The organism is Deefgea piscis (assembly GCF_019665785.1).
In the GTDB taxonomy this organism is placed as follows: domain Bacteria; phylum Pseudomonadota; class Gammaproteobacteria; order Burkholderiales; family Chitinibacteraceae; genus Deefgea.
Genome location: NZ_CP081149.1, coordinates 1,439,199 through 1,554,541, shown reverse-complemented (window position 1 = coordinate 1,554,541; position 115,343 = coordinate 1,439,199). Strand labels below are relative to the sequence as shown.

99 protein-coding genes and 4 pseudogenes (2 of these 103 cut by a window edge) are annotated in these 115,343 nt (G+C 48.0%); 64 read left to right on the top strand and 39 right to left on the bottom strand.

Annotated elements, in window-relative coordinates:
* The 8 genes from K4H25_RS07190 to K4H25_RS07155 form a co-directional block, all read left to right on the top strand.
* A protein-coding gene (locus tag K4H25_RS07190; protein WP_221022642.1) for a cryptochrome/photolyase family protein crosses the window boundary here: on the top strand, nt 1-975 show its 3' portion. It extends 444 nt beyond the left edge of the window; the window shows 975 of its 1,419 coding nt (coding positions 445-1,419); its start codon lies beyond the left edge, outside the window; the stop codon is at nt 973-975.
* Nucleotides 976-1,222: 247 nt separating this feature from the next.
* Nucleotides 1,223-2,110: a protoglobin domain-containing protein gene (locus K4H25_RS07185; RefSeq protein WP_221022641.1), complete on the top strand. Its 888-nt coding sequence runs from the start codon at nt 1,223-1,225 to the stop codon at nt 2,108-2,110.
* Entirely contained in the window at nt 2,110-2,478 is a 369-nt protein-coding gene (locus K4H25_RS07180; protein ID WP_221022640.1) for an STAS domain-containing protein, read from the top strand. The genes K4H25_RS07185 and K4H25_RS07180 overlap by 1 nt, the downstream gene beginning before the upstream one ends.
* A complete protein-coding gene (locus tag K4H25_RS07175) occupies nt 2,468-2,881 on the top strand; it encodes an anti-sigma regulatory factor (protein WP_221022639.1) in 414 nt (137 codons plus the stop codon). The genes K4H25_RS07180 and K4H25_RS07175 overlap by 11 nt, the downstream gene beginning before the upstream one ends.
* A 130-nt stretch (nt 2,882-3,011) precedes the next feature.
* Complete coding sequence (locus K4H25_RS07170) at nt 3,012-3,611, top strand: SpoIIE family protein phosphatase (RefSeq protein ID WP_221022638.1); 600 nt, start codon at nt 3,012-3,014, stop codon at nt 3,609-3,611.
* Nucleotides 3,608-6,835 carry a response regulator gene (locus K4H25_RS07165; RefSeq protein WP_221022637.1) on the top strand — a complete coding sequence of 1,076 codons (3,228 nt, stop codon included), beginning with the start codon at nt 3,608-3,610 and terminating at the stop codon, nt 6,833-6,835. Before K4H25_RS07170 ends, K4H25_RS07165 begins: the two co-directional genes overlap by 4 nt.
* A 167-nt stretch (nt 6,836-7,002) precedes the next feature.
* On the top strand, nt 7,003-7,935 hold the full coding sequence (locus K4H25_RS07160; RefSeq protein WP_221020333.1) for an IS5 family transposase: 933 nt from the start codon (nt 7,003-7,005) through the stop codon (nt 7,933-7,935).
* Nucleotides 7,936-7,953: 18 nt separating this feature from the next.
* A complete protein-coding gene (locus K4H25_RS07155; RefSeq protein WP_255588137.1) occupies nt 7,954-9,060 on the top strand; it encodes a response regulator in 1,107 nt (368 codons plus the stop codon).
* Nucleotides 9,061-9,233: 173 nt separating this feature from the next.
* On the opposite strand, the gene fba is transcribed toward K4H25_RS07155, so the two are convergent.
* Entirely contained in the window at nt 9,234-10,268 is a 1,035-nt protein-coding gene (gene fba / locus K4H25_RS07150; protein WP_182075168.1) for a class II fructose-bisphosphate aldolase, read from the bottom strand.
* Between the two features lie 420 nt (nt 10,269-10,688).
* Here fba and K4H25_RS07145 point away from each other — a divergent pair, with 420 nt between their 5' ends.
* From K4H25_RS07145 to K4H25_RS07130, 4 genes are all read left to right on the top strand, one after another.
* Nucleotides 10,689-11,903: an MFS transporter gene (locus tag K4H25_RS07145; RefSeq protein WP_221022636.1), complete on the top strand. Its 1,215-nt coding sequence runs from the start codon at nt 10,689-10,691 to the stop codon at nt 11,901-11,903.
* Nucleotides 11,904-11,990: 87 nt separating this feature from the next.
* On the top strand, nt 11,991-12,569 hold the full coding sequence (locus tag K4H25_RS07140) for a hypothetical protein (RefSeq protein WP_221022635.1): 579 nt from the start codon (nt 11,991-11,993) through the stop codon (nt 12,567-12,569).
* Nucleotides 12,570-12,717: 148 nt separating this feature from the next.
* Complete coding sequence (locus K4H25_RS07135; protein WP_221022634.1) at nt 12,718-13,113, top strand: YkgJ family cysteine cluster protein; 396 nt, start codon at nt 12,718-12,720, stop codon at nt 13,111-13,113.
* Between the two features lie 168 nt (nt 13,114-13,281).
* Entirely contained in the window at nt 13,282-13,779 is a 498-nt protein-coding gene (locus K4H25_RS07130; RefSeq protein WP_221022633.1) for a hypothetical protein, read from the top strand.
* 90 nt (nt 13,780-13,869) lie between these two features.
* Here K4H25_RS07130 and arfB read toward each other — a convergent pair.
* Nucleotides 13,870-14,259: pseudogene (gene arfB / locus K4H25_RS07125) on the bottom strand (alternative ribosome rescue aminoacyl-tRNA hydrolase ArfB); the annotation flags it as partial.
* A gap of 34 nt (nt 14,260-14,293) precedes the next feature.
* Entirely contained in the window at nt 14,294-14,944 is a 651-nt protein-coding gene (locus tag K4H25_RS07120) for an energy transducer TonB (protein ID WP_221022631.1), read from the bottom strand.
* Between the two features lie 92 nt (nt 14,945-15,036).
* Here K4H25_RS07120 and K4H25_RS07115 point away from each other — a divergent pair, with 92 nt between their 5' ends.
* The 4 genes from K4H25_RS07115 (at nt 15,037) to K4H25_RS07100 (ending at nt 17,573) form a co-directional block, all read left to right on the top strand.
* Nucleotides 15,037-15,399 carry a response regulator transcription factor gene (locus K4H25_RS07115; protein WP_221022630.1) on the top strand — a complete coding sequence of 121 codons (363 nt, stop codon included), beginning with the start codon at nt 15,037-15,039 and terminating at the stop codon, nt 15,397-15,399.
* Nucleotides 15,400-15,401: 2 nt separating this feature from the next.
* Nucleotides 15,402-16,013 carry a chemotaxis protein CheX gene (locus K4H25_RS07110; protein ID WP_221022629.1) on the top strand — a complete coding sequence of 204 codons (612 nt, stop codon included), beginning with the start codon at nt 15,402-15,404 and terminating at the stop codon, nt 16,011-16,013.
* 5 nt (nt 16,014-16,018) lie between these two features.
* On the top strand, nt 16,019-16,972 hold the full coding sequence (locus K4H25_RS07105) for a diguanylate cyclase (protein WP_221022628.1): 954 nt from the start codon (nt 16,019-16,021) through the stop codon (nt 16,970-16,972).
* A gap of 214 nt (nt 16,973-17,186) precedes the next feature.
* Nucleotides 17,187-17,573, top strand: coding sequence for a copper chaperone PCu(A)C (locus K4H25_RS07100; RefSeq protein ID WP_221022627.1), 387 nt, complete (start codon nt 17,187-17,189; stop codon nt 17,571-17,573).
* Nucleotides 17,574-17,777: 204 nt separating this feature from the next.
* Here K4H25_RS07100 and tkt read toward each other — a convergent pair whose 3' ends face one another.
* The 4 genes from tkt to K4H25_RS07080 all read right to left on the bottom strand — a co-directional run bounded on the left by tkt (nt 17,778) and on the right by K4H25_RS07080 (nt 23,782).
* A complete protein-coding gene (gene tkt / locus K4H25_RS07095; RefSeq protein ID WP_221022626.1) occupies nt 17,778-19,778 on the bottom strand; it encodes a transketolase in 2,001 nt (666 codons plus the stop codon).
* 246 nt (nt 19,779-20,024) lie between these two features.
* A complete protein-coding gene (locus tag K4H25_RS07090; RefSeq protein ID WP_255588134.1) occupies nt 20,025-21,752 on the bottom strand; it encodes a PHA/PHB synthase family protein in 1,728 nt (575 codons plus the stop codon).
* A gap of 192 nt (nt 21,753-21,944) precedes the next feature.
* Nucleotides 21,945-22,637: an N-acetylmuramate alpha-1-phosphate uridylyltransferase MurU gene (murU, locus tag K4H25_RS07085; RefSeq protein WP_221022625.1), complete on the bottom strand. Its 693-nt coding sequence runs from the start codon at nt 22,635-22,637 to the stop codon at nt 21,945-21,947.
* 152 nt (nt 22,638-22,789) lie between these two features.
* Entirely contained in the window at nt 22,790-23,782 is a 993-nt protein-coding gene (locus K4H25_RS07080) for an aminoglycoside phosphotransferase family protein (RefSeq protein WP_221022624.1), read from the bottom strand.
* A gap of 96 nt (nt 23,783-23,878) precedes the next feature.
* On the opposite strand from K4H25_RS07080, the gene K4H25_RS07075 reads away from it, so the two are divergent.
* The 9 genes from K4H25_RS07075 (at nt 23,879) to K4H25_RS07035 (ending at nt 33,515) form a co-directional block, all read left to right on the top strand.
* Complete coding sequence (locus K4H25_RS07075; protein ID WP_221022623.1) at nt 23,879-26,056, top strand: LPS-assembly protein LptD; 2,178 nt, start codon at nt 23,879-23,881, stop codon at nt 26,054-26,056.
* A 15-nt stretch (nt 26,057-26,071) separates the two neighbouring features.
* Nucleotides 26,072-27,361 (top strand): peptidylprolyl isomerase, encoded by a 1,290-nt coding sequence (locus K4H25_RS07070; protein WP_255588131.1) that lies wholly within the window; start codon nt 26,072-26,074, stop codon nt 27,359-27,361.
* Nucleotides 27,361-28,359: a 4-hydroxythreonine-4-phosphate dehydrogenase PdxA gene (gene pdxA / locus K4H25_RS07065; RefSeq protein WP_221022622.1), complete on the top strand. Its 999-nt coding sequence runs from the start codon at nt 27,361-27,363 to the stop codon at nt 28,357-28,359. The genes K4H25_RS07070 and pdxA overlap by 1 nt, the downstream gene beginning before the upstream one ends.
* A 144-nt stretch (nt 28,360-28,503) precedes the next feature.
* Complete coding sequence (gene rsmA / locus K4H25_RS07060; protein ID WP_221022621.1) at nt 28,504-29,289, top strand: 16S rRNA (adenine(1518)-N(6)/adenine(1519)-N(6))-dimethyltransferase RsmA; 786 nt, start codon at nt 28,504-28,506, stop codon at nt 29,287-29,289.
* A gap of 72 nt (nt 29,290-29,361) precedes the next feature.
* Nucleotides 29,362-30,102, top strand: coding sequence for an amino acid ABC transporter ATP-binding protein (locus tag K4H25_RS07055; protein ID WP_182077372.1), 741 nt, complete (start codon nt 29,362-29,364; stop codon nt 30,100-30,102).
* A 308-nt stretch (nt 30,103-30,410) separates the two neighbouring features.
* Nucleotides 30,411-31,310: a glutamate/aspartate ABC transporter substrate-binding protein gene (locus tag K4H25_RS07050; protein WP_221022620.1), complete on the top strand. Its 900-nt coding sequence runs from the start codon at nt 30,411-30,413 to the stop codon at nt 31,308-31,310.
* 67 nt (nt 31,311-31,377) lie between these two features.
* Nucleotides 31,378-32,124, top strand: a complete 747-nt coding sequence (locus tag K4H25_RS07045; RefSeq protein ID WP_221022619.1) for an amino acid ABC transporter permease — start codon at nt 31,378-31,380, stop codon at nt 32,122-32,124.
* Complete coding sequence (locus K4H25_RS07040; RefSeq protein WP_221022618.1) at nt 32,125-32,790, top strand: amino acid ABC transporter permease; 666 nt, start codon at nt 32,125-32,127, stop codon at nt 32,788-32,790.
* Nucleotides 32,787-33,515, top strand: a complete 729-nt coding sequence (locus K4H25_RS07035; protein WP_173533642.1) for an amino acid ABC transporter ATP-binding protein — start codon at nt 32,787-32,789, stop codon at nt 33,513-33,515. Before K4H25_RS07040 ends, K4H25_RS07035 begins: the two co-directional genes overlap by 4 nt.
* An 83-nt stretch (nt 33,516-33,598) precedes the next feature.
* Here the strand turns inward: K4H25_RS07035 and K4H25_RS07030 are convergent, their stop codons facing one another.
* From K4H25_RS07030 to K4H25_RS07010, 5 genes are all read right to left on the bottom strand, one after another.
* On the bottom strand, nt 33,599-36,115 hold the full coding sequence (locus K4H25_RS07030) for a sensor domain-containing phosphodiesterase (protein WP_221022617.1): 2,517 nt from the start codon (nt 36,113-36,115) through the stop codon (nt 33,599-33,601).
* Between the two features lie 176 nt (nt 36,116-36,291).
* Complete coding sequence (gene topA, locus K4H25_RS07025; protein WP_221022616.1) at nt 36,292-38,586, bottom strand: type I DNA topoisomerase; 2,295 nt, start codon at nt 38,584-38,586, stop codon at nt 36,292-36,294.
* 53 nt (nt 38,587-38,639) lie between these two features.
* Nucleotides 38,640-39,098 carry a DUF494 family protein gene (locus K4H25_RS07020; protein ID WP_221022615.1) on the bottom strand — a complete coding sequence of 153 codons (459 nt, stop codon included), beginning with the start codon at nt 39,096-39,098 and terminating at the stop codon, nt 38,640-38,642.
* A gap of 8 nt (nt 39,099-39,106) precedes the next feature.
* Nucleotides 39,107-40,216: a DNA-processing protein DprA gene (gene dprA, locus K4H25_RS07015; protein ID WP_221022614.1), complete on the bottom strand. Its 1,110-nt coding sequence runs from the start codon at nt 40,214-40,216 to the stop codon at nt 39,107-39,109.
* 2 nt (nt 40,217-40,218) lie between these two features.
* Entirely contained in the window at nt 40,219-41,286 is a 1,068-nt protein-coding gene (locus tag K4H25_RS07010; RefSeq protein WP_221022613.1) for a LysM peptidoglycan-binding domain-containing protein, read from the bottom strand.
* A gap of 171 nt (nt 41,287-41,457) precedes the next feature.
* On the opposite strand from K4H25_RS07010, the gene def reads away from it, so the two are divergent.
* From def to K4H25_RS06960, 10 genes are all read left to right on the top strand, one after another.
* Nucleotides 41,458-41,961 (top strand): peptide deformylase, encoded by a 504-nt coding sequence (gene def, locus K4H25_RS07005; RefSeq protein WP_221022612.1) that lies wholly within the window; start codon nt 41,458-41,460, stop codon nt 41,959-41,961.
* 78 nt (nt 41,962-42,039) lie between these two features.
* A complete protein-coding gene (gene fmt / locus K4H25_RS07000) occupies nt 42,040-42,960 on the top strand; it encodes a methionyl-tRNA formyltransferase (RefSeq protein ID WP_221022611.1) in 921 nt (306 codons plus the stop codon).
* 29 nt (nt 42,961-42,989) lie between these two features.
* Entirely contained in the window at nt 42,990-43,853 is an 864-nt protein-coding gene (gene htpX / locus K4H25_RS06995) for a zinc metalloprotease HtpX (protein WP_221022610.1), read from the top strand.
* 90 nt (nt 43,854-43,943) lie between these two features.
* A complete protein-coding gene (rsmB, locus tag K4H25_RS06990) occupies nt 43,944-45,230 on the top strand; it encodes a 16S rRNA (cytosine(967)-C(5))-methyltransferase RsmB (RefSeq protein ID WP_221022609.1) in 1,287 nt (428 codons plus the stop codon).
* Between the two features lie 13 nt (nt 45,231-45,243).
* Entirely contained in the window at nt 45,244-45,807 is a 564-nt protein-coding gene (locus tag K4H25_RS06985; protein ID WP_221022608.1) for a DUF4390 domain-containing protein, read from the top strand.
* The gene (locus K4H25_RS06980; RefSeq protein ID WP_221022607.1) at nt 45,804-47,930 is read left to right on the top strand and encodes a sensor histidine kinase; all 2,127 of its coding nucleotides are present in this window, start codon (nt 45,804-45,806) and stop codon (nt 47,928-47,930) included. The genes K4H25_RS06985 and K4H25_RS06980 overlap by 4 nt, the downstream gene beginning before the upstream one ends.
* Complete coding sequence (locus K4H25_RS06975) at nt 47,923-49,224, top strand: sigma-54-dependent transcriptional regulator (protein ID WP_173533631.1); 1,302 nt, start codon at nt 47,923-47,925, stop codon at nt 49,222-49,224. The genes K4H25_RS06980 and K4H25_RS06975 overlap by 8 nt, the downstream gene beginning before the upstream one ends.
* Before the next feature lie 83 nt (nt 49,225-49,307).
* Nucleotides 49,308-50,684, top strand: coding sequence for a Trk system potassium transporter TrkA (gene trkA, locus K4H25_RS06970; protein WP_221022606.1), 1,377 nt, complete (start codon nt 49,308-49,310; stop codon nt 50,682-50,684).
* A complete protein-coding gene (locus K4H25_RS06965) occupies nt 50,685-52,154 on the top strand; it encodes a TrkH family potassium uptake protein (RefSeq protein WP_221022605.1) in 1,470 nt (489 codons plus the stop codon).
* 60 nt (nt 52,155-52,214) lie between these two features.
* Entirely contained in the window at nt 52,215-52,850 is a 636-nt protein-coding gene (locus K4H25_RS06960) for a LysE family translocator (protein ID WP_221022604.1), read from the top strand.
* 144 nt (nt 52,851-52,994) lie between these two features.
* Here K4H25_RS06960 and K4H25_RS06955 read toward each other — a convergent pair whose 3' ends face one another.
* Nucleotides 52,995-53,966: a GGDEF domain-containing protein gene (locus tag K4H25_RS06955; RefSeq protein WP_221022603.1), complete on the bottom strand. Its 972-nt coding sequence runs from the start codon at nt 53,964-53,966 to the stop codon at nt 52,995-52,997.
* A gap of 140 nt (nt 53,967-54,106) precedes the next feature.
* Between K4H25_RS06955 and mpl the strand changes: the two genes are divergently transcribed.
* The gene (mpl, locus tag K4H25_RS06950; RefSeq protein ID WP_221022889.1) at nt 54,107-55,480 is read left to right on the top strand and encodes a UDP-N-acetylmuramate:L-alanyl-gamma-D-glutamyl-meso-diaminopimelate ligase; all 1,374 of its coding nucleotides are present in this window, start codon (nt 54,107-54,109) and stop codon (nt 55,478-55,480) included.
* Between the two features lie 120 nt (nt 55,481-55,600).
* Here mpl and murB read toward each other — a convergent pair whose 3' ends face one another.
* From murB to ppc, 3 genes are all read right to left on the bottom strand, one after another.
* Complete coding sequence (gene murB / locus K4H25_RS06945; RefSeq protein ID WP_221022602.1) at nt 55,601-56,617, bottom strand: UDP-N-acetylmuramate dehydrogenase; 1,017 nt, start codon at nt 56,615-56,617, stop codon at nt 55,601-55,603.
* 751 nt (nt 56,618-57,368) lie between these two features.
* Nucleotides 57,369-57,845 (bottom strand): hypothetical protein, encoded by a 477-nt coding sequence (locus tag K4H25_RS06940; RefSeq protein ID WP_221022601.1) that lies wholly within the window; start codon nt 57,843-57,845, stop codon nt 57,369-57,371.
* 27 nt (nt 57,846-57,872) lie between these two features.
* Nucleotides 57,873-60,635 (bottom strand): phosphoenolpyruvate carboxylase, encoded by a 2,763-nt coding sequence (gene ppc, locus K4H25_RS06935; protein WP_221022600.1) that lies wholly within the window; start codon nt 60,633-60,635, stop codon nt 57,873-57,875.
* Nucleotides 60,636-60,746: 111 nt separating this feature from the next.
* Between ppc and K4H25_RS06930 the strand changes: the two genes are divergently transcribed.
* The 3 genes from K4H25_RS06930 to K4H25_RS06920 all read left to right on the top strand — a co-directional run bounded on the left by K4H25_RS06930 (nt 60,747) and on the right by K4H25_RS06920 (nt 64,264).
* Nucleotides 60,747-61,589 (top strand): PhzF family phenazine biosynthesis protein, encoded by an 843-nt coding sequence (locus K4H25_RS06930; protein WP_221022599.1) that lies wholly within the window; start codon nt 60,747-60,749, stop codon nt 61,587-61,589.
* Nucleotides 61,590-61,649: 60 nt separating this feature from the next.
* Nucleotides 61,650-63,269, top strand: a complete 1,620-nt coding sequence (locus K4H25_RS06925) for a methyl-accepting chemotaxis protein (RefSeq protein ID WP_221022598.1) — start codon at nt 61,650-61,652, stop codon at nt 63,267-63,269.
* A 308-nt stretch (nt 63,270-63,577) separates the two neighbouring features.
* A complete protein-coding gene (locus K4H25_RS06920) occupies nt 63,578-64,264 on the top strand; it encodes an outer membrane lipoprotein (protein ID WP_255588122.1) in 687 nt (228 codons plus the stop codon).
* Nucleotides 64,265-64,335: 71 nt separating this feature from the next.
* On the opposite strand, the gene K4H25_RS06915 is transcribed toward K4H25_RS06920, so the two are convergent.
* Both K4H25_RS06915 and K4H25_RS06910 read right to left on the bottom strand, forming a co-directional pair.
* On the bottom strand, nt 64,336-65,433 hold the full coding sequence (locus K4H25_RS06915) for an AI-2E family transporter (RefSeq protein ID WP_221022597.1): 1,098 nt from the start codon (nt 65,431-65,433) through the stop codon (nt 64,336-64,338).
* Between the two features lie 125 nt (nt 65,434-65,558).
* The gene (locus tag K4H25_RS06910; protein WP_173533618.1) at nt 65,559-65,858 is read right to left on the bottom strand and encodes a hypothetical protein; all 300 of its coding nucleotides are present in this window, start codon (nt 65,856-65,858) and stop codon (nt 65,559-65,561) included.
* A 167-nt stretch (nt 65,859-66,025) separates the two neighbouring features.
* Between K4H25_RS06910 and glmS the strand changes: the two genes are divergently transcribed.
* The 6 genes from glmS to K4H25_RS06880 all read left to right on the top strand — a co-directional run bounded on the left by glmS (nt 66,026) and on the right by K4H25_RS06880 (nt 72,816).
* Nucleotides 66,026-67,849 (top strand): glutamine--fructose-6-phosphate transaminase (isomerizing), encoded by a 1,824-nt coding sequence (gene glmS / locus K4H25_RS06905; protein WP_221022596.1) that lies wholly within the window; start codon nt 66,026-66,028, stop codon nt 67,847-67,849.
* A 297-nt stretch (nt 67,850-68,146) separates the two neighbouring features.
* Entirely contained in the window at nt 68,147-68,362 is a 216-nt protein-coding gene (locus tag K4H25_RS06900; protein WP_221022595.1) for a hypothetical protein, read from the top strand.
* Nucleotides 68,359-68,700: an IS66 family insertion sequence element accessory protein TnpB gene (tnpB, locus tag K4H25_RS06895; protein ID WP_221022594.1), complete on the top strand. Its 342-nt coding sequence runs from the start codon at nt 68,359-68,361 to the stop codon at nt 68,698-68,700. Before K4H25_RS06900 ends, tnpB (K4H25_RS06895) begins: the two co-directional genes overlap by 4 nt.
* Before the next feature lie 94 nt (nt 68,701-68,794).
* On the top strand, nt 68,795-70,387 hold the full coding sequence (gene tnpC / locus K4H25_RS06890; RefSeq protein ID WP_221022593.1) for an IS66 family transposase: 1,593 nt from the start codon (nt 68,795-68,797) through the stop codon (nt 70,385-70,387).
* A gap of 215 nt (nt 70,388-70,602) precedes the next feature.
* A complete protein-coding gene (locus K4H25_RS06885; RefSeq protein ID WP_221022592.1) occupies nt 70,603-71,238 on the top strand; it encodes a recombinase family protein in 636 nt (211 codons plus the stop codon).
* A 390-nt stretch (nt 71,239-71,628) separates the two neighbouring features.
* A complete protein-coding gene (locus K4H25_RS06880; protein WP_221022591.1) occupies nt 71,629-72,816 on the top strand; it encodes an MFS transporter in 1,188 nt (395 codons plus the stop codon).
* Nucleotides 72,817-72,866: 50 nt separating this feature from the next.
* On the opposite strand, the gene K4H25_RS06875 is transcribed toward K4H25_RS06880, so the two are convergent.
* From K4H25_RS06875 to K4H25_RS06865, 3 genes are read right to left on the bottom strand one after another with little or no spacing between them, the layout of a single operon-like run.
* On the bottom strand, nt 72,867-73,829 hold the full coding sequence (locus K4H25_RS06875; protein ID WP_221022590.1) for a helix-turn-helix domain-containing protein: 963 nt from the start codon (nt 73,827-73,829) through the stop codon (nt 72,867-72,869).
* Complete coding sequence (locus K4H25_RS06870; RefSeq protein WP_221022589.1) at nt 73,819-75,102, bottom strand: Y-family DNA polymerase; 1,284 nt, start codon at nt 75,100-75,102, stop codon at nt 73,819-73,821. The genes K4H25_RS06875 and K4H25_RS06870 overlap by 11 nt, the downstream gene beginning before the upstream one ends.
* Complete coding sequence (locus K4H25_RS06865; protein WP_221022588.1) at nt 75,081-75,530, bottom strand: LexA family protein; 450 nt, start codon at nt 75,528-75,530, stop codon at nt 75,081-75,083. The genes K4H25_RS06870 and K4H25_RS06865 overlap by 22 nt, the downstream gene beginning before the upstream one ends.
* A 54-nt stretch (nt 75,531-75,584) precedes the next feature.
* Here K4H25_RS06865 and K4H25_RS06860 point away from each other — a divergent pair, with 54 nt between their 5' ends.
* Nucleotides 75,585-76,247, top strand: coding sequence for an SOS response-associated peptidase (locus K4H25_RS06860; protein WP_221022587.1), 663 nt, complete (start codon nt 75,585-75,587; stop codon nt 76,245-76,247).
* A 625-nt stretch (nt 76,248-76,872) separates the two neighbouring features.
* Here the strand turns inward: K4H25_RS06860 and K4H25_RS06855 are convergent.
* Nucleotides 76,873-77,280 carry a VOC family protein gene (locus K4H25_RS06855; protein WP_221022586.1) on the bottom strand — a complete coding sequence of 136 codons (408 nt, stop codon included), beginning with the start codon at nt 77,278-77,280 and terminating at the stop codon, nt 76,873-76,875.
* A 377-nt stretch (nt 77,281-77,657) separates the two neighbouring features.
* Between K4H25_RS06855 and tnpA (K4H25_RS06850) the strand changes: the two genes are divergently transcribed.
* From tnpA (K4H25_RS06850) to tnpC (K4H25_RS06840), 3 genes are all read left to right on the top strand, one after another.
* On the top strand, nt 77,658-77,990 hold the full coding sequence (gene tnpA, locus K4H25_RS06850) for an IS66 family insertion sequence element accessory protein TnpA (protein WP_221020870.1): 333 nt from the start codon (nt 77,658-77,660) through the stop codon (nt 77,988-77,990).
* The gene (gene tnpB, locus K4H25_RS06845; protein ID WP_221020869.1) at nt 77,987-78,328 is read left to right on the top strand and encodes an IS66 family insertion sequence element accessory protein TnpB; all 342 of its coding nucleotides are present in this window, start codon (nt 77,987-77,989) and stop codon (nt 78,326-78,328) included. The genes tnpA (K4H25_RS06850) and tnpB (K4H25_RS06845) overlap by 4 nt, the downstream gene beginning before the upstream one ends.
* A 94-nt stretch (nt 78,329-78,422) precedes the next feature.
* Nucleotides 78,423-80,015 (top strand): IS66 family transposase, encoded by a 1,593-nt coding sequence (gene tnpC, locus K4H25_RS06840; RefSeq protein ID WP_221020868.1) that lies wholly within the window; start codon nt 78,423-78,425, stop codon nt 80,013-80,015.
* Nucleotides 80,016-80,045: 30 nt separating this feature from the next.
* On the opposite strand, the pseudogene K4H25_RS06835 reads toward tnpC (K4H25_RS06840), so the two are convergent.
* The 5 genes and pseudogenes from K4H25_RS06835 to K4H25_RS06815 form a co-directional block, all read right to left on the bottom strand.
* Nucleotides 80,046-80,246 (bottom strand): annotated as a pseudogene (locus K4H25_RS06835) (transposase); the annotation flags it as partial.
* Between the two features lie 43 nt (nt 80,247-80,289).
* Entirely contained in the window at nt 80,290-81,111 is an 822-nt protein-coding gene (locus K4H25_RS06830; RefSeq protein ID WP_221022585.1) for a DUF6671 family protein, read from the bottom strand.
* Nucleotides 81,112-81,155: 44 nt separating this feature from the next.
* Nucleotides 81,156-82,076, bottom strand: coding sequence for a sulfate adenylyltransferase subunit CysD (gene cysD / locus K4H25_RS06825; RefSeq protein WP_221022584.1), 921 nt, complete (start codon nt 82,074-82,076; stop codon nt 81,156-81,158).
* Nucleotides 82,064-84,508, bottom strand: coding sequence for a YbcC family protein (locus tag K4H25_RS06820; protein WP_221022583.1), 2,445 nt, complete (start codon nt 84,506-84,508; stop codon nt 82,064-82,066). Before K4H25_RS06820 ends, cysD begins: the two co-directional genes overlap by 13 nt.
* Nucleotide 84,509: 1 nt before the next feature.
* Complete coding sequence (locus K4H25_RS06815) at nt 84,510-86,042, bottom strand: NADH-quinone oxidoreductase subunit L (protein ID WP_221022582.1); 1,533 nt, start codon at nt 86,040-86,042, stop codon at nt 84,510-84,512.
* A gap of 104 nt (nt 86,043-86,146) precedes the next feature.
* Here K4H25_RS06815 and K4H25_RS06810 point away from each other — a divergent pair, with 104 nt between their 5' ends.
* The 6 genes and pseudogenes from K4H25_RS06810 to K4H25_RS06785 all read left to right on the top strand — a co-directional run.
* Entirely contained in the window at nt 86,147-87,067 is a 921-nt protein-coding gene (locus tag K4H25_RS06810; protein WP_221022581.1) for a LysR family transcriptional regulator, read from the top strand.
* A 262-nt stretch (nt 87,068-87,329) separates the two neighbouring features.
* A pseudogene (locus K4H25_RS06805) lies at nt 87,330-88,123 on the top strand (IS3 family transposase); the annotation flags it as partial.
* A 79-nt stretch (nt 88,124-88,202) separates the two neighbouring features.
* Entirely contained in the window at nt 88,203-88,535 is a 333-nt protein-coding gene (gene tnpA / locus K4H25_RS06800) for an IS66 family insertion sequence element accessory protein TnpA (protein ID WP_221020359.1), read from the top strand.
* Nucleotides 88,532-88,873 (top strand): IS66 family insertion sequence element accessory protein TnpB, encoded by a 342-nt coding sequence (gene tnpB, locus K4H25_RS06795; protein WP_221020360.1) that lies wholly within the window; start codon nt 88,532-88,534, stop codon nt 88,871-88,873. The genes tnpA (K4H25_RS06800) and tnpB (K4H25_RS06795) overlap by 4 nt, the downstream gene beginning before the upstream one ends.
* A 94-nt stretch (nt 88,874-88,967) precedes the next feature.
* Nucleotides 88,968-90,560, top strand: coding sequence for an IS66 family transposase (gene tnpC, locus K4H25_RS06790; RefSeq protein WP_221020604.1), 1,593 nt, complete (start codon nt 88,968-88,970; stop codon nt 90,558-90,560).
* A 25-nt stretch (nt 90,561-90,585) separates the two neighbouring features.
* A pseudogene (locus tag K4H25_RS06785) lies at nt 90,586-90,891 on the top strand (transposase); the annotation flags it as partial.
* A 1,065-nt stretch (nt 90,892-91,956) separates the two neighbouring features.
* On the opposite strand, the gene K4H25_RS06780 reads toward K4H25_RS06785, so the two are convergent.
* Nucleotides 91,957-92,142, bottom strand: a complete 186-nt coding sequence (locus K4H25_RS06780; RefSeq protein WP_221022580.1) for a hypothetical protein — start codon at nt 92,140-92,142, stop codon at nt 91,957-91,959.
* 561 nt (nt 92,143-92,703) lie between these two features.
* On the opposite strand from K4H25_RS06780, the gene K4H25_RS06775 reads away from it, so the two are divergent.
* Together K4H25_RS06775 and K4H25_RS06770 are read left to right on the top strand one after the other, a co-directional pair.
* The gene (locus K4H25_RS06775) at nt 92,704-93,660 is read left to right on the top strand and encodes a S8 family serine peptidase (protein ID WP_221022579.1); all 957 of its coding nucleotides are present in this window, start codon (nt 92,704-92,706) and stop codon (nt 93,658-93,660) included.
* Between the two features lie 10 nt (nt 93,661-93,670).
* On the top strand, nt 93,671-94,312 hold the full coding sequence (locus K4H25_RS06770) for a hypothetical protein (RefSeq protein ID WP_221022578.1): 642 nt from the start codon (nt 93,671-93,673) through the stop codon (nt 94,310-94,312).
* A gap of 473 nt (nt 94,313-94,785) precedes the next feature.
* Here the strand turns inward: K4H25_RS06770 and K4H25_RS06765 are convergent, their stop codons facing one another.
* Nucleotides 94,786-95,745 (bottom strand): DUF2157 domain-containing protein, encoded by a 960-nt coding sequence (locus K4H25_RS06765; protein WP_221022577.1) that lies wholly within the window; start codon nt 95,743-95,745, stop codon nt 94,786-94,788.
* On the bottom strand, nt 95,742-96,344 hold the full coding sequence (locus K4H25_RS06760) for a hypothetical protein (protein WP_221022576.1): 603 nt from the start codon (nt 96,342-96,344) through the stop codon (nt 95,742-95,744). The genes K4H25_RS06765 and K4H25_RS06760 overlap by 4 nt, the downstream gene beginning before the upstream one ends.
* A 1,063-nt stretch (nt 96,345-97,407) precedes the next feature.
* Between K4H25_RS06760 and K4H25_RS06755 the strand changes: the two genes are divergently transcribed.
* From K4H25_RS06755 to K4H25_RS06735, 5 genes are read left to right on the top strand one after another with little or no spacing between them, the layout of a single operon-like run.
* Nucleotides 97,408-98,607, top strand: a complete 1,200-nt coding sequence (locus tag K4H25_RS06755; RefSeq protein ID WP_221022575.1) for a TolC family protein — start codon at nt 97,408-97,410, stop codon at nt 98,605-98,607.
* Nucleotides 98,604-99,116 (top strand): hypothetical protein, encoded by a 513-nt coding sequence (locus tag K4H25_RS06750; protein WP_221022574.1) that lies wholly within the window; start codon nt 98,604-98,606, stop codon nt 99,114-99,116. Before K4H25_RS06755 ends, K4H25_RS06750 begins: the two co-directional genes overlap by 4 nt.
* Nucleotides 99,113-100,207, top strand: coding sequence for an efflux RND transporter periplasmic adaptor subunit (locus K4H25_RS06745; RefSeq protein ID WP_221022573.1), 1,095 nt, complete (start codon nt 99,113-99,115; stop codon nt 100,205-100,207). The genes K4H25_RS06750 and K4H25_RS06745 overlap by 4 nt, the downstream gene beginning before the upstream one ends.
* A 9-nt stretch (nt 100,208-100,216) precedes the next feature.
* The gene (locus K4H25_RS06740) at nt 100,217-103,327 is read left to right on the top strand and encodes an efflux RND transporter permease subunit (protein ID WP_221022572.1); all 3,111 of its coding nucleotides are present in this window, start codon (nt 100,217-100,219) and stop codon (nt 103,325-103,327) included.
* A 48-nt stretch (nt 103,328-103,375) separates the two neighbouring features.
* Nucleotides 103,376-103,750: a hypothetical protein gene (locus K4H25_RS06735; protein ID WP_221022571.1), complete on the top strand. Its 375-nt coding sequence runs from the start codon at nt 103,376-103,378 to the stop codon at nt 103,748-103,750.
* A gap of 249 nt (nt 103,751-103,999) precedes the next feature.
* Here K4H25_RS06735 and cueR read toward each other — a convergent pair whose 3' ends face one another.
* The 3 genes from cueR to K4H25_RS06720 all read right to left on the bottom strand — a co-directional run bounded on the left by cueR (nt 104,000) and on the right by K4H25_RS06720 (nt 107,196).
* Nucleotides 104,000-104,395, bottom strand: coding sequence for a Cu(I)-responsive transcriptional regulator (gene cueR, locus K4H25_RS06730; RefSeq protein WP_221022570.1), 396 nt, complete (start codon nt 104,393-104,395; stop codon nt 104,000-104,002).
* A gap of 48 nt (nt 104,396-104,443) precedes the next feature.
* On the bottom strand, nt 104,444-106,849 hold the full coding sequence (locus K4H25_RS06725; RefSeq protein WP_221022569.1) for a heavy metal translocating P-type ATPase: 2,406 nt from the start codon (nt 106,847-106,849) through the stop codon (nt 104,444-104,446).
* Nucleotides 106,850-106,998: 149 nt separating this feature from the next.
* Nucleotides 106,999-107,196, bottom strand: coding sequence for a heavy-metal-associated domain-containing protein (locus tag K4H25_RS06720; protein ID WP_221022568.1), 198 nt, complete (start codon nt 107,194-107,196; stop codon nt 106,999-107,001).
* An 81-nt stretch (nt 107,197-107,277) separates the two neighbouring features.
* On the opposite strand from K4H25_RS06720, the gene K4H25_RS06715 reads away from it, so the two are divergent.
* Together K4H25_RS06715 and K4H25_RS06710 are read left to right on the top strand one after the other, a co-directional pair.
* A complete protein-coding gene (locus tag K4H25_RS06715; protein WP_221022567.1) occupies nt 107,278-107,601 on the top strand; it encodes an ArsR/SmtB family transcription factor in 324 nt (107 codons plus the stop codon).
* 41 nt (nt 107,602-107,642) lie between these two features.
* Nucleotides 107,643-109,061 carry a DUF2252 domain-containing protein gene (locus K4H25_RS06710; protein ID WP_221022566.1) on the top strand — a complete coding sequence of 473 codons (1,419 nt, stop codon included), beginning with the start codon at nt 107,643-107,645 and terminating at the stop codon, nt 109,059-109,061.
* Between the two features lie 74 nt (nt 109,062-109,135).
* On the opposite strand, the gene K4H25_RS06705 is transcribed toward K4H25_RS06710, so the two are convergent.
* From K4H25_RS06705 to K4H25_RS06680, 6 genes are all read right to left on the bottom strand, one after another.
* Nucleotides 109,136-109,744: a histidine phosphatase family protein gene (locus tag K4H25_RS06705; RefSeq protein ID WP_221022565.1), complete on the bottom strand. Its 609-nt coding sequence runs from the start codon at nt 109,742-109,744 to the stop codon at nt 109,136-109,138.
* 369 nt (nt 109,745-110,113) lie between these two features.
* Nucleotides 110,114-110,860, bottom strand: coding sequence for a peptidylprolyl isomerase (locus tag K4H25_RS06700; RefSeq protein ID WP_221022564.1), 747 nt, complete (start codon nt 110,858-110,860; stop codon nt 110,114-110,116).
* A gap of 64 nt (nt 110,861-110,924) precedes the next feature.
* On the bottom strand, nt 110,925-111,611 hold the full coding sequence (gene narI / locus K4H25_RS06695) for a respiratory nitrate reductase subunit gamma (protein WP_221022563.1): 687 nt from the start codon (nt 111,609-111,611) through the stop codon (nt 110,925-110,927).
* Nucleotides 111,612-111,613: 2 nt separating this feature from the next.
* Complete coding sequence (narJ, locus tag K4H25_RS06690; RefSeq protein WP_221022562.1) at nt 111,614-112,288, bottom strand: nitrate reductase molybdenum cofactor assembly chaperone; 675 nt, start codon at nt 112,286-112,288, stop codon at nt 111,614-111,616.
* Nucleotides 112,289-112,297: 9 nt separating this feature from the next.
* Complete coding sequence (narH, locus tag K4H25_RS06685) at nt 112,298-113,851, bottom strand: nitrate reductase subunit beta (RefSeq protein WP_221022561.1); 1,554 nt, start codon at nt 113,849-113,851, stop codon at nt 112,298-112,300.
* Between the two features lie 10 nt (nt 113,852-113,861).
* On the bottom strand, nt 113,862-115,343 hold the 3' portion of the coding sequence (locus tag K4H25_RS06680; RefSeq protein WP_221022560.1) for a nitrate reductase subunit alpha. It continues 2,208 nt past the right edge of the window; 1,482 of the gene's 3,690 nt are visible here — the last part of the coding sequence; its start codon lies beyond the right edge, outside the window; its stop codon occupies nt 113,862-113,864.

Genomic DNA, 115,343 nt, shown 5'->3' with positions numbered 1-115,343 from the left:
TTCTCCCCGTATAAACGCACTTGGCTGGCCACACTGCGCGAGCAAGATGTTGCCCCCTACCCTGTTCAGCGCGTCATCAAGCAACTAAAACCACTCAAACCACAATACTTCCCGAGCCTCAAAGAGCTGGGCTTTGCCAAAACCAATCTCACCCAGCTGAAAGTGCCACTAGGAATGAGTGGCGGGGAAAAATTATTCGAAGACTTCAAACGCCGAATTAATGATTACAAAGACGCGCGGGATTTTCCGGCAATTAAAGGCGTTTCTTATCTATCGGCGCACATTCGCTTTGGTACGGTATCGATTCGTGAACTCGTGCGTTTTGCGCATGAATACGGCGGCATCGGCGCAGAAACTTGGTTATCTGAACTCATCTGGCGTGAATTTTATTCGCAAATTTTATGGCATCGTCCGGATGTAGTTGAGCATACGTTTAAGCCCGAGCTCGACCAATTGCCGTTCCCGAATCATCCAGAATTATTTGCCGCATGGTGCGCGGGTGAAACCGGTTATCCGATTGTCGACGCCGCAATGCGTCAATTGACGCAAACCGGGTATATGCACAATCGATTGCGCATGATTACCGCCAGCTTTTTGGTCAAAGATTTACTGGTTGATTGGCGCTGGGGCGAGCAATTTTTTGCCGAGCACTTACTCGATTACGATTTAGCGAGTAATAACGGCGGCTGGCAATGGGCCGCGTCAACGGGCTGCGATGCTCAGCCATATAACCGCATCTTTAACCCAGTGCTGCAATCGGAAAAATTCGATGCGAACGGTCAATTTATTCGTCGCTATGTGCCCGAATTGGCCGATCTGCCCGATGTGGCGATTCACTCACCTTGGGCTTTTTCGGCCAATGAACGGCGCGGCGCATTGTTTGTGAGTTTCTTAGAACAAACCGATTATTTCCCACCGATTGTTGACCATGCCGAGCAACGCGCTGCGGCGCTCGCCCTCTATAAAAACCACTAACATCGCCAGTTAACCCCACCAAGACACGCCGCTAGCAGTCATTCATTGAACTGCAGCGGCGTACTCAATTGCTGCGCCATTTGCTCTAACTCGCCCCTCAGTTCATCAGCCCTATTCGCGGTTATGCTCGCTTTCTTTGCCGACAAACGTCATCTATTTGTCAAGGGAACGGATTGCTTGCACTTGGTGTGTCTGCTATACCAAATCAGGCGAAACCGTATTGTCAGTCAAGAAAAGGACATACCTCATGCAAACTGATCTTAGAGAAATGAAAACGTCAGGCTTAATGAAAATGCATGATCTTGACGAAAGCGATTTGGTCATGGTTCGCAAGTATGGAGCGATCATCACGCCCAAACTCGAAGAGTACGCGGTACTTTTTTATGAGTGGATTGCTGAGTTGCCCGAATATCAGCTGTTATTTAGCAACCCCGAAGTCATGGGCCGTGCGCGTAGTGAGCAGATTAACTATTGGCGTAGTTTTTTTAATGCCCGTGTTGATGACACTTACGTACAAGAGCGCCGAAAAATTGGTGAAGTCCACGCCCGAGTCGGCCTGTCTTTGCCCAGCTATTTTGCGGCAATGAATGTGTCATTTATTATTTTCACCAAAAAACTCTACGATGGCGGCCTGTATAGCGAAGAATATAGCTCGGCCATTAGTGCGCTCACCAAGCTGATGCACTTTGACATCACGATTGTCGTTGAAACCTATTCTCGGCTGATCAATGAGCGCATCAGCAAACAAAGCAAAGCTTTAATGGAAATGTCGACGCCCGTCACACAAATTTGGCAAGACATTTTAATGCTACCCGTAGTCGGCATCATCGATTCGAAACGCGCGCAAGACATCATGATGACGATTTTGTCGCGCATTGGTGAAACCCGCGCCAAAGTATTCATCATGGATATTTCTGGCGTGGCGGTGGTTGATTCGGCGGTGGCCAACCACTTATTTAAAATCACTAAATCAACGGGGCTGATGGGCTGCACCAGCCTAATCTCTGGGATTTCACCCGCGATCGCGCAAACTATTGTGAACCTTGGCATCAATGTCGATGAGGTGAACTCAACCGCCACGCTACGTGATGCGCTAGAGCAAGCATTTAAAATCATTGGTCGTACGGTCACATAATGGACTTTGCCAATGAGGAACGGCGCATCCCCGTCTCGATGGTGTCCGGTGCCGTGTATGCTTCAATTCAACTTGATCCCGATACGATCTTGCTGCAATGGCTGCGTGAAGACTTATTGAATTTGACCATCAAGCACAGTGCCAAAGGCGTATTGCTCGATGTTTCGGGCATCACTATTTTAGATGGTGAAAGCTTTATTCAGATTGTCAACACCACGCATATGCTCAAACTGATTGGCGCTAAAACGGTTGTTGTTGGCTTACGTCCCGGCATTATTGCTGGCTTATGCGCGCTCAATGTCGCGCTCAATGCAATTGATGGTGCCAACAGCGTGGCACAAGCGCTGGAGTTATTAGATGGACGCTAAAAAGGAGTTTCCTTGCGAGCGCTTTGACATTAATAACGAAGATGATGTCAGGGGTGCAGTCATGCTTACTTATTCCGAAATCATATCACGTTTTAACGATGCCGGATTGGCCACCCAAATTGCCACCTGCATTTCTGAATTAGCCATGAACATTATTAAATATGCGCAATATGGTGAAGTTTATATTCATTACCAAAATAATTGCAGCATTGAAATCATTGCCGAAGATCATGGCCCGGGCATTGCCAATATTGAGCAAGCGATGCAAGACCATTTCAGCAGCAAAGGTACTTTAGGCTTGGGGTTACCTGGCGTTAAACGTATGGTCGATGAATTTGACATCCAATCAAAAATAAATCATGGCACCCGAATACGCGTGAAAAAATGGCTTAATGATTATTAAATCAGTATCAAAAACAGATGAAATAAGCAGCAATCGCTAAATATCAAACACGACAATCAACATCAAATAAAAACGCGTTTACTGCTCAATTAAACAAATGTTTGCGCTGCATTTGCAGCAAGGTATCGCAATGGAAATGACTCAGCCAACCACACGCCCATATCAACACGCCAATATTGGCAGACCTTGCTTTGGTGAAACGGTCACAGGGGACGGCTATGTGGTGATTGATCTAGAAGACAGCCTGCTTATTGGCATAATTGATGTACTTGGGCATGGCGAAGAAGCACACGAATTAGCGCGCTTTTGTGAATCTTGGCTAAAAAGCCACGCCAGCAGCGATATATTGGGTTTGATGCATGAATTACATATTCAACTCAAAGGTAGCCGAGGGACGGCATTGACCCTTGCCCATTTAAAGCCACCTTTAATTCGTACCGTGGGTATTGGCAATACCATACTGTACCGAATGAAAGATCAACCGAAAGGTGTGGCGGCACAATCGGGTATTTTAGGGCAAATTATGCCGACTCTAAGGATTGTTGAAACGCCCTTAATGGCTGGCGATCTGATTTTTTTAGTGACTGATGGCATTAGTGAGCACATGGATAATTTGCGCTTAATGTCTTGGTTCTCTCTACCACTGAATCGATTTTGTGTTGAGATCTTACGAGAGTACGGCAAAGAGCATGATGATGCGACATGCCTAGCAGTGAGGTATCTACCATGAAAACGGCAACATTTGGACAGCTCGAGCTCAATACTGAAGCCAGTTTATTCACCGCTCGAACTAAATTTAGGCGTATTTTACAAAGTATCGAACTCCCCTCGCATCTGATTGACTTTTATGCGATTGGATTTTCTTTACTTATTCGCGCCTTAATCGATGGCAAAAACAGCGTTTTAACATTGCATTATGACCAACAAAGTATTTATTTAACGGCCAATGCTTTAGTCGCCCCTCCCAAAGAAATTGAAACCTTTTTTAAGAAACAAGCGGCGACCAACAACACACAATGGACATACTCTTTTGGGTTTGCAGGACAAAACGTTTCGCCATCATTACTGCAATCAATACAAGAAATCATCGCACAACCAAGCAGAGAAGAACTTTTTGTTGAACTATCTAGCCGCAATACACAGCTAGCAGAACAACAAAATGGCTTAGAGCAAGAAATAGCACGCCGGACTATGGCGCTTACCGACAGCGAAGCGCGATCTCGAGCGGTTCTAGAAGGCGCACCCGTGGCGGTCGCTTTACTAAATAACCAAGGCATCATTACCGACTGGAATCGTGCAGCAGAACTCACATTTGGTTTTGTGCGGCAATTTGCCATTGGCAAACAAATCATTGATTTAATTGCATTGCCCGAAAAATCATTCCTCTATGAAATTTTAAGTCATCACTTAAACGAAGAATCAAAAAATAAAGTGGGTAATTTATTTTGGGATTTAGAAGCAAAAAATAAAAGTGGCAGCAAACTATCTATCGAAGTGGGCATTACCATTTATCAACAAAATGAAGACTGGGTTGCAACATTATTTGCTAGAGATATCAGTCAACGTAAAAGAAACGAAGCCGAGCTGCAAATTGCAAAGGCAAAAGCCGAAGATGCAGCCAGCGTCAAATCAATGTTTTTAGCGAATATGAGCCACGAAATTCGCACACCAATGAATGCCATTATTGGCATGAGCCATTTAGCGTTAAAAACTGATTTAAACCCAAAGCAACATGATTATGTCGCCAAAATTCATAATGCCGGCACCTCATTGCTTGGCATCATTAATGACATTCTTGATTTTTCAAAAATAGAAGCCGGCAAACTCCATATTGAGCAGATCAAATTTGAACTCGATCAAGTGCTCGCGAATGTCAGCACAATTACTAGCCAAAAAGCCTACGAAAAAGGCCTTGAATTTATTATTCATCCGTTAACGAGTATTCCAGCGCATTTAATTGGTGACCCATTGCGGCTTGGCCAAATTCTGACTAATCTGATTAACAATGCCATCAAATTTACCGATCAGGGTGAAGTCGATATTCGCATCAACTTGGTGGAACAGCTGGATAATCGCGTCAAGTTAGAATTTAGAGTCAGCGATAGCGGTATTGGCATGACCCCTGAACAACAAGAGCATTTATTTTCTCCGTTTACTCAGGCCGATAGCAGCACCACGCGCAAATATGGCGGCACGGGCCTCGGTTTAACCATTAGTAAACGCCTGGTTGAAATTATGTCAGGACAAATGGCATTTACTAGCCAGCCAGGCATGGGCAGTTGCTTTTATTTCACTGCGTGGTTTGGTCATGATGATATCGAAAATGTACCTCGTGTTTTCCCCAGCAAGGTCAACAATTTACGCATTTTAGTCGTTGATGATACCGACAGCGCACGTCAACTATTGCATGAAATTTTATCGACCATGCCAGTACAAATCGAAATTTGTGACTCTGGTGCAGCAGCCGTTGAAATGGCCTTAGGTGCTTTACAGCACAAAAACCCTTTCCATTTGATTTTAATGGATTGGCAAATGCCGGGAATGGATGGCATTACTGCCGCCAGAGAAATTCGCCAGCATCTACCCGGACAAAACCAACCACGCATTGTTTTAGTCACCGCGTTTGAGCGTGAAGAAGTTCACCAAACGGTTCGTGATGATTTGCTCGATGCCGTAATTGTCAAACCGGTAACGGCATCAAGCTTAGTCGATTGCATGGTCGAGCTGTTTGCCCCTGAGCAAAAATCCAATCGCTGCGATCAAATCAGCCATGATCAAGAAAACCATGCGCTTCTCAAGGGTATGCGCGTATTACTCACCGAGGACAATTTAATTAATCAACAAATTGCCTTTGAATTAATGAGTTCGGTCGGCATTGAAGTGACCATTGCCAATCATGGCCAAGAAGCCATCAGCATTTTAGAGCAACATCCAAATCATTATTTTTCAGTCATTCTGATGGACATGCAAATGCCCGTGATGGATGGGTATGAGGCCAGCCGGCATATTCGAGCAGATACCCGCTACGATACCGTGCCCCTACTCGCCATGACCGCTCATGCAATGGTCGAGGAGCGCGAACGCTGCTTATCACTTGGCATGAACGATCATATTTCCAAACCCATTGACCCAGCAGTTCTATTTGAGCGCTTGCAGCACTGGAGAGTACAAAAACAGCCTGCTACGCCGCTCAATGAGCAGCAATCTTCAATACTACATTTAGCAAGCGCTCAGAATGTTGATACTGAGCGTGAAACAGCGTCACAGATCAGCTTAATGCCGTCGCCATCAATAAAAGAAAAAAACGCCGACGAAATCAGCAATACATTAAGCGCGATTGCTAAATTACCCGGCATTGATTTAATCGGTGGTTTAAGCCGTTTAATGAATAATAAGCCATTATATTTACAGCTAATGCGTCAATTTTGTCAAAGTGAAATCGATTGTATTTCTCGTATTAATGCGGCGATCGATAACAATGATCGAGTAACAGCTTCCCGTTACGCCCACACCATCAAAGGCGTTGCCGCTAACTTAGGTGCAACTCAATTGGCTGAAGATGCCGGCATTATTGAACAGTTTTTACGCACAGAAAATGATCGCCGCGATTTAACCCCATGGCTCAAAAATATTGAATCGACATTACACTCCTTATCTAATGTGGTATGTAATTCAAAAAATCAATCCAATACCACTAATACAATAAATAACAAAACGCGATCGGCAACCGCGGAAGAACAACTATTACTAAATGAGTTGCTATCCTTATTAAAACAAATGGACTGTGAGGCACTTGATTTTTTTGAAATCAATCGAACTACTTTTTCTTCAATTTTTAATAACGATGACTATACTGACCTCACCTCAACAATTGAATGCTGTGATTTTTCGGCGGCACATACCAAGTTAAGCAAATTACTGATTTCCAACAAATCATTAATGCCAGTTAACTAAATACCAATTTAAGGACTTTATAAATTTTTTTCAGTTTCGATTTTAAATTTTTGGAAATTAAATTCAATGACCACAAACTCGCTACCCACTTTGCTGATTGTTGACGGCTTTGTTGCACAAATCAGCGGCGCAATGCTGCTGGTAGAATAGCGATATAGAATAGCGATATGAGCAAACCAGCACCCCACAAATACAAAACCACCAACTGGCCAAGCTATCACGCAGCTTTGAAATCGCGTGGCGCATTAATGATTTGGCTTGATCCAGCGCTGAAATGGGCTGCTGAGCCCACTGGCAAGCGCGGACGAAACCCCACTTTTAGCGATGCTGCCATTCAATTCTGCCTCACCATCAAATGCCTGTTTGGCCTCGCATTGCGCCAAGCAACCGGCATGGTTGAAAGCCTACTTCGGCTCGCCAACTTAGATTGGAACGTTCCTGATTCGAGCACGATCTCTCGTCGACAAAAAACGCTGAAAGTCACGATTCCGGCCCGTCAAAGTCAGGGTGGACTGCATTTACTCGTCGATAGCACAGGCATCAAAATGCTCGGTGAAGGTGAATGGAAAACCAAAAAACACGGCGCTGAATATCGTAGGCAGTGGCGTAAAGTTCACCTCGGCATTGATGCCGAAACCCTTGAAATTCGTGCCATCGAGGTCACCGATAACAAAACAGGTGATGCGCCCATTTTGCCGGAATTGATGAATCAGATTCCCGAGTCTGAACAGATTGCGGCGATTTACGGTGATGGCGCTTACGACACCAAAGAATGCCACAATGCCATTGCGGCAAGAGGTGCGGCAGCGATTATTCCTACACGGAAAAATGCACAATTTCGGAAAGAAAATACGGCCGGAGCGAGAGCGCGGAATGACATCTTACGGGCGACCAAATACTTGGGTAGGGCCATCTGGAAAAAATGGTCTGGGTATCATCGACGTAGCTTGGTAGAAACCAAAATGCAATGCTTCAAACTATTGGGTGAACGAGTGATGGCGCGGGACTTTGATCGTCAGGTGGCTGAGTTGCAAGTGCGTGCAGCGATCTTAAATCGCTTCACGCAACTGGGTACGCCAATGACGGTAAGAGTGGGATAAATCCGTCTGGGGTTAGGGGTGACTTACCCTCTAGTTGATTTGTGCAACAAAGCCATTGTTGACGATAGCCCTGAAAATAGGATGCTATTGATACATTTGCTAAAGGATAGCTATCGATTAAAAGTGGCCATTAATGGCGAGCAGGCGCTTGAAGTGGTCCAGCTTGAATTACCCGATTTGATACTACTTGACATCATTATGCCAGGCATTGATGGCTATGAAGTGTGCCGCCGGCTCAAAGCCGAGCCCAGCACCAGCAAAATACCGGTTATTTTTTTAACCGCAATGACCGATGTGGCTGATGAGCAACTTGGGTTTGAGGTCGGCGCTGTTGATTTTATTTTAAAACCTGTCAGTCCTCCTATTTTATTGGCTCGTGTTCGTAATCATTTATTGCTGTTTCAATTACTCAATAACCTTAAAAATCAAAATGACATTTTAGATGCCAAAGTCAAAGAAAGAACTGAAGAATTAGAGCACACCCAAGATGCGATTATTTTAGCCATGGCTTCATTGGCAGAAACGCGTGATAACGATACCGGCAATCATATTCGTCGCACGCAACATTATGTAGGACGACTGGCCACTCAATTAATGCACCACCCTGATTTCAGCCAACAACTTAACCTTGCCAATATTGCCTTGCTTGAGAAATCAGCCGCCTTGCATGACATTGGTAAAGTGGGTATTCCTGATGCCATTTTACTTAAACCAGGCAAACTCGATATCGCCGAATTTGAAGTGATGAAAGAACATTGCCGCTTAGGTCGTGACGCCATTCTTGCCGCAGAAACGGTGATGGGTAAAGAGAGTGCTTTTTTATGCTATGCCAAAGAAATTGCTTATTCACATCAAGAAAAGTGGGACGGTAGTGGTTACCCACTCAAATTAAAAGGCGATCAAATTCCGCTGTCTGCTCGTTTGATGGCGCTGGCGGATGTGTATGATGCATTACGCGCAAAACGCGCCTACAAGCCAGCGATGAGCCATGAAAGCGCAGTAAAAATTATCATTGAAGGCAAAGGCACGCACTTTGATCCACGCGTGATCGAGGCTTTTATTGTGATACAGCACGAATTTGAAGAAATCGCAGAAACGCTTAAAGATGCGCTGCCTGATGAGTAAACCCCAAAATGGCGAGCGAAATAAGATAGGCTAAAAGGCTTGCGGTGAGCGTTTAACACCTCTTAGATGTGTGGCTTTGTATGGCCGAGTATCAAGCCACTCGCCAAGTAATAGGGGTATTTAATACTAGGCTTTATTAATCAAAGCCATCAATTAAATACCCCTCTGCTAGACTATGCTTTAGCTAACATTTTCTCTAATGCTTTTGGCTTGATTTTGTCAGCCTGCCCAGCAGCACCAAAATCAATATATCGCGCATGACACACCGCAGCCATGGCCGCAATGGCGGGTTTTAAATATTGGCGCGGATCAAAATCAGCGGGGTTTTCTGTTAAATGTCGGCGAATCGCGCCGGTCATTGCCAAACGTAAATCAGTATCAATATTGATTTTGCGTACCCCCCAACGAATCGCCCGCTGGATTTCTTCAACAGGCACGCCCCAAGTTGGTTTGAGCTCGCCACCAAAATCGCGAACTTGCTGCAATAAATCCTGCGGCACACTGGAAGAGCCATGCATCACCAAATGGGTATTGGGAATCACATCATGAATTTCTTTAATGCGATCAATATCCAATACCGATCCAGTCGGTGGCGATGAAAATTTATACGCGCCGTGACTGGTACCAATGGCAATCGCCAGCGCATCGACCCCCGTCGCCAAAACAAATTCTTTAGCCTGCCAAGGGTCGGTTAACATTTCAGCATGTGTTAAAGCGCGATTCGCGCCGACACCATCTTCTTCTTCTCCCATTCCGGTATCTAAACGACCTAAGCACCCAAGTTCGCCCTCGACTGAAACGCCAAAGCTATGCGCCATTTTTACCACTTCGCGGGTCACTTCAAGATTATATTCATAGCTGGCTGGTGTCTTACCGTCGCTCATTAATGAACCATCCATCATCACACTCGAAAAGCCATTGCTAATTGCGCTCATACACACCGCAGGGCTAGTGCCATGATCTTGATGCATCACAATCGGCAAATGCGGATAACTAGCCACTGCGCCTTGAATCATTTGCCGCAAAAAGAGCTCACCCGCATATTTGCGAGCCCCCGCACTGGCTTGCAAAATAACCGGGCTGCGCGTGGCATCGGCCGCTTGCAAAATAGCTTGGACTTGCTCCAAATTATTCACATTAAAAGCAGGTACGCCATAGCCATGTTCAGCGGCATGATCCAAAATTTGATTCAGAGAAACGAGGGGCATCATTTTTTCCTTGTTGCGTTGCACCAGCGCACTGTAGGTGGTAATAAACGTGCTGCCAAATCAGGAAATTCATCATTCGGGAAAGCACTAAAACCACTACAGCGGCAAATCAGCTGCCGTTTTAAACTCGAATTACATCGATCTACCTTACATTACCAGTCCCTTAATCATAGGCTGACGTTCACAATCTGCATTTCACCGCACCAGCCCTCACCAAGCTAATACCACTTCAAATTTTTATTGCCGAATTACCTTGCAATGATCCGAGTAAAATCAACATTCTTCGTTGTGATAGCTGCATTCTTTCGTAAAAAGTCGCATACTCTGAACGCAATATTTCAATAGCAAACTGCGACAACCCTCTTGCTCTGTCACGGCCCTAGGCCTAAAGCAATACAAAAAGCCGTATTTTTAAAATCTATGTCAATACAACCCAGCTTATTTAGAAATCGTAATTTTGGCCTTTTATGGCTCGCTTCCATCATTGGTAACTTTGCACTCGCCATCGCCATGATGGCTGAAACTTGGTATGTCGTTAAAACCCTCGGCGCCAAAGAGCAATTGGGCTGGGTGATGATTGCTGGTTCCATCCCAAGGATCGCCTTAATGGCCATCGGCGGTGTATTGGCCGATCGAATGTCGCGCAGCCGGATTATTTTAGTTTCTTTAGCATTGCGCGTGGCCTTACTATTTGGTTTAGTCGGGCTACTGTATTTACAGCGTTTAGATATTTGGGCGTTAACCGCTTTTGCTTTCTTTTATGGTGCCTTAGACGCTTTTTTCTGGCCCGCACGCGATACGCTCACGCCGGCCATTGTTACTGATGGCGATCTGACTCGCGCCAATTCAATCATGCTCACGACCAATCAAGTGGGTATGGTTTTTGGGCCGGTACTGGGCGGCGCAATGCTCGCGCTGATGAGTTACGAAGCGATTTTTAGCCTCACTGGCGGCATGTTATTTATTGCGACTTTATGTATTGCTGGGATCAAAGAGCCACGTAGCCAAGCGATCCGCCAAGCAAGCTCGATGCTCACTGAGCTCAAAGAAGGCATCACTTATGCCATTCAAACACCGGTTTTGCGTGCACTCATGCTCATTTACATCACCGCGAATCTGCTTTTTATGGGTCCGCTGGCATTAGGCATTCCGATTATCGTGGCGGATTATTTACATGGTGAAGCCAGCACCTTGTCTTTCTTACAAAGTACTTTTGCTGCTGGGATGGTCTTAGGTGGTATTTTATTAACACTTTATCCCCCGAGTAAAAAACGCCTACTGATGATTACCGTCATTATTGCGCTTGAGGGCGTATTACTGTCCTTACTACCGCATACCCCTTGGATTTGGGCTGCAGTGGCCATTCAATTTTTTATTGGGATGGGCGTCGCTGGTAATAATGTGCCGATGATGTCATTGATTCAACAGTCTGCTGATCGCGATAAGCTCGGGCGCGTTATGAGCCTTAATAATATGGTGTCGATGGGCCTATCGCCCGTCTCTTACGCGATGGTCACCGCTATGCTTGCAGCACAACTGAGTATCACTTGGATCATGCCTATTTTTGGCTTAACAATGGCGCTGGTAATGCTACTACTAATCTGGCAACTCAAAGTGATTCGCACCACCGATTAAGCATTTATAGCTAGACAAGACATAAACCCAAGCTGAACTCAATCTTTCAACCTATAAAGAATCATTCATTTATTTGGACGATTGACCATGGTGGAATTACCTTTGGGTGGCTCGGCGGCACACAATCCAGATTTAGATTGGGATCAAGTGCGTGAAACCATATTAATGATGGGGATCGCCGTTGCTCAAGTTCGCCATGCGATGGAAGAAGGCAGCGCTTCATTTACCAAGCTAGCGGACTCCTTTGCTGTCACCTGCCAGCACATTGAATCACTGCGGAACGATCTAACACAAATTTTACCGACACTACCGGCAGAACTCGATCTACCCAACAAAATTAGCGAAATTAACGAGCAAAACATGCAGTCGATCATCGCATTTCAATTTTATGATCGCCTATCACAACGGCTTGAGCATGTTTGCAGCACGATTAGCGAACTTGCAGTACTGGTTTCCGATCATGCTTTGCCGGATCAAGCCCAAGCGTGGCTTGATTTACAAAGAAAAATTCGCTCGCAATACACAATGGAGCAAGAAAAAGTTTTATTTGATGCCATATTACACGGCGACCCGATTCATACCGCGCTCATTAAAGCGGGCAATATTAGTATTAACTTTGACCCCAAACCCAGACCAGCAGATGACGGCGGCATTGAATTATTTTAATCAAGGCCAATTCATCTCAATTTCGCGCCAGCTGAGTAGGAAACCTAACATCAACAAGCCCTAAGGTAATATTTTTTCTACCAGAACAACTACTTAGCGAGCCACAGACTGTGGTATGCTGCGCACCTTTCTTGATTTTGAATGCATCATGACCCGCCAAATCCTCAACCGTACCGAACTCCACGATCCTGATACATGGGTGAAATTCACCAAAGGCAAATGCGACGATTGCTATTCGGGCTGTTGCACCATGCCGGTCGAAGTCAAAATCGGTGATTTAATCCGGATGGGTGTGGTCGATGAATTCGATAAAGACGAACCGGCAAAAAACATCGCCAAACGCTTAATGAAAGCGCGAATTATCGAGCATTTTAATTTCAAACATGAAATTTACACGCTCGCTCGGCGCGGCACCCGTGATTGCATTTATTTAAACGAAGAAACTCGTTTATGCACCATTTACGAAAAACGTCCAAATACCTGTCGTAACCATCCCACGATTGGTCCAAAACCCGGCTTTTGTGCCTATATCCGCTGGTTTTAAGCCCGACTAGGCAGGTATTTCATCCTAAGCCATATAGAATAATGGTTAGAGGTGGATACCCTTGCCATCTTATTTTCAGCGCCTCACTACTCAACGTTGAGGCAACACCTCGCTTGCGTGTTGCCCGCCGCCACTCGATTGGCCGCAGCTTACTTATTTTGGAATTTTATGCAAACGCAAATTATTGAACTCTTTGAATTGATCGCCGACGGCGGTTTAGACCATGAAGACATTCTCGCCATGACCGCCGAAGTGATGGCTGCTCAGCAAGACCCTATCGCCTATCGTGCACGCCACGCCGCAGATTTTTATCCTAGCGAAACGGCAGTGCCGCTCTGGGAAGTAGTACTTCTCGAGCAACTCGCTGACGGTTTGATTTTTAACGCCCAATCCATGCCAGCGCTATACCAGCAAATCAGCGACGCTTTTGGTGAGGGCGAGCTCGAACTCGAAGCCAGCGCTTTAACTGAATTGAGCGAAACTTCGGCGCTAAAAGCCATTCAAGATGAACTCAATCCTAACTTCACCTTAATCGACTTTAGTCATCGCGATCAAATGCAAATGCTCCTGATCCGCACGCATCATCTAACGGCTTTTTTCAAGCTATGCCAAGCGCTCAATATTCAAGCCAGCATCGCTTACGAAAACCGCTTTAAAACCAATTAAACGTTTCACAGCGACCCAATTCAAACCGACTTTGCTAGTCGGTTTTTTTTCAAACATGATTCAACAGCAAATCACACTGAAAGACTCAACTTAATACGCCACTTTGCCCCGCAGTGCCTTCACTGAGCCTCGCAACTGTTTTCCATCCAAACGACGTTGTTTTGCACCATAACTAGGCTTAGTTGCGCGGCGTGGCTTGGCCAATACCGCGACACTTTCAATCAGCGACATTAAGCGCAGCATCGCCTCGGCGCGATTAGCTTCTTGACTGCGCGAAGTTTGCGCCTTAATCACTACCACGCCGTCTTTATTAATTCTTTGGTCATTCAGTGCCAATAGCCGGCTTTTAAATTCGGCGGGCAATGAAGAATTTGGAATTGAAAAACGTAAATGCACTGCACTGGAGACTTTATTGACATTTTGTCCTCCCGCGCCTTGAGCGCGAATGGCACTAAACTCAATTTCATGACTGGGAATTTCTGGAATTTTCATTGTATTAACAAATCACCTTGCTTTATTTCAAATTAAATTCAATCGCAAAAACAACATTCGCCTCAATCGACACGCCATTTTTTTTGGCGGGGATAAATCGCCACTGCGTTTTCACCGTCTCCACCGCGGCCTGATCTAAACGTGGGTAATGACTACTGCTTAATACCGTGACTTGAATTGGCTCACCTGCTGCGTTGACCTTCACTTGTAATTGCACCTTGCCACTCTCCATTTTCATCCGTGACAAACGCGGCATTTCTGGCTCTGGATTATTTAAGTAGGCCGCACGATATTGCACGGCGGTCTCCTCTGCCGCAGCGCTCATAACTGCCGAAGTCTCTGCGGAATTCACAGTCTGCGTTTGCGGCGATTGAAGCCCCATACTGGTCGCTGAAGCTTGCGGCTTGGCAAGCGGCGCTGCTACGTGCTCACGAGGCTTTGGCAAAGCGGGTGTAAGGGGCTTTTTAGTTATAGTCTGCCGTAAAGGAGGCCGATTTGGATGAACGACTGAAGGCTGTTTTGCAACCGCAGGACTCAATACCGCAGGCGCTTGCAATCGCACTAACAGCGGGAGATCCGATGCCGCAGCCTCAGTCTCAAAACGCCCCTGCCAAGCAAAAACGACCAGTGCATGCAGTAATAATGAGCTTAAAAAAGCGATTCGCCAGATCATCTTGTAATTCTACGACTCCAATTTAAAACATCATACATTGCAATTTCACAGTAAATACCTACACTGAACTGACTATCCGCTGGAATAAACTCATGCCCTATACCATGCTCATTGTTGATGACAGCCGCGTTTCACGCATGATGATACGATCTTTTGCCATTGCACAGCGTCCAGACTGGGTTTATCTCGAAGCTGGCTCTGGACTAGATGCCATCGAAATGGCGAAAACCCACAAAATAGATTTCATTTCTATGGATCTTAACATGCCAGGCATCGATGGCATTGAAGCGGGCACGACCATCAAAGCACTGCAGCCCGATTGTTTTATTGCTTTATTGACGGCCAATGTCCAGAACAGTACACAAGAGCGCGCGCTCAACGCTGGCTTACACTTTGTTCCCAAGCCCATCGTAGCGGACACCCTTCTTAAAGTCTTCACGATCGCAGGAGCATAAGCATGCTAGAACTTGGCTCACTACAACGCGATGCACTATGTGAAATTTTTAATATCAGTGTGGGTCAAGCTGCTGCCAGCATGAGCCAAATTATTAACGAAGAGATTTTACTCTCAGTACCGATGGTTGAATTTTATAGCGTCGAAGAGGCTGCCCATTACTTAGAAAAAACCAGCCAACGGGTCTGCAGTGTTAGGCAAAGCTTTGACGGGAGTTTTCACGGCAATGCGCTACTTATTTTTCCTGAGGCACGAAGCTTAGATTTAGTTCGCTTAATGATGGGTAATAGCCTACCCATCGAGCAACTGACTGAATTAGAACAAGATGCCCTCTCCGAAATTGGCAATATTATTCTCAATTCTTGCTTAGGCTCTTTAGCCGATATTTTTAAGCAACCTTTTCAATGCGGTTTGCCGGCACTGCATATCGGCTCAGGTATCTCAGTTCTCAAAGAGTGCGATGCCAATCATGTGGTGATGGTGCTGCAAATTCAATTTTCATTGTCTTCTCGTGAACTACACGGGCACGTCATATTTATTATGAATGCCAACTCACTCGATTTACTCAACGAGGCAATCAATCAATTTTTAGGTACCATGATGGTACAAAGCTAAGCTAAATGATGAACAACCATGCTCCTTTATTATTATTTAGCACCTTTGACGCACTCGAACTTGGCGTCCTTATTTTAAATGGTAAAGGTGAAATTGCATTATGGAATCGCTGGTTAGTTAAAGCATCTGGTCGTAATTCAGATGGTTTAATTGGTTTACCTTTAAGTATTGCCTTCCCTGAATTAAAAAATACTCGTGTAGAACAAGCCGTTAAATTGGCCATTGAAAAAGATCAGTCTTCTTTTTTATCACAATGCTTAAATCGAGCGCCGTTTAATTTATTTCGCCTACATAATAATGACGAAGTGCCGCTGCGAATGCAGCAACAAATTCAAGTCACGCCATTACGGCAATTTGATAATGAACAGTTTTGCTTAATTCAAATCCAAGATGTCACCGCCTCGGTGATCCGCGAACAAATCTTGCAAGAACGCGCCGCTGAATTGCATCGTTTTGCTTATCAAGATGGTTTAACCGGCATCCCCAATCGCCGCTATTACGAAGAGAAATTAGCTGAAGAATGGCGTCGGGCAATTCGACAAAAACATGCATTGAGCGTCTTGATGATTGATATTGATTTTTTCAAACGCTATAACGATCAACTTGGCCACCAACAAGGCGACACCTGCTTGCAAGAAATTGCCTCAGCGCTGCAAGCAGCATTACGTCGACCCACTGACATTATTGCTCGCTATGGCGGCGAAGAATTTATCGTATTACTGCCGGCAACACCTATGGCGGGCTGCATCACCATCGCCGAACAATTACTCGATGCCGTTCGTGAACTGGAGCGACCGCATCCAGATTCACCGCACCACATTGCCACTGTGAGTATTGGCTGTGCAACATCAACACCAACCCGAGATGCTGAATCGAGCGTGCTGATTCAAGAGGCTGATCTTGCGCTGTATTTTGCTAAACAACATGGTAGAAACCAACTTCGCGATAGCCAATCCTGATTCCCCTGTAGTCAACTGACAAATACCCAGCTTTTAAACTTATTCATCATCCAGTTATACTGACAACTCCCTCGCTAGCCACTCAGCAATGCTTGCGCAATAACGGCTGGCAGTCTTTTTAAGTTGTCTTGTTTTGGAAAAGAATATGTTTAAAAAACTCGCCCTTTTCGCGGCTCTTGCATTCAGTGCAAACCTATCCTTGGCGCAAGATAGCGTGTCAGTTGATCAAGTTTGGACGCGAGCCACGCCACCTCAAGCGGCCAATGCCGGTGTTTTTATGACCATCAATAGCAAAGCGGCGGATCAACTGCTATCAGCGAGTTCCGACCTTGCCAGCAAAACTGAGATTCATGAAATGAAAATGAGCGATGGCGTGATGAAAATGCGTCAAATGACGGCTGGGCTCCCTATTGCCAGCAATCAAACGCTAACACTAGCGCCTGGCGGCTATCACATTATGCTGATTGGACTAAAAAAAGGCCTTGTCGCTGGTGAAAAACAGGCGCTCACGCTCCATTTTGCCAAAGCTGGCGCAATCACCGTGACCGTTGACGTTAAAAACATCGCTCACATGCCAGCTTCAGCAGCGCACTCACATTAAAGTAATATCGCTGCATTCAGTGCTCAGTAATGTCTACGACAGTCGATTTAGCAGCGTTAATAACGAGCTAAATCGACCGCTTCGTAGGCTATTCATGCTGACTTAAAGTTAACGACAACGCCAGTCAAAACCGTGACTTTCAAGCCAACGACAGCCAATAAAAAAGCGCCCGAAGGCGCTTATTGATTGCAGCAACTCAATCGCTTATTTCAGCAATGCTTTGGCACGAGCCACTACGTTTTCAACTGAGAAGCCAAAGTGCTTGAACAGCAGATTTGCTGGTGCAGACTCACCAAACGTATCCATACCAATCACATCGCCTTCAAGACCAACATATTTGCGCCAGAAGTCACTTGTTGCCGCTTCGACTGCCAAGCGTGGTACGCCCGCTGGCAATACCGATGCTTTATACGCAGCATCTTGCTTATCAAACACATTGGTTGATGGCATTGATACCACACGCACCGCAACACCTTCAGTTTGCAATTGCGCCGCTGCTTTCACCGCCAAATCCACTTCCGAACCCGTCGCCAAAATCACCAACTGTGGGTTAGCCGCATCAACGAGTACATAGCCGCCTTTGGCAATATCAGCCAACTGTTGCTCAGTACGCGCTTGGAATTGCAAGTTTTGACGCGTGAATACCAATGATGACGGCGTAGTCCGCTCACCAATGGCAGCAGCCCAAGCCACCACCGATTCAACGGTGTCTGCAGGACGCCAGGTGTTCATGTTCGGGATGCAACGCAAGGTTTGCAATTGTTCAATCGGTTGATGCGTAGGACCATCTTCACCCAGACCAATTGAATCATGCGTGTAAACGAAGATGTTATTGGTTTTCATCAACGCGGCCATACGCAATGCATTCAAAGCGTATTCGCAGAACATCAAGAACGTGCCACCGAATGGACGGAAACCACCGTGCAACACGATACCGTTCATAATTGCGCTCATACCAAATTCACGCACGCCATAGCTAATGTGATTACCTGAAATCTGACCGTTTTCAACTTTCAAGCTGGTCGAACCCTTCCAGTTGGTCAAGTTTGAACCGGTCAAGTCGGCTGAACCACCGAGCATTTCTGGTAATTGTGGGCAAAGTGCCGACAATGCATTTTGGCTGGCTTTACGCGTTGCAATGGTTTCAGCTTTGCTGTTGGCGTCAAGCACGGCAGCCGCAACGATGTCATTCCAATTCGCTGGCAAATCGCCTTTCATGCGGCGAGTAAATTCAGCGGCTTCGGTCGGGAATTGTGCGGCATACTTGGCAAACAAAGTATTCCACTCAGCTTCAAACGCAGCACCAGCGGCTTTACGATCCCAACCTGCGTACACCTCAGCAGGGATTTCAAACGGTGCGTGTGGCCAGCCAATCGCTTCGCGCGTTGCAGCGATTTCAGCATCACCCAATGGTGCGCCGTGGCAATCATGGCTCGCCGCTTTGTTTGGCGAACCTTTACCGATAATGGTTTTGCAGCAGATCAGCGTTGGTTTGTTGGTTTCTGCTTTGGCGGCATCAATGGCGGCATTGAGTGCATCCACATCATGGCCGTCAACACCAGCAATCACATGCCAGCCGTACGATTCAAAGCGTTTTGGTGTGTCGTCAGTGAACCAGCCTTCAACATGGCCGTCGATCGAAATGCCGTTGTCGTCCCAGAATGCCACCAATTTACCCAAGCCCAAAGTACCGGCGAGTGAGCAAGCTTCGTGCGAAATGCCTTCCATCAAACAACCATCACCCATGAATACATAAGTGTGGTGATCAACGATGTCTAGACCTGGTTTATTAAATTGCGCAGCAAGGAGTTTTTCTGCCAATGCAAAGCCCACTGCATTGGTGATACCTTGGCCCAAAGGACCCGTCGTAGTTTCTACACCTGGGGTGTAATGCACTTCTGGGTGACCTGGGGTTTTTGAATGGAATTGACGGAAGTTTTTGATGTCTTCAATGGATACATCAAAGCCTGTGAGGTGCAATAAGGCATATTGCAACATCGAGCCGTGGCCGTTCGACAGCACAAAACGGTCACGGTTAGCCCAAGCGGTGTTTTGTGGGTTAAAGCGCATTTTGCCGCCCCACAAAGCCAAACCAATCTCAGCCATACCCATCGGCGCACCAGGGTGACCCGAATTGGCTTTTTGCACAGCATCCATCGCCAGTGCACGAATTGCATTTGCTAAATCAGTACGCGTTGCTGCCATCACAGTTTCCTCAGATTGAATATAAGCGCTCTTGCGCCAACTTGATTAAACACGCCCTGCTTGGCCTAACAGCCACCAAACAGCGCGCTAAAATAGGGCTTATTCTCGCTTTAACTCAGCTTTACGACAGAATTAAAGCGCTTTTGCTGACATTGTACTCATGCTACCTAAATAGAGATATTGCTTTGGCGCAAACTAAAATTGAATCAAAACAAAAAGCCAAAGCAAAAGCCGCCGACTATCCTCTTACTCCAAAACATACGTACCCGGCGCTGCACCCAAATTAGGGTGTTGTCGGCTGCTTAACTTGGGTTTGATTTGTGCGCCAGAAAAACCGCGCAACCATTCAACCCAATTGGGCCACCAAGAGCCCGCGACCGGTGCTTGCTGACTCATCGCCTCGGGAATATTTTGATTTTTATCCAACGCAATTTGTCGAAAACTGCGCTTAGATTGCGGGATAGGCGGATTAATAATGCCAACGATATGGCCTGATGTCGATAGGGTTAACCGCACAGGTGCACTCACCCGATTGGCCAAAGTAAAGGTTTGTTGCCATGGTGCGATATGGTCTTCTTCGGCGCTCACCATATAGATAGGCTGGGTAATTCTAGCTAAATCAATACCTTGGCCTGCCAAGTACAAACCATCAGGTGCTATCATTCGATTATGCCAATACAGCTCACGCAAATAGGTGTGATGCATTTTTTTTGGCATGCGCGTGCTATCCATATTCCAATACAAGATATCAAACGCCGTCGATGGCTCGCCCAATAGATAATTGCTTTGCCAATACTGCCAAATCAAGCTGTTGCTGCGTAGCATCCGAAAGCTAGCGGCCATGTCTTTGCCATCCAGATAGCCTTGTCGTTCCATAATGGCATCGATGGCATCAAGACCGTCTTCATCGATAAATACTTCGATATCGCCAGGGCAAGAAAAATCCGTCAATGTGGTCAGTAAAGTCACCGACGACACCGGCACCGCTGCTGGTGAAAGGCGATTAATCCAAGCCATATATAGGCTCACCAAAGTACCACCAATGCAGTAACCGACTAAGTTGACTTGCTCACTACCTGAGATTTCTTTAGCTACTTGAATCATCGGCACAATGCCTTGCGTCAAATAATCATCCAAGCCAACCTCGGCCATGGTGGCATCTGGATTTTTCCAGCTGGTGACAAACACCGAAAATCCTTGATCGACCAAATACTTCACCATGCTTTTGGCTGGGGTTAAATCCAAGATGTAGTACTTATTAATCCACGGCGAAATCAACACAATGGAGGCTTGATGAACTGTAGGGGTATTGCTCTGATAGTGAATCACTTCAAGGAGTTCATTGCGATACACCACGGCACCGGGCGTTGTAGCTAGATTCTCACCGACGGTGAATGCCGATAAATCGGTCATGGCAATATCGCCAGCGCGAATATCTCGCGCCAAATGATCCCAGCCTTGCCACAGGCTCTCGCCTTGCGTTGTGATGGCTTTATTAAGCGCAGTGGGATTACCCAGTAAGAAATTATTTGGCGCCAAGGCATTCAGAAATTGTCGCAACCAAAATGCCGACTTACGCCGCTCACCCTCAGTCAGTCCAGGTGTGGCGTACAGCGAGTTTTGCAACCAGCGGGTTTGAAATAGATAATATTCTTTGACGCTATCCCAAAATGGCGATTCAGACCAAATCGGATCGCTAAAACGAGGGTCGTCTGGCTGCGGCTCGACCAAATCCACATCCTGTTCACCGGCAAATCGACGCAATAGCGCGGCTTGCAATTGAAAGCCATCCATTGCATAGCGATGTAAATTATCAAACAGCTCAAAAGGATGATTGGCCCATGCTTGCTGGGCCTTTCGAGTCGTAGCCAGCAAGCCAAAAGGATCAAATATTTGTTGTAGCTGCCGCTGCAAAACTTGAGCCCGTTGCGCCTGTTCAGTCAAAAAAGCGGTAAACACGGATGATTCAGACATCGCAATTCCCCATCGTGATAACTCGACTTAAATTTACGTTGCAGCGCAACAAAAGACAAGCGTGATGCATTCGCACCTCGAGGAAGCGCACACGTTTCGCCATCCATAACCGCATTAGGCCGCAACGCCTCAAATCCCAAGCTATAACAACGAAGCACTCAAACTACTCTGTTTAGCCACGCTGAATTTAGGCTACTTTTTGGCGGCGTACTGCGCCCGCGCCAATGCCAATCGCTCCACCGTCCCCACATCAAGCCACTCCCCTTGATGGCATTCGCCACTCACTCGCCCTGCCGCCATTGCAGTCAACAAACAAGGCAATAAAGGCATCGCTTGATCAGCTGGGACATCGGCAAAAAACTGGGGGTGGTAAGCCGCAACGCCACAAAAGGTCAGCGGCTGATCGTCGCTCTGGCATGGCACCACCAAACCCGCGTGCAAACTCAGATCGCGCCCCGTTGGATAGCCCGCCTTGGGCACCAACATCAAATGCGCCCAATGACTTTGCGCACTTAATTGCGCCGCAGTTTGGCTTAAAGCCACAAAATCAACATCGGTGAGCACATCGCCATTGACCACGATAAAAGGTGCGTCTCCCAATAGTGGCAGTGCGCGGGCAATTCCGGCAGCGGTCTCCAGCGCCGTGCTTTCGGCGGAATATTCAATCCGCACGCCCCAACGCGAACCATCACCGAGCACCGCTTCAATTTGCTCACCGAGCCAAGCGTGATTAATCACCACGTCGACAATCCCTGCGGCCGCTAAGCGCGCTAAATGCCAAGCAATCAAGGGCTGCCCACCCACTTCGAGCAAAGGCTTAGGTGTCACATCGGTTAAAGGCCGCATCCGTTCACCACGGCCAGCCGCTAAAATCATTGCTTTCATTGGAAACTCAATCAAAAAACGTCGCAAAAAAAAGCTCGATCAGCGCTATGCTGATCGAGACTGCGAATCAATCATCCAACCCAATTACGCCAAGGCGTAACAGCTGCAAACCGCACGGTAAAGTCGCCCGCTATGCGGCAAAAAACGGCGGATTAAAAAGTAAAACCAGACTCGATTTTTTCACCATTTAAATTTACTAATAACCGTCCCAATGGGGTTAACTCGCTATAGCGCAAGCAAACTTGGCGCACATAATGAAATACGCGGGGGATATCGGCTTGATATTGCGGCTTATTGTCGCGGTATTTTAACCGGGCAAATAAACCCAAAATTTTCAAATGGCGCTGCAAACCGGCCATTTCAAATGCCAAATAAAAATCACCAAAATCGTCATGCACCGCTAAACCAGCAGCGCGGGCTTGCTCCCAATACCGAATAGTTAAATCCAGCACAAAGGTTTCGCCCCATTCCACATACGCATCACGCAGTAATGAAACCAAATCGTAAGCAATCGGCCCTTTGACGGCATCTTGAAAATCAATTAAACGCAATGCATCGTTTTGCACCAAGATATTTCTGGAATGAAAATCGCGATGCATAAACAGCGTTGGCTGATTCACCACTTGCTGTACAATCAACGCACAAGCGCGCTCCCATGTGGCCAATTCTTTACCGGCCAAAGTCACGCCAAATTGCTGACCAAAATACCACTCGCGGCAAATATCCAGCTCACGCTGAACAAAGGCGGCATCAAACACCGGCAAATCATCGTCCGAGGTATTGGCCTGCATCTCAACCAGCAGCTTGATGGCACGCAGATACCACTCTTTTGCGCTACTCTCGCTAAGGACACTGGCCAAAGTCACGTCGCCTAAATCTTCTAAAACGACAAAACCCAATTGCAAGTCTTGCTCAAAAACTTGTGGTACGGCAATGCCGGCACCGGCCAATTGTTGCTGGCGCGCCAAAAAAGGCGCGCAATCAAAAACAGCGGGGTCAAAATCCATCACCACCACTGAGCCATCGGCGTAACAAACACGCCAATATTGCCGCACACTGGCGTCAGCCGCAGCTAAAACGATGCTTTGCGGCGTAGCAGCGCGCACTTGTTGCAACCAATTGGAGAGCTGTTCACTGCGATTCATGAGAAATATCGTTCCTGTTTACCACGTTTGTTAAGAAAGTTAAGCGCGTTTACTGCTAGAATCCACCAATTCTATCAAAGTAATGACGACAACCACATGCGGGTGCGTAATTCTCCTCCCTATACCATCAAGATCGTAGCGTTCTCACTGGCCATCTTACCGGCACTGAGCCAAGCCGCTGCATCCAGCCCTGCGGCCGAGCCGCCCTTATTCATTGAAGCGGATCAAGCCAGCGTCCAAGAAGGACAATATTCTGAGGCGCGCGGCAATGTCATCGTCAATCGCGATGGCATGGTGGTCAACGCCGACTGGGTGAAGTACGAACTCGAGGCCGATCAAGTTCATGCTGGTGACAAAGTCAAAGTCACGCAAAAAGGCGATACGCTTGAGGGTGACTCACTGAATATGACGGTGCAGACTCGCTTGGGTGAAATGGACAACCCGATTTACCACATGGCTGAAGGCCAAGTACGGGGTGACGGCGTCAAAGTTTTATTTGGCGGCAAAGACAAATACACCATCCAAAAAGGTCGTATGACCACTTGCCGCGATGGGCAAGACGATTGGTATTTGCACGCCAGAGAAATTGATCTCGATTACACCAGTAATTATGGTCAAGCTTGGCATGGCTGGGCCGAATTTAAAGGCGTACCGTTTTTTTACTACCCTTTTGTTGACTTCCCACTCAATGGCGATCGCAAAAGTGGCCTCTTATTACCCACGTTAGGCTACAGCAATACCAATGGCTTGCAATACAGCCAGCCGTATTACTTTAATCTGGCGCCCAATTACGATGCAACGATTACGCCGAGCTATTTTGGTGAGCGCGGCGTCATGCTCGGTGGTGAATTTCGCTATCTGCAACCCGAATACGCCGGCACCCTACGTGCGGCGGGAATTAACGACAGATCAACCGACACGCAGCGTTATGGCGTTTACTTCCAGCACAATCAACTGCTCAGCGATCGCTTGTCATTAAGTATTAATTATCAAAAAGTATCTGACTCTGATTACTTTATTGATTTTTCTGACACGCTCTCGGGCGCCTCGCAAGTGAATTTGCCACAAGAAGCGCTGCTCAATTACAACGGCGATTTTTGGTCAACGTATTTACGGGTTCAGCGCTATCAAACGCTACAAACCGAAACCAACCCGGTTGAAGATCCATACTGGCGCATGCCGCAGTGGTATTTTAGCGCTAGCCCGCAAATTGGTTATGGTTTAGAAACCAAAATCAGCGGTGAAGTAACCCGCTTTGTGAATCAATCCTTAGTACAGGGCGATCGCGCTTGGATTAACCCAAGCATTAGCCTGCCAATGAGCAATAGCTACGGTTTTATTACTCCGCGTTTAAGCGTACACGCCAATACCTATCGCACCGAAAGCGCGACCGGCCAAGACATGGGCAATCAATCCTTTGTCGTGCCAATCGCCAGTATTGATACCGGGCTATTTTTTGAGCGCGAAGGCAGTTTATTTGGCTCAGACATTGTGCAAACCTTAGAGCCACGCGCTTTTTATGTGTATGCACCGTATAAATCACAAAGCGATGTTCCCAATTACGACTCGGCCGTTGCCGCGCTGTCTTGGTCACAGTTGTTTAGCGAAAATAAATTTACCGGCAATGACCGAATTAATGACGCCAACAATCTAACTTTGGCCATCAGCAGCCGTATTTTTGATGATGCAACCGGGATTGAGCGCTTTTACGCCGGTGTCGGCCAACAGTTTTATTTCACCTCACCACGCGTGACATTGTCTGGCCCAGATAATACCGATGAGCAAAAAAGCTCAAATATGTTTTTGATGGTGGGCAGTCAATTACCTAACAATGTCAATGTGAACTACTTATTGCAGCAAGACTTGCACACCAAAAGCACCATCAATTCGGAGCTCAACCTCAGCTGGACACCGAGCGAATATAAAACCCTCAATTTACGTTACGTGCACAATAAATCGTCCAATATCGAACAAGCCGACATCTCGGGGCAATGGCCGCTGGGTAATGGCTGGTATGCCGTGGGTCGTTACAACTATTCACTGAATGATCGCAAAGCACTAGAGACGATTGCTGGCGTTGAATATAATGCCGGCTGTTGGGCGCTGCGTTTTGCTGCGCAAAGCTATGTCACCACCAATAGCACGTACAAAACCAATTACTTTGCAATCTTAGAATTAGGCGGTTTGGCCGGATTGGGGATGAATCCGATTAGCTTATTAAAGCAATCCATTCCTGGTTACGCCGACACTTATCGCTCTCCAAAACTTCGTTAAAGGCAGTACAACCGTATGAAGACTATGACTTTGCTGCGTACCGCAACGCTAACTTTAGCGCTCTTTAGTAGTGCGGCAATGGCCGAAATTATTACTGCCGATCGCGTGATTGCGGTTGTGAATCGCAATGCGATTACGCAAGTTGAACTCAATCAAAAAATCAACGCCATTCGCAAAAATCTAGAACAGCAAAAAGTTCAATTACCGCCTGAGCAAGTACTGCAAGAACAAGTGCTGGAACGGATGATATTAGATCAGCTGCAAACCCAATACGCTCAGCAGCTTGGCATTCGAGTTGATGACAATCAGCTGGAAATGGCGATCAACCGGATTGCGGCACAAAATCAAATGAGTTTGCCGGTGTTTCGCCAAAAACTGGAAGAAACCGGCATGTCATGGCGTGGATTTCGCGACCAAATTCGCCAAGAAATGCTCTTGGCACGCTTAAAAGATCGCGAAATTGATAGCAAAGTGGTGGTGACCGACTCCGAAATTGATGACTACATCAAACTAGCGGCCAATAAAGTCCAAATGGAATACAACTTGGCGCAGATTTTTATTCCATTACCGGAAAACGCCGGGCCTGACCAAATTCAAGCGCGCCGTTTACGCATTCAAGCGGCCAAAAAAGAGTTGGAAACCGGCGCTGCATTTGCCAGCGTTGCCGCAAGCTACTCTGCCGATCAAAACGCCAATAAAGGGGGCTCATTAGGTTGGCGGCCTGCTGGCTCTTTGCCGCCGGCATTTACTAGCTTGCTCGACCAACTCAAGCCTGGCGGCATTACCGACGTGGTTCGCAGCCCGGCGGGGTTTCATTTATTCAAGCTACTCGACAAACGTAGCCAGCAAGAACAAGTCGTGGTTGATCAAAGCCATGTACGGCACATTTTGATCCGCAGCAACGAAATCACTTCGACCACCGATGCACAACAAAAATTACGCCAAATTCGCAGTCGCATTGAGCATGGCGAAAAATTCGAAGACCTCGCCAAAGCGTTTTCCGATGATGCTAGCGCCCCCAAAGGCGGTGATTTAGGCTGGCTCAATCCGGGAGAAACGGTACCAGAATTTGAAAATGTAATGAATTCGCTCAAAGTGGGCGAAGTGAGTCAGCCGGTACAAACGCCGTTTGGTTTCCACTTGATTCGCGTTGATGAGCGCCGTAAACAAGACGTGACTTTAGAGCGTGCGCGTTTCAAATTACGCAATGAATTAAAACAACGTAAAGCCGAAGAGCAATATGAAGATTGGCTGCGTCAATTGCGTGATCGCGCCCACGTTGAATTGCGCCTCAAGGACGAGTAATGCAAAAACCATTGGCGATCACCACCGGAGAACCTGCAGGTATTGGCCCCGAGCTAGCGATACAATTAGCACAGAGCAACATACCCACACCTATCGTTTTATTGGCTGATCGCCAATTGCTGCTTGAGCGCGCCACTTGCGTTGGGATTGATCCAGCCATTGTGACGGCCTGGCCTGATTATCAAGCCGAGCACACCGCCCCCGTTTCAGTCTTGCATATCCCCTTAGTCGTCAGCAGTATTGCTGGGCAACTTGAGCCCAAAAACTCAAGCTATGTTTTGGCGCTACTTGATCGCGCCATTGCAGGCTGTATGCAAGGCGAGTTCGCCGCAATCGTCACCGCGCCGCTGCACAAAGGGGTGATCAACGACGCCAAACTGGGCGGGTATTTCTCTGGACATACCGAGTACCTTGCTGAAAAGACGCATACCCCACAGGTAGTCATGATGCTGGCCGGTGAATACGGCGCCGACGCCAAGATGATGCGAGTCGCACTGGCTACTACGCATTTACCACTTAAAGACGTCGCCAGCGCGATAACTAGCGATGCATTACGCAGCACTTTACGTATTTTGCAGCATGATTTACAGCAGTATTTTGGCCTACCTCAGCCCAAAATCATCGTCGCCGGGCTCAACCCACACGCCGGCGAAAGTGGCCATATGGGCCGTGAAGAAATTGATATCATCATTCCGGTACTCGAGCAATTACGCGCCGAAGGCATGCATTTAATCGGACCGCTGCCCGCTGATACTTTATTTAATCCGCCAATTTTGGCGCAAGGCGATGCGGTGTTGGCGATGTATCATGACCAAGGGCTACCGGTTTTAAAATTCGCCACCTTTGGTGCCGGCATTAATATCACGCTGGGCTTACCGATTATTCGGACCTCGGTCGATCACGGCACCGCACTCGGCTTAGCCGGTAAAGGTCTCGCGGATGTCGGCAGCTTGATTGCTGCGACTCAATTAGCCGCCTCATTAGCGGCCAACACTTAAGGACTTCAGCGCAGCACGTGGCTTTTCGGCATTGCTTGATAAACTCAATCGATCAACGGAAAAACCACGCGATGCGACTGCTTTACAATAGCGAGACTTCTCGCTTTTTATTTTTGTATGTCCCCGTTGGGGGCAAGGATTCAAATGGCACATATTCCCCGTAAACGCTTTGGACAAAACTTTTTACAAGACCAAGGCGTCATTGCTGGCATCATCAACGCAGTTGACCCACAAGCTGACGACGTCGTCGTCGAAATCGGTCCTGGCCTTGCTGCGCTGACCGCTCCGCTGCTGGCTCGCGTTCCACAACTGAATGTCGTTGAAATCGACCGTGATATTGTCAGCCATTTATCGAGCATTTATCCGCCTGAACGTTTAGTGATTCACAACGCCGACGCACTCAATTTTGATTTTGGCGCGCTCGCCCGCGAAATCGCCCCTGGCAAACGAATTAAATTAGTCGGTAATCTGCCATACAATATTTCAACCCCACTGCTGTTTCATCTGGCGAGCTTTAGCGACATCATTTACGACATGCACTTTATGCTGCAAAAAGAAGTCGTTGAACGCATGGTCGCTGAACCGAGTACCACCGATTACGGCCGACTATCGATCATGCTGCAATATCGCTACCTGATGGATCATATTATTGACGTGCCGCCAGAATCGTTCGATCCACCGCCGAAAGTTGACTCTGCCGTGGTGCGGATGGTGCCTTATGACGTACTCCCTTATCCGGCTAAAAATGAAGAACATCTGCGTAAATTGGTGTTAGCTTCATTTTCGCAACGCCGTAAAACACTGCGCAATAATTTAAAAGGCATTGCTAACGATCAAGTGCTAGCTGATTTGGGCATTGACCCAAGCTGCCGCCCTGAGAATGTGAGCGTGGCTCAGTATGTGGCACTGAGCAATGCATTGGCCAACTAGGGTTTTCCCCGCTAGGCTAACCCTGAATACCCTTACAAAATAACAGGTTCACCCATGAATGATAATGTGACCATGATTCGCTTTAATAATGTTAACAAATGGTATGGTCGCGACCACCATGTTTTAAAAAACCTCAACCTTGAAGTCAAACAAGGTGAGGTGGTCGTGGTCTGTGGCCCCTCTGGCTCGGGGAAATCCACCCTCATTCGAACCATTAATCAACTTGAAGCGATTAATGATGGTGAAATTTGGGTTGATGGCATTCAAGCCAATAGCACCAAAACCAATATCAATAAATTGCGTGAAGAAGTCGGCTTTGTGTTTCAGCACTTCAATCTTTATCCGCATTTATCGGTATTAGAAAACATCACCTTAGCGCCGATTAACGTTAAAAAAGTCCCCGCGGCACAAGCCAACCAACAGGCTTTGGAGCTGCTTGAACGTGTTGGTCTATTAAACAAAAAAGATGCTTATCCAAGCAATTTATCGGGTGGTCAGCAGCAGCGCGTGGCGATTGCCCGTGGTTTGGCGATGAACCCACGCGTAATGCTATTTGATGAGCCTACCAGCGCACTCGATCCTGAAATGATTGGTGAAGTGTTAGGCGTTATGAAGCAGCTGGCAGAATCCGGTATGACCATGATGGTGGTGACCCACGAAATGGGCTTTGCCCGCGAAGTCGCTGATCGCGTCATTTTCCTCGATCATGGTGAAATTGTTGAAGACACCATGCCAGAAAACTTTTTTACCAATCCACAAACCGATCGTGCCAAACAATTCTTACGTCAAATCCTAACCCCTATGGATCAATAATTACGCGAAAGATACACGACTCAAAAACAAAATGGCTGCCCTATGGCAGCCATTTTTATGGGGTATCTCGCGGTAGCAATTAGCTAAAATACTGTTACAAACAATACCCTACCATCAGCATACAATCCACAACATTGCAGTCTATCAAGCTAAATTATGATTCAGTGTATATAACATCTATGCATGCATTCAATTGACTTGACACTACCGTATTCCCGTAAGGAACATCCCTAGATGTTGCTTTATTCAGTTCTACATATACTGAAAAAAAACTTAAAAATCAAAACCCTCATCTCTTGGAGCACCACATGAAAGTATTACTTCCTCTGGCCATTGCAATGTCTCTACTCACCACCGCACACGTTGGCGCAGAAGAACTCAGCGGCACCTTAAAAAAAATTAAAGAAAGCGGTGTCATTGTACTCGGTCATCGTGACTCATCGATTCCATTCTCTTATCTTGCAAATGATGCAAAACCGATTGGCTACTCTGTTGACCTCTCTAACAAAGTCGTTGACGCGGTAAAGAAAGAACTCAAGATGCCGAACTTACAAGTTCGTTATAATTTAGTGACTTCACAAACCCGTATTCCTCTAGTGCAAAACGGCACGGTTGACCTTGAGTGTGGCTCAACCACCAACAATCTTGAGCGCCAAAGACAAGTCGCGTTCTCATTAGGTATTTTCGAGATCGGCACGCGTCTTATGACTAAGAAAGGCGGTTCAATCAAAGACTTTCCTGATTTAGCTGGCAAAAATGTCGTGACTACTGCTGGCACGACGTCTGAACGCATTTTGAAAAAAATGAACGAAGACAAAAAAATGAATATGAATATCATCAGCGCCAAAGATCACGGCGAATCTTTCTTAATGCTTGAATCGAATCGCGCCGTTGCCTTTATGATGGATGATGCTTTATTAGCCGGTGAAATGGCAAAAGCCAAAAAACCAAGCGAATGGGAAATCGTCGGCAAGCCACAATCGTATGAAATTTATGGCTGCTTATTGCGTAAAGATGATCCGCAATTCAAAAAGGTGGTCGATAGCGCAATTGCCAGCACTTATAAATCAGGTGAAATTAACACCATTTACAAACGCTGGTTTGAAAGCCCAGTTCCACCAAAAGGCTTAAACTTGAACTTCCCAATGTCAGATGATTTCAAACAATTAATCGCTAAGCCAACAGACAAATCAGCCGAGCAAATGTAATTCACCGCATACTCAGCAAGCCGAGTAGCACCACTACTCGGCTTTTTTACCTTTGGAGAAAATATCGATGAATTATCATTGGGACTGGGGTGTGTTTTTTAAACCCACCGGTATCGGCAGTGAAATTTATCTAGACTGGTTCATTACCGGTTTAGGCTGGACTATTGCACTGGCCCTCACTAGCTGGATTATTGCTTTATTTATTGGCACAATCGTTGGTGTTGCCCGTACATTACCTAATAAAATTATTGCCAATTTAGCTGCAGGTTATGTTGCTTTATTTAGAAATGTACCACTCTTAATTCAATTATTTATTTGGTACTTTATGGTGCCAGATTATTTACCTGAAAATTTAGAGCTATGGTTTAAACAAGACATTAATCCAGCAACCAGCGCATTTATTAGCACCGTAATTTGTTTAGGCTTATTTACTGCCGCTCGCGTGGCCGAACAAATTCGCACCGGTATTGAGGCACTTCCACAAGGCCAAACGAATGCCGCTTTAGCGCTAGGCTTACGTTTGCCGCAACTATATAAAGATGTTTTATTGCCGCAAGCTTTTCGTATCATCATTCCACCGATCACCAGTGAATTTTTAAACGTATTTAAAAACTCATCTGTTGCATCACTGATTGGCTTGATGGAATTGTTGGCGCAAACCAAACAAACCGCTGAATTCACGGCCAATTTATTCGAAGCATTTACACTCGCAACGTTGATTTATTTCACACTCAATATGAGTCTGATGATGCTAATGCGTAAACTAGAAAAACGAGTACAAGTGCCTGGCCTTATTGCTTTAGGAGGAAAATAAATGGATTTCTCCAATATCTTACCTGCACTACCGAGCATGATGGATGGCCTGTGGTTAACACTCAAACTCACCGTACTTTCTATCATTGGTGGGGTTATTATCGGGACTTTACTGGCCTTAGCACGCCTGTCTAAATATAAAATTTTAGCCATGGCCGCAGGGTTTTATGTTAATTATTTCCGCTCTATTCCATTGTTATTGGTCATCACTTGGTTTTACTTTATGGTGCCCTTTATCATTGGTTGGGTCACCGGAACGAATCGCCCGGTTGGTGCACTCACTTCGTGCTTAATTGCATTTATGCTATTTGAAGCGGCTTATTTCTGTGAAATCGTTCGCGCAGGGATTCAATCGATTTCGAAAGGCCAAATTAATGCGGCATATGCACTCGGTCTAAATTACCGCCAAGCAATGCAATTAATTGTTTTGCCGCAAGCGTTTAGAAAAATGATGCCGCTATTAATGCAGCAATCCATTATTTTATTCCAAGATACCTCTCTGGTTTACGCTGTTGGCTTAATGGACTTTTTAAATACCGCACGTTCTCGTGGCGATATTGTGGGCCAGCCGCATGAATTTTTATTATTTGCTGGTTTAATTTATTTTATTATTAGCTTTGGTGCGTCAAGCTATGTGGCGTACCTCAAAAAGAGGACAACCGTATGATTTCGATTGAACACATTAATAAATGGTACGGTGATTTCCAAGTCCTGACCGATTGCACTGCAGATATCAGCAAAGGCGAAGTCGTCGTGGTATGCGGACCATCGGGCTCGGGTAAATCAACCTTAATTAAATGCGTTAATGCACTTGAGCCTTTCCAAGAAGGCCGAATTATTGTTGATGGTATTTCAGTTGGCGATCCACAAACCGATCTGCCTTTATTGCGCTCGCGAATTGGGATGGTGTTTCAAAACTTTGAGTTGTTCCCACACCTATCAATCACTGAAAACTTAATGCTCGCTCAGCAACGCGTTTTAGGGCGTAGCGCTGATGAGGCGCGCGATACGGGCCTCAAACTACTCGATCGCGTGGGTCTTAAGGCACAAGCGGCTAAATTTCCAGGGCAGCTCTCTGGTGGCCAGCAGCAACGTGTAGCAATCGCTCGCGCCTTGGCAATGAACCCGATTGCCATGCTGTTTGATGAACCGACCAGTGCTTTAGACCCTGAAATGGTGAATGAAGTCCTCGACGTGATGACCGAATTGGCGCAAGAAGGGATGACAATGATGTGCGTGACCCATGAAATGGGTTTTGCGCGCCGAGTTGCCAATCGCGTGATTTTTATGGATAAAGGGCGTATTGAAGAAGATTGTAGTGCGGTTGAGTTTTTTGGCAGCCCACGTGGTGAGCGTGCACAGCACTTCTTGTCAAAAATTCTACATAACTAAGCATTGATGTATTAGCTGCTAAGCCAACATAAAAAAGGGCTGCAAGTGTATACCTTGCAGCCCTTTTTTGTTTCGCCGTTTTTTTACATTTTGGCTTGCAAACCCAAGCGCATCCAAAGTTCGGCAACCCCTGCCGGAACGGGCTCACTAAAGTAAAACCCTTGCATATAATTCACGCCCAATCCTTGCAAAAAGCGGGCGGTTTCTAAATTCTCAACACCTTCAATGACTAACTCCAACTGCAAGCCTTGCGCCATTTGTGCAATCGCATGCATGACCCGTCGGCCATCTTCAGTATGTAAACGCTGCGCAAATGAAACATCCACTTTTAGCATTTGGGCCGGCATTTCATGCAATTGCGATAAAGAAGAATAACCCGTACCAAAATCATCAATAGCTAACTCAAAGCCAGCTAAACGTAATTGCCGCAAATGACGCATTTGTCGTGAATAATCAGTCAGCGCAATACTTTCGGTGATTTCTAAAATAATATCCGAAGGCCGCAAACGAAAGCTCGATAAACGCTCTACCAATTGCGTTACAAAACTGGGCAAAAATAATTGACTACGTGAAATATTAATCATCATTTTTTGTGCCAAACCGACATCACGCCAATCGCGCAACTTGGCAAATGCAATGAGCATAATTTGTTCAGAAAGCTCTTGAATTAAACCGACTTTCTCCGCCATAGGAATAAATAATTCTGGACTAATCCAACCACTTTTATCATCTTGCCAACGCGCCAAAGCTTCAACCGAAACCACTTCGCCGGTTTTAGCATTCACTACTGGCTGATAAAACACTTGTAAACCACCATACTTAATAGCACTCGATAATCGAGATTGAATCGCAACATGCTCACGGCCCAATGCTTTTAGATGCAATATATCGCCATAAAAACAAGCATTATTTCTTCCTGCATGTTTAGCGTGATACATCGTATGATCTGCCGCAGATAATAATTCCTCACCACTTTCGGCGTTATCGGGATAAATCGCAAATCCAACAGAAATCGTCGGCTGCGTTTCCATACCGTTGATACTCACGCTTTCTCTAGCAGCCAGCCTTAATGATTCAGCAATTATTTTTAATTGTTTGCCGTCTTTTAAGTTTGGAATTAAGGCAATAAATTCGTCGCCCCCCCAACGCGCCAAAATAGCGTCGTCGGGCAATACCGCCTTCAATCGCTTAGAAAGGCTGATTAATAACTCATCTCCAGTTTGATGACCAAACGCATCATTAATTTGTTTAAAGTGATCTAAATCGATAAAACCCAAACCGACTTTACAATGGTTCACTCGAGCCTGATCGATGGCGCGGTGTAATTCATCATCCAATAACAGACGATTAGGTAAGCTGGTTAATCCATCATAAAGCGCTAATTGCGTAATATGCTGCTCATTTAAATGCGCAACCGTTACATCACGGAGTACACCTCGTAAACCCGTTATTTTTTGATCCGGACCGAAATGTGCGATCAAGCGCGCTTCAACCCACACAAACTCGCCGTCTTCACGCATGAGTCGAAAACGAACTTGATTCGGCACTGCTGATTTAGCTAATTGTGCCAACACGTCAGCCACCAATTTCACATCATCTGGATACACCCATGACAAAATAGATCGAGATAAATCCTGATTTAAATGCCGTGGATCAACCCCGCGCAGCTTAGTCCAAGCTGTGGTCGCCTCAGTCAGCACACCTTGCGGCGATAGATCAATAATGGCCTCTTCCAGCAGATTTAACGTATCTAGCGTGGTTTTTTTGCGTGCTGCATCCTGCATTAATGTCGTAACGTCCTGCATCAACACCACAATGTGCTGCCGATTGCCAGTGGCAACTCGCTGTAACCGAACCAAAAGACACACTTGATCTGGCAATATGCAGTGAAACTGCATATTCGTTGGCCCCGCTAGCAATTTAGGTACGCGCAGCACTAATTCACTGGCTAATTCAAAGGGCAATGCAATCGTTAAGGCGCGTCCCAATAACTCACTGGGAGCAGGTAGACTAGGATGACCGGACCAAACTTGGCAAATCACGCCACTGGGTTCCAGTTCAAACACCATATCTTGGGTTGCACCGACTAAAGCGCGTAGACGTTGCTGATTGGCAATCGATTCGGCTTCTATTTTTGCTTTTAAGAGTGCTTGAGCCACATGATTGCTCAACATTGATAGTAAGCGCAGCTCGGTTGAATCGCGCTGCCGACGCTCATCGTCATTTAAAAAAGTTAAAAATCCAAATAACTGCCCATTGTCTAACAATGGAATACACAATAATTGGCGCACCCCGACTTGCGCCAATAGCATCTGCTCAGCGAGCGGTAACTCAAGCAATGACTTATTCAGCACCATACCAACAGCAAGGGTATCTGCCAATAGGGGATATTGGTCATACTCTAGTGTCACAAACGGCTGGGGGGTATTACGTGCAAGGTGGCAATCATCATCGCGCCATGCTGAAGTCAATCGTGCAATTTTGCCATCGGCTTCATTCAAATACAGCCCCGTCATGCCGCTATGCGAAGCCTCAGCGAGCGTGCGCAATACTTCGACCATGGCGTCAGGATCATCGGCAACGGCCAATAAATTAACCACACTATCAAAGGCGTTAAAATAGGTTTGGTAAAGGCCTAGGGCCTCATGAGGCGCAAGCGACGCTGCAATAGAGACTAGATTTTCAGACCGCACAAAAGCCTTGAGAAACAATTGAATGAGCTTTATCAAAAAACACTAAAAACGGGAACCGAATCGATTCCCGTTGTGGTGTGATTTTACGCTTTTTCTGGCGGAGGGATCAGTACTTCACTGTATCCACACTCTTTTTGTGGACACACTTTTTCGGTACCACGGCGTTTTGTGACTTTGATGGTCATAATCGGCCATTTACACTGTGGGCAAGACTCTGCCACTGGTGGATTCCATGTTGCATATTTGCAATCTGGATAAGTATTGCAAGAATAAAACAGCTTGCCATAACGGCTTTTACGCTCAATCAAGCTACCTTTATGGCACTCTGGACATTCAATTCCGGTGTCTTTTGGCTTTTCAAGCGGCTCAATATGTTTGCATTTCGGATAATTTGAGCAACCAATAAACTTGCCATAACGACCCAATTTGATCAGCAATGGTGATTCACATTTCGGGCACGTGCGATCAGGCACCACTTCTGGCTCAACCGGTGCCGCATTTGGATCATCACCAATATTACGCGTGTAATCACACTCTGGGTAAGAGCTACAGCTAATAAAGCGACCACGACGACCAAGGCGAATCGATAGCTTATGTTTGCCACATTTCGGGCAATCCTCATCCATCGCTTCATGCGTGACTTCAGCGCGGGTTAAAGCTTGTTTTTCTTCAACTTGCTTATGGAACTTGGTCCAAAACTCATCCAAAACCGGAATCCACTCACGGCTTCCGTTGGAAATCTCATCGAGTTTGTCTTCCAATTTGGCAGTGAAGTTGTAATCCACATACTGAGTAAAATGCTCAGATAAAAACTTATTCACCACTTCACCGGTATCGGTCGGCGTGAAGCGTTTTTTATCTAAAATCACATACTCACGATCTTTTAAGGTAAAAATAATCGATGCATACGTTGAAGGACGACCAATGCCAAATTCTTCCAGCGATTTAACCAAACTCGCCTCAGTAAAGCGTGGCGGAGGTTGGGTAAAATGCTGCTCGCCGGAGAGTTTTTCTACGGGTAAAACATCCCCTTCGGCCATAACTGGCAAGCGGGCTTCATCTTCATCATCGTCAACATCATCAGCATCTTCTTGGTATACCGCGATAAAGCCGGGAAATACCAAAGTCTGGCCTGTGGCACGAAATAAATTTTCTGGGCTACCAACCGCAATATCGACCGCAACCGTATCAAACTTTGCCGAGGTCATTTGGCAGGCTAAGGTCCGCTTCCAAATCATTTGGTACAGCTTAAATTGCTCAGGCGACAAGAAGGTTTTAACCGACTCAGGCGTGCGATGAATCGACGTTGGGCGTACTGCCTCATGCGCTTCTTGTGCATTTTTGGCTTTGTTTTTATACGCGATCGCGTCTTTCGGTAAATATTCTTTTTCGAAATGCTCGCCAATATAGCCACGTATTTCAGCCAAAGCATCGTTCGATAAAGCCACCGAGTCGGTACGCATATACGTGATTAAACCCACGGTTTCCCCGCCGAGATTAATCCCTTCATAGAGTTGCTGCGCAGTTCGCATGGCTCTATCGGTAGTAAAACCTAATTTACGTACCGCTTCTTGTTGCAAGGTTGACGTAGTAAATGGCGCGGCTGGACTGCGCGATTTCTTTTTCTTTTCAACCGAGTGCACTTGAGCCGGTAAATCAGCTAAACCCGCCAAAATAGTGGCCTGAGCCGCTTCATTTGGAATATCAAACTGATCGAGTTTTTTACCTTGCCACGTGGTGAGTTTCGCAGCAACTTTACTGCGACCCTTTTTAGTGTCAAGGTGGATTGACCAATATTCTTGCGCATTAAATGCGCGAATTTCAGCCTCGCGCTCACAAATCAAGCGCAATGCCGGACTTTGTACTCGGCCTGCTGAGAGACCTGTACGGACCTTGCGCCATAGCAACGGCGACAAATTAAAGCCAACTAAATAATCTAAAGCGCTTCGTGCTTGCTGCGCATTGACCAAATTAAAATCAATATCCCGTGGATTAGCGACGGCCTGCAGTACCGCAGATTCTGTAATCTCATGAAAAACGACGCGTTTAAAGGTTTTTTCTGGGCTGATTAATTTCTTAGCTTTTAAAATTTCCATAATATGCCAAGAAATAGCCTCACCTTCTCGGTCCGGATCGGATGCGAGATAAATATGGTCAGCGGCTTCAACAGCATCACAGATGGCATCTACATGCTTTTTATTTTTTTCGATGATCTGATACTTCATTTTGAAGTCTTTTTCAGGATCAACCGAGCCCGACTTACGCACTAATCCGCGCACGTGGCCATAAGAAGCAAGGATTTGAAAATCTTTGCCCAAATATTTTTGTAGTGTTTTCGCTTTCGAAGGCGACTCAACGATTAAGAGATTGGCCGGCATGGTTCCCCAAGGCAGCAGAGATTCAAAAACTGGAGTGCGTGGCACCGCGTGGTCTAATGCAAAGCAAAACCTTCACGGCCAAACAGCAACTCCTCGATTAGGAGATTGGTTAAAGCATCACGCTTTTGCCAAATCACCATTAAAACTATTAATTTAATTCTTTCTACAGTGACTTCACCATCTGGTTCACGCCAAAGTCGATCAAGTACTAATTCGCGCTCGCCCGCACTTAAGATTCGCGTCGCATCCAGAGAGTGCATAAATATTGCCGCGTCTTCACTTAGTCTTTCTAGCTCCATTGGATGCAAGGAGCGAAAGCCAAATTCACTGCAATCAAGTAATTTGTAGGGAGCAACATCAATTTGTTTGAGCTCAGACAACCACGTCAGCGCGTCATGTATATCTTCACCTTCAAAGCCAGCCAAAGACAATTTTTTGGCCAATTGAGACATATCAGGCAAGCCGTCTGCGTTATAAAACTGCTCAAAAAGGTAAGCAAGCACTTCTAACATAATCTGTATTAAACCCCTCCGCCAATGCGTTGATAGCGTCCGCCAGGCAAAGAAGCCAGCTTCCCTTCCAATTCAAAACCCAACAGAATCTCGTACAGAGCGACATTCGTCAAGCCAGTTCGCAGAATTAAAGTCTCGATATCTACGGGATCCCAACCTAAAGCTTGCCAAAACTCATCCTCAGCCACCGGCTGCTGCGCCTGTTTTTTAGGCGTAGCGGTCACTGAAAATAAATCATTACCAAAACTTAGTTCGCTCAAAATATCATCCCCCGACTCCACTAGCTTAGCACCACTCTTAATCAAAGCATGGCAACCCTTCGCTTGCGGGGAGTGAATTGAACCGGGAATTGCAAAAATTTCTCGGCCAAGATCAACCGCCTGCCTCGCCGTAATCAATGACCCACTACCCAATGCCGCCTCAACCACCAAGCACCCTAAACCCAAGGCCGCAATAATTCGATTTCGCTGTGGAAAGTGCATCGGCAATGGCGGCGAGCCCAAAGCAAACTCAGACAAAAGTAAACCTTCTGCGGCCAACTGATGGGCGAGTTCACGATTACTGGCAGGATAGATCCGATCCAGCCCCGTTCCCACCACTGCAATGCTCGAGCTACGGCCGGCTAATCCACCACGATGTGCTGCAGCATCAATACCACTGGCCATGCCACTCACAATACACAGTCCCGCATTGGATAAATGCGCAGCAAATTGCTGGGCATGCTCAATCCCCTGCTGTGTGGCGTTTCGACTCCCTACTATACTGAGTGCGGGCTTTTTAAGTAAATTCAAGTCCCCTTTGGCATACAACACAATCGGGGGATCGGGTAGTGACAACAAAGAAGCAGGATATAGAGCGTCATTTAATGTTAATAAATGATGCTGAGGTTCACTCAGCCAAGCTTGAGTTAACTCGACGATACCAGCATAGCTTGGCACAGCGGCGGTCAACACGGCATCAATCAGTTGCGGAGATATTAGATCTTTTAATGCGCTGCGTGACGCAGAAAAAATCAGTTCAGGCTCACCCAATGCACGCAATAAATGCAATTGGCTACGAACCCCTAGTCCAGGAACTAAAGAGAGTCGTAGCCAAGCTTGAAGTTCAGCGGTGAGCAATATTATTCTGCCGCTGCACTGGCCTTCGCGGTATCGCCAGCATTGATCGGCAATGTACTATCCATCACCAGCGCATACGCGACTTTTGGGAAAACCCGATATACAAATAAATTACCGCTCTTAATCGGAGGTGTAAATCGTGTTGGTTCTGCACTGGTTTCTTTAGCAATGAGTCTTGGCGCCTTATAGCTAAACAGCACCGTACCCATATCCACACCATCGAGAGCACCGCGATTGAGCACCACAGTCGTTAAAGAACCCGCTTCAGTTGAGCCACCGTAAGTAGAAATTACCTTGCCTTCGATGGTATGGGCAGGCAAGTGCGGTACGTAATTGATAAATTGTTTTTCAGGCGAACGAATCAAGCGATCGCCGACTGAAATTTCCTCTTTGCTATTGACGACCGTCATTGTGGTCACATCACCCTCGCGCTTAACCCGAACATCGCCCAAGTAGGTGACTTCGATGCCAATCACTTCCTTTGGATTATCTGGATCCACCAATGGTTTACCTTTGCGGAACGCCTGCCAAGTTTCACCAGGCTGCGCATCGACCAAATCCACAGAGTAAATTTGATCATTCGGGCCAAACAACAATCGGCTATCAGGCCCCGCAGCAATCCGTGGCGCAGCAGTAAAATCCTCGACGCTCATCACCAATGGTTTACTCAAAAAAGGCTCAATAGAGGCGTAGGGAATGCTTGCAATCGCATTACCCGTCAAAGTGGTTTCACGAATTCTAGGGCTTAATTTACCGTTACCGCCGCGACCATCTACTTTTTGACTTTTCAATAGTTTAAGCCGCGGTTGGCCGCTTGAGGTATCCAAGACAATCACATCACCAGGGTAAATCCAGTGCGGATTTTTAATATCGGTTTTATTTAATTGCCAGATTTCTGGCCAGCGCCAAGGCTGGCTTAAAAATTTGCCAGATATCCCCCACAATGTATCGCCCTTGACCACCACATAACGATCCGGTGCATTTTTAGCTAACTTCAATTCATCTGCCACGGCAGGCGCGGATAAAAAACCAACCGCTAATAGCAGCGATACAATGGATTTACGCATCATTATTTAAGCCCAAAGCTTACCGGTCATCGGACCTTGCAAGCAAAAATTCAAAGAAGTTCACCGATATGATCTTGATATCCAACCACCCCGACCCATATCGAATATAATACAACGCTATAGATTATCTCTATTTTTAATTCTGCATATCAACTTTTGGTCTAGCAAGCACACATGGCAATTCTAAACATTCTGCACTATCCCGACGAGCGCTTACACACAATCGCTCAGCCCGTGACTGTTTTTGATACAGTTCTGCAACGCCAAATCGATGACATGGCAGAAACCATGTACGCCGCACCGGGCATTGGCCTTGCCGCCTCGCAAGTTGATTTTCATCAGCGCTTGATTGTGATCGACATTTCTGAAGATAAAAACGACTTGCTGGTGTTGATCAACCCAGAAATCATCGTCGCCGATGGTCACACCATGTACGAAGAAGGCTGCCTCTCGGTACCGGGCATTTACGAAGAAGTTGAGCGCGCGCAAACGCTGACCGTTAAAGCGCTCGATCGACACGGCCAGCCGTTTACACTCGAAGCCGATGGCTTGTTGGCCATTTGCATTCAACATGAAATGGATCATCTTAACGGCAAGATTTTTGTTGAAAAATTATCGCGACTCAAACTCAATCGCATCCTACAAAAAATCAAAAAAAACCAAAAACGCACGATGTAACTGGTCTAAGTTTGCTTAATAACTTGAACTTCGCCGCTAATGAGGGCATTCACATCCATTCACTTTGCACATAAACCCATGAAAATTATATTTGCAGGCACGCCTGATTTTGCGGCTGAAGCACTCAAAGCGCTAATTACTGCTGGGCATGAGATCGTTCTGGTACTCACGCAGCCCGATCGCCCTAGTGGCCGTGGCATGAAACTCACACCGTCGGCAGTCAAAATGGTCGCCCAAGCACACCAGATTCCGGTCTATCAACCCGAAAAACTACGCACAGCGGAGCAACAAGCGCCTTTGATGGGTATCGAGGCGGACGTGATGGTGGTTGCGGCTTATGGGATCATACTGCCACAAATCATTCTCGATCTGCCCCGTCTTGGCTGCCTAAATATTCATGCTTCACTTCTGCCTCGCTGGCGTGGTGCCGCGCCAATTCAACGGGCGATCATGGCGGGCGACACCGAAACCGGTATCACCATTATGCAAATGGACGCCGGGCTCGATACGGGCGACATGCTCAGTGTCCACGTCACGCCGATTGCGCACGACGACAATGCACAAACTTTGCATGACAAATTAGCGCAACAAGGCGCCAGCGCGATTGTGAGTGCTTTGGCACAACTGACGGATTTGACGCCAATCCCTCAGCCGGCAGCTGGTGTTTGCTATGCTGAAAAGCTCAAAAAAGAAGAAGCCCAAATCGACTGGACGCAATCGGCCAGTCAGTTAGCGCTTAAAATTCGTGCTTTCAACCCCTTCCCTAGCGCCCAAACCACGCTGGATGGCGCAACGATCAAACTCTGGCAAGCGACTGCCATTGCAGATCAAGGCTCAGCAGGCACGTTGATTGCTGTGGAAAAAGACGCGCTGATGATTGCCTGCGGTGAGGGCGCACTACGTGTCACTGAACTCCAAAAAGCCGGTGGCAAGCGCCTAAGCGCAGCGGCTTTTTTAAGTGGCTCGCCACTCACTATCGGTCAGCAATTTGGTGCTTAATTTCATTCACATCAACAGGAGCCAAAAACATGGATAATTGGTTTAAAACCACGCTGCTAATGGCCGCGATTTTGGCCTTGTTCATGCTGATTGGCGGCGTAATCGGCGGCAAAAGCGGGATGTTAATGGCGCTGATTTTTGGTGGCGGCATGAATATTTTCGCTTACTGGAACTCCGACAAAATGGTGCTCAAAATGTACAACGCACATCAAGTTGATGCGCGAAGTGCCCCTGAGCTTTACACCATGGTCCAAGAGCTGGCGCGTAATGCGGACCTGCCGATGCCAAAAGTCTTTGTGATTGATGAAGACCAGCCCAATGCATTTGCGACTGGGCGTAATCCTGAAAATGCCGCCGTTGCCGCCACAACGGGCATTATGCGAGCACTGAGCTACCGCGAATTACGTGGCGTTATGGCGCATGAATTAGCGCACGTACAGCATCGCGATATTTTAATTTCAACCATTTCAGCAACCATGGCTGGCGCTATTTCGGCGCTGGCTAATTTTGCCATGCTCTTTGGCGGCCGTGATAGCAACGGACACAGCATCAACCCGATCGCACGCATTGCGGTTGCCATGCTCGCACCACTAGCGGCCAGTGTGATTCAAATGGCGATATCTCGAGCGCGTGAATTTGAAGCCGATGCCGGTGGCGCGCGCATTTCTGGCGACCCTGCAGCGCTGGCCGATGCCTTAACTAAAATTGAAGCTTTTGCGAGTGGCATTCCAATGCACGCCGCTGAAGCACACCCTGAAACCGCACAGATGATGATTGTGAATCCCCTGCACGGTGGTGGCTTACAAAATTTATTTCGTACCCACCCACTCACCAGTGAACGGGTGGCGCGTTTACGCAATATGGCACAACACAACATCAGGTACACCGGATAGGTATATATCGGCAAACCTTATAAAAAAAGATCCCTTACTCAATACCCCAAAGCCCGACATCTGGTCGGGCTCATTATTTGGAAGCTTATTATGTTTATTACCCAAAAATTAGCCGGACAAACCGTGGCCCATGTTTTGGCCGGTCAAAATCTAACCGAAGCCCTCAATGCGGTCTGGCGCAGCAACCCCAACCTTGAATCGGGTCAGCGCGGCGCGATTCAAGACATTTGTTATGGCACTTTGCGCCAACTTGGTCTAATAGAAGGCATTCTCAAGCAGCTGCTGCGTAGCCCTTTGCACGAAGCTGAACTCAAAGCACTGTTACTCATTGCCGTCTATCAATTGCAATTCACGCGTGCGGCGTCACACACGATTGTTGACCATGCCGTCAAAGTCGCAGCACAAACTGGCAGCGGCTTTGGCAAGGGCTTGGTCAATGGCGTTTTACGTAGCTTTTTACGCGGCAAGGACGAATTAGTCCGTCGTGCGCAAGCCAATGAAGTGGGTTTGTATTCACACCCAGCTTGGTGGATTAAAACCATGAAATCGGCCTACCCAACAGAATGGGAAGCCATTTTAAATGCCAATAATCAACACCCGCCAATGACGCTACGCGTCAATCCAGCGCACACCACGCTCAATGATTATCTGGCTCTACTGAACGCTGCCAATATCGAAGCAATTGCCCTTGATGACTCGGCAATTAGTTTAAAACGCCCTGTAAGTGTTGATTTTTTACCACACTTTTTTGCCGGCTGGGTTTCAGTGCAAGATTGGGGTGCGCAAGTTGCAGCTAAGTTACTTGACCTACACGACGGTCAGCGCGTACTAGATGCTTGCGCCGCGCCGGGTGGCAAAACTTGCCATATTCTAGAGACCGCCAACGTCACCCTCACTGCGCTCGATAACGATGCAACGCGTCTGCAACGCGTTAAAGACAACTTAAATCGCATCAACAAAACCGCCACCTTACTGCAAGGTGATGCTTCAGCGCCAGATACTTGGTACGACGGTCAGCAATTTGATAGAATACTCGCCGATGTACCTTGCTCGGCAACTGGGGTTACGCGTCGCCACCCTGACATTAAATGGTTGCGCCGCAATGATGACTTGGCAAAATTCGCACGCCAACAGGCAAAAATCCTGGATGCATTATGGCCACTCGTAGCGCCAAACGGCAAACTACTGTACGCTACGTGCTCAGTTTTTCCTATAGAAAATGCCGCTTCAGCTGAGGCTTTTGCGCTCCGTCATCCCGATGCAAAGCGCTTAGAATTACCCGCGAGCGCATTACCGAATGGCCTGTCACTTGATGGCCAGTTATTACCCACCGCGGAACATGATGGTTTTTATTACGCGCTTTTCTCTAAATCGTAATTGGCGATACCTGTTGGGTATCTTGCTGCTGCTATGCGCATACTATGCGCATGCCGGCAGCATTAAAACCATCAAATCCGAAGTTGAATTCAATGGCAATCATATCGAGCTAGCGGGGCGTTATTTAGTCACCCTATCGCCAGAAATCGAGACCGCATTAAAAAATGGTCTTTCACTGCCATTTACCTACGAATTTAAACTTACAAAACCTAAATTTTATGCTTGGTATCGCAATTTAACCGACAGCTTTAATTCCACCGCTAGTATCACTTATCGACTCAGCTACCAGCCGCTTACCCGACAATATCGCCTCAATACCAGTGGCCTCACTCGTAGCTTTAATAGCGCCGAAGAAGCGCTGGTCGCACTGAGTATTATTCGCGGCTGGACTGTGCTTGAAGGCAGCAATATTGATAGCGACGACTTTGCTGGCAAAATTCGCTTTCGTTTAGATCACTCGCTATTACCCAAATCGTATCAACTCACCGCTTTAGGTGATGAAGACTGGGTGCTCGACTCTGGCTGGCATGAATTACAACGTCCCGTCAGCACACCCTCAGCCGAGCCTGTGCCATGAAAAAACTATTAATTTTTCTCGGCGTTTTGGGTACGATTTTATTATTTCTCTTGGCTTCGGCCTCGGGAAATACCTCAGAATCTTCGCAATACTACAAACTGATCTTAGCGCTCAACGCCCTACTGTTGATCGCACTTGCCGTTTTGGTGGGCTCTCGCCTCACCCAATTACTCAAGCGAGTAAGAAGCAAAGTTTTTGGCTCTCGGCTCACCATTCGTATGGTCTTGATGTTTTCCTTGGTCGCGGTACTACCAGGCGCCTTGGTTTACACGCTTTCAGTGCAATTTTTAAATCGCTCCATCGAAACCTGGTTTGACGTTCGAGTGGATAACGCCCTCGATCGTGGTCTCAATTTGGGCCACAACGCGATCGATTACCAGCTCAATGACTTGCAGCGCAAAGCCAGCGTTATCGCGTGGGACATTCACGACAATAGCCTGAGTGCCTTACTAGAGCGCCTCTCCAAACTACGCGATCAAACTGGCGTTCAAGAAATCACGCTCTTTGACAATAATGGCCAAGTGCATGCCCATATTGGCAATGAATACGCCAACTTAGTGCCTAGCCTACCCGATCGAAAAATCATTACTGAAGCGGGTCGAGGCAGTTACAAAGCCATTGAATCAGACCCCGTCAATGGCTTGATGATGCGCGTCATCGTGCAATTACCCGGCAGTGAGTTCTCCAATCGCGTCAAGCTGTTGCAATTACTACAGCCCGTACCCAAGCAATTGGCGCAAGACGCTGAATTAGTCGAACAAGTTCGCAGTGAGTACAAGCAGCTCTCGCAATCCAGAGAAGGCCTGAAACTCATTTTTAGTCTCACCCTCACCATGGCACTGACGATGGCGCTGCTGGGGGCTTTGGCCTTAGCGATTTACTTATCAGACAAACTCGCAGCCCCGTTATCGGTACTCGCCGCAGGCACCCGAGCAGTGGCACAAGGTGACTTCACCCAACAGCACCCCGTAATTAGCCGCGATGAACTCGGAATTTTGACCCATTCGTTTAACCGAATGACCCGCCAGCTTTCCGATGCACGCGACACGCTAGAGCATAATCAAGCCGAACAAGCCGAAGCCAAAGCCTATGTTGAAGCGATTTTAGCTTCGTTATCGGCCGGGGTACTGTCACTCGATGAAGACTGGCACTTACAATCGGCCAATCACAGTGCCTTGCGCATTTTAGGGCTGGACCCAAGCCGAATCGGCGACTTGCCGCTCTCGAAATGGAATCAAGCCTACCCCAACCTCACCGCTTTTTTCGCGCATACCATTCATGGCTTTTTATCTGACGATGAAGTTTGGCAGCGGCAAATTGAACTCGACGCAGAAAAACGCGTACTCTTGGTGCGTGGCACCCGTTTAACACAAAAAATTGATGGCAGTGATGATTTGCACGGTTACGTGATGGTGTTTGATGACATTACTGAACTGCTCTCAGCACAGCGCGATGCGGCATGGGGCGAAGTCGCGCGCCGCCTAGCGCACGAGATCAAAAATCCGCTCACGCCGATTCAACTCTCTGCCGAACGAATGGAAATGAAGCTGGTGGAGAAACTCGATCCAGCTGGCGCTGACTTTTTGCGCCGTAACACGCAAACCATCGTCAAACAAGTGGCCGCGCTCAAACAAATGGTGGATGCCTTCCGTGATTATGCCCGCAAGCCATCTGGCAAAAAACGCCCGCTTGATTTGATACAATTACTTAATGAAGTGCTGGTACTGTACGAAGCATCGCCCATCATGCTCGACTTTAAAGTACACGGCCCTCTCATGGTCAATGGTGACCCAACGCATTTGCGGCAAGTAATTCATAACTTGCTACAAAACGCCCAGGATGCAATTACCGATGCTGCAGAGCAAAGGATTTGCCTTCTGGTGGAAAAAGACGAAAAATGGGCACGTCTTTATATTGAAGACAGCGGCAAAGGCTTTCCAGCTGAACTCTTGCCACGTGTTTTTGAGCCCTACGTTACATCAAAGGCCAAAGGTACAGGTCTAGGTTTAGCAATCGTGAAGAAAATTATCGAAGAACATCACGGGCGCGTTCAGGTGGGTAACTCCACCGGTGCATTTGTTAGGATCGAGCTGCCGCTCTGGGAGGAAACAACTAGTGGCTAATCAAGATATTTTAATCGTCGACGACGAAATCGGCATCCGCGAACTTCTATCTGAAATCTTGCTGGATGAAGGGTATAGCGTTGCACTCGCTGAAAATGCAGAGGCTGCACGCAAATACCGTAACCAAGGTGAACCTCGTTTGGTGCTTCTGGACATCTGGATGCCCGACACCGATGGCGTGACACTACTCAAAGAATGGGCGCGTAACGGCCAACTCACCATGCCCGTCGTGATGATGTCAGGCCATGCCACCGTGGATACCGCGGTGGAAGCGACTCGCATTGGGGCGCTTGATTTTCTTGAAAAACCGATCGGCTTGCAAAAGCTACTGGCCACCGTCAAACGCGCTTTTTCGCAACCTGTGAATCAGGTAAAGCCGAATCAGGGTTTGCAGAGCCTCGGTAATAGCCCAGCGATTACTGCGCTGCGCGAGGCGCTTGACCAGGTTGCAAGCCAAACCCTGCCCATCACTTTAACCGGCGAACCAGGATCCGGTTTTGAAACGTGTGCCCGGCATTTAACCCGCCCGAACACACCATTTATTTCGCCAAGCTCCAACGAAGAACTCGCCTTGCCACCGCAAGACTTGCTCAATCGCGCCACGGGCGGCACCATCTTTGTTCGTGATATCGCTTGGCTAGATCGAAAAGCGCAAACCGGCTTACTCAATTTGCTGCCTAAGCTGGACAAATACAAAATCCGCTTAGTAACCGCATCCAGTCGACCACTCGATCAGCTCATTGGTCAGTGCGAACCTGAATTGCTACGCCAACTCACCCAGATTATTCTGGCTGTACCGCCGTTACGGGCTCATGCTGAAGACGTTCCAGCCATGGCCGAAGTCCTATTGGCGCAAACGGTCACCAGCAATAAACTCGGGCCACGGCGCTTTTCTAAGTCAGCTTTACAATTACTTAGCCAACAAGATTGGCCAGGTAATATTGATCAGCTGGCCAATGTGGTGAAAAGTCTCGCCCTCACCGGTCGCGATGGTGATATTGATATCTTGCCAGTTAGCCGCCTGCTCACGCAGTTGTCACCCAACTCGCAAGAGGCGACTTTAGGCGTGACGCAGCAAGCCATGCCGCTACCGCAAATCGATCTTGACTTGCCACTACGTGAAGCACGAGATCAATTTGAGCGGTTTTATTTAGAACGCCAAATTGAATTATCCAACGGCAATATGAGTCGTGTTGCCGAGCGAATCGGCTTAGAGCGCACGCACCTTTACCGGAAGCTAAAGCAATTGGGCATTCAAATGCCGCGTAAGCAACGCATCGCTGAAGAGCAATAACTCACGATACTGACGCAAAAAATCGGCCATTTTGTGGCCGATTTTTGTTTTTAAGCCGCTAATTCTGACTACGAGGGTTTATTTTGCCCAATATTTTAATTTTAGGTGCCGGACGAGTCGGCTCTTCGGTCGCTGAGCAACTGGTGCATGAACGCTACAATGTGACCATCGTGGATAACGATGCCAGCTTACTCAAACCACTGGCTGATCGCCTGGACTTACGCACCTTATTGGGTTCGGCCAATAGCCCAAAAACCCTCATCGCTGCCGGCATTGAAGATACTGACCTGCTATTAGCAGTCACACCTTACGATGAAGTTAATATCGTCGCGTGTAAAATAGCCCACGATCTATTCAATGTGCCGATTCGCTTAGCGCGAATCCGCGAGCAAGACTTGCTGAGCTACCCAAGCCTATTTAACGACAGTGGTTTTGCCGTCAATCACGTTATCACCCCTGCGCAGATTGTGACTGACTATTTAGTCAGCCTGATTGAAACCACCGAAGCATTGCAAGTTTTAGAATTTGCCGATGGTTTAGCCAAAATGATCGCCGTTCGCGTTGAAGCGGGCTCACAAATGGATGGGCAAGATTTAGCCTATCTCGCTCGAAAACTCAATCCGACCGAGTGCCGCGTGGTATCGATTTATCGCAGCAATCAACGCTTAAAGCCCAACGGTCAAGTGAGCTTAAAATCCGGCGATGAGGTGTTTTTTCTGGCAGCAAGTCGCGATGTCAGTCGCGTAATCAGTGAATTTTGCACCCAGACTCACCCTATACGCCGCATCACCATTTGCGGTGGCGGTAATGTTGGCTACCGGCTGGCCAAACAGATCGAAAAACGCTATGCGATCAAACTGATCGAAAACAATCGGGACCGTGCGCAATGGCTGGCGGAACACCTAAGAGATAGCTTAATTTTGCACGGCCAAGCGACTGATGAAGATCTGCTTGAAAACGAGCAAGTTGATCGTTGCGATTTATTTTTGGCACTCACTTCTGACGATGAAGACAATATCATGTCGTCTTTACTCGCCAAGCAAATGGGCGCTCGCCGCGTGGTGTCGATTATCAACCGCTCGCGCTACGTTGATTTATTGCAAGGCGGCAAAATTGATATTGCGCTCTCGCCAGCGCAAATCACCATTGGCGCGCTACTAGCTCATGTACGGCAAGGTGATATTGTCGCGGTGCATAGCCTACGTCGTGGCGAAGCTGAGGCCATTGAACTCGTTGCCCATGGCACGCCCGATACATCTAAAGTCATTGGCCGTAAAATCGAGGACATCAAACTGCCACAAGGCGCTGATTTGGCGGCCGTGATTCGCGACAACACCGTCTTAATGGCCCATCACGACACGGTGATTCTTAACAACGACCATGTGATTTTATTTATTGATAATAAAAGCCATATTCGTGACGTTGAGAAACTGTTTGCGGTTTCGTTAGGTTTTTTCTAAATGCAATTAGCACAAAAATTATTACCCACCGTCAATATCGTCGCTCGCGTCTCGATCTTGTTTTCGCTCAGTCTATTGGTGCCAATTGCGATGGCATGGTGGCGTCAAGACGCGGCTTTACTGCCATTTATTCAAGCTTTGATTGGTTTGCAGCTGTTTAGCATCAGCTTATTTTTGCTCACTCGGCATTACCGGCGAGAGCTAATGCCGCGCGATGGTTTTATTTTGGCCGTGGGTTTATGGACCGCGCTGCCTGCCGTTGCGGCAGTGCCATTGATGCTATACGACCCGCAGCTGTCATTTACCAATGCGTATTTTGAAACCATGTCGGCATTATCCACCACCGGTGCCACAGTCATGGTTGGCTTGGACCATTTGCCTCAATCGATTAATTTATGGCGGCACCTACTCAATTGGCTAGGGGGTATGGGTATCATCGTGTTGGCTGTTGCGATCTTCCCGCTATTAGGTGTGGGGGGTATGCAGTTATTTAAAGCCGAAACCCCGGGCCCAATTAAAGACAGCAAACTCACGCCACGCATTCATGAAACCGCCCGCAATCTGTGGCTGATTTACACCGGCCTCACCGTGCTTTGTGCGCTACTGCTGCGCTGGGTTGGCGGCATGAGCTGGTTTGATGCGGTATGCCACGCTTTTGCTGCGCTTAGCCTTGGCGGCTTTTCTACCCATGATGCCAGCGTCGGTTTTTTTAATTCGCCGCTGATTGAAGCGATTTTGATGCTGTTTATGTTGTTAGCAGCAACTAATTTTGCGACGCATTATTTTGCTTTATCGGGACGCAAACTCTCAGTGTATTGGCACGATTCTGAGTTCAAAGCCATGCTGCTACTGATTGCATCGAGCATTATCGGTTTAAGTGGCTTTTTAGTCTGGCAGCAAACCTATCCTGACTTTCTCACCTCCCTACGCCATGTTTCATTTAATTTAATCTCAGTCGCAACCGATTGCGGCTTTGCCAGCGTTGATTTTGGCCAATGGCCGATCTTTGCGCCCTTAGTGATGCTACTGCTATCGGCGATTACGGCGTGTGCTGGATCCACCGGCGGCGGTATTAAAATGATTCGCACTATTATCCAAACGCGTGAAGTCGGGCGGCAAATGTCATTACTGTTGCACCCTCAAGGGATTCATCCTTTACGCGTTAACGGCCAAATTATTCCCAATTCGATTTTGGCTTCAGTGATGGGGTTTATCTTTTTATATTTCACCAGCATTGTGGTACTCACTTTTGCCTTGCTGGTATCGGGACTGGATTTTATTTCCAGCTTTAGCGCCATTATTGCCTGTATTAATAATGCCGGCCCAGGCCTTGGTGAAGTTGGCCCAGCCAGTAATTATTCTGGCTTAACTGATTTTCAAACTTGGGTGTGCAGCTTTGCAATGCTCTTGGGACGATTGGAGATTTTCTCGGTTTTAATCTTATTTACTCGAGCTTTTTGGCGGAGTTAATTGCGCAATCAACACCTTAATTATTTGCAATACGTTTTAATCTGCTACGAAAGAAAAACAATGGAAACACTTTTTACTGGTATTTTGCTGTCTTTATCATTGTGCTTAGATATTGGCATGGTGAATGTGGCAATGATTGATGTCGCCATGAAGCATGGCCGCCGTGCTGGCTTTATTTTGGGACTGGGCTCTTGTTTTGCCGATTTGTTCTACGCCATTTTAGCGCTGCTTGGCATGCGCTATTTATTACAGTTTCCTGCTGTGCAATGGGTCACTTGGCTCGGTGGTGGCAGTATTTTGATTTATCTGGCGTGGAAAATGGCCAAAGAAGCATTACAAGACGCGCAGCGCGCCGAAACCGCCCACCCGCCCCTACCACCCAAACATCATTTATTTGGCCGTGGACTAATGCTGGCCTTGGCTTCACCCACGTCGATTTTATGGTTTGCCGCAGTCGGTGGCGCGCTGATCGCGCAAGCGACCGATGGCTCTTGGTTGAGCAGCGCGGAATTTTTACTCGGCTTTTTTATTGGTGGTGTCGCATGGAGTGCGGGGATTGTCTTTGCCAGTCACCACGGTGGCCAAGTAATGGGCAATCGCTTTAAGCAAGCTTGCCATGCGATTTCAGCGCTGCTGTATGTGTATTTTGCAATCCTTGTACTGCGTAATGGCTATCTTGCCCTTTGGCTGAACTAGGGTCTGTTGACATTGGGTTTGCCAACCGCATTGCTGGGTATTTTGGCCTAAGACAAGGCTCTAAGCGCTGGCGTAGTCATTTCTACGCCAGCGTTGGATAACGCAGCATCCGACCCAAAGCCGCCAAACACGGCAAGGTCGCGCTTAATCGGCGATTTCAGTCTTACCCCGTCCCGATTGCTTAGCGCGGTATAAAGCCTCGTCCGCACGCAACAATAAAGCACGGCCATTTTCGTCGTCTTTTAACTGCGCAATACCGGCAGAAAAACGCACTTCAATTCTTTGATTGTGGTGGATATAAGGCGTTCGGCCAGCAACTAATTTAAGTCGATCAATCACATAACTCGCACCGCGAACATCAGTGTCGACCAACAGCAGTAAAAACTCTTCGCCACCGTAGCGTACTAAAACATCGGATTCACGCAGCACCGCTTTGGTGAGGTTGGTCATGTGAATTAATACCTGATCACCAACTAAATGCGTAAATCGATCATTAATTAACTTAAAGTCATCCAAATCAATAATCGCCGCCGTTAAACGGCCATCAATACGCTGCGCGCGTTTGACTTCGCGCAGTAATAAATGGTCCAGCCCTTGCCGATTTAAAGCGCCGGTTAAGGCGTCTTGCTCAAGCACTTTGCGATTAAATGCCAAATCTTCTTCAATATGCCGAATCGAATCGCGAATGGTCTGTAAATCGCTATGCGATGTTCTCACCGTGGAATGCACATTATGCGTGGTGCTAATCACCACATTGAGCATGTCTTCTAAGGATGCTTGCGTTTCTTCAATACTGACTTGCTGCGCCACATGCGCTTGACGGACTTGCTTTAAATCACCAAGTTTTTGTTCAAAAACCTGATTTGAATCCGCCAAATTTTCTAATAAACATTCAGTCAGTAAACTTGCTCCATCCACAGCATCATCCAGCTTATACAACACCTGCCATGCCACTTGCATCTCAGTTGAGGTTTTGCTTTCTGGTGCCTTAATCGTCAAAATAGCGTTATAAAATTGGGTGTAATTTTCAGGCGTTGGCGGCAAAGCGCGCTCAGAAAGCCGCTTAAGTGCTATGCGGGCAATTTCCACCGGATTAACAGGGGTGGACAGAGTCATGGAATTAAAGCCTAATTGTTGGTTTATACTATTGCCCTCGATTGTAAGGACAAGTGCATACTTCGCCAAGTCCATTATTCAAAAACAATCGTTTTCATTTCACTTGATTTAATTTCGCCACGGGCACTACGGTTATCTCCATTATGCATATTCATATTCTTGGTATTTGCGGCACTTTTATGGGTGGCATTGCCGCACTCGCGCGCGCAGCAGGGCATACCGTTACCGGCTGCGATAGCAATGTGTATCCGCCGATGTCGACTCAGCTTGAAGCGCTCGGCATTGAACTGATTGAAGGCTTTGGCGTTGAGCAGCTAGCACTGCAGCCCGATTTATACGTCGTTGGTAATGTCGTTAAACGGGGTATGCCGCTGATGGAAGCGATTTTAGATGCGGGACTCCCCTATACCTCAGGCCCGCAATGGCTGGGAGAACAAATTTTACAAGATAAGTGGGTATTGGCGATTGCCGGTACGCACGGCAAAACCACCACCACGGGCATGCTGGCATGGATTTTAGAATACGCTGGATTAGCCCCCGGATTTTTAATCGGCGGCATCCCTGAGAACTTCGGCATTTCGGCGCGCTTGCCGCAAACACCACGCCAAGATCAGCACAGCACCTCGCCATTTTTTGTCATTGAGGCCGATGAATACGATACGGCATTTTTTGATAAACGCAGTAAATTCGTGCATTACCGCCCACGCACCGCCGTTTTAAATAATTTAGAGTTTGATCATGCCGATATTTTTGCTGATTTAACGGCGATTGAAACCCAATTTCATCACTTGGTTCGCACGGTTCCCAGCCAAGGCCGCGTGATTGTGAATCGCAAAGAAGCCAGCTTGCAACGCGTACTCGATCGCGGTTGCTGGAGTGAAACTGAGTTTTTTGCTGGGAGCGAGCACGGCTGGCAAGTGGGTACCGTGTACCCAGATGGCTTTGAAGTCTTACTCGATGGTCAAGCACAAGGCCGTTTAACGTGGGCGTTGATGGGCGAGCACAACGCGCACAACGCCTTAGCGGCGATTGCGGCAGCGCGCCATGTAGGCGTTACGCCAAGTGTCGCCATTGAGGCTTTGGGGCAATTTGCCAATGTAAAACGACGTATGGAAATTAAAGGCTGCGTCAATCAAATCACCGTCTATGACGACTTTGCCCATCATCCTACGGCCATCGCCACCACCATTGCAGGGCTACGCGCCAAAGTCGGCAATGCGCGGATTTTGGCCGTGCTTGAACCGCGATCGAATACGATGAAGCTCGGCACAATGAAAGCCGCCCTGCCCGCCAGCTTAGCCGCTGCCGATCAAGTTTATTGTTATGGCGCTAATTTAGGCTGGGAGCCTAGCGAAGCATTGGCTCAATTGGGCGATAAAGCGCAAAGTTTTAATGACATACCGGCATTAATCCAAGCGATCACGGCATCCGCGCAAGCAGGAGACCATATTTTAGTGATGAGTAATGGTGGCTTTGCTGGCATCCATGACGCTTTACTCAAGGCCTTGGCATAAGCCGCAAAATAGTCGCAAACGCGGCTAGCAAACCACACGGCTACTGGCCATAGAATAAAAAGAGAGCGATACAGGGTATCGCTCTCTAATCCATATTGAATAATACCTAGCTAAACATACCTACCATTTAACCGGCTCAGACTCTAAAGCCAATTCAAAGCGTGCGGCGACATCGGCCTGCACTGCTTGCTCCAAAGCCAGTACATCGGCGGCGGTTGCCCCGCCATGATTAACCAAGACTAAAGCTTGCTTTTCATACATGCCAACCGGTCCCAAGCGCCGCCCTTTCCAACCAGCTTGTTCAATCAACCAGCCAGCAGCCAATTTATACTGACCATCGGCCAAGGCATACGCCACCATTTGCGGGAAGCGCGCCTGTAATTTTTGGTAATGCTCAGCACTAACGATAGGATTTTTAAAATAACTGCCGGCGTTGCCAATCACAGCGGGATCGGGCAGTTTGGCTTGGCGAACTTGGCAAATAGCTTGTGAAACACTACTCGGCGTTGCCGGCAATTGCATCGCCTGTAAAGCGTGAGCAATATCACCATAATTGGTTTTGGTTTGATGATTTTTTGGTAAGCGAAATACGACCTCACAAATCAGCCAAGGCGTTGTCGATTGCTTAAAAAAACTATCGCGGTAGGCAAACTGACATTCGGCGGCGCTAAATTGTTGCATCTGGCCACTGCTTAAATCAATCGCGGTCAAGTGATCCAAGGTATCTTTAAGCTCAACGCCGTAAGCACCAATATTTTGCACTGGTGCAGCGCCGACAGTCCCCGGAATTAAAGACAGGTTTTCCAGCCCACCCCAGCCTTGCGCCAAGGTCCATTGCACAAAAGGATGCCACAGCTCGCCCGCCGCCGCTGCGACGTACCACGCCTCATTATCCTCGCGTAATAAGCGCTTTCCTTTAAGCTCGACATGAACAACCACGCTATCGAGCGACTCGGATAAGACCAAGTTACTACCGCCACCTAAAATCAGCCATGGCCGCGTATTTAATTCAGGATCGAGCCGCCATGGTTCAAGTTGTTCGATCGACTGTAGGTGTAAAATTCGGGATGCATAGGCGGTCAAACCCAAGGTATTCATTGCGCTTAAATTCGCACGCGGGCTTAATGAAGCAGACATAATCATCACAACAAAGCAAAAGGCGATTATCCACCACTTTGCGTACGGGATAAATAAAAAAACCCTTCCACAAGGGAAGGGTTGATTGGCAATCCTGCACTACGTCAGCAACACAAACCCCGATCGAGTTCAGTTACGCCCTGTCATGACTTCATCTGTATAGCTTGAGTCATCAATGCCGCTCAAGCTTTTATATTTCTAGCGTTATTAGTCTCCATCCTCATTATTTTTGGCATTACCCGCGCAATCGAACTGGTCTTGCCTCAACCTTAAAAATGAAAGATTAATGTAATAATTATTCATTTTTAATGATTGCATCGCGCCAAAATTATATTTTTGATCACGACAAAGTCTATTTAGTAGCAAAGTATTTTTCCTGTCAAGCGCCTCAACCATGAAATAAACCCATTTGAAAATGCGCACAATAATCAACGAGTGGGACTACCAAATACGGCAAAAACACTATTGCTGCACCGCAACAAAACTAAATAAATTGCATTTATCTATACCTATTTCGCGAAAAATAAAATATTGCAACGCAGCATTAACAAATAATGATGTAGTCAAAAACGCAACAAATCAATTTATTAATATCAAAAAGAGATGGCGTATTTCCGACACTTTTAGAAATAAGCAGAACAGCCACTTAAACCAGCTTCTGTAATGTTAATATTTTATTACAAAAAAATAACAAGGCAGTAATTAATTCCATAATTAAATTACACTTTAAAGTGGCTAGCAAGTGGTATTGCTATGGTCGGTTACCCAAATTCCAGCGCGCGCAATACCATTTGGTTTTCTCTGCTGAAGTCGGCACTAAGACACTACCAAATTGAGATAAAAACCGCGGATATGGCCCAGCAAGCTCGACAAAGCGCATACCGAGTCGCTCTTCGATATTTTTTCTAACCGTGGCCACCGGCGAATTAATCAATACGCCAACCATCAATGCACCAGATTCTGGGATATTTACAAAAATCTCTTGGGCGCTATTACCAGCTAACTGCGCATTTTTACCAGCGTACCACTCAGCCTCGCCCCAAACTCGAATTGGCGGGTCTAAATGTAATCGAAAATAACTTCGCCACCACTCTGTTGACCATTCACTACGACAAGCTAAAGCCGCTTCGACTTTATCGCTAAAATGACTGGGTAAGGCCCAAGTTGGCGCAGAATGCAAAAACGCCACCATACAGCCGCAAGCAAACAATTGTTTTACTGGGCGCATGGTGGCGTTTCCTTTTATTGCGAGTAATTAGCCGCTATTGCGTAAACCGGCTGAAACCCCGTTGATGGTCAAATGCACCGCATGACGTAATTCTTCCGAATCATCACCGCTACGGATTCGTTTCAGTAATTCAACTTGCAAATGATTGAGTGGATCTAAATATGGCAAGCGATTGTCCAGACTACGTGCCAACATTGGATTGTCACCCAATAATTGATCATGCTCAGTAATCACCAACACGGCATCCACCGAGCGTTGCCATTCAGCTTTAATCCGGCCAAAAATACGCTTGGCAATCGCTTGATCCTGCACTAACTCAGAATAGCGTTCGGCAATGGCAATATCCGATTTAGCCAATACCATTTCCATATTTGAAATCGTTACTTGCAAGAACGGCCAAGTTTTATACAGCTCACGCAATAACGCTAAGCCTTCTTCCCCGGTTTCATCCAGATACTCAGCCACTGCAGTACCAAAGCCATACCAACCAGGCAGCATTAAGCGGCATTGTGACCAAGAAAACACCCACGGAATCGCCCGCAAATCGCCAATGCTAGTGGTATTGCGACGGGCTGCTGGACGCGAACCAATATTCAAATTCGGAATCTCGGTAATCGGTGTGGCTTCTAGGAAATAAGTAATAAAGTCCGGCGTTGCATAGACTAAATCACGATAGAACTGATACGCGCGGCTCGACAAACGCTCCATCAACACACGGCGCGCTAAGACATCATCGGTTTGCTCAATCAAAGGCTGAAAGCTGGCGTCCAAGGTGGCGGCAACCAAAATCTCCAAATTACGTCGACCCACTTCACGGTCGGCATATTTGGCGGTAATCACTTCACCTTGCTCGGTGATGCGAATTTGCCCATTCACTGAACCGGCTGGCTGCGCCAAAATCGCATCGTAAGCCGGTCCACCACCACGGCCAACCGTACCACCACGACCATGGAATAAACGCAGCGTGACACCGGCAGCAGAAAACACTTCGACCAAGTTAAGCTCGGCTTTATAGAGTTCCCAGTTTGACGTGAGATAGCCGCCTTCTTTATTCGAGTCAGAATAACCCAACATCACTTCTTGCACTTGATTGCGGCAATTGAGCAGCAAACGCCATTGTGGCAAGGCAAATAACTCACCCATGATTTTGCCGCTATCGCGCAAATCAGGGGTGGTTTCAAACAATGGAATGATATTAACTTTGCTGCGAACTTGCGGCGCCAATGACACCAAGCCCACGTCATTGAGCAACACAGCCACTTCCAACATATCCGAAACGGATTCACAGTTAGAAATAATATAATTCGGTAATACCGCCTCACCATAGCGCGCTTGTAATTCAGCGGCAGCGAGCAAGATATCTAATTCTTGCTGCACTTCAGGGCTATAGGTCACATCGTATGGGCAGATTAATGGTCGTGGGCTTGAAAGCTCACGCAGCAGTACCGTACGGCGAGATTGCTCGTTGAGCTTGCTGTATTCTTCTAAGCCCGCTTGCTGAAACAGCTCACCAATCATTTTTTCATGAATGGCCGAATTCTGACGCATATCGACTGGCGCTAAGAAAAAGCCAAATACCGATACGGCACGCTGCAAACGACGCAAACGACCATTGGCTAACTTCACTGCACCATGTGCTTTCAATGAACGTTCAATCGTGGCTAAATCAGCCGATAATTCTTCAACATTTTTATACGCGGCAGCCCGGGCCACATCGTGTAATTCATGGTGAAACGTACCGATTTCAAGCGCGGTAGCAAAAATGCGCGATGCAATCGCCGATACCGCCTGACGATAAGGTTCGCCAATTTTGCGATTTTTATCGTCAACAGCGCTTTCAGCCAATTCAGACAACGCTTGATCCACTGCCACCAAGCGCGTCGACATCGACAATTCGCCCTCAAGCTTCAAGCATTGTTGGTAGTAATGATCTAATGCCACGCCAGCTTGGCGTGACACGGCGTAGCGCATCACATCGGCCGTCACATTGGGGTTGCCATCGCGATCACCACCAATCCAGCTACCGACTTGAATAAAGTTCGGTAATTGAATGGCTTCACCGCTCATATCAGAAAACTTGTCTTCTAAGTCTTGATAAAGGCGTGGAATTTCATGCAAGAAGGTATTACGGAAAAAGGTCGAACCATTTTCAATTTCATCTTGCACGGTCAGTTTTACCGTACGCACTTCGCGGGTTTGCCACAAAGTCAGCATCACCCGTTCCATGGCTTCTTGATTGTCGCGAACTTCTTCTGGCGTCATCTGGCTACGATCGCGCTCTGTCAGTAAGGCCGCGAGCGCATTATGACAATTGAGTATGGTTTTACGCTTCACTTCTGTCGGATGCGCTGTCATCACCGGGGCTATCAGTGTATCCGCCAATAACGCTAACATTTCAGATGGCTTAACGTTACGTTCTAACAAATCATCAATCACCGCTGCAATACTGCCACGCTGTGGTTTTGAACCGGCAATTTTATGCGCGCGGCGGCGGCGGTTATGGTGCAAATCCTCTGCTATATTAGATAAATGCGAGAAATAACTAAATGCACGCACCAAGGCCATGGTGGTTGGCATATCCAATATCGACAAGGAACGCGCCAATGCTTTACCCGCATCAGGTTCGTGCCCTTGCACGTAGCGGAAAGCAAGTTGACGAATCGCTTCAATTTGTTCAGCAGTTGCAGCACCAGCCTGTTCACGAATCGTGTCAGACAACAAGGCAGCAAGCAGATCAAGATCTCGCTTTAAGGGTTGGTCTTTCTCAGCAATAGGTAAGTTCACAGGCATGGCAGTCCAACTTTTTGGAAATTCAAGACAATATTTTTTCTATCTTACCAAAAAATACCAATTTTTGCGTCACTAAGTGTCAGCAAGCTATTCTTTCAAGGTTATCGCCGCATGCCACAATATTCCTTTCACATGCTGAATGTTTTTGCCGAAAAGCCCTTAGCTGGCGATCCATTCGTGGTTTTTGTGGTTGATGACTTCCCAGATACTGAAATCTGCCAAGCCCTCGCTTACCAAATGGGCGGCACTGAAGTGGCTTTTTTTAGCCCTCATACTCAGCAGCTGCAATGCTATACACCGCAGTATGCCCTGCCTTTTTCTGGTAGAGCTTTAATTGGTGCCGCTGCCGTTGCTCGGCATTTAGATCCAGAGTTTAAGTCGCTATTACTCACGCACAATGCACGGCAATTTAAGGTGGGGTATAGCCATGAAGAATATAATTTCATTAGCTCGCCAAGCAGTACCCGTCCTTATGACCAAAGCCCACTTGCCTTAGCCCAAGCGCTCAATATCAGCGTGCATGATTTAGTTTTGCCCATTTTATGGGTCGATAACGGCGTCGAGCAGCTGATGGTGCAAACACATTCACGGCAAAGTGTTTTGCAGGCCAAACCCCACCCCGCTTTGTTAGCGCAGGTTCTCAATAGCCCTAACGCCATGGCACAAGTCACCATCTGGCGGCGTGACGCTGAACTATTCACCGTGCGCTGCTTTAGCTCAGATGCTTTTGGGGTCGAGGAAGATTTTGCGTCTGGCACCGCCGCGGCCAATTTGGGCAGTTACTTACTGGCTACCGGAGCCAAAGCGCCGTTGCAATTTCGAATTGAGCAAGGCCACACCATCCAAAAACTCATTAGCCGACTTTGTGTGATCAATATCAAAGTTAATCCACTACTACAGATTTACTGCTCAGGTAAAGTGAACTATTTAGGAAACGGTATTATTAATCTCTAATATCCAAGGCATAATAGCCCCCATACACCGTCTTTGTTACAAATGGTATGGGACTTCACGATGACACTTAAATTTAAAGCATGGGCCTTATCCATTGCCGTTCTCGTCGCCTTAATCGGCGTCATGTTAGTTGGCTTAATCACCATGCGTGATATGAGCGCAAGCGACAATCAAGCACGCATTGAACAACTACTTAAAAGCACTTACCTGACGATCACTCAGCTAGAAAACTTAGCCGCCAGCGGTCAACTGACTGAAACACAAGCCAAAGCCATTGCAACGCAAATTTTGCGCGAAAATAAATACCATAAATCTGAATACGTTTACGTTACCGACGAAAAACTCAATTTCATTGCAACGCCACTCGACCCACAACTGCATGGCACTAGCTTTAATGAATTTAAAGACGCCAAAGGTGGCAGCGTTGGCGCCATTGCGCTGGCAGCTCTCAATCAATCGGGCGGCGCACTCACCGCCTATCCTTGGACCTCAGAGCGCGATGGCGAAGTCGTCGAGCTACTGTCTGTGGCACAAAAAACACCTCGCTGGGGTTGGATTGTCGGCAATGGTGTTAGCTCAGCCGAAGCGCACGCTCGCTTTTGGAGCAATGCACGCTGGCAAGTTTGGATCTGCTTAGTGGTTGCTGGGATTGTGGGTTTTCTAATGCTCACCACCGTGCGCCGAATTTTAAATGACTTAGGTGGCGAGCCAGCTGAAGTTTTAAAACTGGTGCAAAGCGTTGCTGATGGCAATTTGCAAAATCACCATGAAGCGGACAACGCCTCACCGCATAGCATTTTTGCCTCGGTCATTCGCATGCGCGAATCATTACGCACCGTAATGTCGCAGTTATCGCAAGCCGTATCGACCTTACACCACACCAGTGAAGACATTGTGTCACGCGCCCAAGACAGTAATCGTCTAATCGAAGCGCAAGGCCATGCCGCCAGCCGCATCGCGCATACCGCAGAACAATTTGCCGAACAAACTCGCTCAGCTGAACAGCAAGCCAATACTGCCCGCCAACAAAGCGAATCGGCCACGGCGATTTCTGCGCAAGGCCTCACGGTAATTTCATCGGCTGTCACCCGCTTTGCCGATATTGAACAAGCGGTTGGCGACACCCAAAGCAGTATTGATGATTTAGCGCAGCGCGTTGGCAGTATTTCAGCCGTTATTGCCGTTATTCGCGACGTTGCCGACCAAACCAATCTACTGGCTCTGAATGCGGCCATTGAAGCGGCACGCGCTGGCGATATGGGACGAGGCTTTGCGGTGGTGGCCGATGAAGTGCGTAAACTCGCAGAGCGAACCAGCTCAGCGACGCAAGAAATTGGCCTTACCATTACCGCGGTTCAGGGCAGTGGCCAAAATGCCAAAACCCGAATGGATGAGATGTTTATCCAACTGAAAGAAGGGATACGCCAAGCTAAAGAAGGCGGCGAAGCGGTCAAAGCCATTCGCCAAGAAACGGAAGCCACTGCATTGGTAGTGGGAGCGATCGGCAATGCGCTCGCTGAACAAGTGCATGCCAGTATGGCAATCCGTAATGATGTCGATGAAGTAGCCCAATCTTCAAACGGCACGATGTCGGCAGCTCAAGGTACGGTCGGCGCAGCACAATCGATTAAAGTCGTATCAGAGCAACTCGCAACCTTAGTGCATAAATTCCGGCTATAACCCTAATGCCGTTCACTTAAGCCAAGTGAGCGGCATTTTTTTCCTCGATTTCATTGCTGGTGTCGCTTTTGACGCAAAGGCGCAGAGAAAATCAATTGAAAACCCCTGAATTTCCTCCGCGCCTCTGTGTCTCTGCGTCAGATTTTCAGGGTTTTTCGTTAAGTGAACTGTATTTCGGCTATAACCCCCTACTTGTGAAATTAAAGCTCGTCGTTATTCACGACGGGCTTTTTTTATAACTGTGCACTGCGTCATAGCTTGGTTTATAAAAACAGCGCAAAATCAATTGATTCCAAGCAGGAGCCCCCATGATGAGCACGTCGACCTCAAGCACACATCCTCTGATTTTAGCGGCAGCAGCATCGGTCATTTTGGCATCGGGTGTCGGCATCGCCCATTGGCTAGGCTACGTCGGCAATACACCACAACCTAGCGCCAGCACCCCAGCGCTGATTGCCAGCAGCACAGCAAGCGCGAGCCCAACGCCTACCCTGACAGCAACGCCAACGCCCACCCCTACCGCAAGTCCAAGCCCCACACCGACACCAACTGCGACACCAACGCCCAGCAAAAAACCAAAATATCATCCTAAACCAACGCCAGTACCCGTTGCCCCCGAGCTGGTGTGGACTAAAGTCTCCGCAAGCAATAGCCCGGTAAGCTGCCCCAATTGCGGGCAAATTACCCATATTGAAACCATTCAAACCGATGGTGAGGGCTCGGCCGCAGGCGTAATACTCGGCGGCGCTGCAGGTGGTGTGATCGGCAATCAAATCGGCAAAGGCCATGGCAAAACCGCAGCCCGAATTTTAGGCGCCATCGGTGGCGCATTGATTGGCAATCAAGTCGAAAAACGCGTCAATACCCAAACCCATTATGAAGTCACTGCGCAATTTGCCGATGGCAGTACGCGCACCATTCAATACCCACAAATGCCAGCACTCCAAGTGGGCCAGCAGGTTAAATTAATCAACGGTGAGTTAGTTGCATACTAAAACATCGCAGCAATACAGGATTAAAGCGAAAAAAACCGCAAAGCATTTTGCGGTTTTTTTATGTTGTCTATTTATTCTTTCGACTCATCTGGCAAGGTGGTAACGGTCGCTGGTGGCAAACGCTGCGGATAAAAAATCCAGCTACGCGCTAGCTCATAAAAAATCGTCAACAGGACTGGGCCAATAAATACCCCCAGCATCCCAAAAGCTAACGCGCCGCCAAGCACACCAAAGAAAATCAAAATAAATGGTAGTGAACTGCCTTTACCAATCAACAATGGTTTAATCACATTATCGGCCGAGCCCACCACAAACAGCATCCAGACCACCATAAAAATCGACCAGCCCACTTCGCCTTGATAATACAACCATGCCGCAGCAGGCAAACCAATCAACGATGGACCAAACGGCATTAACGCTAAAATAAAGCTCGCAAAGCCAAGTGATGCGGCATTCGGCACGCCCGATATCAAAAAGGCCACCCATGCCAACACCGCCTGCACTACGGCCGTCCCCATAAAGCCATAGACCACGCCCTTAGTCGAAGCCAAAGAAATGCCCAATAACTCAATACTGCGCTCGCCAGCGAGTCGCTCAACAAAACCGCGAATCCACGCCAATAAATCTTCGCCACCCATGTAAATAAAAAATGAAATAAATAAACTCATCACCAACAACATCATGCCACTGCCAATCTCTTTGGCCAGTAGCAGTAATAGCTGTGATGCCGGCGCGATATAACTACGAAACGAAGTAATCGTTTCAGCATCTTTAGCGCCAAGTTTGTTCCAAAATTGATCAATATAATTACCCGCCACCGGCAAAGAAACCAACCACTGGGGTAATGCTGGCCAGCCCTCGCCAAATGACGCATGCAGCTGAATACTCCAAGTTGAAGCAACACTTGAAAAATCACTCGCCGCCAAAACAATCGGCAAAAGAATAAAACAACATAGCGCAGCAATCATCGTCACCGCCGCGAGTGCACGCCGACCACGTAGGCACTTCACTAAAAAAAGATACGGTCGCCAAGTGCTAATCACCAAAATACCGGCCCACAAAGTGGCAGCCAAAAATGGGCGAACAATCGAAAAAATCGTCAATGACAACAAACATATCACTGCCAATGCCACTAAGGGCTCAACAAAATCCGCTGTTTTGTTTTTCATAGCGTGTAAGCTCAACAAGTAAATTGGGCTAAGCATAATCTAAAAAGCCGTCACCTGTCGTGATCGGCAATAAAAAAACGACCCATCGTAAGATGGATCGTTTTATAAACGGCACTCAATTTAAATTATCGACCTTGATTGGCCGTCACCCGAGCACGGTAAATTAACAAGCCCATCATATTGCTAATATCTCTTTTGACTTGCAAAGAATCCACTCGGCCAAAACGATCACTCAACGCTTCATGCACTTCGCAAGCCAAATGAAATAATAATGGTTTTTCACGCATTGGCGCGCTCACCAAATAATGATTAATTTCATTCACAATTTGATCGGCTAATTCATCGGGATAAATTGCTTTCGAATTTAAAATACAATCGAGTAAGCGCACACCAATCACACCCAGCGAAAGCAATTGAATTGTCATTGCAAACCTCTTTGATCCAAGCATTTGCTTCACTTTAGTGAGCATGCTCTGGTAATGTCGGCCAATCCGTCAAACGGTACTCGGACTAGGGGTATTCCAATAGCGACAAAGCATATAATTTATTTTACATTTCAATGATGCAATGCACCATTCGGAGAAACCAATTTATGTGCGGAATTGTTGGCGCAGTATCGAATCGAAATGTTGTTCCTATGTTATTGGCAGGTCTTACCCGACTTGAATACCGCGGTTATGACTCCAGCGGCATCGCACTCAATGGCGAACAGCAGTTAGAACGCATTCGCGTCGCCGGCCGAGTGGCCGATTTAGCCGAACGCTGCCAAAATGCATCAGGTCAAAGTGGCATTGCCCACACCCGCTGGGCGACCCATGGTATTCCATCAGAAGCCAATGCTCATCCGCATTTAGGCGGCGACTCCGTCATGCTGGTACACAATGGCATTATTGAAAACCACGCCGAACTCAAGCTTGAGCTACAAGCCGCTGGCTATGTTTTTAGCTCAGAAACCGATACTGAAGCGATTGCCCATTTAATCCATTTTAATTTGCAGCGCACTCATCACCTGCAAACCGCAGTGCAAGAAAGTATTCTTCGTTTACGCGGCGCATTCGCCATTGGTGTCGCCAGCTTAGCCGAACCCAATGTATTAATTTGCGCCCGACAAGGTAGCCCCTTAGTCATCGGCCTTGGTTTTGAAGAACAATTTTTTGCTTCAGACATCGCCGCCCTATTGCCACTCACCCAACGCATGATTTACCTAGAAGAAGGTGATTTAGCGGTACTCAATACCCGCGAAGTGCAAATTTTTGATCGACAAGGCCAACGTGTTGAACGCCCTGCACGCACCTTGGATGTCATTACCGATTCAGCCGACTTAGGCCCTTACCGCCACTACATGCAAAAAGAAATTTTTGCCCAACCCGTCGCTCTCGCCGACACACTTGCTGCCGCACTCAAACACGGATTTTCTCCTGAATTATTTGGCAGCAATGCCGATGAAATTTTCAGCAACACCACTGCAATCCGTATCGTCGCTTGTGGCTCAAGCTATCACGCCGGTCTGGTTGCCCGTTACTGGATTGAAGAATACACCGGCCTACCCGTCAGCGTTGATATCGCCAGTGAATACCGCTATCGCAGCGGCAAAGAACAAGACGGCAGCTTGATAGTGGCGATCTCACAATCGGGAGAAACCGCCGATTTACTCGCCGCGCTTCGTTCTGCCAAAGAGCGCGGCCAAGTGCATATTTTGGCTTTGTGCAATGTCGCTCATTCCACACTCACACGCGAAGCCGACCTTGTCGCACTCACCCATGCCGGTATTGAAATTGGTGTAGCGTCCACCAAAGCATTCACCACCCAGCTGGCCGCGCTATTTACCCTGGCCGGCACACTGGCCCACTGCCGCCAAACCTTAACCCAAGCAGAATTAACTGAACTGGCCAATTGCCTACCCCGCTTGCCTGCTATGTTCACTGATATTTTCCCACTAGAAACCGCGCTAGAAGAATGGGCTCACGAACTAAGCCACTATAACCATGCACTATTTTTAGGTCGCCATACGCTATTCCCAATTGCACTCGAAGGCGCACTCAAGCTCAAAGAAATTGCCTACATCCACGCCGAAGGCTACGCTGCTGGCGAACTCAAACACGGGCCACTGGCCTTGGTAGACGAAGAAATGCCTGTCATTGTCTGCGCCGCCAATGATGCGCTATTTGATAAATTACTGTCTAACCTACGTGAAGTCCAAGCACGTGGCGGCAAGATTTTTCTAATCGCCGAACCTGGCTGTGAAGCCGCCTTTGACTACTGCCATCGCACCATTACCCTACCAAGTCAAACCGGCCCACTAGCGCCAATTGTCTTTACACTACCACTGCAATTTTTGGCCTACCACACCGCCTGCCGTAAAGGCACCGACGTCGACAAACCTAGAAATCTTGCGAAAAGTGTGACAGTTGAGTAGCCACCAAGAAAGTAAAATACATATTTCAACCTATTAAAGTCGCAACTTGGCAATTAAAGTCGCAACTTGTCTAATATAGTCGTGAAATTGAATCCAATAAAAATGCCCCTTGCAGCGAAGGGCATTTTTAATGTCGTGACTAAAGCTTACAAATCCACTAATTATCGTAAAAAAGTGAGTCGCTCAGAGGTAAGGGCTCAGCCGTACCACAGCAATTTCTTCACGGACTCTGGCATGCTGCGCTTTTTATCTCTGGAGCGGTAGCATGGTTATAAGCGTGCTACTTTTTCAAGCTGGGTGAAACGCCATCAAACCCATTTATCCGCCACCACGACTTTTGATGCCGCACCCATAACAAATTCGTCCATTGCCCCGCTGACTTTGGTGACGACGCAATGGCCAACGCCCAGTGCCGAAACATTGCAGCTGCGTTTGGCCAATGGGGTCGATTTGTCCTTACCGACCAGCACCTGCGCCACTTGGTTGGCGAATCTGCTGCGCGCTTTGGCATGATGCCGCCATTGGCTTCGCTGCAATTGGTTGTCGAACCGGTCGATATGCGCCTTGGTATCGAGGGTTTGTCGGCCAAGATTCATGCCCGTTTGCAGCGTTCCCCCATCGAAGGTGTGGCGTATGCGTTTCGCAATCAGCGCAGTAATCGCTTGAAGGTGTTGCTGTGGGATCGCACCGGTGTGTGGTTGGCACAGCGGCGTTTGCATCAAGGTCGGTTTGTTTGGCCGCAAGCGGGCGATGTGATCTTTACGCTGGATGCGGCGCAGTGGCAATGGTTGGTGAGTGGGGTCGATTGGCAACGACTCGCGCCGCCACCGCTACCAGAATACGCCTACTAATTCACGATGAGGATGGATAAAATAGTTGTCGCAGTATTGCGCTATACAGCATGTAATATATAATTCTTATGGCAATACCCTGTAAAATCAACACATGGATCTCGCTCAAGAACTCGCCAATTTAGACCTACCCGCCGCAGTCCGCGCGGCGATTTTGGCGCAGTCGGTACTCCTTGCTCAGCATACTGAATTAGTCACTCAGCAAGATCAACAACTCAAACAATACGTCTCCGACATCCAAAATAAAACGCAAACCATCGAAGCGCTAACGATGGAATTGGCCTATCTGCGCCGCATGCGTTATGGCGCTAAGACCGAAGTGATGAATCGCGAGCAGCGAGATTTGTTTGAAGAAGCCCTCGATGCCGATATGGCGGCGCTGGAAGCCAAACTCGCCGCCGAGCAAGCCAACAACACCCCCGAGGTCAGCGATAAAAAGCCGCGCATTCGTGCAGGTCGCCAAGCCTTACCGGCGCATTTGCCGCGTACCGATATGGTTCACGAGCCTGAATCATGCAGTTGCGGCCAATGTGGTCAGGGTTTAGTTAAAGTCGGCGAAGACATTAGCGAGCAACTGCATGTGCAACCGGCGGTGTTTAGCGTGTTGCGCCACATTCGCCCGCAATACGCTTGCCGCAGCTGTCAAACGATGAGCGCCGCGCCGATTCCGCCGGCGATCATCAATGGCGGTTTACCCACTGCGGCCACTTTGGCGTGGGTGATGGTCAGCAAATACATTGATCATTTACCGCTGTATCGGCTACGACAAATCGCTGAACGCAGCGAAGTGCCGTTAGCGGAAACCACGCTGGCCAGCTGGGTTGGCACCGTCGGCTGGTGGTTGCAGCCATTGGCGGATCGATTGCGTGAACGATTGAAAGGCGAAACGGTGCTGCATGCCGATGAAACGCCAGTCAAACAGCTTGATCCGGGCAAAGGCAAAACCAAAACCGCGTATTTATGGGCGTATCGCAACACGCCTTTGAGTGGCAGTGCGCCGATCATTTTGTTCGACTATCAAGGTGGTCGCTCGGGTCAACACGTCCGAGATTTCCTCGCCGATTGGCAAGGTCAATTGATGGTCGATGACTATGGCGGCTACAAAGCGCTGTTCAAAACCGGCGTGATTGAGCTGGGCTGCTGGGCGCACGCACGGCGCAAATTCTTCGAATTGCATCAAGCCAACGGCAGCCCGATTGCCGCAGAGGCACTGCGTCGAATTGGCGAATTGTATGCACTAGAAGCGCAGGCCAAAGATTTAAACCCCGAACAACGCCGAGCGCTACGGCAGCAACAAGCGCAACCTAAACTGCTCGAATTCAAAATTTGGCTGGATGAAACCGGTAGCAAAGTTGCGCCCAATAGCGCACTCGCGAAAGCGATCATTTACAGCCAACGGCGTTGGACGGCGCTTGAACGCTACGCCCAAAGCGGCATCGCGCCAATCGATAACAATCCGGTCGAAAACAGCATTCGGCCGATTGCGATTGGCAAAAAGAACTGGTTATTTGCGGGGAGCGAGCGCGCCGGTCAACGCGCTGCCGCAATTCAAACGCTACTGGGCACCGCCAAACTCAACGACCTTGACCCGATGGCCTGGCTCACCGACACCCTAGAAAAACTCCCCACTTGGCCGAACAGCCGCATCGACGAATTATTACAGCTACGAGCGCTAGCAGAAACTTAAGCGTCACGGTGGTGGAGCGGCTGAGCGCTTACGTTAAACGCAACTTACACAAATTTTGTAGTCGGTACTACATCAAATCACAAGTACCAATAAGGTATACCTCAACGAAACCTCATAAAACCGCTTATCAACCAGTTCCAAAATACGTATTTACCACTCAAACGGAACTTGCTATATTGGAACCATCTAAGCGGAACTTTTGATGGGGTGTCACCATGTTTGTTCGAGCCTACCTTCGTGCCAGTACCAAAGAGCAAGATGCCAGTCGTGCGCGGCAGCAACTTGATGCGTTTGCCGCCGAGCATAATTTACGCATTGCCAGTTATTACATAGAGAATGAAAGCGGCACCAAACTCGACCGCCCCGAGTTAATGCGACTCTTGAATGATGCAAGTCACGGCGATGTATTACTTGTTGAGCAGGTTGACCGACTAAGTCGTATGAAAAACGCTGACTGGCTCAAGCTACGGCACATGATTAGCGACAAAGGCATGCGAATTGTCGCGCTCGATTTGCCGACCAGTCACGACATGCTGAAAGATGGTGATAGCTTCACTGCGCTAATGCTGGCAGCGATTAACAACATGCTGCTTGATATGCTCGCCGCCATTGCTCGCAAAGATTACGACGACCGTCGTCGCCGTCAAGCTGATGGCATCGCTAAAGCCAAGGCGCAAGGCCTATACGCAGGCCGCCCGAAAGACGCTGAGCTGCACCGCAAAATTGCTAGCCTGCTGGCTGAGGGTAAATCGTGGAGTGCGATTCAAGATTTACTGGGGTGTGGGCGCGGAACGATTAAGCGGGTAAAGGATGAGATTCAAAAAAGAAGAATAGAATCACAAGTGAATTGACTGATGTTTTTCAAATTTACTTACAGAATCGGCCATGAATATTTGAGGGCTGATGCTTGATTGGAATGGCTAGGCTGGATTAGGCAACAGTCTACCAAGAGAAGACAAATAGCATCACCACAATAAAAACAAACATGCTATTTGAGTTTTACCCACTGACGCATGCATTTTATTCGAACATTTTGTGCCCATACTTCTCAACGAATCTCAAGTTACTAAAGTATATTTTTACGAATTAAAAGATATACCTTGGCGGATTTTGTGTCGCTACTGGCTTATGTATGATTTGCCAACCAAATTGCTTATTTCTGCAATTTAAAATTCAGATGCCACTCTATTGATCACGAGAGATTGGCATTTACTTATGCAAATCACCCTCTGAGCTCATCAATGCCAAAAATAAATTCAAGTCAATTCATATTCCTTGGCGTCACTTTTCTTATGGGAATTTGTTCGTCAATTTTTGGGCCATTGCAAAGCTACTTCTTTGTGAATGAGCTGGGTGCTGCACCATCTATCGTTGGCACTTATCTTGCTATATCTAGTTTTGCTACGATTTTGGTATCACAGCTAGTTGCCATGTATTCAGACCGTGGTATCGCTCGGCATAAATTAATTATTTTTTCAGCTGCATGTGGCATATTGGCCTTCATCGGTTTTATCTTTATCAAGAATATCTACGCGCTCGCATTTATTGGCCTGACTTTACTGGCCTGCGTGTCCATTGGCGCTCCGCAGCTTTTTGCTCTTGCCGCTGAAGTGTTCGGCGATGAAAATGAGTCTCTAATGGGAACAATGCGTGCAGTAGTATCCATGGCATGGGTAATTGGCCCACCAATGGCCTTTAGCCTAGTTAGTTTATTCAGTTTTAATATGACGTTCGCAATTTTGATTGTTTCATATGCTTGCATTGCCTTTGCCGCGTTAAAGCTGCATATGCCGCTCGCGGTAAAACCTGAGCAGCAAAAATCAGAAAAAGCACCTGAAAATACAAAATTAAATCTCAAGCTATTGTTAGCTATAGCGGGGATGGTGTTTTTGTTTGCAGCGGGAACCAATTATACGATGGCCATGCCTTTGTATATAATGAAAATGGCAAAACACCCCGAGTGGCTGCCCGGTGTTTTTTTTGGATTGACTGCAGCATTTGAAATTCCTTTAATGTTGCTATCAGGAAGAATCAGCAAAAGAATCAGTCATCAAAAACAATTACTTCTTGCAGCAGCCTTAGGCTCAATTTATTACCTGTTGTTTGTAACCGCAACATCCATGATGTTTTTAATGGCAATACAAATGATAGGTGCGGCTAGTATCGCCCTGAGTGCAACAGCAGGCTTACAATTTTTTCAGCATCAAGCCAAAAATAGATTGGGTTATGCGTCGACTTTATATGCAAATTCAATCGTAGGTGGCATGGCGCTAGGGGCTTTTGTTGGTGGCTTATTGGCAAGTAGCTGGGGTTATCAACTTGCTTTGGCGAGCAATGTCATTATGTGTATTCTTTCCTTGATTTGCTTTCACCTTGCGCGGCAAGCCGAAACCAATTGCATTGCCATTACGGCGCCTACATGTGCGTAATTGCATAGCTGCAATAACCGAATTTAATCCCAGTACAGTCGCCTTAATTGTTAATTAATGCGCTCTGGCACATTACTCAGAGCGTCTTGCAATTGTTGGATACGCTCATGCTGCTCACCAAATAGACTTAACATAGACTGAAAATTATCGGCATTTCTCTTGTCAAGTTTTTGCAAAAGTCCTTCAATAACAGAGGTTCGGTCTTTTCGTCTTTTATTAATCAGGGAATAAAACGTACTTCCTGTTTTAGCCCAATTTGTATCAATGCTGAGTGCGACATGAGCTCGCGCATATAAGAGCAGTGAGATACTAATTTTTTCTGCTTGGCTGACATATTTAGCGTAGGTGGCCGAAGATACGCCCAACAAATGCGCCATTTCACCGCGAGATAAATTGTGAAAGTGACGAATTGCCTCAAAGTTTTTCATAACCCTGAAATAGTAATTGGTCAGTACATCATCAAGAGCCTGTTGAAAATTTAGTGCATCATCATTTGCAGCGACACAATTACTCCACTCAGGCTTGCCGGACAGCAAACTGAGCAGCGAATAAAAATTCTTATCATTCGATTTGGCAATTAAATTGAAATAGGGGCGATATATCAATTCTTCCGGTGGGAAAAATTTAGCGTATTCGGTATATTTAAACAACAGTGGTAATGGTGCCCCTGTTGTCGCAGACCATCTAGCCGCTGAATGCATTTTAGGCACATCAATTCCAGCTTCATATTTACGATATTGCCCAATAGAAACGCCAAAGCAATTGGCCATTTCTTGCTGCCCGTTTTTTACACATTTGCGGTAATCCGCAAGACTGTGCCCAATTGCATAAGCAATATTGTTCTCGTACTTTTCAAAATCTACGGAAATTGGTTTGCCTATACATTCAACTGATTCAAAACAAAAATAATCCAAGTGAAGCTCTTTTAAATGCAGAACAAAAGGTAGAGTGAAATGTACGACGAATCTTGAGATAAAGCCAATGCAAATCATACCGCGCCATTTATCGAGCAATCGGCAAATCCGCCCACCGCGTGGTCCAATACGGCGATAAGGTGTTCTGCCGCATTTTCCAGCCGTGATTAAACCCCGCACTGGCAACACGGATTGAGCCGCGTCCCCATTGGCGATTGATGTCGTCCATGACTTTATTGAGTGCCGCACGTTTGATGGGGTCGGCGGTTTGTAGAAATAGATGGCCTTGGACTGCCGTTCTGGGTTGCAGGTCGCACAGCATTATGCCTGCTTTGGCGTAGGCAAATCCCGTTCGATAAATACGTTTGAGCACCCATAGCGCAGCGCGGGTCAGCAATAGCGTATCGTCGCTGGCTTGCGTAAGCGGAACGAGGATGTGCTGACTGTATTGCGGCTCTTTGGGGCGAAACGGATTGGTGCGTATAAACACCGCCAAACTGCCTGCAAGTGAGCCTTGTTGACGTAGTTTTTCAGCGGCACGAGCGATGTAGGTGCTGATGGCTTCACCTAACTCTTGCTCGGTATAAATCGCTTGGCCAAAGCTGCGTGAACACAGGATTTGCTGTTTGTCGGGTGTCGATTCTTCCAATTCAATACTCGGTATGCCGCGTAGTTCATGCACGGTGCGTTGTACGACGATGCTATACCGTTGCCGTATCTGGTCAGCATTGCTGGCTCTTAAATCAGCGATGGTATGTATCCCTTCCTGCGCTAATCGCTCAGATATTTTGCGGCCAATACCCCATACATCACCCGCAGGCAAAGCCTGCATTTGCGCGTCTTGTTGGTTGGGGTTGAGTTGCTGCCATGCACACACACCATTGAATGGCGCTTGTTTCTTGGCGATGTGATTGGCGAGTTTGGCGAGCGTTTTGGTTGGGGCAATGCCAACGCACACGGGTAAGCCCGTCCATTGCAATACGGTACGGCGAATGTTTTGCGCTAGTTCGGTATGGTCTTGCAGTAGGCCGTCAAAACTCAAAAAGCATTCGTCGATGCTGTAAATCTCTTGGTTCGGGCTAAAGCGGCTGAGTATGGTCATTACCCGATGGCTCATATCGGCATACAGCGCGTAATTGCTGCTACGGGCGATGATGCCTTCTTGCTGCGCAAAATCACGTAATTGATGCCACGGCGCAGCCATTTTGATGCCCAGTGCTTTGGCTTCGCTACTACGCGCCACCACACAGCCATCATTATTCGATAGCACCACCACGGGTTTACCCATTAGCTTGGGTTCAAATACCCGTTGGCATGATACATAGAAATTATTCACATCGACCAAGGCAATCATCGCGGCCTCGCTATCCACGCTGTCACCACGCCCCAAATTGATAACTCTTGCTCTTCGCCCAATACAATCGGCGGATAGGCTGGATTTTCAGCAATCAGCGCCAAGCGTGCGCCACGGCAATACAAACGCTTTACGGTAAAATCGCCATCAATCACCGCCACAACAATATCATCGTGCTTGGCGCTCAAAGCACGGTCAACAATCAGCGTTGCGCCATCAGGGATGGAGCGTTCGGCAAGACTGCTGACCATGCTGTCACCTGCAACCGTAAAGTAAAAGGTTGCCTCGGGATGCTGCACATAACGTTGATTCAAATCGACACGCTCTTCGGCCCAATCTTCGGCAGGCGACGGAAAGCCAGCCGAAACCGAAACACCCATGACGGGTAAATAGAGTGACTTTGCTTCAAGTGCGGCGGGGATTGGCGGGTGCAAATGCAATGACATGGGTTATCCTGAAACCATCTGAATCAGAATATTATAGAACGAACGTTCTTTTCTATGTGCGTAAATTACATTCCAATTCCTAAACGGTTAGTGCTTAGCCAATTTGCCGCGATTGAACCCAAGGCCGACTGGCCTGATGAAGTGTGGCAAGACTACGCTGCGCCGATGATTGTGCATGGCCGCCAAGGTCGACAAGCTGTAGTCGCGAACTATGGTTTCTTGCCCAAGGCCAAACTACCGCAAGGTGCGCGCTATAGCACCATGAACGCCCGCGCCGAAACCATAGGGCAACGCTATCAAGGCGCATGGCAACGCAGCCAGCTTTGTTTGGTGCCGATGATGGGATTTTTTGAGCCGTGTTATGAATCAGGCAAAGCGGTAAGGCATCAAATCAGCTTGCTCAATGATGCGCCGTTTGCGGTGGCGGGATTGTGGCGCGCATGGGAAGAAGAAAATGGCCGACGCAGCTATTCGTTCACGCAAATCACCATCAACGCAGATGAGCATCCGCTGATGAAACGCATGCACAAACCAAACGATGAAAAGCGAAACTTAGTCATCATTCCCGAGGCCGACTATGACGCGTGGCTGAGCTGCAAAAACCCTGAGCTAGCGCGAACGTTTTTGAAGAATTACCCAGCTGAATTGATGCGCGCGGATGCCTTACCGCAAATCCGGTCACACCCCATACCCTCACCGCAGCAATCTTTGTTTTGATCACTGAGGACGTGGGATGGATTAACAATAATGGACACAGAGTATCGGGGCACAATTTCAAAATCGTTGTGGATGGTTGTGTGTCTGCAAAGGCCGAGCAGCACGGCAATCCCCCCACCAAACCAGCTCATTTATGGATAAGTAATGAGTAAGCCAAACATCGGTAGTTGGGCCAATAAATAATCGGCAACAACAGATAACTCCCTCCCTCTCAAGATGAAAGATTGTCTGACAGCACTACGACGCTCCCCGATCGAATCAGCAAGGTTATGATTTCCTCCTGTTTTTTCAGGGCTACCAGCAAATGGCGACCTTTGCCGACAAAAGCCAACTTCTCGGCAAGATATGTCAACCTGTGGCAACAAATGACAACTTTTGACAAGAAATGACAATTTCTTAGCAAAATATGCCAACTTATGACAACAAAAGCCAACTTTTCGGCAAGACATGTCAACCTGTGACAACTTTTGACAACTTTTTGGCAATATATGGGTTTTTGCCAAGATAATCATCTTTTGTTTTCAATTCATTACCCAAAAAAGTATTGTGAGGCTAACTTTTGAGATCAGGGGCACCGATCGCAGGGAGGGAAGCCCGCTCGTGGGCTATCCTCTGGATCGAATTGTTAAGGCTGGATGCCATCAGTTAATCGTCCTCCATGGAACACAGCCTCGATGTTGTAGCCATCTGGATCGAAGACGAACGCCGCGAAATACTGCTTGTGATAGTGAGGGCGAATCCCCGGGGGGCCATTATCTTTCGCGCCGGCAACCAACGCTGCCTCATAGAAGGCCACGACTTGCGCCTCACTACTGGCGCGAAAAGCGATATGGCTCCTTGGTGTGAATGGATTACCTTGAGATATCCAAAAATCGCCGCCTGGATCATCTTCGGTGTTCGAGTTGGTCGTGCCGAACCCAACGGCAGTTTCGAAATCAAGGCGTACGACATAACCCAGAGTGGATAGAACAGCTTCATAGAAGTTTTTACTTACAGCAAGTTTGGCAACGTTGATACCTGTGTGATCGATCATTTATTCACCCCGAATTGCGGATAGCTCTAACGTAAAATATACACCTGTGCAGGTGTTGATCTGGTTTGTCTGTATGTAGCTCAGCATGCTACGCGCTTTTTTTATTAATTTTCAAACTTGTGGGTGTGATCATGCTTGAAAATACACAGCCAGATGAGACTACCGCGCCATGCTTGCTAGATGTGCTGCGCGAGTCACCGAGAGTTATGTATTACAGCCTGCGCACAGCGATTTTATAGAATGTCGGCTTGGCTTCCGGTCGCCACCAATGACATCGACATCATCGAAATGAGCTTTGGCAGTAAGGGCTTAGCCGTTCCACCTCAATTATCGTTTTAATTCAGGCATGCTGCGCTTTTGATTTTTGGGAGCGCAGCATGGGACGGTGGATTGATGCTTTGCAATGGGTGCAACGTTGGCAGGCTAGCGGTTTAACTCAAGCCGAGTTTGTCCGAGTGCACCAGCTTAAACGCACTACTTTTTCCAGTTGGCTGCGCCGTAGCCGCCTCGAATCTGCCGACGCATCTTCAGCTGCAATCACCGAACCGCAGATCGCCCCGAAACCATCGGCGTCAAGCATCGTGCCCGCACAATGGCCCGCACCCGTTGCGGCGCAGTTGCAGTTGAATTTCCCCTCCGGCGTGACCCTGACTTTGCCAGCGGCGACCGATCCGGCTTGGGTCGCAGCTTTATTGCGCGCTTTGACATGATGCCGCCACTCACTTCGCTGCAATTGGTCGTCGAACCGGTCGATATGCGCCTTGGTATCGAGGGTTTGTCGGCCAAGATTCATGCCCGTTTGCAGCGTTCCCCCATCGAAGGTGTGGCGTATGCGTTTCGCAATCAGCGCAGTAATCGCTTGAAGGTGTTGCTGTGGGATCGCACCGGTGTGTGGTTGGCACAGCGGCGTTTGCATCAAGGTCGGTTTGTTTGGCCGCAAGCGGGCGATGTGATCTTTACGCTGGATGCGGCGCAGTGGCAATGGTTGGTGAGTGGGGTCGATTGGCAACGACTCGCGCCGCCACCGCTACCAGAATACGCCTACTAATTCACGATGAGGATGGATAAAATAGTTGTCGCAGTATTGCGCTATACAGCATGTAATATATAATTCTTATGGCAATACCCTGTAAAATCAACACATGGATCTCGCTCAAGAACTCGCCAATTTAGACCTACCCGCCGCAGTCCGCGCGGCGATTTTGGCGCAGTCGGTACTCCTTGCTCAGCATACTGAATTAGTCACTCAGCAAGATCAACAACTCAAACAATACGTCTCCGACATCCAAAATAAAACGCAAACCATCGAAGCGCTAACGATGGAATTGGCCTATCTGCGCCGCATGCGTTATGGCGCTAAGACCGAAGTGATGAATCGCGAGCAGCGAGATTTGTTTGAAGAAGCCCTCGATGCCGATATGGCGGCGCTGGAAGCCAAACTCGCCGCCGAGCAAGCCAACAACACCCCCGAGGTCAGCGATAAAAAGCCGCGCATTCGTGCAGGTCGCCAAGCCTTACCGGCGCATTTGCCGCGTACCGATATGGTTCACGAGCCTGAATCATGCAGTTGCGGCCAATGTGGTCAGGGTTTAGTTAAAGTCGGCGAAGACATTAGCGAGCAACTGCATGTGCAACCGGCGGTGTTTAGCGTGTTGCGCCACATTCGCCCGCAATACGCTTGCCGCAGCTGTCAAACGATGAGCGCCGCGCCGATTCCGCCGGCGATCATCAATGGCGGTTTACCCACTGCGGCCACTTTGGCGTGGGTGATGGTCAGCAAATACATTGATCATTTACCGCTGTATCGGCTACGGCAAATCGCCGAACGCAGCGGCGTGCCGTTAGCAGAAAGCACGCTGGCCAGTTGGGTCGGCACAGTCGGCTGGTGGTTGCAGCCGTTGGCGGATCGATTGCGTGAACGATTGAAAGGCGAAACGGTGCTGCATGCCGATGAAACGCCAGTCAAACAGCTTGATCCGGGCAAAGGCAAAACCAAAACCGCGTATTTATGGGGGTATCGCAACACGCCTTTGAGTGGCAGTGCGCCGATCATTTTGTTCGACTACCAAGGCGGTCGCTCGGGTCAACACGTCCGCGATTTCTTGGCCGATTGGCAAGGTCAATTGATGGTCGATGACTATGGCGGCTACAAAGCGCTGTTCAAAACCGGCGTGATTGAGCTGGGCTGCTGGGCGCACGCACGGCGCAAATTCTTCGAATTGCATCAAGCCAACGGCAGCCCGATTGCCGCAGAGGCGCTGCGCCGTATTGGCGAACTGTATGCACTAGAAGCGCAGGCCAAAGATTTAAACCCCGAACAACGCCGAGCGCTACGGCAGCAACAAGCGCAACCTAAACTGCTCGAATTCAAAATTTGGCTGGATGAAACCGGTAGCAAAGTTGCGCCCAATAGCGCACTCGCTAAAGCGATCATTTACAGCCAACGGCGTTGGACGGCGCTTGAACGCTACGCCCAAAGCGGCATTGCGCCAATCGATAACAATCCGGTCGAAAACAGCATTCGGCCGATTGCGATTGGCAAAAAGAACTGGTTATTTGCGGGGAGCGAGCGCGCCGGTCAACGCGCTGCCGCAATTCAAACGCTACTGGGCACCGCCAAACTCAACGACCTAGACCCGATGGCCTGGCTCACCGACACCCTAGAAAAGCTCCCCACTTGGCCGAACAGCCGCATCGACGAATTATTACCGCTAAGAGCGCTAGCAGAAACTTAAGCGTCAAGGCGGTGGAGCGGCTGAGCGCTTACGGTCCGGCGTCATCGGCGTCGCCTTGGGGGTCATGCCGGCACGTTCTTCACGCAGTTGCCGAACCCATTTATCCATGGATGATTTACCCACGTTCATTGCCTGAGCGGCTTGTCGAACGGAATAGCCTTTGTCGAGTACAAGCTGGGCGCATTCGAGGCGAAATTCAGGACTAAATGTCGGTCTGGTTTTATTGTTCATTGAGTCACCTAATTGCTTACGAGGTGGAGCATAACACCTCTAATCAGGTGGCCAAATTCAGTGTGCCACTACACCATGTATTTTTTCTGTAGCCACAATGGTCGCACTGTAGGCACATTGCATTCATTTGATTCGTAGGTGTATGGCAGTCTGTGCATTTTAAACCCGACTCAATGTGTCGTTTTCCAAAGCCATACTGGTGGCACTGTGGGCAAGCTATTCGAACTCGTCGGGCTAGTCTTGCTGCCAAATGTCTGATCGTGCGCTGCCGATAAGGGTGTAAATGAGCGCGCATATCGGTGGCTATTTGTATTTGTTGGGCTCCAGCGCCCTGCAAAGTCTTAAATGCGGCTTGAATCTCTGATTCTGTTCGCAGCCCTTTATAACTGGGCACTTTCAAGTCCGCAGCATGCAGCGTCACGGCCAGCTTCGGCCAGCCGCATCGTTGAAGCAGTAACTCAAATTGAGCGTTTGTCTCTAATCGCGCAGCATAGTAGTTTGGGGTGATGGCCGTTTTATGTTCAATTAACTGAAAGCCGTTATCAGCATCATCCCAAATCATCCATTCGTGCGCTAAGGCAAGGCTCGTAAAAAATGGATGCTGAGTATAAGCACCCTCGCTCGCAATCATGATCGGGTTTGGCATGATTTTTCGGCACAAGGCTATTTTGGCATGCAGCATTTCAACGGGCGTACCAGGGCGAGGCACATCACCACTGAATGTCCCGAATTGATCGGTATCTAGATCCGGAGGGCTCCAAAGGTGAACTCCCAGCAATTTTGTCATGGGACGCGCAATGGCTGCGGCCTTGTCATGACGGCTAGCAACAATGACTAGCCGTCCTTCATATCGATTCAATGACATGCTCAAATTCGCACTAACTGTTGTACGATTACAGACAATTTCATCTAAAAATACCCCTCACGTTTTTTCTTTTCCATTGAGCCCACTTGATCCTTGTCCAGCATTCGTCCTTCTCGCTCACTGGATTTGCTCATCAGCAATTCCTTGATAATGTCTTCGACTCGATCTGCATCGCTTAGCACTGCGCCAGTCTGTGGATAGCAGCCCAAAGTGCGGCAACGCACTGAACGAACTGCAATGCTCTGGCGTTCCGTTTCGCTTAAATAGGGCAGCATCCGGTCATCATCCAAAATAAATGGCTGCCCCGTCTCATCGCTAATCCATGTGAGCCTTGGCTTAGCAAAGTACATCGAAACGAGCTCGATATTTTCTTTCAAAATGTAGTGCCAAATATCGAGTTCGGTCCAGTTTGACAATGGAAAAACCCGCACCGATTCACCTTGATTGATTTGCGAGTTATACAATTGCCACAGCTCGGGGCGCTGATTTTTCGGGTCCCATACTTGATGCGCATCCCGTACTGAAAAAATCCGCTCTTTTGCGCGAGATTTTTCCTCGTCGCGCCGTGCCCCACCTAAAGCCGCATCATATTGATGGATTTGCAAGGCTTGCTTTAAGGCCTGCGTTTTCATCTGATCGTTGTATTTGACCGATCCCGATTCAACTGGATGTACGCCTTGTGCCAACGCTTCGCGATTGACATACACTTCCAGCCGCAATTGGTTCTTGGCGACCAATTCATCACGAAACTTTGCCATTTCGGCAAATTCCCATGTCGTATCGATATGCAACAAGGTGAACGGCACGGGGCCAGGTGCAAACGCTTTCTTGGCCAAGTGCAACATCACCGTCGAATCTTTACCGATGGAATAAAACATGCACGGCTTATCAAAGCTGGCGGCGACCTCCCGCATAATATGAATCGCCTCAGCTTCTAAATTTTGTAGATTGCTTAAAGTACGCATTCGACCTCCCGTTCCGCGTGCACTAATTGCCACTGGCCAGCGCTGTACTGCCAGATTTGCTTCAAGTCGGTATCCCATTGGAACAAAAACAGCCATTGGTTTTGAATTAAATCAGCCACTGCTTGATGCTTCACGATAATGGCCTCGATGGCGTCCCTCGGCGCGGCGATGTAAACACTGAGGCGCAGCGGATGATGTCGCCAATTTTCACCGTCATGGATTGATTGCATCGATAAACCCACCCGCAAATCGCCGCCATTGCCTTCAAATACACCGTAATTCCCACCAACCACGTTGTGCAGCAATTTATTGCCACTGCCGTATTTCAGGTTATCCGTCACCGATGCGTAATATTGCAAGTTAATCCAGTTCGTCACGACCATCGGGGCGGTCATGATCAACTCAAGCACGCTAAAACCCGTGTCTTCCTGATATTTGTAATCGTGCAGAAAACTGCGTCCAGCCAAATCCAAACGTTGCGTCATCGCGCGCGGAGCAACGATAAACGCGGCATTATTAGCCAAGCCCCACTCTGGGCGGATTTGCGCCCAATCTTTCGCACGCTGCTGAAACAAACGATCCAGCACTTTTGCGTCTTCATTCGTGATGCCCACACTCAAAGCACGTGCTTTTTGTGCTTGCGCTGTTGCTTGGCGCAACCAGCTTTGCCATAGATACGATCCTTCAACACCAAAACAAACAAATTTATCCGTGGTGGTATTGTGCAGCGCGGCCACAAATTGCGTTTGCGTAGGAATGTGGATACCCAGCACGCTCAACTCAGCGCGCACGCCGGCCGTATTCAATACTTGCGCCAATACTTTCACATTCACTTCACCCGATTGACCGCCGCAAGCGCCACAATCGAGCCCTGCCGCATGAGGGTTGTTCGTTGAGCTGCTACCGTGCCCCACTAAGAGAACAGCTGGCGCAAAATCGCTTTTCAAGCCCATCGCACCTAAAATTCCGGCCGCCATTTTGGCCAGCTCTGCATCGGTCAGTTCGCGGCCATGACTGCTGAGCGTCCAAGGTCCTTCCAAATCGATTTGATTGATGCTGTGCACTGCTGTTCCCGGGAAAAAAGTGTTCTTCACCAAATTCACCGCACGATACAAGCCCTTTGCCTCCACAATACCGAAGGTCGCAGGTGCCGCATCACCCGTTTGTTTCTCCGCCACTTGGCCATGTAATCCACCCGCTACCGATTGCCGCGATTTTGCTGAACCCGTTTGCTCAACGCGAATCGATGCCTTTAGTAAGCCAGGTAGTTGCGGACGAGTATATTGGCTACCCGATACTGAATATTCGATGGGTAAGCCAAAAAACCCAGCAAAACCTAAAGTCTGAATCGCAGGGCTTTGTGCCTCAAGCGCTCGGCGCATGGGTTCTGAACGCACATCGATACAAAAAATGGCCTGTAGTTGCTGATTCTGCACAGGTGTAGCCTCACAGCGAACCAATTGTTCATGTAGCGGTTGCTGATACGCATATTCAAGTGCCCGCTGCCAGACCCACAGATACTGCTGTGTGGCGTACCAGCTTTGCTCAAGTTGAGCTGACTGCTGCAGTTGCAGTCCAAATTGCCGTTGTAATTGCGCAAATTGCTTCGTGTCACGGCTTTGCGTTTGAGTCCAAAGCGCCCAATCCCAAGCCATCCGTACCGCCAGTAATTGCAGCAGCAATGTGTTTGACTTACCTTCAAACGCATCTTGCCATGCGCCATAAGCTAACCAAGACGCCCAGCCATGCATATCCAACAGCAAGGCGTAGCAGTAATCAACAAACACCGATTCAGGCAAGCCTTGCGCAAACATCGCGGCATGAACTTGCGCCAAGAGTGCATCGGCTTGTTCAGGCAGATGTGCAAACTGAGCGTTCAATCCCGACTCACCCATCAAGACTTCAATCCCTTCATCTTGGCGGATAACCTCAAGCCAACCTTGATAAAAATGATTGTCGACATCCACCTGCTGTTGCATATGCTCTGGGTATTGAAAGTACAGCGCAGTAAATTGACTGATTTGCTGCACGATCTCATCACGCCATGGCATTTTGTGCTGATGACGAGGGTCGGCATCGAGCAAATCACAAACATTTAACCAATGAGTGTGGCGCTCTGGCATTGCCAAGTAAGCCACTAACGCTGTCTCTGAAGCAACAAGCCCTAGCTCCTGAGCCGCTTTTGCCAAATGACTATCCTTGATTTCAGTTTGCCATTGCGCTCGATAATAGGACTTGGGCATCAATAAATGTACACCACCTAAAGCTTGCAGTTTCGCTGCCACCGCTGACATCGGCAAATCGCGCATTTTCCACCAGGGATTGACCGCCATCGATTGATCGAGTGGCCATGCTGGCGCGATCCGCTCACACGCAAGTAATGCTGTAGCTCGAACTGATCCTAATTGAGTTGAGTGATTTGCTTTTGACATTTTATTTCTCCCCCAGAAGGCTCAAACGAGTTTGTACGGCATTTTTTGGCAGGCTAATGGCCCATAGTTTTAAAGTGATTCGGCTAGACCATTCATCTAAATAAAACCCAGCATTGAGTGCGATAAAGAGCTTTTTCACTGCAAGGCGATCTGCGCGATATTGCAGTAAAAAATTCAAGACTAATAAGCTAAGGAACAGCCCACTAATCCAAAGATCCGCCGCTACGCTGTAACTATGTTCAACCACGGGCAACATCAGAGCCACACTGGTTTTCAAGAGGTAATAACTAGCTAGCAAGGCAATACACATCAGCAAACTTTTCAGCCACGATAAGGTCTGTAACTGGCTAAATCGTATCGCTAGCGTAAACATCATCGCAAAGCCGATCAGTAACCAAGGGCTGAGCGGAGCAGGTAAACCAACAGCCCATTTCAAGCCCAACAACAAGCCTAAAGAGATGGTGCCAGCCAATACCCAGCCCTGCAAATTAGGCAGGGGCACTGCCAAAAACTGCTTTTGCATAGCCTCATCGACGGCATTTCCTGAATTTAAGAATGCATACGCTTTGTAGCAAGAATGTGCGAGCAGATGCAGGAAGGCCAATTCATACAGACCCAGCGCACACTCCACTAGCATTAAACCCATTTGCGCCGTGGTCGACCAAGCCAAACGTACCTTGATACTGATACGAGTCATCATCACCAAAGCGGCAATCACCGTAGTGAGGCCCGCCACAATTAAAACCAGCCATTGAGCGGCGAGGGCCAGACCAAACAAGGGTGCAAACAACAGTAGTAAAAAACCACCCATATTGATTACACCAGCATGCATGAGGGCAGAGACCGGCGTTGGCGACTCAACAACCTGAATCAACCAGCCATGCAGTGGCAATTGCGCACACTTGATCAAGGCCGCCAAGGCAATCAAAAATGCAGCGACTTGGTGTACTGCATTCAGCGGTGCATTCGATACTTCATGCAAGATTTCTGTGATAAGGAATGTAGAGTGCTGGCTGTATAACAAACCAAACGCCACCGCCAAACAGAGTTCGGCAAGCCGAGCAAAAATAAACTTTTTATGTGCTGCCAGTGCGGCCCGATTTCGGTTGGGATAAAACATCAGCAACTGATGCATGCTCAAACTGATTGCAACCCAACCAAGCCAGAACACCAACAAGTGATTACTCGCCACCGTCACCATCACCGCACACACTGTTAGCAGAAACCAACGTAAAAATCGTTGATTATCGCCATCAGACTCAAAATTGGTTTTGGCATAGTTCAGTACAATCCAAGCAATAAAACTGATCAAAACTAGCATAGTGACATTCAAGATGCTTGGATTGAACCAACCCAGCGAGGACTGCGGCGCACCAGTAGTGATTAAGAGTAACCATGAAATCAAAGCCAAAGCAGCGGCAAGCCCTGTTGCTATTTGCGCCCTTGCCCAACGTGAGGAATTAGGCGTGACGGCCAGTAGTGGTAATAGGACCACGGCTGGCAGGGAATAAGTCAAAAGAATACTCAGCTGCATTTTGATCTCCTTATGGTTCGTTGCGGTGAAAGGAGTATCACATGACACCAAGATTAATAAAAATAGATTATTATTAACAAATAATTCTATTTTAGAGAACGTAAATGAGTAAACTCAATTACCACCACCTCAACTACTTTTGGCAAGTTGCTAAGGAAGGTAATCTCACCAAAGCAGCAGAACGTCTACATGTTTCTCAGTCAGCACTGTCCTCGCAAATCGCACAACTTGAACACAATATGGGCGTGCAATTATTCGCGCGGCAAGGACGCAGGCTGATTTTGACTGAAATCGGCCAAACCACTTTTTCCTATGCGGATGAGATTTTTAGAAAAGGCGGGGAATTAGAATCGCTGTTACTGACAGGGGAAAATACCCAGCAGCGGACGATCAAAATTGGCATGCTAGCGACGATGTCGCGTAATTTTATTGAGAGTTTTATCGAGCCGTTGATTCAACAAGGCAACAGCAAATACTCGCTACACGCAAGAGGGCAAGCACGGCTACTGAATGAACTAGCCAACCATCAACTCGACATTGTTCTGAGCAATATTGATGTCAGTGGTAGCGACGATAATTTATGGAAATGCCAGCTTCTCGCGAGGCAGCCCGTGGCGATTATTGGTCAACCCACACTCGCACTTGGCGCCATTTTTTCCGCCGACTATGCCGCCCAAGATTGGATTTTGCCAGTCGATGAAAGTCCAATTCGCTCGGCTTTTGATGCTTTTTGTGCTCTTCACCAATTCCAGCCCAAAATCGTCGCCGAGGCCGATGACATGGCGATGATGCGGCTACTTGCCCGCGATAGCAATGCCTTAACCGTAATGCCGGAAGTGGTCGTGAAAGACGAACTAAAATTAGGGAAATTACACCGCTATATGATTTTGCCCAATGTTTATGAGCATTTTTATGCCATTACAGTTCAGCGACATCTTCCAAATCAAATTGTGGGGGACTTAATATTGAATGTGATCAACACTCGACCAGCGAACTCAGTTAATTTGGCAAAAAAACTTAGTTAAGAAAAACAAAGGCAATTGCAATGCTTTGAAAGAACTTATGGGTGACTGCTAAGGCCGAACAGCATTGCTACTAGGCACAAATAATGAGGGCTGCAACCTGATGGTTTACGGCCTTTTCTGTCAAAACATTAGCAGCAATATTCAGCTTAAACTGAATCAATGCAAATATGTCCCTGGTGCGGATCCGATCATTGGGTAATCCCCCCACCAAACCAGCTCATTTTTAAGTAGAATTTTCTCGCAGTCTTTGAGGAGCTTCTACATGAAAGCAGCACGTTATTCTGACAGCCAGATTATGGCGATTTTAAAGCAGGCCGAAGCCGGCTCCACTGTTCCTGATTTATGCCGTGAACACGGCATGAGCTCGGCCTCTTTTTATAAGTGGCGCGCTAAGTTTGGCGGCATGGACGTCTCGATGATGACGCGCATGAAAGAGCTGGAAGATGAAAACAAGCGCCTTAAAAAGATGTATATCGAAGCTCAAATGCAGGCAGACATCATCAAGGAAGCCATGGCAAAAAAGTGGTGAAGCCATCTCAGCGGCGTGAGATGGCGCGCTGGGCCGTTGAATCAAAGGCCGTTTCGATTCGTGCAGCTTGCGCTAGCTTTATGATCAGCACGACTTGTTATCGCTATGTGGCAAAACTAGACGCAGAAAATGAAAAAATTGCCGATTCGTTACTGCAACTTACCCAAGTTCATCGCACATGGGGCTTTGGTCTGTGCTTTTTGCATCTACGAAACGTCAAGAAAAAGTCTTGGAATCACAAACGGGTCTACCGGATTTATTGCGATTTAGAATTAAATCTGCGAATTAAGCCTAATAAACGCTTAATTCGTGCAACGCCAGCACCATTAGCAGTGCCTGAGAAAATCAATGAAACGTGGTCGATGGATTTTATGCACGATCAATTAGCCGATGGCCGCAGCATTCGCCTGTTTAATGTGATTGATGATTTTAATCGGGAGGGTTTAGCGATTGATGTTGATTTCTCTTTGCCGGCCGAGCGCGTGGTGCGTAGTTTGAATCAAATCATTGAATGGCGAGGCAAGCCAAAAGTAAGGGCTTAGCCGTTCCACCTCAATTATCGTTTTAATTCAGGCATGCTGCGCTTTTGATTTTTTGGAGCGCAGCATGGGACGGTGGATTGATGCTTTGCAATGGGTTCAACGTTGGCAGACTAGTGGTTTAACTCAAGCCGAGTTTGTCCGAGTGCACCAGCTTAAACGCACTACTTTTTCCAGTTGGCTGCGCCGTAGCCGCCTCGAATCTGCCGACGCATCTTCAGCTGCAATCACCGAACCGCAGATCGCTCCGAAACCATCGGCTTCAAGCATCGTGCCCGCACAATGGCCCGCACCCGTTGCGGCGCAGTTGCAGTTGAATTTCCCCTCCGGCGTGACCCTGACTTTGCCTGCGGCGACCGATCCGGCTTGGGTCGCGGCGTTATTGCGCGGTTTGGCATGATGCCGCCATTCACTTCGCTGCAATTGGTCGTCGAACCGGTCGATATGCGCCTTGGCATCGAGGGTTTGTCGGCCAAGATTCACGCCTGTTTGCAGCGTTCACCCGTCGAAGGTGCAGCGTATGCGTTTCGCAATCAGCGCAGCAATCGCCTCAAAGTGTTGCTGTGGGATCGCTCTGGCGTCTGGTTGGCGCAACGGCGTTTGCATCACGGTCGATTTATTTGGCCACAATCGGGCGATGCTGTGTTTACGCTGGATGCGGCGCAGTGGCAATGGTTGGTGAGCGGTGTCGACTGGCAGCGATTAGCGCCGCCACCGCTGCCAGAATATGTCTACTAATTCACGCTGCGGATGGATAAAATAGTTGTCGCAGTATTACCCTATAAATCATGAAGGATATGATTTGTATGGCAATACCCAGTAAAATCAAAGCATGGATCTCGCTCAAGAACTCGCCAATTCAAACCTACCCGCCGCAGTCCGCGCGGCGATTTTGGCGCAGTCGGTACTCCTTGCTCAGCATACTGAATTAGTCACTCAGCAAGATCAACAACTCAAACAATACGTCTCCGACATCCAAAATAAAACGCAAACCATCGAAGCGCTAACGATGGAATTGGCCTATCTGCGCCGCATGCGTTATGGCGCTAAGACCGAAGTGATGAATCGCGAGCAGCGAGATTTGTTTGAAGAAGCCCTCGATGCCGATATGGCGGCGCTGGAAGCCAAACTCGCCGCCGAGCAAGCCAACAACACCCCCGAGGTCAGCGATAAAAAGCCACGCATTCGCGCAGGTCGCCAAGCCTTACCGGCGCATTTGCCGCGTACCGATATGGTTCACGAGCCTGAATCATGCAGTTGCGGCCAATGTGGTCAGGGTTTAGTTAAAGTCGGCGAAGACATCAGCGAGCAACTGCATGTGCAACCGGCGGTGTTTAGCGTGTTGCGCCACATTCGCCCGCAATACGCTTGCCGCAGCTGCCAAACGATGAGCGCTGCGCCGATTCCGGCGGCGATCATCAATGGCGGTTTACCCACTGCGGCCACTTTGGCGTGGGTGATGGTCAGCAAATACATTGATCATTTACCGCTGTATCGGCTACGACAAATCGCTGAACGCAGCGAAGTGCCGTTAGCGGAAACCACGCTGGCCAGCTGGGTAGGCACCGTTGGCTGGTGGTTGCAGCCATTGGCGGATCGATTGCGTGAACGATTGAAAGGCGAAACGGTGCTGCATGCCGATGAAACGCCAGTCAAACAGCTTGATCCGGGCAAAGGCAAAACCAAAACCGCGTATTTATGGGCGTATCGCAATACGCCTTTGAGTGGCAGTGCGCCGATCATTTTGTTCGACTATCAAGGTGGTCGCTCGGGTCAACACGTCCGAGATTTCCTCGCCGATTGGCAAGGTCAATTGATGGTCGACGACTATGGCGGCTACAAAGCGCTGTTCAAAACCGGCGTGATTGAGCTGGGCTGCTGGGCGCACGCACGGCGCAAATTCTTCGAATTGCATCAAGCCAACGGCAGCCCGATTGCCGCAGAGGCACTGCGTCGAATTGGCGAATTGTATGCACTAGAAGCGCAGGCCAAAGATTTAAACCCCGAACAACGCCGAGCGCTACGGCAGCAACAAGCGCAACCTAAACTGCTCGAATTCAAAATTTGGCTGGATGAAACCGGTAGCAAAGTTGCGCCCAATAGCGCACTCGCGAAAGCGATCATTTACAGCCAACGGCGTTGGACGGCGCTTGAACGCTACGCCCAAAGCGGCATCGCGCCAATCGATAACAATCCGGTCGAAAACAGCATTCGGCCGATTGCGATTGGCAAAAAGAACTGGTTATTTGCGGGGAGCGAGCGCGCCGGTCAACGCGCTGCCGCAATTCAAACGCTACTGGGCACCGCCAAACTCAACGACCTTGACCCGATGGCCTGGCTCACCGACACCCTAGAAAAGCTCCCCACTTGGCCGAACAGCCGCATCGACGAATTATTACCGCTAAGAGCGCTAGCAGAAACTTAAGCGTCAAGGCGGTGGAGCGGCTGAGCGCTTACAGCCAAAACGGATTCGCTCAGATAATGGGCCTGAATATATTAGCCAGTTGCTAAAAAACTGGGCGGAACAACATTCAATTGAATTGGCGTATATTCAGCCGGGCAATCCCCAGCAAAATGCCTATATCGAGCGCTATAATCGGACCGTGCGGCATGAATGGCTGGCTTGCGATGACTTTGAAAGTCTTGCTGAAGTGCAAGAGGTTGCCACGCAATGGCTTTGGAGCTACAACAACGAGCGCCCGCACATGGGTTTGGGTGGCATCACCCCGAAACAAAAACTGGCATTACATGCCTGACCTCTACTTTTAAGTGAGCTTAAAAGTGGGGGGATTACCATTGCTTCAATACCGTCTTGCTGGATTTCACTAAAGAAACAATCGAGCGCTTGTTGATCCGTTTCGAATTCTCCATCCCAGACCGTGGAATTATTGTACTGATCTACAACTTCCAAAGTCCAATCAGTATCCGGCATGCGATAAATGCATATTTCCACAGTCTTTCCATTGGACGTGTATTTTTGCGTCAAAGAAGAATTGATCAGATCGTTTTCGTCGAACATTCGGGTGCCATCGATTTATTGAGCTATTTCTTAATGATATCCGATGTCGTTACAGAAATACACGAATGGCGGCTAAAGCCAATGTGTCGATGCCGAAGCTGTAAAATTGTAAGGCCGCTAGCCATCAGGTTGCGGCCTTTAGTATTTGTTGGGCTTGCTTGTGCTGCTCGGCCAAAGCCGACATTTTCAACAAAATTGGTCTCAAACTTTGGTGTCCGTATTAACCAGCACCCCTTACTTTATAGTGGCGCACTTATTTCATCCATCGACAAAGGTATTTTGACTGTTCGCTAAGGCCGAACAGCAGAAGCACCGGCTTGTTGGCTAAAAGACAGAAAACTTAAGCAAAGCAGACACTGGGTACAGCCATGCAGCTGTGATCAATTGTTGTTAAAAGCTCGATAATTGATCAGCCTAAGAGAGAAAAATTCCTACCTCGCAAGTACGAAATTAAACTTTCCATATTGATAATTTATATGAAATTTTATTGAAAAATTAATTCACGACTTTTACTAGAACCAACGGTTTTTAGTAGCCGCTGGAGACCGCATAAATGCTTGATCTAATTTCACGACTTTAATAGGTCGAAATAGCGGTTATTCCGACCTATTAAAGTCGCAACTTGGCAATTAAAGTCGCAACTTGTCTAATATAGTCGTGAAATTGAACCCAATAAAAATGCCCCTTGTAGCGAAGGGTCATTTTTAAAGTCGTGACTAACGCTTACAAAGCTACTCTTTGCCGTAATAAAAACGTGTAGCTTAGAGTGCGGATCAGTCTAGCAACTCCTTTGATTAGTTATTCATTGCTTTTGGTTCAGCTGGCAAAACATACTGTCGGCAGATTTTGTTGCGTCTTCGTAAAGAATCGCTGTTCTCCGCCCTGAGCAATCATTTTTAGCACCTTTTGTTGCCACCGATGTTTTATTGACCCAACTGCCGATATTCAGCTGACCCACATCAAAAGCCAATATCTCGATAGATTTCAATGGACTCCAAAGCATGTACCTAGGTCAAGCAAATATCGGCAACTGGGTTAAAATCGCGTCGGCGCGAACACCTCATCGCCGGCAGCCAAAATCTGTACCTCACTACGGTGTCATTAGATGGCTCGTTTCACAGGAAAATGTCAGCCCGTATTCGAGCCAACAACGATATGTAAGCCCAAAAAATTGAGCCGGAAACAATTCAATTAGGTTTCGTCTGGAAGATTGGGCGGCTTATGAGCTAACCGTTGGGCGGCTCAGAAAAGCCTAAACGACGATGCGATTGCTCGCCGCGCCGCCAAAATCAATATGTCATTTTTACGTCATTAATCAGGGTATGAGCGTCTAAGCCAGCATTCAGAATGCTTTAAACATTATTCCCCAGCAAGGTATCTCAATGTATTAGCAATTAGGGTGAGATTTCTTACTTTGCTAGTTCAATCAATTAAATAATTACAGAAAATTACACGCCATGAAATGAAGATAGACGGCATATTCTGAGCTTGACGACTACATAAGGAAATACTAATTTACATTTAGTTTTTAAATAACCTTTGGAGAATAATGATGAAAACCAAAATGTTAGCATTATTAATTACAACCAATTTTATTATGCTAAATGCTAAAGCAGAGACCTCTTTGGATAATTTGGATTTAGAAACAACAGCAACACCTGTAATAAAAAGTACCACACCACCAACGCCAGTTTTAAGAAACTGGATGCATACCGATATAAAAGCAGCATGGGATAAAGGCTATAAAGGTCAAGGAACCAATGTTTATGTAATTGATGATTTTACCAGTGCTAATAAATTCTCTGGAAATTTAGTTGGTGTAAATCAAAGTCAAAGACATGGGGAATGGACCAGCGCCGAAATAAATGCAATTGCCCCATCAGGAAACATGACGAGAATAGACTTCAATGGAAATAATGCAATAGCACTATCAAAAACTGGATTGAACGTCATCAATGCTAGTTATGGACTGAATGCAAGAAGTGGCTATAACGTAAATCAAATTGGTTTTGGTAATTTACATGGCAGTTTAATCAATGCAGCAAAAACTCGTACCGCAATCGTTGTCAAAGCGGCTGGCAATAATGCGGTCGCTGTCAATGGTTCCTATGCTGGAAATAGTGACTATCTCAATTTGGCTTTAATTGGAGCACCAACTGCAATTTTTGCAGGGGCATTAAATTCCAATGGTAGTACCACATCAAAGGCAACAATGGCGAGTTATTCAAATTATGCCGGCAATGATATAAGAGTACAAAACCAATTTTTAGTAGTTGGCGTGGAAGGTAATAAAACTAATCTTTATGGTACCTCATTTGCAGCTCCTATCATATCTGGGTACTCTCAAGTTTTAGGTAGCAAATTTACCAACGCGACTGCAACTCAAATCACTAAGCAATTATTAACAACCGCCAGAACCGATACAATTCAAAACTACAACCCGTCAATACATGGAAAAGGCGAAGCCAGCTTATCCAGAGCATTATCACCAGTAACTTTAAAATAAAGTCAGTATAATGTTAATCACATCAAGACAAAGACATACGAATAAAATAACGGCATATGCTGTGTTATTTTTATGTCTTTTTTTTAGCTCTGCCCTTTCAAGATCTGAAACTTATACCAGCTATGCAAATTTACAAGAAAATGAGCAAGATGTTTTTGAATCAACGTCTTTATATGATTTAAAACAGGGCTCAGAGCTATCTGATAATATATATAGCTTTAGGAATGTATCTTATGAGAGCTCGTTAGGCGATGCAATTAATCTTAAAAACTTCTATAAAACAAGCTGGACAGATTTAAGCTTAACTTGGATTACTAAATTAGATAAAAACTTTGGTTTAATATGGGGCGGCAGCACTGGAGAATATGGCGAGAAATACACAATCTACCCAAAATTTAAATTTGGATTTGTTTTCCAAACATTTTTATCAAAAAATTCAAGATTAAGTATGTATGCGACGAGTTATTTAGGCGGAATGCTAAAAGAAAAAGCCTGCCAAGCAGACTATGGTGACATCGGAGGAGTACAAACTGTGAACTGTCGTTTAGCAGGAAGTACTTTACAGCCAGCGGAAACCTTAAAGTACTTGCTCAATAAAAAACCGAAATACGACCAATTTATATCAATATCTTTCAACCTTAGTTTCAATTAACGAACAATATTATCTGTAAAGTTAATCGCGGTGATGAATCTATTCACCCCCTAAGCCATACCGAACGGATTTAGTTTCTCTATCCTCGCCGATTGCAGTTGGTGAAATCGGCATCAATTTGTTGGTTTAAGCCTGCGCTTACCAGTCCTACACTATTGATGTATTTGACTGCATCCCAGCATTATCAATGCGCTCATAGCAATACGCTCATAAAAATTGTTTTTGGAGCTGACTTCTCAACGATAGGCTGACACAGCACTTCACGCGGAAGTAACACTGAAATTCATTCATCGCATCTGACACAAAATATCAATACAGCGACTTAAAAAATATCGAAGGCGGCAAGTTGATCGCTTGCCGCCTTGATCACTTTTCTGGGCAACGCGGTTGCCCCAAGCCAAAATGCCAAGTTTCAGGCTTATTTACTTACCTATTTGGCAGCGACATTGGGGGTTGATCTTGTTCAGGCTGCCTCACAGCGCAACGCCTCGCTGTTCTTTTTGCTTGATGTATTTGTTGTTGATGCTAATTGCCAGTACTCCCGCGCCAATGAGCATAATACCCAGCAGCACCAAACCGATAGGCCCGGCAAGACTGTCAGCAAAATGCTTGTTCATGAAATAAGCGACATACGACAGCGTAGCCAGTGTCCCTACCGCCAGCAGCGTGCCTGAGCGAACCACGGTCGATAAAAAAATAGTGGCGCAGGCTAGGCCGAGGAACAAAATCTCAAACGGTGTATGGCGCAGCCAGTCGCCCATCGCACAGAGAAACATCATCGACCCGAAAAAATAGCAGATGGGAGCTAAGGACTTGTGCTTGGATTTGCCAAGACTCCAGCCGATACAAGTGAGCGACAGCCCCATAACGACACCAATGACGTTGGCATCAACGTGCATCAAATCAAAAGCGATGGCGAAAAAGAAGGCGCCAAACAAGATCGTCGTGAATGCCAGCACCGTACGATCCTTAGCCCAAAACGTAAACCCTTGTTGTATCGCCATCACGCAACACATGAACAGCATGCCATGCGCTGGATTACCACCGCGCGAAAACTCATTGAGCGTCACCAAAATGCCCGTCGGCTGCAGTAGTGCAGCCAGCAAAAATAATGGTGTTGCCGCTTTTTCGAGACTAGGCCGCGTAATACACGTAATGGCCATGATAAAGAGGCAGTAGCCCAAACCCAGCGTGGCCAAAATTCGCGCTACCGTGCCCATTTCATCCCACTGCATACCGATAAAATAGGCCACGCCCGAAATAATAAATAAGCCGCCGAGATAGCCAAATAGACGCGCGAGAATGCTACTGCCCTTTTTTGCGCTAACTACGGCGTTATCACGCATAGCGCCGGTGATTTCAGTAATCGTTATGTCGTGGCTTTTCATCAGCGCGATGATGTCATTGAGTGCATCGTCTCGGTTCGTCATCATGGAATGACCCAGCCAATAAATTGCGCCTGTCCGCTGTAAAAATAAGTGCGCCCGTCATCAGGTGACAATTTTACATTGCGTGACCCGTTGCTAAGCATGCTATTGCTCGAGCTGCGACCCCAGCCGAAGAAGATCTCGTTAAACAGCCCACGGTGTTGATAGCGGTCACTCAATTCGTAACCATCAGGCGACTTTAGCTCGGTCGATAGTTTCAAGCCTTTCGTGCTCTGAACGACTTCTTCACGGCTGCCGCTGATTTGATCAGCGGAATTAGGCAGGCCAAACTCCAGCTCGCGTACTCTTTGTGTCTTTGCATCGAATAAATACAACTTCGGCCAATAGAAACCATAGTTGTTATTCCTGTCTTTGAGCTGGGTGTACTGCGCCATCAGCACACCATTTTTTACCACCAGATTCGCCGATACCGGCATTGACTGATTATTGCGGTAATCATTAATACTGAAAACGAGGCTGTATTTCGGCGGTGCCCCCGAGGCGGGTAAAGAGCTAGCAAGCATAAACCCAATCATCAGTAGCACCGGCAAGGCCAATCCGATGATGAGCACGAAATTGTCCTTAAAGAAATTCTTTGCCGCCATATTGTGTTCCTTCGCCGAAATAGGCTTAAAAGTAAGCATAAATATTGCTGGTAACTCGTGGGGCTTTAAATAATGGCGAGACCCGCAACTTGATTCTCAGAGCAACCCGTCATGCTTGGGCGATATATCCCTTACGAAATAATAGAGCAAAGTCTCACGTAAGAAATACGTTTGTGAGTATTAACGACCGCCGATCTAGCGCAAAGAAACGATCGCCAGATCAATGAAGCCAAATCGCGGGTTTGACCGAACAGTAACAGCCTACACCTAAAATGATGGCGGCCTCGATGGAGGGTAGCCTTGGGGTTTTCTAGCTCAGCGAACGCCTCGCCTGAATAGCCACACAATCGATGATGCATTTTTGAAGCCAGTTAGCTTAGAAATGAGTGCTTTTAGTTTTTAAGTTAGCGTCAGCTGCTGCTATACATGCGATTTGCATTAATGTAAGCTAGCGGGATGAAATCGCTGCGTCTCTTCTTTTTTTGCGTGTTGGCCTTGGTGCTGCCGGTTAATTCCGTGCTGGCACAGATGCCTGCGTATGCAAAAATAGCGAGCGCTCATACTAAGCATGCAGCGCATCAGCATGATGCAAGCAAACCCCACTTAAGCCAGACTCCAAGCAGCGAGCAGTTGCATATTCATCTCGGTCTTTTTGGTCAGCAAAGTGTTCATGTACATGAGCCAATGCCTGCGACAACCACAGATTGTGCTAAAGCGTGTCAAACGACACTGAACTCGATTTTGCTAGATCCGCGATTTGCAGTTCCACTATTCTCTGCCATCTTGGTGGATGCTTCACCTGCCACCTTATGCAGTGTGACATTAGCCCCGCCCGAAGACCCGCCTAAATTGCGCGCCTAATCAGGCGCGTTGTCAGCCAACTTTTTATCCCCTTCTCTCTTACGCTAACTTTGATGCGTTGCGTGCTGTTGTGCGCGCAAGGTGTTGATTGATTAACTGGCCGAGGGGCTAAGTGAGTTGCTGCTACTGATGCGTCTTTTCTGATTGACTGGCCAATACACACTATTGGCTGGTTTTCTGTAGAAATGATGATAGGTACACCATGCAATCAAAACGATTTTATGCACCCATTTTGTGGTGCACGTTGATCGCGTTGCCCGCGCAGGCGGCAACGATCAAAGAGGCCTTTGCACTGGCCAGCCAGATCGATGAACCGGTGCAAACGGCACAACAACTCAAAGCACAGAGTGCGCTGCGCAATGCGCAGTCAATGACGCCTGAGCCCTTGTCAATAACGATTTCAGGCACCAATTCGCTGAACGATAATTTATCACCAAGCCAAGGCTCGCGAGAGTATGAAGCCGAGCTGGGAATTCCTTTGTGGCAATGGGGGCAAAAAGATCGTCTCTTGGCACAATTAAATCAAGTAGCCCAGGTCGAACAAGGTCAGTTGCAGCTCAGCCGCTGGGAGTTTGCCGGTGCGCTGCGTGAGGCGGTTTGGAATGCACGCTTGGCCAAACTGGCGCAAGACAGCGCGCAGCAAAAACTGCAGGCACTAGAAAAAATCAGCCAAGATTTGCAGCGCCAGCTTAAAGCCGGGGAAGTTGCGCCGCTGGATGTCAATCTAGCCCATCAAGCATTGCTAGAGGCGCAGTTGCAATTGGCAGTCAGCCAGCAGCAGTTTAGTGAAAGCCTGCTGCAGTTTCAGGCACTCGCCGGTGACATTCCTGTACCGGATCAAGCCGAGACACTGCCTCTTTCACTCGATGCCGTTGTTCATCCACAGCGCCAAGCTTTACAAGCGCAGACCCAATTAGCTGGTGCGCAATTGGCGCAAGCGCAATACGACATTCGCGACACGCCCGAGCTGGCGCTGAGCCTAACGCGTGAGCGAGGTTCCCCCGATGAACCGTATAAAAATCTCGGCAAAATCTCACTGCGCATCCCATTTGGCGCCGAAGGACGCACTCAGGCGCGCGTCACAAGCGCCAATGCCGAATTGATCAGCGCGCAAACGCAAGTACAGCGTACCGAGCGGCAAATCAACACTCAGCAGCAAGCGGCCAATGCAGCGCGTGAATTGACCCGCCAGCAATTACAAATGGCGCAACACAGTTTGCAGCTGGCGACGCAAGCATGGCAGTGGCAACAACGCAGCTACCAAGCGGGACAGACTAACTTGGCGGCCTTCCTCAGCGCGCAGGCTAATTTTCTTGAGCGCGGTTTTGCCGTACAGCGTGCCGAATTAGAACTGGGGCGCGCCAATTCACGATATTTACAAACATTTGGGGTATTGCCATGAAACGTATTTCTGTATTGATCTGTGGCCTGATACTCAGCGCAACAACTTGGGCGCATGGCGATGATGATCATGGCGCGGCACCACAAGCGGCTGCCACGCAAGTAGCGGTAGCCAGCGCTGAAAGTGCATCAAGTGATTTTGAAGTGCTCGCACAGATGGACGGCGAGTTACTCACGGTTTACCTCAATCGATTTGCCGACAACCAGCCGGTTAACCATGCCAGCCTTGAAGTCGAAAGCGGTGCGTTTAAAGCCAAACTCAGAGCCGTAGCCTCAGGCATTTATCAAGCCCCAGCCGCCCCTTTGGCCAAAACGGGCGAACATGCACTCACGCTGACCCTACTCGCTGGCGAACAATCTGATTTGCTCGGCACCACCTTAAATGTCGCGGCACCGACGGTCGCGAATGCACCGCACATGCACATTCAAACTTGGCTATGGATTGGTGGCGGCGTTGCTGCCCTACTGCTGCTGGTGGCATTGCGCCGCCGTGGAGGAAACAAATTATGAAACGCAATGCAATCATTCTCAGTTTAACCATGGCCGTTGCAGCGCTCAGCCCAGTCACGGCATCGGCTCATGGTGATGACGATCATGCGCATGATGCAGCGCCAGCGGTAAATACGGCCAATAAGCCGCAACGGCTACCGGATGGCCGAGTGTTTGTGCCTAAGCTCACGCAATTTCAACTCGGTGTTCGTACTCAGTTGGCACAAACCAGCGCGGCAGCAAAAACCATCGAACTCAATGGCCATGTTGTCATGAACCCCAACCACGGCGCGCGCGTTCAGGCCAGTAGTGGTGGACGAGTCAGCGCCCCGGCAGGCGGTTTACCGCTACTGGGTAGCAAGGTCAAAAAAGGACAAATTCTGGCGTGGATTAGACCTGCACAAGGCAGCTATGAAATCGCAGAGCAACAAGCTCAATGGGCGGAAACACGCGCTAACTTAGCGCAAGCCGAGCAAACTGTAGCGCGCTTGCGTCAACTGGAAGGCTCGGTCCCGCGCAAAGACATCGAGGCCGCGCAAGCGCAACTCAAAGCCATTCAAGCGCGCAGCAGCGCTTTATCAACAGCCAGTAACGGTGAAGCCTTGCGCGCGAGTTTGGATGGTGTTTTGGCCAGCAGCAATGTGGTCAATGGTCAGGTCATTGATCCTGCCACCATCTTGTTTGAAATTGTCGATCCAAAGGGCTTTTTGATTGAAGCACTGGCTTACGATCCGGCAATAACCACTCAGATTGAGAGCGCAGCCTTCAATGGGGTCCCGTTGCGATACTTAGGTGGTGCTCGCGCTTTACGTGATGGCGCTTTGCCATTGTTATTCGCGCCGAGCGAAGCGATGCCGTTGGCCTTAGGGCAAGTCGTCAAAGTGATCGCCAATACCCGTGAGCAAACCCGTGGCGTCGTCTTGCCTGCTAGCGCCATCGTCAAAAACACCAGCAATCAAAACGTCGTCTGGGTGCTGGAACAAGCCCAAGTATTACGCGCCGTGCCGGTGCAGCCAATGCCGCTCGATGGTCAAAGAGTTTTAGTTGGCCAACTCAAAGACGGTCAGCGCATCGTAGTACAAGGCGCCAATCTGATTAACCAGATTCGATAGGAAAGCATCATGTTTAGTTGGATTGTGAATGCCAGTTTAAAAAACCGGCTGTTTGTGGTCGCCATCGCGGTGATCATGATGATTTATGGCGGCTACACCGCCAGCAAAATGCCAGTGGATGTGTTTCCAGATTTAAATAAACCAACCGTGACCATTATGACCGAAGCGGGCGGTATGGCGCCCGAAGAAGTCGAGCAATTAATTAGCTTTCCGCTGGAAACCTCGCTCAATGGTATGCCCGGCGTCACCCGAGTTCGCTCGGTATCGGGCGTGGGATTGTCGATTGTCTATGCCGAATTTGCTTGGGGATCGGATATCTACCGCAATCGCCAATTGGTTGCCGAGCGATTGGCTGAAGTAAAGTCTCAGCTCCCTGATGACATCAGTCCGACAATGGGCCCTATTTCATCGGTGATGGGCGAAATTATGCTGATTGCCTTTCCGATTGTGGCGCAAGGGGCAAATCCGCAGCAAGGCATGGCGGTGCGTGAATACGTTGATTTTGTTCTACGCCCTCGCCTGCTGTCGATTCCGGGCGTGGCGCAAGTCATCCCCATTGGCGGGGAGGTACGTCAATTTCGCGTTGAACCCAATTTAGCCATGATGGCGCAGCTGTCTGTTGGGTATGAAGACATAGAGCAAGCAGTCAATGGTTTTTCTGGCAATACCAGTGGTGGGTATTTGGAGCAAAATGCGCGTGAGTATTTGATTCGCAATATGGGCCGCACCACCAAGCTAGAAGATATGCAAAATCTGGCGGTCAAGGTCAACAATGGCCAGCCGGTGTTGCTCAAGCAAGTGGCCGAGGTAAAGTTTGCGCCGGCTTTCAAACGCGGCGATGCCGGATTTGGTGGTCAGCCAGCAGTGATTGTCGGCGTGCAAAAACAACCAACTGCTGATTCGGTGCGGGTGACGCGCGAGGTTGAGGCGGCATTAGCCAGTCTGAGCAAATCATTGCCGGCGGGTGTCAGCACGCCCAAAGTCTCGTTCCGTCAGGCTGATTTTATTGAAGCCTCAGTCAACAACGTCGAAGAAGCGCTACGCGATGGCGCGATTATGGTCGCGGTGATTTTATTTCTGTTTTTAATGAACACCCGCACCACGATCATCTCGCTAACGGCAATTCCTTTGTCCTTAGCACTGACCTTTCTCATCTTCAAAGCGCTGGGTTTGTCAGTCAATGTGATGACCTTGGGCGGTTTGGCCATTGCCATTGGTGAGCTGGTCGATGATGCCTTGGTCGACGTTGAAAACGTGCTGCGGCGTTTAAAAGAGAAAAAACCGCAAGGTGCGATCGCCTCAATCAAAGTGATTGCCGATGCGTGTAATGAAGTGCGCTCGGGCGTGGTGGTGGCAACGATGGTGGTGGTATTGGTGTTTGTGCCGCTGTTTGCCTTGCCGGGGATGGAGGGACGCTTGTTTGCACCATTGGGCATCGCTTATATCACCTCGATTTTGGCCAGTTTATTGGTCGCGCTCACGGTCACACCGGTGATGTGTTACTACCTACTTCCCAAAATGAAGCAGATCGAGCATGGTGATTCAAAACTGGTGCAATGGCTAAAGCGCCACGATCAGCGTTTGCTGGAGGGTTCATTTGATCGTGCCCGCAGCCTGCTGGCCGGTGGCGTGTTAATGCTGGTGGTGGCGATGGCGAGTCTGCCGTTTTTGCCGCGCGCATTTTTGCCCGCGTTTAACGAAGGTACTTTGCTGGTGAGTCTACTACTCAACCCCGGCACGTCGCTGGCCGAATCCAATCGCATCGGACAATTGGCCGAAACACTGGTGCAACACGTGCCGGAAGTCGAAAGCGTTGGCCGCCGCACGGGCCGCGCCGAGCTCGATGAGCATGCCGAGGGCGTGCATACCAGCGAGCTCGATATTGACTTAAAAGCATCGGATCGACCGCGCGACGAAGTCTTGGCGGATATTCGACAACGATTATCCAGCCTGCCAGCGACAGTGATGTTGGGGCAGCCGATTTCGCATCGGCTCGATCATTTACTCTCGGGTGTTCGGGCGCAAATCGCCTTAAAAATCTACGGCGATGATCTCGATACGCTGCGCACTCAAGCGGCTGATTTGCAACAAAAGCTATCGGGCATTAAAGGACTGACCGATTTGCAAATCGAAAAGCAGGTCTTGATTCCACAAATCAAAGTGCAAATTGACTACGACCGTGCCGCGCAGCTCGGTGTTGCGCCGGGCACTTTGCTCAAAACGCTGGAAGCCTTGAGCGAAGGCGATACGGTGGCGCAGATTGTGGATCAGAACAAACGCTTTGATCTGGTGATTCGTTTGCCGGATGCGGCAAGAGATGCGGCGGGCTTAGCCAATATCTTGATTGATACCCCACATGGCAAGGTGCCGCTATCCCAAGTGGCGAGCATTGAAGAAGGCGATGGCCCGAATCAAATTGGTCGAGAAAATGGTCGGCGTCGGATCGTGATTTCGGCCAATACCGATGGCAGCGATATGGCGCAAATCATTGCTAATATGCGCGAGGTATTGGCAACGAACACCATGCCTGAAGGTTACTTTGTCAGTCTAGAAGGTCAATTTCAAGCCCAAGAAGATGCTACGCGGCTGATTGCCTTGCTATCGATCTTATCGCTGGCGTTGATTTTTATGGTGCTCTATACGCGCTACCAATCCGCAGTGCTGGCTGCGGTGATTATGGCCAATATTCCGATGGCGTTGATTGGCAGCGTGGTGGCGATGTGGCTGGGTGGTATTACCTTGTCTGTCGCGTCGATGGTTGGCTTTATTACGCTCACCGGTATTGCCACTCGCAACGGCATTTTAAAAGTCAGTCACTATATCAATCTGTGTAAATTCGAAGGCGAAACCTTCAGTAAACAGATGATCGTGCGCGGCTCGCTAGAACGGTTAACGCCGGTGTTAATGACGGCATTAACCGCGGCGCTGGCCTTAACGCCACTGCTGTTTGCAGCCGATGCGCCGGGTAAAGAAATTCTCCACCCTGTTGCGGTGGTGATTTTTGGTGGGTTAATCAGCTCGACCTTGCTCGATACTTTACTCACGCCGCTGATGTTCTGGTTGTTTGGCCAAAAGCCCTTGCAACGTTTAGTCGATGATCAGAGCGAAACCACGTTTTAACTTTTGCCTAACGGGCATTAATTACTCAAGATTACTAAAGGAAATATCATGAAAAAAACATTACTCGCACTCGGTTTGGTTTTGTTTGCAAACATTGCTTTGGCCGATGGCGAAATGACACCCAAACATCAAGGTGTGATGGCCGAAGCGACCACGGGCACTCGCGCCGAACTGAGCACCCAAGGCAATATGTTGATGGTGTATCTGACAACGCATAGTGATAAGGCGATTGCGACTAAAGGCGCGGTAGCGGAATTAACTTTGCTCAATGGCAGCGAAAAACAAACCGTGAAAATCTCCCCATCGGGCGACAATTCTTTTATGGCGTACGGCCCATATAAAGCCGTTGCCGGCACCAAAGCTTTGTTAAAAGTCACTTTGCCGGGGAAATCTGCTGAACAATTTCGCTTCTCTTTGAACTAAAAACTATGGGTATTGCCATCATGCCATTTAAAATTAATGCGTGCATGGCAATACCCTTATCAATTATATAAAGGCCAGACTTTGATTGAGTAAACCACAGCAAGCGGTTTGCGCCAAAGCGAAAGATCAGCAAAATCAAGCAACGCTAGCGCCACGGTTAGCGCCTAATTTTCACCCCGAAAGATCGCAGAGCTGACGAAATATCGGCTGGGGTTTACCGCCAAACATCGCTTCTGGCGTGAACTTGATTCAAATTGAAGCGCTAGATAGCGAGGTTAAAATCGGGCAGTTTGGATCGGCACTCGCCGGACAGATATCGATCAATTGTTCCAAAGTGTGTTTCATCTGCTGCATTGATTCAATTTTGGCGTTGAGCGCATTGATATGTTGCTCGGCAAGCATTTTCACATCGATACTGGCGCGATTTTCTTGATGCCATAGCTGCAATAATTGCCCAATTTGTTCGAGCGAAAAACCCAATACCCGCGCTTGGTGGATAAATTTAAGCTGGCTCAAATCAAAGTCATTAAAGATTCGATACCCTGCTGCGCTACGCCCTTGCGGCTTGATGAGGCCAAGGCTTTCATAATGTCGAATCATTTTGCTGCTAAGCCCACTGAGCTGGGCGGCTTGTCCGATATTCATTGCCTATCCTTTTACAATTCCCATAAAAAGGGGCTATGCCCCTATTCACTAGGGTTTCCAACGTTTCAATAATAAGGCATTCGATACCACGCTCACACTAGAGAATGCCATTGCAGCACCAGCAAGCATTGGATTGAGTAATCCAAATGCCGCCAAAGGAATACCGATAGCATTAAAGATGAATGCCCAGAACAAATTTTGGCGAATTTTACGGTAGGTCAAACGCGAAATTTCAATCGTTTGGCTCACCAATTGCGGGTCACCGCGCATTAGCGTAACACCGGCCACATGCATCGCCACATCGGTACCGGTGCCCATGGCAATCCCAACATCGGCGGCAGCCAATGCTGGCGCATCGTTCACCCCATCGCCGACCATCGCCACCACGAAACCTTGCGCACGCATCGCTTCAATGTGCGCGGCTTTTTCGTGCGGCAAGACTTCAGCAATCACTTCATCAAGGTTCAACTGCTCAGCCACCCGCTGTGCAGCAAAGCGATTGTCGCCCGACAACATCACCGTTTTTACCCCCAAGGCCCGCAGTTGCGAAATCGCCTCTTTAGCGCTGGCTTTGACGCCATCACTAAAAGCCAGTATGCCGATCAAGGATAAGTCTTGTTCACGCGCCAACCATGACACGGTATAACCTTGGCTTAGTGCCAGCTCATGGGCTGTTTGCATGATGCTCAGATCAATGTTTTTTTCTTGCATCAAGCGCTGATTACCCAGTAAGTAGCGTGTGCCGGCAATATCACCAGCAATGCCGCGCCCAGGCAGCGCCTGCAGATTATCGGCCGGGTATGGCTGAACTGCATCGGCTTTGGCAATCACGGCTGTGGCCAATGGGTGCTCGCTGCCGCGTTGCAATGCGGCGGCCAATTCCAGCATTGCCATCTGTTCGCCATCCTGAGCAATGAGCTCGGCAAGATGCGGTTTACCCTCAGTTAAAGTACCCGTTTTATCAAACACCACCACTTGGACCTTGTGGGCCAGCTCTAGCGCTTCGGCGTCTTTAATCAAGATCCCAAATCGTGCCGCCACGCCAGTTCCCGCCATAATTGCCGTCGGTGTGGCCAAACCCAGCGCACAAGGACAGGCAATCACCAACACCGCCACAGCATACAAAATGCCGCTTTCAATACTGCCAGTCCAGTACCACCAAGCCAGCCAAGTCGCCAACGCAATGACTAAGACGACGGGCACAAAGACTGCGCTGACTTGATCAACCAGGCGCTGAACCGCTGCTTTACCCGCTTGTGCGTCTTCCACCATCCGAATAATGCGAGCAAGCGTACTTTCACCACTTAAAGCCGTGGTTTCAACCAATAACACGCCATCATGGTTAATCGCACCACCGCTTACTTTGCTGCCGACTTCCTTCGTCACCAACACACTTTCACCAGTGAGCATCGACTCATCGTGCTGGCTTTCACCTTCGCGCACCACGCCATCGACAGGCACTTGCTCCCCCGGCAAGACAACTACCCAATCACCCAGCTGTACCTGCTCTAGCGGCATTTCAGTATCCTGCCCATTTTTACGCACTCGAGCGACACAAGGACGCAGGGCTTGCAACGCTTTAATCGCTGCCGTGGTTTCCTGTTTGGCGCGGGCTTCTAACCATTTACCCAGTAACACCAGCGTGATGATCACCGCACTCGCTTCAAAGTACAACGCACCTTGGCTAGCATCAAATAACCAGTGATAAAGCGATAATCCATAGGCAGCACTAGTCCCTAGCGACACCAGCAAATCCATATTGCCGCGCCGATTACGTACTGCTCGCCATGCCGAGCGATAAAAACGCGCACCTAGCCAAAATTGCACCGGAGTCGCTAATAAAAACTGCACCCACGCCGGCAACATCCAGTGCATACCCAAGGGCTCGGCCAGCATCGGTAGTACCAAGGGCAAAGACAATAAAGCGCCGAGGCCTATCGGCCAAAAGGGTGACGACTTCACCGCCGGTGTGTTGACAATATCGACCGTCAACAAACGAGCTTGGTAACCCGCGCCAGCAACGGCATCAAGTAGTGTGGCCACGTTAACGCCGGATGAAATCCGCACTTGGGCGGATTCAGTCGCTAAATTCACTACCGCAGCAAGCACGCCTTTTGTGGCCAGCAAAGCACTTTCTATCCGCCCAACACAGCTGGCACAGCTCATGCCAGTCAAACTCAATTTAACCGTCTGCTCGGCGTGAAGGCTAGGCGCATTTGCCAGCGTTGCCGAAAAACCAGCCTTAGCCACCGCATTGAGCACACTGTTCTCATCATGACCGGCCTGCAGTTTGACCTGCGCCGTTTCCATCGCCAAATTCACTACCGCACTGATCACGCCCGGCGTTTGTAGTAATGCCGCTTCAATATGCGCCACACAACTCGCACAATGCATGCCATCAATATCGAGCCTGAATTCCCGATCGGCGTTTAAAGATAAATACGATTTGGTCATGATAAGACTTCTGGTTTGTGGTCGATGAATAGAGTCTCAGCCTTGCCACAATAGGAAGGTCAAGTAAGATATTGCTTGCGCAGCCACCAAGCGGCAAAAACTAAAAAGCCCTGTGAATACACAGGGCTGGCAAGAGATAAGACACAAAATCATATAACAACAGTTGGAAAGCCAATTTGATTCAATGCCGTTCGAATTTCATCGAGTGAGAGATCACTTTTTACTTGAATAATACCCGCCATGCGATCAATGACGATTTCAGCCGCATCATCTACTGTCTTCAGAGCGGAGTTAATTTTAGCGGCGCAGCCACCACAAGCAATTTTTGCCACCTTAAGCGTGTACATAGTCTGTTCTCCATTGAGCATCGGCCAACGTTGACCGTGAATGAACGATAAAGCTTGCCATCATGGCAAGGTCAAGTGCTCATGAAATTATTTTCTATTCGCCGGACGACTTCACCGCTTGCAATGATGCGCACCAAACATTGCGGTAATTTGTACAAATCAACTGCGAGTAATATGTCGTTTCATCTTAAAGCCTTGACACAAGCCAAGATTTTGACTGTTGAGCAAGTGGGCCGTTATATGCGTTATCGGGCCAATCTGAGCATCATGCAGCAGCTGATCGCCTATCTCACCGAGACATGCTGCGACGGCCAGCCTAGGCAATGCTTTCCTGCCGCATCAATCGCTTGCGTCAACGACGACAAGCCACTAGAACACGACAAGCCTACAGAATCCCTGCCGTGAAGCTGATAAACTAAGCGGCAATTCATTTGGGAGTTGTCATTATGCTCAATGCACTGCAACAGCAACTCAGCAAAGGACAAGCACGACGTCAAACCGCGCCGATTGCCGCGCATGCCACTTTAGGCAATATTCAACGCGATCCACTCGAACTACTCATTGCCAGTAGCCAAGGGCGAATTGAACGCCTCGTTCCGCTGCGCTATGGCCGAATGCTGGTGTCGCCATTTACCTTTTTTCGTGGCTCAGCCATGCTGCAAGCACATGATTTAGCGGCTACGCCACACAGCGGCATCATTCAGCAAATTTGTGGCGATGCGCATTTAGCTAACTTTGGTGGCTTTGCTTCGCCTGAACGCACGCTGTTATTTGATCTGAATGATTTTGATGAAACCCACCCAGGGCCTTGGGAGTGGGATATCAAACGCTTGACGGCCAGCTTTGTTTTGGCTTCACGCAGTTCTGGGTTTTCTGCAGCAGCGGCCGATGAAACGATCTACCGATTGGTGCGTAGTTATCAGCATTGGATGGCGCAGTATGCCGAACAAGGTGCGATGCAAATTTGGTATGACCAAATTAGTTATGAGCGGCTGCTGGCCAATATCACCGACAAAGACGCACGCAAGCAGCTGAGCAAAGAAATGAAACGCGCCCAAAAACGCACCCACGAACGTTTGCTGCCCAAAATCAGTAGCAAGGTTGATGGCCGCTGGCAAATTAACGATGAATTACCGGCTTTATTTCATATTTTTGGTGAAAACAGCATTTTTGGTGCGCACGAGCGCGAAATTTTATTAGGCAATCGCCAAGCTTTGGCTCAGCAATTATTTAGCGAATATCAAAACACTATTAGCATCAGCCACCGCCAATTATTATCCCGTTTTACGATGCAAGATCTGGCTTGCAAAGTGGTGGGCGTAGGCAGTGTCGGCACGCGTTGCTTGGCGCTGCTGCTCACTGATGAGCAAGATAAACCTTTATTTTTACAAATCAAAGAAGCTCGCCCTTCGGTGCTCGCGCCGTATGTACCCAGCGGCGTCTCACCGTATAGCAATGAAGGGCAGCGTGTGGTGGTTGGTAAGCGCTTGATGCAGGCGTTTAGCGATATCTTTTTGGGCTGGTCTAGTGCGGGTAATCATCATTTTTACTTCCGCCAATTGCGCGATATGAAAATCTCTCCCGCCATCGATAGCTATACCCCATCGATGATGACGCTGTATGGTGAGTTATGCGGCTGGGTGCTGGCTCGAGCGCATGCACGCAGCGGAGGATTTGCCGGCGAAATTGCGGGCTATTTAGGTGAAGATGATGAATTTGCCATGACCATGATGCGTTATGCGCGCAACTATGCCGACCAAAGCGAGCAAGATTACGCGCTATTTCAAGCCGCGTGTAAAAGTGGCCGACTCCAAGCGCAGTCTGAAGCCGATTTTGTCAGTAGCATCAGCAACCCAAGCACCTAGCGCGGCACTTGATCCAGCAAGCACCCAAGCAAAATCAGCTCGCTTGGGTGTGATTGCGGTGACAATACAGCAAATTACACAGTTACGATGGGCAAGGGCTGGCACTCAATGCGAGTCAGACTACCATTTTGTAAGCGGAAAAACGCATCTTGTGGCATATCTTGCTCCCACAGCGCTGTTGGTGATAATTGGGCATAAATTCCACGTAAAATTCGCCCTAATAGGCCATGCGCCACAACAATCAGCTGAGCTGGCAAGGTGTCATCGGCCAGCCAGTTTTCCAGTCGCTGCACCACATCGGCATAGGTTTCACAGCCTGGCGCTTGAAAATGCCAATCCGGACGCGTTGCTAGGTGAGGATATTGGGTATGTAGGGTTTGGACTTGCTGCTGCTCCCATTCACCAAAACCGACTTCAATCAAACGCGGTTCTGGCTGAATACAGCCACTGGTTAAGCCAAGCTCAGCGCAAACAAGTTCTGCTGTCTGCATGGTTCTGCCCAGTGGACTGGCGAACACTTGCCAGTCGTCCAGGGAGCCTAATTCTGCCCGTAAAGTCGCGCCCATGGCCCGCGCTTGCGCCACACCCAGTTCTGTAAGCGCGGAATCACAATGCCCTTGCATGCGACGTTCGAGATTAAATTTCGTTTGTCCATGCCGTAGCAAATAGATGGTACGTGACATCAAAAACCCCAAGTCTCAAAAGGGGTAAAGTGTAAAACCTTTTAAACAGAAAGCCCAAGGGAATAACACCAGCGTTTGACAATACACCCACTATGTATTGACCTGCCAAGCATAACTCTAAAGCCTTGTATCGTAATACCAATCATTATTTAGCCTGATTTTTTGCGCAAAATTCGATACCCCGAAAATATCCGAGAAATTCAACATGCCAGCCAATATGGCATGATTTTTAAACCTAGCTGATGATGTGTTTACTGCAAAAACCCATAAAAATCGCGTATTTGTCGGCGCGGGCTAAATAAAAAACCTTCGTGGGCAAACCCGCTGCTACGCCGCTTTTCTGAAGCACAGACCTAATCAGGCAAACCTTTATTGCATGAGCACCGAATCAGCGCCGATCAGATCAAACCCTTCTATCTTTGCCGCTCTCACTTTTTGCTGCAAATAGTGGTTCATCCCCTGCCGAGTCGCCGATTCGTGTAAATACTGCGCGATTTTATTTTTTACCATCGCAAAGTCTAATCTTTTGCCAAGCAGCTTGTGCTCACAGCGTAGGATATGCAAACCAAATCGGGTTTCTAATAAGCGCGGGGAGATTTCCCCCGCTTGCAGTGCAAACACCACTTTATCAAATTCAGGCACCATTTCGCCGCGCGAAAACTGCCCTAAACTGCCGCCCACCTGCCCAGAAGGGCAATTTGAATACTGCCTAGCACATTGCTCAAACACGGCTGGATTTTGCAAAATATCCGCCAATATCGACTCGGCCTTCGCCCGTAATAACTCCAAAGGAACCGTCTCGCTTACTTGAAATAAAATATGACTGGCCGTCACCAACTCCCCTTGCACAAAGGTTGTTGGGTGCTGCTCATACCATTGCAAACAACTTGCAGCATCGGCCTGCGGCACTTTGATCTCACGCTCTAATAGCTTACCAATGATTTCATCGTCATCTTGACCTTCAATGGCTAATTTTTGCGCTTCTTGCAGCAAAACTGTCCGTAAAATCACCTCTTTGACCACCTCATCGAGTGTTTTCTCTGGCTGCGCTTGACGCTCTAATTGAATTACGTCGTCACTAATATCCACCCCATTCACCGAGATTCCCATCGCCATTTCCTTATTCATTAGCCAATAAAAACGGCGAACTCAGTTCGCCGTGATCATGTTGTCGTGCAATTTAAGCGCGCGGGCGCACTAACTGCCAAGCTCGCCCTAGATAAGTCACACTGGCAAAACCACTCCAGACATGCACCATTCGAGTAAACGGAAAAATAATAAAAAAGGTCATTCCAAAGAAAATATGCAGCTGAAACACCAAAGGAGAACCAATAACAAAAGATGCTGCGTCACCACGAAAGGTCACAATACGCTGTGCCCATTCCATAAACATCACCATCATATCGCCGTTTAAATGCGCCATCGACAAAGGAATCGTCAACAACCCCAAGCCTAACGTCACTAATAACCACAGCAATACCACTTTATCTCGCATTGGCATCATCGCTGCCAAGCGCTCATTACTAAAGCGGCGATAGAGCAAAATCAGCAGGCCAATAATTCCTAAGCCGCCTAAAATCCCCCCAGCTGTCATCGCTAAGATTTGTTTTGCTTCGTGGGTCACCCCCAAGGCTTGCCACACCACCATCGGGGTGAGTAGGCCGCCCAAATGCCCCAAAAACACCCCAATAATCCCGATATGAAATAAGTTTGAACCTAAGCGCAATTGCCCACGATGAATCATTTGCGTTGATTCGGATCGCCAAGTGTATTGCTCGCGCTCAAAACGCACTAAAGAGCCCAATAAAAAAATAGTCAGCGCGATATAAGGATAAATACCAAAAATAAAATATTGAAGGTAGTCCATCTTCAAACTCCTTGCGAGGCGCCAACGGGGGCAGCCGTACGTGGATAAAACTGAATCGTTTGCGTTGTTGCCTGATGACTCAAACTCGGGCTGAGCAGTGGCTCAATACCATCCACCCCACTACCAAACTGCTCCATAACTTCATCCATATCACGCACAGGGGGCTCGGCTAGTGGCAAAGGTTCAACATCCGTTAGACTGCGTAAAGCTGTAAACACGCAGTGATAGGGGCTCTCCCCTTCGCTAAGTTTGTCACCAATCCGTGCGATCACATGAATCGATTCGCCCAAAAATTCAGCGGCAGTCGCTTCATCCGTTTGCCCCAGAAACTCGAGAAACATAGGTAAAAAGTCAGGCAGTTCATCAGCAACCACCAAAAAATTGTGATTGGTATATTCCTGCATCAAGCTCACCATTGCCGGACCCCGCTCTCGGCTTTCTCCGTACACATGCTCAAATAAATGCAAACTACAGGTTCGATTACGGTCAAACGTTGCAACATAATTTTCTTGCAGCTCAATCAAGTCGTGCTGCGCTAAATAAGCCAAAAGCGGTGTAAGCGAAGTGCGGACCTCAGTCGAGCAATGCTGTAGCTCTGCATGAATCTCAGGCAAAGCCTCTAGCAAGGCGCTTTCGGGGTATTGCAGTAAAGCCGATAGTATTTGATAGCTTCGCATAGATACCCCCTATTCTTCTTGAATTGATTTTTTGCGTGATTTTGGCATCTCGACAAAAATTATCGACCCCTCTTTTTTCTTACCAAACAAAGTCCCTGAAGAGACGCCCGTCGAGCAGCCATTACCAAAAGTAAAGCCACAACTGCCTTTTTCATTAAAGCTATCTTCAACGACTTCTTTGTGACTCGATGGAATCACAAAGCGATCCTCATAATTGGCAATGGCCATGATTTGGTACATGTCATCAACTTGCGCTTGCGTTAGCCCAACTTGTTTTAGCACCTCGAGATTGTCGACTTTATCCACGGTTTTACTACGCATATAAGCGCGCATCGCGAGCATTTTATCCAGCGCAGATAACACTGGTTTTTCGTCACCCGCAGTGAGTAAATTGGCCAAATACTTCACCGGAATTCGCAACTCTTTCACATCGGGCAAAATACCATTGCGACCCAAAACGCCACGCTCAGCTGCCGCTTGAATCGGCGATAATGGCGGGATATACCATACCATCGGCAAAGTGCGATATTCCGGATGCAATGGAAATGCCACCTTCCACTCAACCGCCATTTTATACACTGGCGATCGTTTGGCTGCGTCGAGCCACGAATCAGAAATACCTTGCTTGCGCGCTTCTTCAATCACCGAAGGTAAATTAGGGTCGAGGAAGATTTTAAGCTGTGCTTCATACAAATCTTGCTCATTAGCAACGCTCGCAGCCGCTTCAATTTGATCGGCGTCGTAAAGCAAAACACCTAAATATCGAATCCGACCAACACATGACTCAGAGCAGACTGTTGGCTGGCCGCTTTCAATCCGAGGGTAGCAAAACGTACATTTCTCCGCTTTACCTGAATCCCAGTTGTAATAAATTTTCTTATAAGGGCAACCCGAAATACACATCCGCCAACCACGGCATTTATCTTGGTCAACCAAAACAATGCCATCGTCTTCGCGTTTATAAATAGAACCCGATGGACATGAGGCGACACAAGCCGGGTTTAAGCAATGCTCACACAAGCGCGGTAAATACATGATGAAAGTGTTTTCAAATGTCGAATACATTTCTTTTTCGATATCTTTAAACAATTGATCTTTACTGCGTTTGGCAAACTCACCCCCCAAATCATCTTCCCAATTCGGACCCCATTCGATTTTGTCCATTTTTTTGCCAGTTAACACCGAAATCGGGCGAGCCGTTGGCGGCGTTTGCATCTCTGGCGCATTTTGCAAATGCTCATAATCGTAAGTAAATGGTTCGTAATAATCATCAATTTCTGGCAAGTTCGGATTGGCAAAAATATTGGCTAAAATCCGTAACTTTCCCCCTTGCCGAGGTTCAAGCTGCCCCTTGGCATTGCGCTGCCAGCCACCCTTCCATTTACTTTGGTTTTCCCATTCTTTGGGGTAACCAATCCCAGGCTTAGTTTCTACATTGTTAAACCAGGCATACTCGACACCATCACGGCTAGTCCACACGTTCTTGCAAGTGATCGAACAGGTATGGCAACCAATGCATTTGTCAAGGTTAAGGACCATCGCTACTTGAGCACGAATTTTCATAACGATCTCCTCACGCCTCAACTTTATTGAGTGGTTGTTCTAACCAATCAACATTTTTCATTTTACGAATAATCACAAATTCATCGCGATTACTCCCCACGGTGCCGTAGTAATTAAAGCCATACGCCAATTGAGCATAGCCACCAATCATATGCGTTGGTTTCATCACCACCCGCGTCACCGAATTATGAATACCACCACGCTTGCCCGACATTTCAGCGCCAGGCACATTGATGATTTTTTCTTGCGCGTGATACATCATCGTCATGCCATCTGGCACGCGTTGGCTAACGACAGCTCTTGCGGTTAATGTGCCGTTAACGTTAAAGACTTCGAGCCAATCGTTATCAACAATCCCCGCGCGCTTGGCATCGCCTTCGGACAACCAAATATGCGGGCCACCACGACTTAATGTGAGCATCCGCAAATTATCGGAATACGATGAATGAATCCCCCATTTTTGGTGTGGCGTGATGAAATTAAGCGTAATTTCAGTTTCGCCATTGGGTTTTTTACCCAAAATACCCGCAGTCGTTTTTAAATCAATCGCCGGCTTATACACCGCAAACCCTTCACCAAAATCAATCATCCAACGATGATCTTGATAAAATTGCTGCCGGCCGGTCAGCGTGCGCCATGGGATTAACTCATGCACATTGGTGTAACCTGCGTTGTAGCTGACTTCTTCGGATTCAATCCCTGACCATGTTGGACTTGAAATGATTTTTCGCGGTTGCGCCTGAATATCACGGAAACGAATCGCATCGTGCTCACGCGGCACAGCCAAATGAGTGTGATCTCGCCCAGTAATTTTGCCTAATGCAGCCCAAGCTTTTACAGCAACATGGCCATTGGTTTCGGGCGCTAGGCTCAAGATCATCTCAGCGGCATCGATGGCAGTTTCTAATTTGGGCTGCCCATTCTCGGCTTTGCCATTAAGCTGCAAAAGTTGCTCAACTTCTGTTCCTGTTTGCCAAGCAATACCCTTACCGCCATTGCCTAATTTGCTTAATAAGGGGCCAATCGTCGTGAATTTTTCATAAATTCGGGAGTAATCGCGCTCAACCACCGTCATTTGTGGTGCGGTTTTACCCGGGATTAAATCGCACTCCCCATGCTTCCAATCTTTAGGTGCAAATGCCTGCCCCAATTCACTCGGGGTATCGTGCATCAGCGGAGTAAGCACCAAATCTTTTTGTATTCCCAGCTCAGGCCCTGCCATTTCGGTAAAGCGTTTGGCGAGTAATTTGTATATTTCCCAGTCACTTTTTGCCTGCCAAAGCGGCTGCACCGCCTCTGAAAGTGGATGAATAAAGGGATGCATATCTGACGTATTCATATCGTCTTTTTCATACCATGTTGCCGTTGGCAGCACGATATCGGCGTATAAACACGTCGTGCTCATTCTAAAATCAAGCACCGTCAATAAATCGAGTTTGCCTTCCACTGCAGGTCGAATTTTGACTTCAGATGGTTTAATTCCTGTCGCTTC

Coding starts and splice junctions, on each gene's coding strand:
- K4H25_RS06745 (WP_221022573.1), top strand. CDS start 99,113: ATGAAACGCAATGCAATCATTCTCAGTTTAACCATGGCCGTTGCAGCG.
- K4H25_RS06860 (WP_221022587.1), top strand. CDS start 75,585: ATGTGCGTAAATTACATTCCAATTCCTAAACGGTTAGTGCTTAGCCAA.
- K4H25_RS06980 (WP_221022607.1), top strand. CDS start 45,804: ATGAAAAAACTATTAATTTTTCTCGGCGTTTTGGGTACGATTTTATTA.
- K4H25_RS07070 (WP_255588131.1), top strand. CDS start 26,072: ATGAAGACTATGACTTTGCTGCGTACCGCAACGCTAACTTTAGCGCTC.
- fba (WP_182075168.1), bottom strand. CDS start 10,268: ATGCCCCTCGTTTCTCTGAATCAAATTTTGGATCATGCCGCTGAACAT.
- tnpC (WP_221020604.1), top strand. CDS start 88,968: ATGGATCTCGCTCAAGAACTCGCCAATTCAAACCTACCCGCCGCAGTC.
- K4H25_RS07090 (WP_255588134.1), bottom strand. CDS start 21,752: ATGTCTGAATCATCCGTGTTTACCGCTTTTTTGACTGAACAGGCGCAA.
- K4H25_RS07080 (WP_221022624.1), bottom strand. CDS start 23,782: ATGAATCGCAGTGAACAGCTCTCCAATTGGTTGCAACAAGTGCGCGCT.
- K4H25_RS06820 (WP_221022583.1), bottom strand. CDS start 84,508: ATGTCAAAAGCAAATCACTCAACTCAATTAGGATCAGTTCGAGCTACA.
- murU (WP_221022625.1), bottom strand. CDS start 22,637: ATGAAAGCAATGATTTTAGCGGCTGGCCGTGGTGAACGGATGCGGCCT.
- K4H25_RS07010 (WP_221022613.1), bottom strand. CDS start 41,286: ATGATGCGTAAATCCATTGTATCGCTGCTATTAGCGGTTGGTTTTTTA.
- cueR (WP_221022570.1), bottom strand. CDS start 104,395: ATGAATATCGGACAAGCCGCCCAGCTCAGTGGGCTTAGCAGCAAAATG.
- K4H25_RS07135 (WP_221022634.1), top strand. CDS start 12,718: ATGACCCGCCAAATCCTCAACCGTACCGAACTCCACGATCCTGATACA.
- K4H25_RS06700 (WP_221022564.1), bottom strand. CDS start 110,860: ATGGCGATGGGAATCTCGGTGAATGGGGTGGATATTAGTGACGACGTA.
- K4H25_RS06750 (WP_221022574.1), top strand. CDS start 98,604: ATGAAACGTATTTCTGTATTGATCTGTGGCCTGATACTCAGCGCAACA.
- K4H25_RS07020 (WP_221022615.1), bottom strand. CDS start 39,098: ATGTTAGAAGTGCTTGCTTACCTTTTTGAGCAGTTTTATAACGCAGAC.
- K4H25_RS07035 (WP_173533642.1), top strand. CDS start 32,787: ATGATTTCGATTGAACACATTAATAAATGGTACGGTGATTTCCAAGTC.
- K4H25_RS06965 (WP_221022605.1), top strand. CDS start 50,685: ATGCAATTAGCACAAAAATTATTACCCACCGTCAATATCGTCGCTCGC.
- K4H25_RS07075 (WP_221022623.1), top strand. CDS start 23,879: ATGCGGGTGCGTAATTCTCCTCCCTATACCATCAAGATCGTAGCGTTC.
- K4H25_RS06735 (WP_221022571.1), top strand. CDS start 103,376: ATGAAAAAAACATTACTCGCACTCGGTTTGGTTTTGTTTGCAAACATT.
- tnpB (WP_221022594.1), top strand. CDS start 68,359: ATGATGCCGCCATTGGCTTCGCTGCAATTGGTTGTCGAACCGGTCGAT.
- K4H25_RS07165 (WP_221022637.1), top strand. CDS start 3,608: ATGAAAACGGCAACATTTGGACAGCTCGAGCTCAATACTGAAGCCAGT.
- K4H25_RS06865 (WP_221022588.1), bottom strand. CDS start 75,530: ATGTCATTGCATTTGCACCCGCCAATCCCCGCCGCACTTGAAGCAAAG.
- tnpA (WP_221020359.1), top strand. CDS start 88,203: ATGGGACGGTGGATTGATGCTTTGCAATGGGTTCAACGTTGGCAGACT.
- rsmA (WP_221022621.1), top strand. CDS start 28,504: ATGGCACATATTCCCCGTAAACGCTTTGGACAAAACTTTTTACAAGAC.
- K4H25_RS07185 (WP_221022641.1), top strand. CDS start 1,223: ATGCAAACTGATCTTAGAGAAATGAAAACGTCAGGCTTAATGAAAATG.
- ppc (WP_221022600.1), bottom strand. CDS start 60,635: ATGCCTGTGAACTTACCTATTGCTGAGAAAGACCAACCCTTAAAGCGA.
- murB (WP_221022602.1), bottom strand. CDS start 56,617: ATGTCTGCTTCATTAAGCCCGCGTGCGAATTTAAGCGCAATGAATACC.
- K4H25_RS06710 (WP_221022566.1), top strand. CDS start 107,643: ATGCTCAATGCACTGCAACAGCAACTCAGCAAAGGACAAGCACGACGT.
- K4H25_RS07170 (WP_221022638.1), top strand. CDS start 3,012: ATGGAAATGACTCAGCCAACCACACGCCCATATCAACACGCCAATATT.
- K4H25_RS06955 (WP_221022603.1), bottom strand. CDS start 53,966: ATGACTCTGTCCACCCCTGTTAATCCGGTGGAAATTGCCCGCATAGCA.
- narI (WP_221022563.1), bottom strand. CDS start 111,611: ATGGACTACCTTCAATATTTTATTTTTGGTATTTATCCTTATATCGCG.
- K4H25_RS06775 (WP_221022579.1), top strand. CDS start 92,704: ATGATGAAAACCAAAATGTTAGCATTATTAATTACAACCAATTTTATT.
- K4H25_RS06855 (WP_221022586.1), bottom strand. CDS start 77,280: ATGATCGATCACACAGGTATCAACGTTGCCAAACTTGCTGTAAGTAAA.
- K4H25_RS06765 (WP_221022577.1), bottom strand. CDS start 95,745: ATGATGACGAACCGAGACGATGCACTCAATGACATCATCGCGCTGATG.
- K4H25_RS06925 (WP_221022598.1), top strand. CDS start 61,650: ATGACACTTAAATTTAAAGCATGGGCCTTATCCATTGCCGTTCTCGTC.
- K4H25_RS06760 (WP_221022576.1), bottom strand. CDS start 96,344: ATGGCGGCAAAGAATTTCTTTAAGGACAATTTCGTGCTCATCATCGGA.
- rsmB (WP_221022609.1), top strand. CDS start 43,944: ATGTTTATTACCCAAAAATTAGCCGGACAAACCGTGGCCCATGTTTTG.
- K4H25_RS06720 (WP_221022568.1), bottom strand. CDS start 107,196: ATGTACACGCTTAAGGTGGCAAAAATTGCTTGTGGTGGCTGCGCCGCT.
- K4H25_RS06725 (WP_221022569.1), bottom strand. CDS start 106,849: ATGACCAAATCGTATTTATCTTTAAACGCCGATCGGGAATTCAGGCTC.
- tkt (WP_221022626.1), bottom strand. CDS start 19,778: ATGGCAGCAACGCGTACTGATTTAGCAAATGCAATTCGTGCACTGGCG.
- K4H25_RS06810 (WP_221022581.1), top strand. CDS start 86,147: ATGAGTAAACTCAATTACCACCACCTCAACTACTTTTGGCAAGTTGCT.
- K4H25_RS06880 (WP_221022591.1), top strand. CDS start 71,629: ATGCCAAAAATAAATTCAAGTCAATTCATATTCCTTGGCGTCACTTTT.
- K4H25_RS07180 (WP_221022640.1), top strand. CDS start 2,110: ATGGACTTTGCCAATGAGGAACGGCGCATCCCCGTCTCGATGGTGTCC.
- K4H25_RS07160 (WP_221020333.1), top strand. CDS start 7,003: ATGAGCAAACCAGCACCCCACAAATACAAAACCACCAACTGGCCAAGC.
- K4H25_RS06715 (WP_221022567.1), top strand. CDS start 107,278: ATGAAATTATTTTCTATTCGCCGGACGACTTCACCGCTTGCAATGATG.
- topA (WP_221022616.1), bottom strand. CDS start 38,586: ATGCCGGCCAATCTCTTAATCGTTGAGTCGCCTTCGAAAGCGAAAACA.
- K4H25_RS06960 (WP_221022604.1), top strand. CDS start 52,215: ATGGAAACACTTTTTACTGGTATTTTGCTGTCTTTATCATTGTGCTTA.
- K4H25_RS07120 (WP_221022631.1), bottom strand. CDS start 14,944: ATGATCTGGCGAATCGCTTTTTTAAGCTCATTATTACTGCATGCACTG.
- fmt (WP_221022611.1), top strand. CDS start 42,040: ATGAAAATTATATTTGCAGGCACGCCTGATTTTGCGGCTGAAGCACTC.
- cysD (WP_221022584.1), bottom strand. CDS start 82,076: ATGCGTACTTTAAGCAATCTACAAAATTTAGAAGCTGAGGCGATTCAT.
- K4H25_RS06930 (WP_221022599.1), top strand. CDS start 60,747: ATGCCACAATATTCCTTTCACATGCTGAATGTTTTTGCCGAAAAGCCC.
- def (WP_221022612.1), top strand. CDS start 41,458: ATGGCAATTCTAAACATTCTGCACTATCCCGACGAGCGCTTACACACA.
- htpX (WP_221022610.1), top strand. CDS start 42,990: ATGGATAATTGGTTTAAAACCACGCTGCTAATGGCCGCGATTTTGGCC.
- K4H25_RS07105 (WP_221022628.1), top strand. CDS start 16,019: ATGATGAACAACCATGCTCCTTTATTATTATTTAGCACCTTTGACGCA.
- K4H25_RS07050 (WP_221022620.1), top strand. CDS start 30,411: ATGAAAGTATTACTTCCTCTGGCCATTGCAATGTCTCTACTCACCACC.
- K4H25_RS06705 (WP_221022565.1), bottom strand. CDS start 109,744: ATGTCACGTACCATCTATTTGCTACGGCATGGACAAACGAAATTTAAT.
- K4H25_RS07055 (WP_182077372.1), top strand. CDS start 29,362: ATGATTCGCTTTAATAATGTTAACAAATGGTATGGTCGCGACCACCAT.
- tnpA (WP_221020870.1), top strand. CDS start 77,658: ATGGGACGGTGGATTGATGCTTTGCAATGGGTGCAACGTTGGCAGGCT.
- K4H25_RS07175 (WP_221022639.1), top strand. CDS start 2,468: ATGGACGCTAAAAAGGAGTTTCCTTGCGAGCGCTTTGACATTAATAAC.
- K4H25_RS06740 (WP_221022572.1), top strand. CDS start 100,217: ATGTTTAGTTGGATTGTGAATGCCAGTTTAAAAAACCGGCTGTTTGTG.
- tnpC (WP_221022593.1), top strand. CDS start 68,795: ATGGATCTCGCTCAAGAACTCGCCAATTTAGACCTACCCGCCGCAGTC.
- K4H25_RS06830 (WP_221022585.1), bottom strand. CDS start 81,111: ATGTCATTGAATCGATATGAAGGACGGCTAGTCATTGTTGCTAGCCGT.
- tnpC (WP_221020868.1), top strand. CDS start 78,423: ATGGATCTCGCTCAAGAACTCGCCAATTTAGACCTACCCGCCGCAGTC.
- pdxA (WP_221022622.1), top strand. CDS start 27,361: ATGCAAAAACCATTGGCGATCACCACCGGAGAACCTGCAGGTATTGGC.
- K4H25_RS06940 (WP_221022601.1), bottom strand. CDS start 57,845: ATGCGCCCAGTAAAACAATTGTTTGCTTGCGGCTGTATGGTGGCGTTT.
- tnpB (WP_221020869.1), top strand. CDS start 77,987: ATGATGCCGCCACTCACTTCGCTGCAATTGGTCGTCGAACCGGTCGAT.
- narH (WP_221022561.1), bottom strand. CDS start 113,851: ATGAAAATTCGTGCTCAAGTAGCGATGGTCCTTAACCTTGACAAATGC.
- K4H25_RS07130 (WP_221022633.1), top strand. CDS start 13,282: ATGCAAACGCAAATTATTGAACTCTTTGAATTGATCGCCGACGGCGGT.
- K4H25_RS07145 (WP_221022636.1), top strand. CDS start 10,689: ATGTCAATACAACCCAGCTTATTTAGAAATCGTAATTTTGGCCTTTTA.
- K4H25_RS06885 (WP_221022592.1), top strand. CDS start 70,603: ATGTTTGTTCGAGCCTACCTTCGTGCCAGTACCAAAGAGCAAGATGCC.
- K4H25_RS06770 (WP_221022578.1), top strand. CDS start 93,671: ATGTTAATCACATCAAGACAAAGACATACGAATAAAATAACGGCATAT.
- K4H25_RS06915 (WP_221022597.1), bottom strand. CDS start 65,433: ATGAAAAACAAAACAGCGGATTTTGTTGAGCCCTTAGTGGCATTGGCA.
- K4H25_RS06755 (WP_221022575.1), top strand. CDS start 97,408: ATGCAATCAAAACGATTTTATGCACCCATTTTGTGGTGCACGTTGATC.
- K4H25_RS06920 (WP_255588122.1), top strand. CDS start 63,578: ATGATGAGCACGTCGACCTCAAGCACACATCCTCTGATTTTAGCGGCA.
- K4H25_RS07140 (WP_221022635.1), top strand. CDS start 11,991: ATGGTGGAATTACCTTTGGGTGGCTCGGCGGCACACAATCCAGATTTA.
- K4H25_RS07115 (WP_221022630.1), top strand. CDS start 15,037: ATGCCCTATACCATGCTCATTGTTGATGACAGCCGCGTTTCACGCATG.
- K4H25_RS06815 (WP_221022582.1), bottom strand. CDS start 86,042: ATGCAGCTGAGTATTCTTTTGACTTATTCCCTGCCAGCCGTGGTCCTA.
- K4H25_RS07040 (WP_221022618.1), top strand. CDS start 32,125: ATGGATTTCTCCAATATCTTACCTGCACTACCGAGCATGATGGATGGC.
- K4H25_RS06910 (WP_173533618.1), bottom strand. CDS start 65,858: ATGACAATTCAATTGCTTTCGCTGGGTGTGATTGGTGTGCGCTTACTC.
- K4H25_RS07045 (WP_221022619.1), top strand. CDS start 31,378: ATGAATTATCATTGGGACTGGGGTGTGTTTTTTAAACCCACCGGTATC.
- K4H25_RS07110 (WP_221022629.1), top strand. CDS start 15,402: ATGCTAGAACTTGGCTCACTACAACGCGATGCACTATGTGAAATTTTT.
- narJ (WP_221022562.1), bottom strand. CDS start 112,288: ATGCGAAGCTATCAAATACTATCGGCTTTACTGCAATACCCCGAAAGC.
- tnpB (WP_221020360.1), top strand. CDS start 88,532: ATGATGCCGCCATTCACTTCGCTGCAATTGGTCGTCGAACCGGTCGAT.
- glmS (WP_221022596.1), top strand. CDS start 66,026: ATGTGCGGAATTGTTGGCGCAGTATCGAATCGAAATGTTGTTCCTATG.